This window comes from Escherichia sp. E14V7 (assembly GCF_004212225.1).
Classification (GTDB): domain Bacteria; phylum Pseudomonadota; class Gammaproteobacteria; order Enterobacterales; family Enterobacteriaceae; genus Escherichia.
Genome location: NZ_RHJJ01000011.1, coordinates 1 through 115,343 on the forward strand (window position 1 = coordinate 1; position 115,343 = coordinate 115,343).

General features: G+C 51.9%; 102 protein-coding genes, 5 tRNA genes and 2 pseudogenes. 40 read left to right on the top strand and 69 right to left on the bottom strand.

Translation table 11 applies throughout. The features are described 5' to 3' along the window. Nucleotides 1-234: 234 nt before the first annotated feature. The 15 genes from luxS to mltB all read right to left on the bottom strand — a co-directional run bounded on the left by luxS (nucleotide 235) and on the right by mltB (nucleotide 11,623). Nucleotides 235-750 (bottom strand): S-ribosylhomocysteine lyase, encoded by a 516-nt coding sequence (gene luxS, locus D9741_RS13015; protein WP_001130211.1) that lies wholly within the window; start codon nucleotides 748-750, stop codon nucleotides 235-237. Nucleotides 751-899: 149 nt separating this feature from the next. Beyond that, complete coding sequence (gene gshA / locus D9741_RS13020; protein ID WP_000611804.1) at nucleotides 900-2,456, bottom strand: glutamate--cysteine ligase; 1,557 nt, start codon at nucleotides 2,454-2,456, stop codon at nucleotides 900-902. Nucleotides 2,457-2,528: 72 nt separating this feature from the next. Then, complete coding sequence (locus D9741_RS13025) at nucleotides 2,529-2,957, bottom strand: YqaA family protein (protein WP_064529936.1); 429 nt, start codon at nucleotides 2,955-2,957, stop codon at nucleotides 2,529-2,531. After that, nucleotides 2,954-3,520, bottom strand: a complete 567-nt coding sequence (gene yqaB, locus D9741_RS13030; protein ID WP_000273309.1) for a fructose-1-phosphate/6-phosphogluconate phosphatase — start codon at nucleotides 3,518-3,520, stop codon at nucleotides 2,954-2,956. Before yqaB ends, D9741_RS13025 begins: the two co-directional genes overlap by 4 nt. Before the next feature lie 147 nt (nucleotides 3,521-3,667). Further along, nucleotides 3,668-3,744 (bottom strand) — tRNA-Arg (locus D9741_RS13035). A gap of 197 nt (nucleotides 3,745-3,941) precedes the next feature. Further along, a tRNA-Arg gene (locus tag D9741_RS13040) sits at nucleotides 3,942-4,018 on the bottom strand. Between the two features lie 197 nt (nucleotides 4,019-4,215). After that, nucleotides 4,216-4,292: transfer RNA gene (locus D9741_RS13045), tRNA-Arg, on the bottom strand. Between the two features lie 64 nt (nucleotides 4,293-4,356). After that, nucleotides 4,357-4,433, bottom strand: a tRNA-Arg gene (locus D9741_RS13050). A 3-nt stretch (nucleotides 4,434-4,436) separates the two neighbouring features. Next, nucleotides 4,437-4,529: transfer RNA gene (locus D9741_RS13055), tRNA-Ser, on the bottom strand. 315 nt (nucleotides 4,530-4,844) lie between these two features. Continuing rightward, nucleotides 4,845-5,030 carry a carbon storage regulator CsrA gene (gene csrA / locus D9741_RS13060; RefSeq protein ID WP_000906486.1) on the bottom strand — a complete coding sequence of 62 codons (186 nt, stop codon included), beginning with the start codon at nucleotides 5,028-5,030 and terminating at the stop codon, nucleotides 4,845-4,847. Between the two features lie 234 nt (nucleotides 5,031-5,264). After that, complete coding sequence (alaS, locus tag D9741_RS13065) at nucleotides 5,265-7,895, bottom strand: alanine--tRNA ligase (protein WP_130214439.1); 2,631 nt, start codon at nucleotides 7,893-7,895, stop codon at nucleotides 5,265-5,267. Nucleotides 7,896-8,022: 127 nt separating this feature from the next. After that, nucleotides 8,023-8,523 carry a recombination regulator RecX gene (gene recX, locus D9741_RS13070; RefSeq protein ID WP_000140508.1) on the bottom strand — a complete coding sequence of 167 codons (501 nt, stop codon included), beginning with the start codon at nucleotides 8,521-8,523 and terminating at the stop codon, nucleotides 8,023-8,025. A 237-nt stretch (nucleotides 8,524-8,760) separates the two neighbouring features. Next, complete coding sequence (gene recA / locus D9741_RS13075) at nucleotides 8,761-9,822, bottom strand: recombinase RecA (protein WP_000963153.1); 1,062 nt, start codon at nucleotides 9,820-9,822, stop codon at nucleotides 8,761-8,763. 79 nt (nucleotides 9,823-9,901) lie between these two features. Then, on the bottom strand, nucleotides 9,902-10,399 hold the full coding sequence (gene pncC, locus D9741_RS13080; protein WP_130214441.1) for a nicotinamide-nucleotide amidase: 498 nt from the start codon (nucleotides 10,397-10,399) through the stop codon (nucleotides 9,902-9,904). 144 nt (nucleotides 10,400-10,543) lie between these two features. Next, nucleotides 10,544-11,623 (bottom strand): lytic murein transglycosylase B, encoded by a 1,080-nt coding sequence (gene mltB / locus D9741_RS13085; RefSeq protein WP_130214443.1) that lies wholly within the window; start codon nucleotides 11,621-11,623, stop codon nucleotides 10,544-10,546. 253 nt (nucleotides 11,624-11,876) lie between these two features. Here mltB and gutQ point away from each other — a divergent pair, with 253 nt between their 5' ends. Next, nucleotides 11,877-12,842: an arabinose-5-phosphate isomerase GutQ gene (gene gutQ / locus D9741_RS13090; RefSeq protein ID WP_130214445.1), complete on the top strand. Its 966-nt coding sequence runs from the start codon at nucleotides 11,877-11,879 to the stop codon at nucleotides 12,840-12,842. Here gutQ and norR read toward each other — a convergent pair. Continuing rightward, nucleotides 12,839-14,353 carry a nitric oxide reductase transcriptional regulator NorR gene (gene norR / locus D9741_RS13095; protein WP_130214447.1) on the bottom strand — a complete coding sequence of 505 codons (1,515 nt, stop codon included), beginning with the start codon at nucleotides 14,351-14,353 and terminating at the stop codon, nucleotides 12,839-12,841. The genes gutQ and norR overlap by 4 nt on opposite strands. Before the next feature lie 186 nt (nucleotides 14,354-14,539). Here norR and norV point away from each other — a divergent pair, with 186 nt between their 5' ends. Together norV and norW are read left to right on the top strand one after the other, a co-directional pair. Then, on the top strand, nucleotides 14,540-15,979 hold the full coding sequence (gene norV, locus D9741_RS13100) for an anaerobic nitric oxide reductase flavorubredoxin (protein ID WP_000029622.1): 1,440 nt from the start codon (nucleotides 14,540-14,542) through the stop codon (nucleotides 15,977-15,979). Beyond that, the gene (gene norW / locus D9741_RS13105) at nucleotides 15,976-17,109 is read left to right on the top strand and encodes an NADH:flavorubredoxin reductase NorW (protein ID WP_130214449.1); all 1,134 of its coding nucleotides are present in this window, start codon (nucleotides 15,976-15,978) and stop codon (nucleotides 17,107-17,109) included. Before norV ends, norW begins: the two co-directional genes overlap by 4 nt. 128 nt (nucleotides 17,110-17,237) lie before the next feature. Here norW and hypF read toward each other — a convergent pair whose 3' ends face one another. From hypF to ascG, 3 genes are all read right to left on the bottom strand, one after another. After that, entirely contained in the window at nucleotides 17,238-19,490 is a 2,253-nt protein-coding gene (hypF, locus tag D9741_RS13110; protein ID WP_130214451.1) for a carbamoyltransferase HypF, read from the bottom strand. Nucleotides 19,491-19,642: 152 nt separating this feature from the next. Then, nucleotides 19,643-20,170 carry an electron transport protein HydN gene (hydN, locus tag D9741_RS13115; RefSeq protein ID WP_001078777.1) on the bottom strand — a complete coding sequence of 176 codons (528 nt, stop codon included), beginning with the start codon at nucleotides 20,168-20,170 and terminating at the stop codon, nucleotides 19,643-19,645. Between the two features lie 148 nt (nucleotides 20,171-20,318). After that, a complete protein-coding gene (gene ascG, locus D9741_RS13120; RefSeq protein WP_001374632.1) occupies nucleotides 20,319-21,329 on the bottom strand; it encodes a DNA-binding transcriptional regulator AscG in 1,011 nt (336 codons plus the stop codon). Between the two features lie 259 nt (nucleotides 21,330-21,588). Here ascG and ascF point away from each other — a divergent pair, with 259 nt between their 5' ends. Both ascF and ascB read left to right on the top strand, forming a co-directional pair. Then, on the top strand, nucleotides 21,589-23,046 hold the full coding sequence (ascF, locus tag D9741_RS13125; RefSeq protein ID WP_130214453.1) for a PTS cellobiose/arbutin/salicin transporter subunit IIBC: 1,458 nt from the start codon (nucleotides 21,589-21,591) through the stop codon (nucleotides 23,044-23,046). Between the two features lie 8 nt (nucleotides 23,047-23,054). Next, nucleotides 23,055-24,479, top strand: a complete 1,425-nt coding sequence (gene ascB, locus D9741_RS13130) for a 6-phospho-beta-glucosidase AscB (protein WP_130214455.1) — start codon at nucleotides 23,055-23,057, stop codon at nucleotides 24,477-24,479. A 103-nt stretch (nucleotides 24,480-24,582) separates the two neighbouring features. Here the strand turns inward: ascB and D9741_RS13135 are convergent, their stop codons facing one another. The 10 genes from D9741_RS13135 to hycA all read right to left on the bottom strand — a co-directional run bounded on the left by D9741_RS13135 (nucleotide 24,583) and on the right by hycA (nucleotide 33,243). Next, nucleotides 24,583-25,338: a hypothetical protein gene (locus tag D9741_RS13135; protein ID WP_130214567.1), complete on the bottom strand. Its 756-nt coding sequence runs from the start codon at nucleotides 25,336-25,338 to the stop codon at nucleotides 24,583-24,585. Between the two features lie 42 nt (nucleotides 25,339-25,380). Continuing rightward, entirely contained in the window at nucleotides 25,381-25,851 is a 471-nt protein-coding gene (gene hycI, locus D9741_RS13140; protein ID WP_000132961.1) for a hydrogenase maturation peptidase HycI, read from the bottom strand. Beyond that, entirely contained in the window at nucleotides 25,844-26,254 is a 411-nt protein-coding gene (hycH, locus tag D9741_RS13145; protein ID WP_001291913.1) for a formate hydrogenlyase assembly protein HycH, read from the bottom strand. The genes hycI and hycH overlap by 8 nt, the downstream gene beginning before the upstream one ends. Beyond that, on the bottom strand, nucleotides 26,251-27,018 hold the full coding sequence (gene hycG / locus D9741_RS13150; protein WP_001583828.1) for a formate hydrogenlyase subunit HycG: 768 nt from the start codon (nucleotides 27,016-27,018) through the stop codon (nucleotides 26,251-26,253). The genes hycH and hycG overlap by 4 nt, the downstream gene beginning before the upstream one ends. Continuing rightward, nucleotides 27,018-27,560 (bottom strand): formate hydrogenlyase subunit HycF, encoded by a 543-nt coding sequence (hycF, locus tag D9741_RS13155; RefSeq protein ID WP_000493785.1) that lies wholly within the window; start codon nucleotides 27,558-27,560, stop codon nucleotides 27,018-27,020. Before hycF ends, hycG begins: the two co-directional genes overlap by 1 nt. Before the next feature lie 9 nt (nucleotides 27,561-27,569). After that, on the bottom strand, nucleotides 27,570-29,279 hold the full coding sequence (gene hycE, locus D9741_RS13160; RefSeq protein WP_001288122.1) for a formate hydrogenlyase subunit HycE: 1,710 nt from the start codon (nucleotides 29,277-29,279) through the stop codon (nucleotides 27,570-27,572). Nucleotides 29,280-29,296: 17 nt separating this feature from the next. Then, nucleotides 29,297-30,220, bottom strand: a complete 924-nt coding sequence (gene hycD / locus D9741_RS13165; RefSeq protein WP_000115224.1) for a formate hydrogenlyase subunit HycD — start codon at nucleotides 30,218-30,220, stop codon at nucleotides 29,297-29,299. A 2-nt stretch (nucleotides 30,221-30,222) separates the two neighbouring features. Then, nucleotides 30,223-32,049 carry a formate hydrogenlyase subunit 3 gene (gene hycC / locus D9741_RS13170; protein WP_130214457.1) on the bottom strand — a complete coding sequence of 609 codons (1,827 nt, stop codon included), beginning with the start codon at nucleotides 32,047-32,049 and terminating at the stop codon, nucleotides 30,223-30,225. Continuing rightward, nucleotides 32,046-32,657, bottom strand: coding sequence for a formate hydrogenlyase subunit HycB (hycB, locus tag D9741_RS13175; protein WP_059268566.1), 612 nt, complete (start codon nucleotides 32,655-32,657; stop codon nucleotides 32,046-32,048). Before hycB ends, hycC begins: the two co-directional genes overlap by 4 nt. Nucleotides 32,658-32,781: 124 nt before the next feature. After that, entirely contained in the window at nucleotides 32,782-33,243 is a 462-nt protein-coding gene (hycA, locus tag D9741_RS13180) for a formate hydrogenlyase regulator HycA (RefSeq protein ID WP_130207632.1), read from the bottom strand. 211 nt (nucleotides 33,244-33,454) lie between these two features. On the opposite strand from hycA, the gene hypA reads away from it, so the two are divergent. The 7 genes from hypA (at nucleotide 33,455) to D9741_RS13215 (ending at nucleotide 39,695) form a co-directional block, all read left to right on the top strand. Further along, nucleotides 33,455-33,805 carry a hydrogenase maturation nickel metallochaperone HypA gene (hypA, locus tag D9741_RS13185; RefSeq protein ID WP_130207634.1) on the top strand — a complete coding sequence of 117 codons (351 nt, stop codon included), beginning with the start codon at nucleotides 33,455-33,457 and terminating at the stop codon, nucleotides 33,803-33,805. A gap of 3 nt (nucleotides 33,806-33,808) precedes the next feature. After that, a complete protein-coding gene (gene hypB, locus D9741_RS13190; protein ID WP_064528082.1) occupies nucleotides 33,809-34,681 on the top strand; it encodes a hydrogenase nickel incorporation protein HypB in 873 nt (290 codons plus the stop codon). Further along, nucleotides 34,672-34,944 (top strand): hydrogenase 3 maturation protein HypC, encoded by a 273-nt coding sequence (hypC, locus tag D9741_RS13195; RefSeq protein ID WP_000334874.1) that lies wholly within the window; start codon nucleotides 34,672-34,674, stop codon nucleotides 34,942-34,944. Before hypB ends, hypC begins: the two co-directional genes overlap by 10 nt. Further along, nucleotides 34,944-36,065: a hydrogenase formation protein HypD gene (gene hypD / locus D9741_RS13200; protein ID WP_130214459.1), complete on the top strand. Its 1,122-nt coding sequence runs from the start codon at nucleotides 34,944-34,946 to the stop codon at nucleotides 36,063-36,065. The genes hypC and hypD overlap by 1 nt, the downstream gene beginning before the upstream one ends. Next, nucleotides 36,062-37,072, top strand: coding sequence for a hydrogenase maturation carbamoyl dehydratase HypE (gene hypE / locus D9741_RS13205; RefSeq protein ID WP_130207638.1), 1,011 nt, complete (start codon nucleotides 36,062-36,064; stop codon nucleotides 37,070-37,072). The genes hypD and hypE overlap by 4 nt, the downstream gene beginning before the upstream one ends. A 71-nt stretch (nucleotides 37,073-37,143) precedes the next feature. Beyond that, nucleotides 37,144-39,222 (top strand): formate hydrogenlyase transcriptional activator FlhA, encoded by a 2,079-nt coding sequence (flhA, locus tag D9741_RS13210; RefSeq protein WP_130207640.1) that lies wholly within the window; start codon nucleotides 37,144-37,146, stop codon nucleotides 39,220-39,222. A gap of 44 nt (nucleotides 39,223-39,266) precedes the next feature. After that, nucleotides 39,267-39,695: a TOBE domain-containing protein gene (locus D9741_RS13215; protein ID WP_130207642.1), complete on the top strand. Its 429-nt coding sequence runs from the start codon at nucleotides 39,267-39,269 to the stop codon at nucleotides 39,693-39,695. A 40-nt stretch (nucleotides 39,696-39,735) separates the two neighbouring features. Here D9741_RS13215 and D9741_RS13220 read toward each other — a convergent pair whose 3' ends face one another. Continuing rightward, entirely contained in the window at nucleotides 39,736-40,080 is a 345-nt protein-coding gene (locus tag D9741_RS13220) for a nitrous oxide-stimulated promoter family protein (protein ID WP_130214461.1), read from the bottom strand. Nucleotides 40,081-40,366: 286 nt separating this feature from the next. On the opposite strand from D9741_RS13220, the gene mutS reads away from it, so the two are divergent. Beyond that, complete coding sequence (gene mutS / locus D9741_RS13230; protein ID WP_130214463.1) at nucleotides 40,367-42,928, top strand: DNA mismatch repair protein MutS; 2,562 nt, start codon at nucleotides 40,367-40,369, stop codon at nucleotides 42,926-42,928. 105 nt (nucleotides 42,929-43,033) lie between these two features. Next, nucleotides 43,034-43,690, top strand: a complete 657-nt coding sequence (pphB, locus tag D9741_RS13235; RefSeq protein ID WP_130214465.1) for a protein-serine/threonine phosphatase — start codon at nucleotides 43,034-43,036, stop codon at nucleotides 43,688-43,690. A 50-nt stretch (nucleotides 43,691-43,740) separates the two neighbouring features. Here pphB and ygbI read toward each other — a convergent pair whose 3' ends face one another. Next, a complete protein-coding gene (ygbI, locus tag D9741_RS13240) occupies nucleotides 43,741-44,508 on the bottom strand; it encodes a DNA-binding transcriptional repressor YgbI (RefSeq protein ID WP_130214467.1) in 768 nt (255 codons plus the stop codon). 195 nt (nucleotides 44,509-44,703) lie between these two features. Between ygbI and ltnD the strand changes: the two genes are divergently transcribed. The 5 genes from ltnD to D9741_RS13265 all read left to right on the top strand — a co-directional run bounded on the left by ltnD (nucleotide 44,704) and on the right by D9741_RS13265 (nucleotide 49,740). Next, the gene (ltnD, locus tag D9741_RS13245; protein WP_130214469.1) at nucleotides 44,704-45,612 is read left to right on the top strand and encodes an L-threonate dehydrogenase; all 909 of its coding nucleotides are present in this window, start codon (nucleotides 44,704-44,706) and stop codon (nucleotides 45,610-45,612) included. Continuing rightward, nucleotides 45,609-46,871 carry a 3-oxo-tetronate kinase gene (otnK, locus tag D9741_RS13250; protein WP_130214471.1) on the top strand — a complete coding sequence of 421 codons (1,263 nt, stop codon included), beginning with the start codon at nucleotides 45,609-45,611 and terminating at the stop codon, nucleotides 46,869-46,871. The genes ltnD and otnK overlap by 4 nt, the downstream gene beginning before the upstream one ends. Continuing rightward, nucleotides 46,868-47,506 (top strand): aldolase, encoded by a 639-nt coding sequence (locus D9741_RS13255; protein ID WP_130214473.1) that lies wholly within the window; start codon nucleotides 46,868-46,870, stop codon nucleotides 47,504-47,506. The genes otnK and D9741_RS13255 overlap by 4 nt, the downstream gene beginning before the upstream one ends. A gap of 4 nt (nucleotides 47,507-47,510) precedes the next feature. After that, entirely contained in the window at nucleotides 47,511-48,287 is a 777-nt protein-coding gene (locus D9741_RS13260; RefSeq protein ID WP_130214475.1) for an HPr family phosphocarrier protein, read from the top strand. 88 nt (nucleotides 48,288-48,375) lie between these two features. After that, nucleotides 48,376-49,740 (top strand): GntP family transporter, encoded by a 1,365-nt coding sequence (locus tag D9741_RS13265; RefSeq protein ID WP_000104439.1) that lies wholly within the window; start codon nucleotides 48,376-48,378, stop codon nucleotides 49,738-49,740. A 39-nt stretch (nucleotides 49,741-49,779) separates the two neighbouring features. Here the strand turns inward: D9741_RS13265 and D9741_RS13270 are convergent, their stop codons facing one another. From D9741_RS13270 to D9741_RS13280, 3 genes are read right to left on the bottom strand one after another with little or no spacing between them, the layout of a single operon-like run. Beyond that, nucleotides 49,780-50,016 (bottom strand): non-oxidative hydroxyarylic acid decarboxylases subunit D, encoded by a 237-nt coding sequence (locus D9741_RS13270; protein ID WP_015963262.1) that lies wholly within the window; start codon nucleotides 50,014-50,016, stop codon nucleotides 49,780-49,782. 10 nt (nucleotides 50,017-50,026) lie between these two features. Beyond that, a complete protein-coding gene (locus D9741_RS13275) occupies nucleotides 50,027-51,454 on the bottom strand; it encodes a non-oxidative hydroxyarylic acid decarboxylases subunit C (protein WP_130214476.1) in 1,428 nt (475 codons plus the stop codon). Next, on the bottom strand, nucleotides 51,454-52,047 hold the full coding sequence (locus D9741_RS13280; RefSeq protein ID WP_130214478.1) for a non-oxidative hydroxyarylic acid decarboxylases subunit B: 594 nt from the start codon (nucleotides 52,045-52,047) through the stop codon (nucleotides 51,454-51,456). Before D9741_RS13280 ends, D9741_RS13275 begins: the two co-directional genes overlap by 1 nt. 146 nt (nucleotides 52,048-52,193) lie before the next feature. On the opposite strand from D9741_RS13280, the gene D9741_RS13285 reads away from it, so the two are divergent. Further along, a complete protein-coding gene (locus tag D9741_RS13285; protein ID WP_130214480.1) occupies nucleotides 52,194-52,601 on the top strand; it encodes a MarR family transcriptional regulator in 408 nt (135 codons plus the stop codon). Between the two features lie 120 nt (nucleotides 52,602-52,721). Here D9741_RS13285 and rpoS read toward each other — a convergent pair whose 3' ends face one another. The 12 genes from rpoS to cysD form a co-directional block, all read right to left on the bottom strand. Continuing rightward, a complete protein-coding gene (gene rpoS, locus D9741_RS13290) occupies nucleotides 52,722-53,714 on the bottom strand; it encodes an RNA polymerase sigma factor RpoS (RefSeq protein WP_000081550.1) in 993 nt (330 codons plus the stop codon). A gap of 62 nt (nucleotides 53,715-53,776) precedes the next feature. Next, nucleotides 53,777-54,865: a murein hydrolase activator NlpD gene (gene nlpD, locus D9741_RS13295; protein WP_240725533.1), complete on the bottom strand. Its 1,089-nt coding sequence runs from the start codon at nucleotides 54,863-54,865 to the stop codon at nucleotides 53,777-53,779. Nucleotides 54,866-55,058: 193 nt separating this feature from the next. Further along, a complete protein-coding gene (pcm, locus tag D9741_RS13300) occupies nucleotides 55,059-55,685 on the bottom strand; it encodes a protein-L-isoaspartate O-methyltransferase (protein ID WP_000254703.1) in 627 nt (208 codons plus the stop codon). Next, the gene (gene surE / locus D9741_RS13305; protein WP_001516955.1) at nucleotides 55,679-56,440 is read right to left on the bottom strand and encodes a 5'/3'-nucleotidase SurE; all 762 of its coding nucleotides are present in this window, start codon (nucleotides 56,438-56,440) and stop codon (nucleotides 55,679-55,681) included. The genes pcm and surE overlap by 7 nt, the downstream gene beginning before the upstream one ends. Beyond that, on the bottom strand, nucleotides 56,421-57,470 hold the full coding sequence (gene truD, locus D9741_RS13310; protein ID WP_130214484.1) for a tRNA pseudouridine(13) synthase TruD: 1,050 nt from the start codon (nucleotides 57,468-57,470) through the stop codon (nucleotides 56,421-56,423). The genes surE and truD overlap by 20 nt, the downstream gene beginning before the upstream one ends. Continuing rightward, nucleotides 57,467-57,946, bottom strand: a complete 480-nt coding sequence (ispF, locus tag D9741_RS13315; protein WP_001219242.1) for a 2-C-methyl-D-erythritol 2,4-cyclodiphosphate synthase — start codon at nucleotides 57,944-57,946, stop codon at nucleotides 57,467-57,469. The genes truD and ispF overlap by 4 nt, the downstream gene beginning before the upstream one ends. After that, a complete protein-coding gene (gene ispD, locus D9741_RS13320) occupies nucleotides 57,946-58,656 on the bottom strand; it encodes a 2-C-methyl-D-erythritol 4-phosphate cytidylyltransferase (RefSeq protein ID WP_130214486.1) in 711 nt (236 codons plus the stop codon). The genes ispF and ispD overlap by 1 nt, the downstream gene beginning before the upstream one ends. An 18-nt stretch (nucleotides 58,657-58,674) precedes the next feature. Beyond that, nucleotides 58,675-58,986: a cell division protein FtsB gene (gene ftsB, locus D9741_RS13325; protein WP_000517476.1), complete on the bottom strand. Its 312-nt coding sequence runs from the start codon at nucleotides 58,984-58,986 to the stop codon at nucleotides 58,675-58,677. Nucleotides 58,987-59,179: 193 nt separating this feature from the next. Beyond that, complete coding sequence (locus D9741_RS13330; RefSeq protein ID WP_064528120.1) at nucleotides 59,180-59,503, bottom strand: DUF3561 family protein; 324 nt, start codon at nucleotides 59,501-59,503, stop codon at nucleotides 59,180-59,182. Nucleotides 59,504-59,552: 49 nt separating this feature from the next. Then, nucleotides 59,553-60,158 (bottom strand): adenylyl-sulfate kinase, encoded by a 606-nt coding sequence (gene cysC, locus D9741_RS13335; RefSeq protein ID WP_130208047.1) that lies wholly within the window; start codon nucleotides 60,156-60,158, stop codon nucleotides 59,553-59,555. Beyond that, complete coding sequence (gene cysN, locus D9741_RS13340) at nucleotides 60,158-61,585, bottom strand: sulfate adenylyltransferase subunit CysN (RefSeq protein WP_130214488.1); 1,428 nt, start codon at nucleotides 61,583-61,585, stop codon at nucleotides 60,158-60,160. Before cysN ends, cysC begins: the two co-directional genes overlap by 1 nt. A gap of 1 nt (nucleotide 61,586) precedes the next feature. Then, entirely contained in the window at nucleotides 61,587-62,495 is a 909-nt protein-coding gene (cysD, locus tag D9741_RS13345; protein ID WP_130214490.1) for a sulfate adenylyltransferase subunit CysD, read from the bottom strand. Between the two features lie 250 nt (nucleotides 62,496-62,745). Between cysD and iap the strand changes: the two genes are divergently transcribed. Beyond that, nucleotides 62,746-63,783 carry an alkaline phosphatase isozyme conversion aminopeptidase gene (gene iap, locus D9741_RS13350; protein WP_130214491.1) on the top strand — a complete coding sequence of 346 codons (1,038 nt, stop codon included), beginning with the start codon at nucleotides 62,746-62,748 and terminating at the stop codon, nucleotides 63,781-63,783. A gap of 145 nt (nucleotides 63,784-63,928) precedes the next feature. On the opposite strand, the pseudogene D9741_RS13355 reads toward iap, so the two are convergent. The 5 genes and pseudogenes from D9741_RS13355 to cysJ all read right to left on the bottom strand — a co-directional run. Further along, nucleotides 63,929-64,918: pseudogene (locus D9741_RS13355) on the bottom strand (CRISPR-associated endonuclease Cas3''); the annotation flags it as partial. Nucleotides 64,919-65,112: 194 nt separating this feature from the next. After that, the gene (locus D9741_RS13360) at nucleotides 65,113-65,265 is read right to left on the bottom strand and encodes a Hok/Gef family protein (RefSeq protein WP_130214493.1); all 153 of its coding nucleotides are present in this window, start codon (nucleotides 65,263-65,265) and stop codon (nucleotides 65,113-65,115) included. 263 nt (nucleotides 65,266-65,528) lie between these two features. Beyond that, on the bottom strand, nucleotides 65,529-66,263 hold the full coding sequence (gene cysH / locus D9741_RS13370) for a phosphoadenosine phosphosulfate reductase (RefSeq protein WP_130214495.1): 735 nt from the start codon (nucleotides 66,261-66,263) through the stop codon (nucleotides 65,529-65,531). Between the two features lie 271 nt (nucleotides 66,264-66,534). Further along, nucleotides 66,535-68,247, bottom strand: a complete 1,713-nt coding sequence (gene cysI / locus D9741_RS13375) for an assimilatory sulfite reductase (NADPH) hemoprotein subunit (RefSeq protein ID WP_130214497.1) — start codon at nucleotides 68,245-68,247, stop codon at nucleotides 66,535-66,537. Continuing rightward, complete coding sequence (cysJ, locus tag D9741_RS13380) at nucleotides 68,247-70,046, bottom strand: NADPH-dependent assimilatory sulfite reductase flavoprotein subunit (RefSeq protein ID WP_130214499.1); 1,800 nt, start codon at nucleotides 70,044-70,046, stop codon at nucleotides 68,247-68,249. Before cysJ ends, cysI begins: the two co-directional genes overlap by 1 nt. A gap of 315 nt (nucleotides 70,047-70,361) precedes the next feature. Between cysJ and queD the strand changes: the two genes are divergently transcribed. The 4 genes from queD to D9741_RS13400 all read left to right on the top strand — a co-directional run bounded on the left by queD (nucleotide 70,362) and on the right by D9741_RS13400 (nucleotide 72,919). Next, the gene (gene queD, locus D9741_RS13385) at nucleotides 70,362-70,727 is read left to right on the top strand and encodes a 6-carboxytetrahydropterin synthase QueD (RefSeq protein ID WP_001329795.1); all 366 of its coding nucleotides are present in this window, start codon (nucleotides 70,362-70,364) and stop codon (nucleotides 70,725-70,727) included. Between the two features lie 77 nt (nucleotides 70,728-70,804). Next, nucleotides 70,805-72,076, top strand: coding sequence for an FAD-dependent oxidoreductase (locus D9741_RS13390; RefSeq protein WP_130214501.1), 1,272 nt, complete (start codon nucleotides 70,805-70,807; stop codon nucleotides 72,074-72,076). Beyond that, the gene (locus D9741_RS13395) at nucleotides 72,067-72,327 is read left to right on the top strand and encodes a ferredoxin family protein (protein WP_130214503.1); all 261 of its coding nucleotides are present in this window, start codon (nucleotides 72,067-72,069) and stop codon (nucleotides 72,325-72,327) included. Before D9741_RS13390 ends, D9741_RS13395 begins: the two co-directional genes overlap by 10 nt. A 16-nt stretch (nucleotides 72,328-72,343) precedes the next feature. Continuing rightward, entirely contained in the window at nucleotides 72,344-72,919 is a 576-nt protein-coding gene (locus D9741_RS13400) for a glycerol-3-phosphate responsive antiterminator (protein ID WP_130214505.1), read from the top strand. Between the two features lie 139 nt (nucleotides 72,920-73,058). On the opposite strand, the gene D9741_RS13405 is transcribed toward D9741_RS13400, so the two are convergent. The 5 genes from D9741_RS13405 to D9741_RS13425 form a co-directional block, all read right to left on the bottom strand. Further along, complete coding sequence (locus D9741_RS13405) at nucleotides 73,059-73,919, bottom strand: electron transfer flavoprotein subunit alpha/FixB family protein (protein WP_130214507.1); 861 nt, start codon at nucleotides 73,917-73,919, stop codon at nucleotides 73,059-73,061. After that, nucleotides 73,916-74,695: an electron transfer flavoprotein subunit beta/FixA family protein gene (locus D9741_RS13410; RefSeq protein ID WP_130214509.1), complete on the bottom strand. Its 780-nt coding sequence runs from the start codon at nucleotides 74,693-74,695 to the stop codon at nucleotides 73,916-73,918. Before D9741_RS13410 ends, D9741_RS13405 begins: the two co-directional genes overlap by 4 nt. Next, nucleotides 74,673-76,082 carry an MFS transporter gene (locus tag D9741_RS13415; RefSeq protein WP_165383451.1) on the bottom strand — a complete coding sequence of 470 codons (1,410 nt, stop codon included), beginning with the start codon at nucleotides 76,080-76,082 and terminating at the stop codon, nucleotides 74,673-74,675. The genes D9741_RS13410 and D9741_RS13415 overlap by 23 nt, the downstream gene beginning before the upstream one ends. A gap of 21 nt (nucleotides 76,083-76,103) precedes the next feature. After that, nucleotides 76,104-77,558, bottom strand: coding sequence for an FAD-binding oxidoreductase (locus D9741_RS13420; protein ID WP_130214513.1), 1,455 nt, complete (start codon nucleotides 77,556-77,558; stop codon nucleotides 76,104-76,106). Between the two features lie 69 nt (nucleotides 77,559-77,627). Next, a complete protein-coding gene (locus tag D9741_RS13425; RefSeq protein WP_130214515.1) occupies nucleotides 77,628-78,413 on the bottom strand; it encodes an SDR family oxidoreductase in 786 nt (261 codons plus the stop codon). A gap of 318 nt (nucleotides 78,414-78,731) precedes the next feature. Here D9741_RS13425 and D9741_RS13430 point away from each other — a divergent pair, with 318 nt between their 5' ends. The 7 genes from D9741_RS13430 to D9741_RS13460 all read left to right on the top strand — a co-directional run bounded on the left by D9741_RS13430 (nucleotide 78,732) and on the right by D9741_RS13460 (nucleotide 88,157). Beyond that, on the top strand, nucleotides 78,732-80,009 hold the full coding sequence (locus tag D9741_RS13430) for an MFS transporter (protein WP_130214517.1): 1,278 nt from the start codon (nucleotides 78,732-78,734) through the stop codon (nucleotides 80,007-80,009). 26 nt (nucleotides 80,010-80,035) lie between these two features. Continuing rightward, entirely contained in the window at nucleotides 80,036-81,514 is a 1,479-nt protein-coding gene (locus D9741_RS13435) for an FGGY-family carbohydrate kinase (protein ID WP_130214519.1), read from the top strand. A gap of 164 nt (nucleotides 81,515-81,678) precedes the next feature. Next, the gene (locus D9741_RS13440) at nucleotides 81,679-82,596 is read left to right on the top strand and encodes an aminoimidazole riboside kinase (protein WP_130214521.1); all 918 of its coding nucleotides are present in this window, start codon (nucleotides 81,679-81,681) and stop codon (nucleotides 82,594-82,596) included. A gap of 170 nt (nucleotides 82,597-82,766) precedes the next feature. Further along, complete coding sequence (locus D9741_RS13445; protein ID WP_130214523.1) at nucleotides 82,767-84,284, top strand: carbohydrate porin; 1,518 nt, start codon at nucleotides 82,767-82,769, stop codon at nucleotides 84,282-84,284. Nucleotides 84,285-84,344: 60 nt separating this feature from the next. Next, a complete protein-coding gene (locus D9741_RS13450; RefSeq protein ID WP_130214525.1) occupies nucleotides 84,345-85,715 on the top strand; it encodes a sucrose-specific PTS transporter subunit IIBC in 1,371 nt (456 codons plus the stop codon). Further along, the gene (locus D9741_RS13455) at nucleotides 85,715-87,124 is read left to right on the top strand and encodes a sucrose-6-phosphate hydrolase (RefSeq protein WP_130214527.1); all 1,410 of its coding nucleotides are present in this window, start codon (nucleotides 85,715-85,717) and stop codon (nucleotides 87,122-87,124) included. Before D9741_RS13450 ends, D9741_RS13455 begins: the two co-directional genes overlap by 1 nt. Before the next feature lie 25 nt (nucleotides 87,125-87,149). Then, nucleotides 87,150-88,157 (top strand): LacI family DNA-binding transcriptional regulator, encoded by a 1,008-nt coding sequence (locus D9741_RS13460; RefSeq protein ID WP_001232702.1) that lies wholly within the window; start codon nucleotides 87,150-87,152, stop codon nucleotides 88,155-88,157. An 86-nt stretch (nucleotides 88,158-88,243) separates the two neighbouring features. Here D9741_RS13460 and queE read toward each other — a convergent pair whose 3' ends face one another. Next, nucleotides 88,244-88,915 carry a 7-carboxy-7-deazaguanine synthase QueE gene (queE, locus tag D9741_RS13465; protein WP_130214529.1) on the bottom strand — a complete coding sequence of 224 codons (672 nt, stop codon included), beginning with the start codon at nucleotides 88,913-88,915 and terminating at the stop codon, nucleotides 88,244-88,246. A gap of 172 nt (nucleotides 88,916-89,087) precedes the next feature. Between queE and D9741_RS13470 the strand changes: the two genes are divergently transcribed. From D9741_RS13470 to D9741_RS13480, 3 genes and pseudogenes are all read left to right on the top strand, one after another. Next, a complete protein-coding gene (locus tag D9741_RS13470) occupies nucleotides 89,088-89,690 on the top strand; it encodes a LemA family protein (protein WP_130214531.1) in 603 nt (200 codons plus the stop codon). A gap of 13 nt (nucleotides 89,691-89,703) precedes the next feature. After that, nucleotides 89,704-90,375 (top strand): annotated as a pseudogene (locus D9741_RS13475) (YgcG family protein); the annotation flags it as partial. A 233-nt stretch (nucleotides 90,376-90,608) separates the two neighbouring features. Continuing rightward, nucleotides 90,609-91,529, top strand: a complete 921-nt coding sequence (locus D9741_RS13480) for a YgcG family protein (protein WP_130214535.1) — start codon at nucleotides 90,609-90,611, stop codon at nucleotides 91,527-91,529. A 59-nt stretch (nucleotides 91,530-91,588) separates the two neighbouring features. On the opposite strand, the gene eno is transcribed toward D9741_RS13480, so the two are convergent. The 5 genes from eno to rlmD form a co-directional block, all read right to left on the bottom strand. Continuing rightward, nucleotides 91,589-92,887 (bottom strand): phosphopyruvate hydratase, encoded by a 1,299-nt coding sequence (eno, locus tag D9741_RS13485; RefSeq protein ID WP_064528183.1) that lies wholly within the window; start codon nucleotides 92,885-92,887, stop codon nucleotides 91,589-91,591. Between the two features lie 88 nt (nucleotides 92,888-92,975). Next, on the bottom strand, nucleotides 92,976-94,613 hold the full coding sequence (gene pyrG, locus D9741_RS13490) for a CTP synthase (glutamine hydrolyzing) (protein ID WP_130207680.1): 1,638 nt from the start codon (nucleotides 94,611-94,613) through the stop codon (nucleotides 92,976-92,978). 227 nt (nucleotides 94,614-94,840) lie between these two features. After that, a complete protein-coding gene (gene mazG / locus D9741_RS13495; RefSeq protein ID WP_112912024.1) occupies nucleotides 94,841-95,632 on the bottom strand; it encodes a nucleoside triphosphate pyrophosphohydrolase in 792 nt (263 codons plus the stop codon). Nucleotides 95,633-95,727: 95 nt separating this feature from the next. Next, nucleotides 95,728-97,962: a GTP diphosphokinase gene (gene relA / locus D9741_RS13500; protein WP_130214537.1), complete on the bottom strand. Its 2,235-nt coding sequence runs from the start codon at nucleotides 97,960-97,962 to the stop codon at nucleotides 95,728-95,730. A 47-nt stretch (nucleotides 97,963-98,009) separates the two neighbouring features. Next, on the bottom strand, nucleotides 98,010-99,311 hold the full coding sequence (gene rlmD, locus D9741_RS13505; protein WP_130214539.1) for a 23S rRNA (uracil(1939)-C(5))-methyltransferase RlmD: 1,302 nt from the start codon (nucleotides 99,309-99,311) through the stop codon (nucleotides 98,010-98,012). A gap of 56 nt (nucleotides 99,312-99,367) precedes the next feature. Between rlmD and barA the strand changes: the two genes are divergently transcribed. Continuing rightward, nucleotides 99,368-102,124, top strand: a complete 2,757-nt coding sequence (barA, locus tag D9741_RS13510; protein ID WP_130207684.1) for a two-component sensor histidine kinase BarA — start codon at nucleotides 99,368-99,370, stop codon at nucleotides 102,122-102,124. A 231-nt stretch (nucleotides 102,125-102,355) separates the two neighbouring features. Here barA and gudD read toward each other — a convergent pair whose 3' ends face one another. The 7 genes from gudD to syd all read right to left on the bottom strand — a co-directional run bounded on the left by gudD (nucleotide 102,356) and on the right by syd (nucleotide 109,590). Next, complete coding sequence (gudD, locus tag D9741_RS13515) at nucleotides 102,356-103,696, bottom strand: glucarate dehydratase (RefSeq protein WP_130214541.1); 1,341 nt, start codon at nucleotides 103,694-103,696, stop codon at nucleotides 102,356-102,358. Between the two features lie 20 nt (nucleotides 103,697-103,716). After that, nucleotides 103,717-105,057 (bottom strand): enolase C-terminal domain-like protein, encoded by a 1,341-nt coding sequence (locus D9741_RS13520; protein ID WP_130214543.1) that lies wholly within the window; start codon nucleotides 105,055-105,057, stop codon nucleotides 103,717-103,719. A 1-nt stretch (nucleotide 105,058) separates the two neighbouring features. Continuing rightward, nucleotides 105,059-106,411 carry a galactarate/glucarate/glycerate transporter GudP gene (gene gudP, locus D9741_RS13525; RefSeq protein WP_000097082.1) on the bottom strand — a complete coding sequence of 451 codons (1,353 nt, stop codon included), beginning with the start codon at nucleotides 106,409-106,411 and terminating at the stop codon, nucleotides 105,059-105,061. A gap of 433 nt (nucleotides 106,412-106,844) precedes the next feature. After that, the gene (locus D9741_RS13530; protein ID WP_130214545.1) at nucleotides 106,845-107,294 is read right to left on the bottom strand and encodes a flavodoxin; all 450 of its coding nucleotides are present in this window, start codon (nucleotides 107,292-107,294) and stop codon (nucleotides 106,845-106,847) included. A gap of 17 nt (nucleotides 107,295-107,311) precedes the next feature. Further along, nucleotides 107,312-108,094 (bottom strand): tRNA pseudouridine(65) synthase TruC, encoded by a 783-nt coding sequence (gene truC, locus D9741_RS13535; RefSeq protein WP_130214547.1) that lies wholly within the window; start codon nucleotides 108,092-108,094, stop codon nucleotides 107,312-107,314. Then, nucleotides 108,094-108,423: a YqcC family protein gene (locus tag D9741_RS13540; protein WP_130207692.1), complete on the bottom strand. Its 330-nt coding sequence runs from the start codon at nucleotides 108,421-108,423 to the stop codon at nucleotides 108,094-108,096. The genes truC and D9741_RS13540 overlap by 1 nt, the downstream gene beginning before the upstream one ends. Nucleotides 108,424-109,044: 621 nt before the next feature. Further along, complete coding sequence (gene syd, locus D9741_RS13545; protein WP_130214549.1) at nucleotides 109,045-109,590, bottom strand: SecY-interacting protein; 546 nt, start codon at nucleotides 109,588-109,590, stop codon at nucleotides 109,045-109,047. A gap of 67 nt (nucleotides 109,591-109,657) precedes the next feature. Here syd and queF point away from each other — a divergent pair, with 67 nt between their 5' ends. From queF to sdaB, 4 genes are all read left to right on the top strand, one after another. Continuing rightward, a complete protein-coding gene (gene queF, locus D9741_RS13550) occupies nucleotides 109,658-110,506 on the top strand; it encodes an NADPH-dependent 7-cyano-7-deazaguanine reductase QueF (RefSeq protein WP_130214551.1) in 849 nt (282 codons plus the stop codon). Between the two features lie 111 nt (nucleotides 110,507-110,617). Then, entirely contained in the window at nucleotides 110,618-111,982 is a 1,365-nt protein-coding gene (gene ppnN, locus D9741_RS13555; protein ID WP_130214553.1) for a nucleotide 5'-monophosphate nucleosidase PpnN, read from the top strand. Nucleotides 111,983-112,539: 557 nt separating this feature from the next. Beyond that, on the top strand, nucleotides 112,540-113,829 hold the full coding sequence (sdaC, locus tag D9741_RS13560) for an HAAAP family serine/threonine permease SdaC (protein WP_064528228.1): 1,290 nt from the start codon (nucleotides 112,540-112,542) through the stop codon (nucleotides 113,827-113,829). Between the two features lie 57 nt (nucleotides 113,830-113,886). Next, a complete protein-coding gene (gene sdaB, locus D9741_RS13565; protein WP_130207700.1) occupies nucleotides 113,887-115,254 on the top strand; it encodes an L-serine ammonia-lyase II in 1,368 nt (455 codons plus the stop codon). Nucleotides 115,255-115,343 lie beyond the last annotated feature (89 nt).

A 115,343-nucleotide genomic window follows, 5' to 3' on the forward strand; every position in this document is an offset into this window, starting at 1 on the left:
GGTGGAAGGTCAGATTACTCCACGTCTGCAACTGTGGGGCAATGTCGCCCAGCAGTTGGGTGACAACGGTTACAGTGATACCCAGGGAATGCTGGGCATGAAATATCTCTTTTAATGCCACTTTGCCACCTGTCACGTACAGGTGGCACGCTCCCTGCGTCAACCAGATAAGCGTAGCGCACCAGGCAAGCCGGACGGTGCTGTTGCATGTCCGGCTGCTTCTGCACTAACCAACTAAATGTGCAGTTCCTGCAACTTCTCTTTCGGCAGCGCCAGTTCTTCATTGCTGTTGATGCGCACGTCACGTTCCAGAATACTACGCGCAATATCCTGTGCTTCCTGCAAAGAGTGCATCTGGTAAGTACCGCACTGATAGACGTTAAGTTCCGGGATCTGATTCTGATCCTGCACTTTCAACACGTCTTCCATTGCCGCTTTCCAGGCATCAGCGACACGCTGCTCATCAGGCGTACCAATCAGACTCATATAAAAACCAGTGCGGCAGCCCATTGGTGAGATATCGATAATCTCAACGCCATTACCGTTAAGATGGTTACGCATAAAACCAGCAAACAGGTGCTCCAGGGTATGGATCCCTCTTTCTGGCATCACTTCTTTGTTCGGCACGCAGAAGCGAAGATCGAACACGGTGATTGCGTCGCCATGCGGGGTGTTCATTGTTTTCGCCACCCGAACTGCTGGCGCTTCCATCCGGGTATGATCGACTGTGAAGCTATCTAACAACGGCATTTAGCCACCTCCGGTAAATTTTTTTTAAATATTCTGAACTCTTTCTTCCCAGGCGAGTCTGAGTATATGAAAGACGCGCATTTGTTATCATCATCCCTGAATTCAGAGATGAAATTTTGGCCACTCACGAGTGGCCTTTTTCTTTTCTGTCAGGCGTGTTTTTCCAGCCACACCGCAAACGGTTCGGTATCAGCGGCTTCCATTTCCTGCTGACGGCGTTCAGATGCCTCGCGCTCGGCGACAAAATCCTCTTCGCGCAGAATTTCCAGCGGCTCTTCACGCAGAAGATTACGGTAGGCTTCTGCAAACGCTTTACCTGTTCCGCCAATGCCAGTATCAATCATAGACCTTAAGATACGCGCAGAGAAAGTCAGATCAGGATTATCGAAGCAGGCGACCAGTTCATCACACACTTTCTGGTACGCTTCGCCGCCGTTAATGCTATCCAGCGTTTGCGCGACGCGTTTTAGATCGCGGAACAGATCTTTCCCCACCTGCGGCAACGGGAACTGCGCGGTTTCACAACCGATACCCAGCGTCAGGCCCGGTTTGCGACCTTCGAGGATCACCCGGTTCCAGTTAACGCGTGTACAGGCAAGTTCGCTACTGCTCATTTCCGGTGCATCAGCCAGCGCACACCAGACCATAAACAGGTCGAGGAAACGCACCTGCTGTTCATCTACACCAATCGGCGAGAACGGGTTGATGTCCAGCGAACGCACTTCAATATATTCAATGCCGCCACGTAACAGCGCATCAGAAGGCGACTCTCCGCTGCGGGTAACGCGTTTTGGACGAATCGGCGCGTACAGTTCGTTTTCAATCTGCAGCACGTTGCTGTTGATTTGTAGCCGCTTACCGTCTTTCTCAATACCAATCTTCGCGTACTCTTCCGACGGCGTTTTGATAGCCTGCTTGAGCCCTGCGACGTACTCGTAGAGATCGTTGAAGGTAATACCAAGATTGCTTTGCGATTTGTTGGTATAGCCAAGATCGCTCAAACGAAGAGAGGTCGCATACGGCAGGTAATACATACCGCACTCGGTTTTCTCAAACGGCAGCGACGTTGGTTTTCCTTGCAGGAAAGAAGAACAAATCGCCGGAGACGCGCCAAACAGATAAGGAATGACCCAACCGAAACGATAGTAATTGCGGATAACGCGGAAATAGCCCGCAGAAATTTTCTCTTTGGCATCAGCGCCCGAGATATCACCGCACTTCGCTTGCCAGAATGCCATTGGCAAAGAGAAATTGTAGTGCACGCCGGAAATGGTTTGCATCAGCGCGCCGTAGCGATTTTTCAGCCCTTCACGGTATAGCGTTTTAAAGCGTCCGGTGTTAGAAGTGCCGTACTGTGCCAGTTCGATGTCCTGACCTTCTGCGATGTAGCATGGCATGCTTAACGGCCACATCCGCTCATCGCCCATATTGCGCGCCGTATAACGATGCAGATCGCGCATAAAGGTCAGCATATGTTCAATATCACCATCCACTGGTGTAATAAATTCCAGCAATGCTTCCGCAAAATCGGTGGTTATCCATTTATGCGTCAGTGCGGAACCTAATGCTTCAGGATGACCTGTTGTTGCCAGTGTGCCATCCGCATTAACACGCAAAGTTTCGCGCTCCAGCCCACGCTGTATCCCCTTTAACGCCTGAGGATGTTTTTCCAGCCAGGCCAGCGCCTGTGATACGTCCGGGATCAAATTGACCTCCCGCCTGTCAAAATCGTTTTATTTAGCATAACTGTAATGGTGGCCATGTGTGCAGGCCTACAATTAGTGCCACCACATCATGCCCTGAACGGTAGCTACTGCAATCGCAACATAGCGTAACGCTTTACCAAGGCACAAAAAAAAGATTACCGGTCCCCACGAGATGCGCATCCATCCCGCTAACAGACACAGTAAATCGCCAACCACGGGCATCCAGCTTAATAATAGTGTGATTGCACCATATCGTTTCAGCCAGCCGATGGCTTTCTCTTGCCAGCGCGATGTTTTGCGCAGTGGAAAGAAACGCCCAAGGATAACGTTAGTTAGCCCTCCAAGGCTATTACCCATTGTTGCTGTTAACACTAAAACCCAGGGATGACTTACCCCGGAAAGTAACATTGCAACCAGGACGACTTCGGAATTACCGGGTAATAGTGTAGCGCTGAGGAAACTACTGGCAAACAACGAGAAAAGCGATAAAGCTTCACTCACAGCAAGCGAACATCCACTGCGTCCATGCCTGCAGCGCGAGCAGCCTGAATACCGAAATCAGCATCTTCAAAGACCACACACTGCGTTGGTTGCACGCCCATACGCTGTGCGCACAACAAAAATGTGTCTGGCGCAGGTTTATGGTGTTTGACGTGATCGGCGGCAACGACCGCATCAAAATAACGGCGTAATCCCAGGTGCGCCAGCAATGCCTCAGCGATGGCGCTTTCACTCCCCGTTCCAACAGCCATTGGTCGACGTCCGTGCCAGCTTTTCACCACTTCAACAAGAGGAAGCGGTTCGACGCTATCCAGCAGCATACTTCTTACTGCTTCTGTTTTTTCACGCGCTAACGCATGCGGGTCGAGATCGGCCTGATTCAGCTCAATAATCGCCTGAGCAATACGCCAGGTGGGCGAGCCATTAAGCGCAATCATCGCCTGAACATCGTACTGAAGACCGTAATGCCCTAATACTTCGCGCCACGCTTTACGGTGCGTAGGCTCCGTATCCAGGATTGTGCCATCCATATCAAAAATTAAACCTGCATAACGCTCGTACATGGTCTTCTCGCAAGTCGAAAAATATGACGCTACTTTAGCGTAATTGCTTGATTTTGTCGCTGATGGCGAAAGGGAAGATTATTCAGGATATGGATAAAATAGTTATTTAGAAATGAGATATTTTTGAAGGAAATTTTTTGGAGAAGATGGTGCATCCGGGAGGATTCGAACCTCCGACCGCTCGGTTCGTAGCCGAGTACTCTATCCAGCTGAGCTACGGATGCATCGGGAAAATTTATTTTACTGCTGATATTGATATCGCTACGAAAGCCATATCAAGTAAGAGATGGTGCATCCGGGAGGATTACTCGCCTTGCGGCTCGCCCTTCGGGCCGTTGCTAAGCAACGTTATCCTCCCTGGTGCCTGCGGTTAGTACCGCCACCTCTTCGATACCTTCATCGCTGAAGGTTACGGAGAATATGGTGCATCCGGGAGGATTCGAACCTCCGACCGCTCGGTTCGTAGCCGAGTACTCTATCCAGCTGAGCTACGGATGCATCGGGAAATTTGTTTTACTGCTGATATTGATACCGCTACTAAAGCCGTATCAAGTAAGAGATGGTGCATCCGGGAGGATTACTCGCCTTGCGGCTCGCCCTTCGGGCCGTTGCTAAAGCAACGTTATCCTCCCTGGTGCCTGCGGTTAGTACCGCCACCTCTTCGATACCTTCATCGCTGAAGATTACGGAGAATATGGTGCATCCGGGAGGATTCGAACCTCCGACCGCTCGGTTCGTAGCCGAGTACTCTATCCAGCTGAGCTACGGATGCATCGGGAAACTTACTTTACTGCAGATTTTTTGATACCGCTACTAAAGCCGTATCAAGTAAGAGATGGTGCATCCGGGAGGATTCGAACCTCCGACCGCTCGGTTCGTAGCCGAGTACTCTATCCAGCTGAGCTACGGATGCAAATGGCGGTGAGGCGGGGATTCGAACCCCGGATGCAGCTTTTGACCGCATACTCCCTTAGCAGGGGAGCGCCTTCAGCCTCTCGGCCACCTCACCACACGCCTCTTACGAGTGCTTCGAAGAACTTGTTTATCGCTCATCGTCGCTGCGTGGCGCACATATTACTTTCTGAGACTTATAAGTCAAACAATTTTTCCCACACTTTTATCGTTTGCACACTTCGCGCTCAATTAGTCTGTAAAAACGTCAAAAAGAGTGTTTTATCAACAGAAAAACAGGCCTCTGACAGGTAGCAGTGATAGAGAAAAATGAAGGCAAAAGTTAAATGAACGGGAGTAACGCGAAAAGAAAATGAAGTGAAGGAGAAATTTTGAGGGTGCGTCTCACCGTTAAAGATGAGACGCGGAAAGATTAGTAACTGGACTGCTGGGATTTTTCAGCCTGGATACGCTGGTAGATCTCTTCACGGTGAACAGAAACTTCCTTCGGGGCGTTTACGCCAATACGTACCTGGTTGCCCTTTACCCCTAAAACTGTCACGGTGACCTCATCCCCAATCATGAGGGTCTCACCAACTCGACGAGTCAGAATCAGCATTCTTTGCTCCTTGAAAGATTAAAAGAGTCGGGTCTCTCTGTATCCCGGCATTATCCATCATATAACGCCAAAAAGTAAGCAATGACAAACACATTACATCTAAGCAGTCATGGCATTACATTCTGTTAAACCTAAGTTTAGCCGATATACACAACTTCAACCTGACTTTATCATTGTCGATAGCGTCGATGCGAATGCCGTGAAGCAAGTCCACGGCATTGCCTGACACTTATATTATTGCAATTTCGCGCTGACCCAGCCTTTCACACTGGCTAACGCTGCAGGTAAGGCCGCAGCATCCGTACCACCGGCTTGCGCCATGTCAGGACGTCCACCACCCTTGCCGCCCACCTGCTGAGCGACCATACCAATCAGTTCCCCTGCTTTCACGCGATCTGTGACGTCCTTAGATACGCCTGCAATCAGAGAAACCTTACCTTCGGCTACCGTTGCCAGCACGATAATTGTCGACCCCAGCTGATTTTTTAAATCGTCAACCATGGTGCGCAACATTTTCGGCTCAACACCGCTAAGCTCACTAACCAACAGCTTAACACCATTAACATCAATTGCCTTACTGGAAAGATTTGCGCTCTCCTGTGCGGCAGCCTGTTCTTTAAGCTGTTGTAACTCTTTTTCCAGCTGACGCGTACGTTCCAGTACTGAGCGCACTTTATCAGCCAGATTATTGCTATCGCCTTTCAGCAGATGCGCGACTTCGCTTAAGCGATCGCTGTCTGCATGAACGGTGGCGATAGCACCTTCTCCGGTTACCGCTTCGATACGACGAACGCCTGCAGCAGTACCCGATTCAGAAATAATACGGAACAGACCAATATCACCGGTGCGGCTGGCGTGAGTACCACCACACAGCTCGGTGGAGAAATCGCCCATGCTCAGCACGCGTACACGTTCATCATACTTCTCGCCGAACAGCGCCATCGCACCTTTCGCTTTCGCCGCGTCGAGATCCATGATGTTGGTTTCGATAGGCAAGTTACGACGAATCTGCGCGTTCACCAGATCTTCGACAGCACGAATCTCTTCTGGTTTCATCGCTTCGTTATGCGAGAAGTCAAAACGCAGCACCTTGTCATTAACCAGCGAACCTTTCTGGGAGACATGAGTACCCAGAACCTGACGCAGCGCAGCGTGCATCAGGTGCGTTGCGGAGTGATTCAGACGAATACGAGCGCGACGAGCTTCATCTACATCCGCCTGTACCGCGTCGCCCACTTTCAGAGAACCCGCAGCAAGTTTACCGATGTGACCAATCGCCTGGCCATATTTCTGCGTATCTTCCACCGCATAGGAGAAGTTAGCGCCTTTCAGTTCGCCTTTATCGCCAACCTGACCGCCGGATTCTGCATAGAATGGCGTTTGATCCAGCACAACCACAGCTTCCTGGCCTGCATTGATGGCATCAACCGCTTTACCATCAACAAACAGCGCGGTCACTTTGCCGTTCAGTTCCAGATGGTCATAGCCTTTAAATTCAGATGCGCTATCAACACGGATCATCGCGTTGTAATCGGCACCAAAGCCGCTGGCTTCGCGCGCACGACGACGCTGCTCTTCCATTGCTGCTTCAAATCCAGCTTCGTCAACTTTGATGTTGCGCTCACGGCAAACGTCAGCCGTCAGGTCAACCGGGAAGCCGTAGGTGTCGTACAGGCGGAAAGCAGTTTCGCCATCCAGCGTATCACCAGAAAGTTTTGCCAGCTCTTCATCCAGCAGCGCCAGACCGCGCTCCAGAGTACGGGCAAACTGCTCTTCTTCAGTCTTCAGCACCTGCTCAACCTGCGCCTGCTGGCGCTTCAGGTCTTCACCCGCAGAGCCCATAACGTCGATCAGCGGACCAACCAGTTTGTAGAAGAAGGTTTCTTTCGCGCCCAGCATATTGCCGTGACGCACTGCGCGACGAATGATACGACGCAGTACATAACCACGGTTTTCGTTGGACGGCATTACGCCATCCGCGATCAGGAACGCACAAGAACGAATGTGGTCAGCGATAACGCGCAGCGATTTATTGCTCAGATCGGTCGCGCCAGTCACCTTAGCCACCGCCTGAATCAGCGTACGGAACAGGTCGATATCATAGTTGGAGTTTACGTGTTGCAGCACGGCGGCAATACGCTCCAGACCCATACCGGTATCTACAGACGGCTTCGGCAGCGGTTCCATCGTGCCATCTGCCTGGCGGTTGAACTGCATGAAGACGATGTTCCAGATCTCAATGTAGCGGTCACCGTCTTCTTCCGGGCTTCCCGGAGGGCCACCCCAAATGTGGTCGCCGTGATCGTAGAAGATTTCGGTGCACGGGCCGCACGGACCAGTGTCACCCATCTGCCAGAAGTTGTCAGATGCGTATGGCGCACCTTTGTTATCGCCGATGCGAATAATACGTTCGCGCGGGATCCCTACTTCTTTTTCCCAGATTTCGTAGGCTTCGTCGTCGCTTTCATAGACGGTAACCCACAGACGCTCTTTCGGCAGGGCAAACCATTTTTCGCTGGTCAGCAGTTCCCATGCAAACTGAATGGCATCGTGTTTGAAATAGTCGCCGAAGCTGAAGTTGCCCAGCATTTCGAAGAAGGTATGGTGACGCGCGGTGTAACCGACGTTTTCCAGGTCGTTGTGTTTACCACCCGCACGCACGCAGCGTTGGGAAGTGGTAGCGCGGGAATAATTACGCTTGTCGAGCCCAAGGAAGACATCCTTGAACTGGTTCATCCCGGCGTTGGTAAACAACAAAGTTGGGTCGTTATGGGGTACCAGGGAGCTGCTGGCAACTACCTGATGTCCCTTACTATGGAAAAAGTCGAGAAACGCCTGACGGATCTCAGCGGTGCTCTTGCTCATAATTATCCTGAAATCAAGCTAACGAAATATCGCCACCAGCTACAGCGAGTCTTAACCGCCGGGCTGGTAACTGAAAAGTGGGAATAAGATAAGTTTTCTTGACTGGGAAGTAAAATACCGTATGCGTTCAGTCGGCAAAATTTCGCCAAATCTCCTGGATATCTTCCATCAGATAGCCACGATAGAGCAGAAAACGCTGGATCTTAACTTTTTCTGAAAAGACAGTTGGCAAAGGTTCGCCATATTTTCGCGTCGCCTGATCGCGCGCCAGTGCGCACCAGTCGATGTCACATTCACGCATCGCTTTTTCTGTCGCTTCGCGGGAAATACCTTTCTGATTCAGTTCCTGACGGATACGCGCAGGTCCATAACCTTTGCGGCTACGGCTGGCGATAAAGCGCGCCACAAATCGGCTGTCATCGAGATAGCCATGTTCATGGCACCAGGCAATAACGCGCTCGTAATCTTCTGCCGTGGCATCAATCTCTTCCGGGCCATTTTTGCCCATAATCGGTGCCGCGAGTTTACGTCGCAGTTCTTGCTCACTGTGATCGCGCACCGCCAGAATGCGTACCGCTCGATCCAACAGGCGAGCATATGCCGGGCGACGGGACGTTGATTCTGTCATGGCATATCCTTAAAACTTAAAAAGCAAAAGGGCCGCAGATGCGACCCAGGTTTTGCTGACAAAGTGGCGTTGTTCATGCCGGATGCGGCGTGAGCGCCTTATCCGTCCTACAAACCGTGCAACTTCAATACATTGCAGAGAACATGTAGGCCTGATAAGCGTAGCGCATCAGGCAATTTTGCGGTTGTCATCCGTCTCAGAGTCGCAGATGCGCCCCTTGAGTATCAAACAAGACGATTAAAAATCTTCGTTAGTTTCTGCTACGCCTTCGCTGTCATCTACAGAGAAATCCGGCGTTGAGTTCGGGTTGCTCAGCAGCAGCTCACGTACTTTCTTCTCGATCTCTTTCGCGGTTTCCGGGTTATCTTTCAGCCAGGCAGTCGCATTCGCTTTACCTTGGCCGATCTTCTCACCTTTGTAGCTGTACCACGCGCCAGCTTTCTCGATCAGCTTCTCTTTCACGCCCAGGTCAACCAGTTCGCCGTAGAAGTTGATGCCTTCACCGTAGAGGATCTGGAATTCAGCCTGTTTAAACGGCGCTGCAATTTTGTTCTTCACCACTTTCACGCGGGTTTCGCTACCCACTACGTTTTCGCCCTCTTTCACCGCACCGATACGACGGATGTCGAGACGAACAGAGGCGTAGAATTTCAGCGCGTTACCACCGGTAGTGGTTTCCGGATTACCGAACATCACACCAATTTTCATACGGATCTGGTTGATGAAGATCAGCAGCGTGTTGGACTGCTTCAGGTTACCCGCCAGCTTACGCATCGCCTGGCTCATCATACGTGCCGCAAGGCCCATGTGAGAGTCGCCGATTTCGCCTTCGATTTCCGCTTTCGGCGTCAGTGCCGCCACGGAGTCAACGACGATAACGTCTACTGCGCCAGAACGCGCCAGAGCGTCACAGATTTCCAGTGCCTGCTCGCCGGTGTCCGGCTGGGAGCACAGCAGGTTGTCGATATCGACACCCAATTTACGTGCATAGACTGGGTCCAGCGCGTGTTCAGCATCGATAAACGCACAGGTTTTACCTTCGCGCTGGGCAGCGGCAATCACCTGCAGCGTCAGCGTGGTTTTACCGGAAGATTCCGGTCCGTAGATTTCGACGATACGGCCCATCGGCAGACCACCTGCTCCGAGCGCGATATCCAGTGAAAGCGAACCAGTAGAGATGGTTTCCACATCCATGGAACGGTCTTCACCCAGGCGCATGATGGAGCCTTTACCAAATTGTTTCTCAATCTGGCCCAGTGCTGCCGCCAACGCTTTCTGTTTGTTTTCGTCGATAGCCATTTTTACTCCTGTCATGCCGGGTAATACCGGATAGTCAATATGTTCTGTTGAAGCAATTATACTGTATAGTCATACAGTATCAAGTATTTTGTAGAAATTGTTGCCGCAGCGTATTTAAGGCATAAGCCGTCGCCTTACGACGCACGGCATCGCGGTCGCCGCTAAAGCATTCCCGGCGGGTAATGCCTTCGCCGCGGGCTGTGGCAAAAGCAAACCAGACGGTGCCGACAGGCTTCTCTTCGCTGCCGCCATCCGGTCCGGCGATGCCACTGATAGCAACCGCATAATCAGCACGAGCCGCTTTCAGTGCGCCTATCGCCATTTCCACCACAACAGGTTCACTCACCGCACCATGCTGCGCCAGCGTCTCTTCGCGTACGCCGATCATCTGCGCTTTGGCTTCGTTACTGTAGGTGACAAATCCGCGTTCAAACCAGGCGGAACTGCCGGCAATATCGGTAATCACTTTCGCTACCCAACCGCCAGTACAAGACTCGGCTGTTGTTACGGTTGCACCACGGGATTTCAGCGCCAGCCCTACCTGCTCGCTTAACTGCATCAGTTCACTGTCAGTCATCACAACCTCTGTCAGTCAAAAATTTATGCCGGACAAGATAGCACTTTCGTCAGGAAGATGGTGTTGGCGTTGCAATTTTACGAGGAGGATTCAGAAAAAAGCTGATTAGCCAGAGGGAAGCTCACGCCTCCCTCTTGCAGATAGTTACTGTACGCGCGCCAGCGCCACGGCTTGTCCTAACTGCCAGACCGCCATTGCGTAATGGGTGCTGTGGTTATAACGGGTAATGGTGTAGAAGTTTGGCAGACCGTACCAGTACTGATAACCTGTTCCAACATCCAGACGCAGCAGGCTGGCCTGTTGATGGTTGCCCAGCGACTGCTGTGGCGTTAAACCTGCCGCAGCAAGCTGAGAAATGCTGTACTTGGTTTTGAAACCATTTGGCAAGCCTGGGGCCTGGCCGTTTGCCATCACCGCAACCTGATCACCTTTAACCCAGCCGTGCGCTTTGAAATAGTTCGCCACACTACCAATAGCATCAACCGGATCCCACAGGTTGATATGCCCGTCGCCGCTGAAATCTACCGCATATTGTTTGTAAGACGACGGCATAAACTGTCCGTAGCCCATCGCACCGGCAAAGGAACCTTTCAGATTGAGCGGATCGTCCTGCTCATCACGCGCCATCAGCAGGAAAGTTTCCAGCTCGCCAGAGAAATACTCCGCGCGGCGTGGGTAGTTAAATGACAGCGTTGCCAGCGCATCGAGGATGCGGGTTTTCCCCATCACGCGCCCCCAGCGGGTTTCAACGCCGATAATCCCGACGATAATTTCCGGCGGTACGCCATACACCTGCCACGCGCGATTCAGCGCATCTTCATACTGATTCCAGAAAACCACGCCGTTCTGCACGTTATCCGGCGTAATAAATTTTTTGCGATAACGCAGCCATGCGCCGTTAGGACCGGATGGCGGTTTCACCGATGTGGTTGGTGCCTGGTTATCCATCAGCCGCAGTACCGAATCCAGACGTTTCGCCTGAGAGAGAATTTCCTGCAATTGCTGACGATCGAAACCGTGTTTGTTCACCATTTTGTCGATGAACTGCTGCGCATTGGGGTTATTGGCGAAATCTCCGCCCATCTGCATCACATTGTGCTGCGGCTCAAGCAGGAAGCCGCCGGACGGCGTTCCGGTGGTTGTCTCAGTCGGTTTTGGCTTGCTGCTACAGGCGGCAAGTAACACAAAAAGGGGAAGCAATGTTACATAACGATGCTTGAACATGAGGAGTCCATTTAACAGATTCAACCAGGGGCAAGTATGGTAAAGCATCCCGCCCCGCACAAGGAAGCGGTAGTCTGTTTTCGGCACTCAATTTCTCTTTAGTCTCTTCTTTCAGTTCATATTTTTTCTTAAAGTATGTTGTAACTAAATTCACATATGTTGTTTCCCTTCCCATAGCGCTGGATAATGAGCGCTCATTCCGGCCATCAATCCCTGGCTGGAATAAATAAATGGACCTTAACCGGAGAGAGCAATGAGTGAAGCACTACTGAACGCGGGACGTCAGACGTTAATACTGGAGTTGCAGGAAGCAAGCCGTTTACCGGAACGTCTGGGCGATGATTTTGTTCGCGCCGCCAATATCATCCTGCACTGCGAAGGCAAAGTGGTGGTTTCGGGAATTGGCAAATCGGGCCACATTGGTAAGAAAATCGCCGCAACACTTGCCAGCACCGGCACACCGGCTTTTTTTGTCCATCCGGCAGAAGCACTGCACGGCGATCTGGGGATGCTCGAAAGCCGCGATGTGATGCTGTTTATCTCTTACTCCGGTGGCGCGAAGGAACTGGATCTCATTATTCCGCGTCTGGAAGACAAATCTATCGCGCTGCTGGCGATGACCGGCAAACCGACGTCACCGCTGGGACTCGCGGCGAAAGCGGTGCTGGATATCTCCGTAGAACGCGAAGCCTGTCCGATGCACCTTGCGCCGACCTCCAGCACCGTCAATACCCTGATGATGGGTGACGCGCTGGCGATGGCGGTCATGCAGGCGCGCGGATTTAATGAAGAAGATTTTGCCCGCTCCCACCCAGCTGGGGCACTGGGCGCTCGCTTGCTGAATAAAGTGCATCATCTGATGCGCCGTGATGACGCCATCCCGCAGGTAGCGTTAACCGCCAGCGTGATGGATGCGATGCAGGAACTTAGCCGCACCGGTTTAGGTCTGGTGGCAGTGTGCGATGATCAACGACTGGTGAAAGGCGTCTTTACCGACGGTGATTTACGTCGCTGGCTGGTAGGCGGCGGCGCACTCACCACACCAGTGAATGAAGCGATGACGACAGGCGGCACCACATTACAGGCACAAAGTCGCGCCATCGACGCCAAAGAAGTTCTGATGAAGCGCAAAATCACTGCCGCACCGGTGGTGGATGAAAACGGCAAACTCACCGGCGCAATTAACCTGCAGGATTTCTATCAGGCCGGGATTATTTAATCCTTCAATCCCAGACGTTTCGCCAACCGATGCAGGTTGGCGACGTCAGTTTCCAGCATTCGCGCACAGGCAGCCCAGTTGTGATGATTTTGTGCCAGTGCCTGGCGAATGGTTTCACGCTGGAACGCTTCTGTCGCTTCACGCAGATTTTGCTTAACGACGGGCGTTGTCATCACTTCTGGCGGCGGCAATGCCTCCTCAGGAAAAGCAAAATGTTGCGCCTCAAGAATCACTTCATCGCCGCTGCGAGTGGCTCTCGCCAGCACTACCGCCCGATGAATAGCATGTTCCAGTTCGCGCACATTTCCCGGAAAATTATAGTGTTGCAGTAATTTTCGCGCTCCGGCACTTAATACCACGCGGGAAAGCCCCAGCCGCAAACGACACTGCTCACAGAAATACCCTGCCAGCAGAATGACGTCATCGCCCCGCTCACGCAGCGGCGGCACCGAAAGTGGAAACACGCTCAGGCGATGAAACAAGTCGGCGCGAAATCGCCCTGCCAGCACCTCTTCGCGTAAGTCGCGGTTAGTCGCAGCCAGCACGCGCACATCGACCCGCAAACTGCGGTCATCGCCAACGCGCTGAATATCGCCATACTGCAACACCCTCAGCAGCTTGGCCTGCAATGCCAACGACAACTCGCCGATCTCATCCAGAAACAGCGTGCCGTTATCCGCCATTTCAAACTTCCCGCTGCGGTTACTGATAGCGCCAGTAAACGCTCCTTTCACATGCCCGAACAGTTCACTTTCCGCCACACTTTCCGGCAGTGCGGCACAGTTGAGATAGACCAGCGGATTCACCGCCCTTGACGAGGCTTCATGAATCGCTTTCGCCACCAGCTCCTTACCGGTTCCCGTCTCACCGCTGATCAGGACGTTGAGATCGGACGCCGCCACAATCTCAATCTCTTTTTTCAATTGCGTCATACCTGGCGACAGACCGATCATCTGCGTCTGTTTCACCGCTTCAAACGGCGCGGCATCGCCTGGCAGCATATTCTGGCTTTCCAGTTGCTCAATCAGCAACGCATTGCTTAACGCTCCCGCCGCCAGCGCAGCAATCAGCCGTAACTCTTCGTCGCTGAAAACATCGAACTGATCGGGCTGCATCCCGTCGAGCGTCAGTGCGCCGATCAGGTTTTGTCCGGCAAACAACGGCAGACCAACACAGGCGTGAACCTTCAGACTCTCCTGCCCTGGAATCAAACCGTCATAGGGATCGGGCAATTCGCTGTCTGCGGGAAAACGCACCACATCACCCGCGCGGGCAATCGCTTCCAGCCGTGGATGACCTTCCAGCGCAAAGCGTCTACCGAGTACATCCTTAGCCAGCCCGTCGATGGCAAGCGGAATAAACTGCCGCGAGTCGTAACGTAGCAACGCAGACGCATCGCACTCCAGCACCTGACGCAGCGTGGTGATCAGGCGCTGAAAACGATCCTGATGACCAATCCCACGCTGCAATTCGATGGCGATATTCGCCAGCACATCAACGGAAAAACTCATCTTTGCCTCACTGTCAATTTGACTATAGATATTGTCATATCGACCATTTGATTGATAGTCATTTTGACTACTCATTAATGAGCATAATTTTATTTATAGAGTAAAAACAATCAGATAAAAAACTGGCACGCAATCTGCAATTAGCAAGACATCTTTTTAGAACACGCTGAATAAATTGAGGTTGCTATGTCTATTGTGGTGAAAAATAACATTCATTGGGTTGGTCAACGTGACTGGGAAGTGCGTGATTTTCACGGCACGGAATATAAAACGCTGCGCGGCAGCAGTTACAACAGCTACCTCATCCGCGAAGAAAAAAACGTGCTGATCGACACCGTCGACCATAAATTCAGCCGCGAATTTGTGCAGAACCTGCGTAATGAAATCGATCTGGCGGATATCGATTACATCGTGATTAACCATGCAGAAGAGGACCACGCTGGGGCGCTGACCGAACTGATGGCGCAAATTCCCGATACGCCGATCTACTGTACTGCCAACGCTATCGACTCGATAAATGGTCATCACCATCATCCGGAGTGGAATTTTAATGTGGTGAAAACTGGCGACACGCTGGATATCGGCAACGGCAAACAGCTCATTTTTGTCGAAACACCAATGCTGCACTGGCCGGACAGCATGATGACTTACCTGACAGGCGACGCGGTGCTGTTCAGTAACGATGCTTTCGGTCAGCACTACTGTGACGAGCATCTGTTCAACGATGAAGTGGATCAGACGGAGCTTTTCGAGCAGTGCCAGCGTTACTACGCCAATATCCTGACGCCGTTCAGCCGCCTGGTAACGCCGAAAATTACCGAGATCCTGGGCTTTAACTTACCAGTCGATATGATAGCCACTTCCCACGGCGTGGTATGGCGCGATAACCCGACGCAAATTGTCGAGCTGTACCTGAAATGGGCAGCAGATTATCAGGAAGACAGAATCACCATTTTCTACGACACCATGTCGAATAACACCCGCATGATGGCTGACGCTATCGCCCAGGGGATTGCGGAAACCGACCCACGCGTGGCGGTGAAAATTTTCAACGTCGCCCGAAGCGATAAAAACGAAATCCTGACCAATGTCTTCCGCTCAAAAGGCGTGCTGGTCGGCACTTCGACGATGAATAACGTGATGATGCCGAAAATCGCCGGGCTGGTGGAGGAGATGACCGGATTACGCTTCCGTAACAAACGCGCCAGTGCTTTCGGCTCTCACGGCTGGAGCGGCGGTGCGGTGGATCGTCTTTCCACGCGCCTGCAGGATGCGGGTTTCGAAATGTCGCTTAGCCTGAAAGCCAAATGGCGACCGGACCAGGACGCTCTGGAGTTATGCCGTGAACACGGTCGCGAAATCGCCCGTCAGTGGGCGCTCGCGCCGCTGCCGCAGAGCACGGTGAATACGGTGGTTAAAGAAGAAACCTCTGCCACCACGACGGCTGACCTCGGCCCACGGATGCAGTGCAGCGTCTGTCAGTGGATTTACGATCCGGCAAAAGGCGAGCCAATGCAGGACGTTGCACCGGGAACGCCGTGGAGTGAAGTTCCGGATAACTTCCTCTGCCCGGAATGCTCCCTCGGCAAAGACGTCTTTGACGAACTGGCATCGGAGGCAAAATGAGCAACGGCATTGTGATCATTGGTTCGGGCTTCGCCGCCCGCCAACTGGTGAAAAATATTCGCAAACAGGACGCCACTATTCCATTAACCCTGATTGCCGCCGACAGCATGGATGAGTACAACAAACCTGATCTCAGCCATGTTATAAGCCAGGGGCAACGTGCCGACGACCTTACCCGCCAGACGGCAGGTGAATTTGCCGAGCAGTTTAATCTGCGCCTGTTTCCGCACACCTGGGTGACGGATATCGATGCCGAAGCCCATGTGGTGAAAAGCCAGAATAATCAGTGGCAATACGACAAGCTGGTGCTGGCAACCGGTGCCAGTGCCTTTGTCCCGCCAGTGCCTGGGCGTGAGTTAATGCTGACGTTAAATAGTCAGCAAGAGTATCGCGCCTGTGAAACGCAACTGCGGGATGCCCGACGCGTGTTGATTGTTGGCGGTGGCTTGATTGGTAGCGAACTGGCGATGGATTTTTGTCGGGCAGGCAAAGCAGTCACGCTAATCGACAACGCTGCCAGTATTCTGGCGTCGTTAATGCCACCGGAAGTAAGCAGCCGCTTGCAGCATCGGTTGACGGAGATGGGCGTTCATCTGCTGTTGAAATCTCAGTTGCAGGGGCTGGAAAAAACGGATTCTGGCATTCTGGCAACGCTGGACCGCCAGCGTAGCATCGAAGTGGATGCGGTAATTACCGCCACCGGACTGCGCCCGGAAACCGCCCTGGCACGACGCGCCGGGCTGACGATTAATCGCGGCGTTTGCGTCGACAGTTATCTGCAAACCCGTAATGCCGATATTTACGCGCTGGGCGATTGCGCGGAAATTAACGGTCAGGTATTGCCGTTCCTCCAGCCGATTCAACTTAGCGCGATGGTGCTGGCAAAAAATCTTCTCGGCAATAACACGCCGCTGAAACTCCCGGCGATGCTGGTGAAAATCAAAACGCCGGAATTACCGCTGCATCTGGCAGGCGAAACCCAGCGTCAGGATTTACACTGGCAGATTAATACCGAAAGCCAGGGAATGGTGGCGCGCGGCGTTGACGATGCTGACCAGCTTCGCGCCTTTGTGGTCAGTGAGGATCGGATGAAAGAGGCATTTGGATTGTTGAAAACGTTGCCGGTGTAGGTGGGCTACTGTGCCTAAAATGTCGGATGCGACGCTGGCGCGTCTTATCCGACCTACGGGGAGCGCATATGTAAGCCGGATAAGGCATTTACGCCGCATCCGGCAAGGGTGTCCAAATGCAACACGCTTTATCCGTTCTGGAGTTCACCCGCTAACCAACGCGCCGCAGCAATAACCCCCTGCCCCAGAGACAAACCGCCATCACCCGCCGGTAAACTCTGCGGGAAGAGCAATGTGAAATCAGCGAGATAATGCGCCAGACGTGCACGCAGCAAACGGTTATGAATAACCCCGCCGCTAAATACCAGCGTAGTGATACCGCGCATCGTGGCCTGCTCACGCATCAACGCGGCAAAACCCTGCGCCAGCGCATCATGAAACGCCCACGCGCGTTGATTAACCGGTGCCTGCCAGTTCAGCCACTGCTGCCAGAAAGTGGCGAGATCCAGTTGATTGTCCACCAGCGGCATCGTCACCGGATGCGTCACTCCCTGGCTCGAAGCCGCCAGCGCCTCGAGGGCGCAAGCCGCTTCACCTTCATAACTTAACGTGGCTGGCGCACAGCCCAGCGCCGCCGCTACGGCATCGAACAAACGTCCACACGATGACGCCAGCGGCGCGTTAATTCCACGCTCAATGGCCCGCGCCAGCACGCTCCAGTTTTGCTGTTGCACACTTGCTGTTTCAGAGTAATTCTGCCACTCCGGCACAAAGCGCAGGCACTGCGCCAGCAGGTTTCGCCACGGCTGCTTCGCCGCCAAATCGCCCCCCGGAAGCGCCACTGCAGGCAAGCCGCCCAGGTGCTGGCATTCGCGATAGTTCACCCGCAAGCACTCGCCCCCCCATAAAGCGCCGTTCTCCCCCATACCAATACCGTCGAGCGTCAAAGCAATGACATCACCGCCATCCAGCGGCCAGTGATGTTCTGCCAGACACGCCGCTGCGTGGGCATGATGATGCAGCACCGTTTGCATCGGCAGATTCATTTCGCGCGCCCACTGGCTGGAGACATAGCCCGGATGCGCGTCATGCACAACGTATTGCGGAGTGAAATCGTAGATGTTTTGCATCAGGCGTAACGCTTCGCGCCACTGCATCTGGATGCCATCGTCACTTAAATCGCCCAGATGCTGACTCAACACCGCTTGTTCACCGCGCACCAGGCAGAAGGTATTTTTCAGATCCGCGCCGAGACACAGCACAGGCGGAACATTTTTAAAGCCCGGAGGCAAAGCCAGCGCATCCGGCACATACCCCCGCGAACGGCGCAGCATTTCGCCGCTTTCGCGCACCACCGAATCATCCATCCGCTGCACAATGTCGCGGTTATGTATCAAGAATCCGTCGGCAATGCCCTGCAAATCCGCCAGCGCCTGTGCGTTGCTGATAGCCGGTGGTTTACCGCTCAGGTTGCCAGAGGTCATCACCAGCGGGCATTGCAGTTCCTGTAACAGCAAATGCTGGAGCGGGTTCGCGGGCAACATTACCCCGACTTCGTTAAGGTCAGGGGCGATATCATCACAAAGCTCAGGAACGTATTTTTTATCCACCAGCACAATCGGCGCGGCGGGCGTGGTAAGCAACTGGCGCGCAGCGTCTGGTAAACCGTCAGCCACTGGCAACATGACCGCCAGCGGTTTCGCCGGGCGATGTTTGCGCGCCCGCAGTGTCGCCACCGCGTTACTGTTACGTGCATCGCAGGCAAGATGAAATCCGCCAATCCCTTTGATGGCAACAATGTTGCCCATTTTTAACTGTGCGATAGCTGCCTGTAATGCCGCCTCTTGTTCCGCATGTTCACCATGACTTACCCATTCAAGATGTGGGCCACACTCCGGGCAGGCCACCGGCTGGGCGTGGAAGCGACGATCGAGCGGGTCGCGGTACTCTTTATCACAGGCCGGACATAGCGGAAACGCCGCCATCACGGTAAACGGGCGGTCGTAAGGCATCGCGCGAATAATGGTGAAACGCGGGCCACAGTGAGTACAGTTGATAAACGGATAACGATAACGCCGTTCGCCTGGGGTATTCATTTCGACAAGGCAAGCAGGGCAAGTGGCGGCATCGGGAACAATTTGCGTATTCATGGCGCCGCCTGCGCTCTGGCGGATGGTGAACTCGGTGGGCAGTTGTGACCAGATAAACGGCTCACGCTCGACGCTATCAATACGCGCCAGCGGCGGGCAGTGCTGATGCAATTGAACAAGAAACGTTTCCGGGTCTTCCAGCAGCCGGACTTCTACGCCATCGCCGTCATTACAGACATCGCCGTGAAGATTTAATTGCTGTGCCAGCTGCCAGACAAACGGACGAAAACCGACGCCCTGCACTTTGCCACGAATACGCAGTTGGACACCGCAAGATGTGTTTTTTGCCATTGAGTTATTCCCGCCATCATGAATTGCGTAACCCGTCCAGCCGGACACGACAGCGTCGCATCCGGCAGTCACAGGTCGGCGATACCGCCCGCTCCGTATTCTACGAATATTTCCGGGAATTCCTTTGATGCCAGAACAGTTCTGTAAGATTTTTAGAACATCAGCGCCGTACGGCGACGTTTTTCTGCGCTCAGTTGTTCAAGTTTATTACGATCGACACAAATCAGCGCATGGGTCGGGCAAGCCGCCATACACGCCGGGCCGTCTTCACGATGGTTGCACAGGTCGCATTTATTGGCTTCAGCTTTGTCAGCCCGTACATTCAGCCCCGCGCCGCTGTTGCGAATCACCGGACGTACCACCACTTCCATCGCGCCATACGGGCAAGCCACAACGCAGGTTTTGCAACCAATACAACGTTCCTGCATGACATGAACAAACCCTTTATCACGGCTGATAGCACCATTCGGGCAGACGTTAGCGCACGGTGCATCTTCACACTGACGGCAAACTGTCGCCGTGGAAATGTTCACACCTTTAATGACATGGATACGCGGTAAAAATGTTTCCGGGGTCAGCGATGCACAGTCCTGATTTTCCTGATGAGAAACCACGCACGCTACTTCACAGGTACGGCAACCAATACATTTACTCGCGTCAGCAATGATGAAACGGTTCATCAAATTCTCCAGCAATGACAGTTAATGCGCCGATACATTCACAAATCATGCCAGTTTTTAATTTACTGTTATTTAAGGAAATTAAATTCTGTGATGCAGGAAAAACGATGTCATCGACACTAGTGACGATGACATGTGATGACAATGTTTATCGCGAAAGAGCAATGAGTGAGTCGCGGCGGATCAGTTTTCCGCTGAAGGTTTTCGGCGGTGAGAAATCCCCGCCATCGAGCATAAAAATCAGCCGTCCAATAATTTCCTGAATCATCTCTGTTACCGGAATTTTTACGCTGGAGAGCGCCGGAACGGTGTAGGGGGCAATTGCGATATCATCGAATCCGATAACTGACACCTGCTCTGGCACCGCTACGCCGCGCTCGTGTAACGCTTTCATCGCACCTATCGCCATATCGTCGTTACTGGCAACTAACGCGCTAAATTTAGCCCCACGTTCGAGCAACGTTTCTACCCCTTCGGCCCCGCTGGCGGGCGTCCATTTACCGTTAGCGATAAGTTTTTCATTGAGCGCAATACCATGCTGCGCCAGCGCGTCTTTATATCCGGCAAGACGTTCAATGCTGGTGGGAGAATCCATCGAGCCGGTAAGGAAAGCAATCTCCTGATGTCCGGCGTTTATCAACTCTGCCACGGCGTTAAAGCTGGTCTGTTTATGATCGCACCAGACGCTATGGCTGCTGTTTTTGCGCAGGCGGCGATTAAGCACCATTATCGGCTGACTGTGCGCGTCAATGATGTCATCGATCTCATCCACGCTTAAAAAACGCGGGTAAATCATGATGGCGTCGCAGCGCAAATCCAGCAGATACTGAATCGCCTGGCGCTCTTCTTCGGCGCTGTGTTTACCATCTGCCAATAGCAACTGTCGCCCTTTCTCTTCCGCCATTCGCGCGGCATGAAAGAGTAATTCACTAAAATAAATGCCGTGGTAAAGCGTGTTGGTCACTACCAGCCCCAGCGTCTGAGTACTCTTCGCCGACAGATTGCGCGCCAGCAAGTTTGGGCGGTAACCGCTCTCTTCTACCGCCTGAAACACGCGATCTTTAGTCTCCTGGCTGACGTAGCCATTACCTGAAAGCACGCGGGAAACGGTCGCTTTTGAAACCCCGGCGCGCTTCGCCACTTCCAGCATCGTCGTCATCATTTTCATCCCTTTACACGCAATCAACGCAGTGTACTGCACCGTTTGCCGATTGTCCTTGCGCAATCGGCGGGAAAAATATTCAGGTGACCGGTTTCACAAATATAAAAAATGAACAATTCACTCTCTTGCTTATTTTTTGACAACTATTCATGATTTTGTGAAACCGGTTTCTTAATTCCGTTTCAGCATCGGCATTTTTCCGTCACGTCGACTGATAACAACTTCATCTACCCTACTGATAACAGGATAAAATCCGATGGCCAAAAATTATGCGGCGCTGGCACGCTCGGTGATAGCGGCACTGGGCGGCGTTGATAACATCTCGGCGGTCACGCACTGTATGACGCGTTTGCGCTTTGTTATCAAAGATGATGCGCTTATCGACAGCCCGACGTTAAAAACCATCCCCGGCGTGCTCGGCGTGGTACGTAGTGACAACCAGTGTCAGGTGATTATCGGCAATACCGTTTCACAAGCCTTTCAGGAAGTCGTCAGCCTGCTGCCGGGAGATATGCAGCCCGCACAGCCCGTGGGTAAACCCAAACTCACGCTGCGTCGCATTGGTGCGGGGATCCTTGATGCGCTGATCGGCACCATGTCACCGCTGATCCCGGCGATTATCGGCGGATCGATGGTCAAACTGCTGGCGATGATCCTCGAGATGAGCGGCGTGCTGACAAAAGGATCGCCGACCTTAACCATTCTGAATGTGATTGGTGACGGTGCTTTCTTCTTCCTGCCGCTAATGGTCGCGGCTTCGGCCGCCATCAAATTTAAAACCAATATGTCGCTGGCGATTGCCATCGCGGGTGTGCTGGTACATCCGAGTTTTATTGAACTGATGGCGAAAGCGGCCCAGGGTGAACATGTCGAATTTGCCCTGATCCCGGTCACCGCGGTGAAATACACCTACACAGTGATCCCGGCGCTGGTGATGACCTGGTGCCTGTCATATATCGAACGCTGGGTGGACAGCATTACACCGGCGGTGACCAAAAACTTCCTCAAGCCAATGCTGATTGTGTTGATTGCCGCACCGCTGGCAATCCTGCTGATTGGCCCGATTGGTATCTGGATCGGTAGCGCCATTTCGGCGCTGGTTTACACCATTCATGGTTATCTGGGCTGGCTTTCAGTCGCCATTATGGGCGCGCTGTGGCCTCTGCTGGTAATGACCGGGATGCACCGCGTCTTTACGCCAACCATCATTCAGACCATTGCCGAAACCGGCAAAGAAGGGATGGTCATGCCGTCAGAGATCGGCGCTAACCTGTCGCTGGGCGGTTCATCACTGGCGGTGGCGTGGAAAACGAAAAACCCGGAACTGCGCCAGACGGCGCTGGCAGCGGCGGCATCAGCCATTATGGCGGGGATTTCCGAACCGGCGTTATACGGCGTGGCTCTTCGCCTGAAACGTCCGCTTATCGCCAGTCTTATCAGCGGTTTTATTTGCGGCGCGGTTGCCGGTATGGCGGGGCTTGCCAGCCACTCAATGGCAGCGCCGGGGCTATTTACCAGCGTGCAGTTCTTCGATCCGGCGAATCCAATGAGCATCGTCTGGGTGTTTGCGGTCATGGCGCTGGCGGTGGTGCTGTCGTTTATCCTCACACTGTTGCTCGGCTTTGAGGATATTCCTGTTGAGGAAGCGGCTGCCGAGGCGCGAAAGCATCAGAGCGCACAACCGACCGTCGCCAAAGAAGTAAGTCTTAATTGAGGATGAAAATGTCAGTATTTCCGCAAGGTTTTTTATGGGGCGGCGCGCTTGCCGCCAACCAGTCTGAAGGCGCGTACCGTGAAGGCGGCAAAGGGCTGACCACGGTCGATATGATCCCACATGGCGAGCATCGAATGGCGGTGAAACTGGGGCTGGAAAAACGTTTTCAGTTGCGCGATGACGAGTTTTATCCCAGCCATGAGGCGACGGATTTTTATCATCGTTATAAAGAAGATATCGCCCTGATGGCAGAGATGGGATTCAACGTTTTCCGTACCTCAATTGCCTGGAGCCGCCTCTTCCCGCAGGGCGATGAAATCACGCCCAATCAGCAGGGCATTGCTTTTTATCGTTCTGTCTTTGAAGAGTGTAAAAAGTACGGTATCGAACCGCTGGTCACGTTGTGCCACTTCGATGTGCCGATGCATCTGGTCACCGAATATGGCTCCTGGCGTAACCGCAAGCTGGTGGAGTTTTTCAGCCGCTACGCCAGAACCTGCTTTGAAGCATTTGATGGTCTGGTGAAATACTGGCTTACCTTCAATGAAATCAACATTATGTTGCATAGCCCGTTCTCCGGCGCGGGTCTGGTGTTTGAAGAAGGGGAAAATCAGGATCAGGTAAAATATCAGGCCGCGCATCACCAGCTGGTTGCCAGTGCATTAGCCACCAAAATCGCCCATGAGGTTAACCCGCAAAATCAGGTGGGCTGTATGCTGGCGGGCGGTAACTTCTACCCTTACAGTTGCAAGCCGGAAGATGTCTGGGCGGCGCTGGAGAAAGACCGGGAAAACCTGTTTTTTATCGATGTGCAGGCTCGGGGCGCGTATCCGGCTTACTCTGCCCGCGTATTCCGCGAAAAAGGGGTAACCATCGACAAAGCACCGGGCGATGATGAGATCCTGAAAAACACCGTCGATTTTGTCTCTTTCAGCTATTACGCCTCGCGCTGCGCCTCGGCGGAGATGAACGCCAATAACAGCAGTGCGGCGAACGTGGTGAAATCGCTGCGTAACCCGTATCTACAGGTAAGCGACTGGGGCTGGGGAATTGATCCGCTCGGTCTGCGCATCACCATGAACATGATGTACGACCGTTATCAGAAGCCGCTGTTTCTGGTGGAAAACGGCCTGGGCGCAAAAGATGAATTTGCTGCTAATGGTGAGATTAACGATGACTATCGCATCAGCTATTTACGCGAACATATCCGCGCAATGGGCGAAGCGATTGCAGACGGCATTCCGCTGATGGGCTACACCACCTGGGGCTGTATTGATTTGGTTTCCGCCTCAACGGGTGAAATGAGCAAACGCTACGGTTTTGTCTACGTAGACCGTGACGACGCAGGCAACGGTACGCTGGCGCGCACGCGTAAGAAATCGTTCTGGTGGTATAAAAAAGTGATTGCCAGTAACGGTGAAGATTTAGAGTAAGTAACAGTGCCGGATGCGGCGTGAACGCCTTATCCGGCCTACGTGTCGCACGAACCAGGAAGGCCCGATAAGCGCAGCGCATCGGGCAATCTGGGGGCTGGCATCAGAGCTGATTCACCCCATCAAGCACATCCCCCTTTATCAAACAACGCTGCGTCAGCGCCAGATCTTCCGTTTGCGGGTCGCGTCCGGCGATGGGCTTGAGGACGAGTTTACGGTTGGGGGTATAAGTAAAACGCGTAAGTGCGGGATAACTTAACTTGCCAAACCAGCCGTGAACGCGCTGCCATTTGGCGTCTTTTACCTGATACAGACTGGTTAGCCAGTAACCGGAATCAAACTGCATATCCAGCAATTGCGTGTGACCATTGCCTTGTAAATCCAGCAAATCATCTACGCCAGTTTTGCTTGCGGTGTAGAATCCCCAGGGTTCAAAGACACAGGGACGACCTTCGCGCGTGAACGTCATGAGAATTAAATGTGCATAAGGAGCCAGACCATTACCGGCACTTGGCAACCAGATAACCAGATCCTGGATGCCGTTACGATCCAGATCGGCGCGATAGAGCTGCCCTTTGCCCGCCATATTTGCCAGCAAACCAACAGGCACCGTCCAGGATTTACCGGCGCGGTCTTTAGCGGTTAATTGCCAGTAATCCTCTTCATTTGGCATCTTCTCAAGCGTCACGCCAGCAACGCCCACTTTTATAAAATGCCAGGTTTTCTCGGCATCATAAGGCATGGTCAGGAGAGGTTTCAGCACCCGCTTTTGCGCATATTCGCCGTCACTCATCGGCAGATATTCGGTAAAGCTGGTGGCCTGTGCAGGCAGCACTAAGCTCAATAAAAAAGCGCACATCCCTGTTCTGATGTTCAATTCCCTGAATTCCTTACTGAAAAACTACTCTTCTTCCACCGCTAACTGCGCGAAGCCGCCGTTCCCTTCCCAGCCTTCCAGTCGTTGATAAACGGTTTCTACCGCATCTTTAATCGGCTGGGTCATCGGGTAGTAAAAGCCGACGATATCCGGCTGGATGCCGAGAAAAATCACTTCGCCAATATCTTCTTTCAACTGGTCGATAAGGTAATTCAACGGCATATTATGGGTAGTCATCATAAACATTTCGGCGATGTCATCCGGGTCGATGATGCGGATCTCGCCGGGGTTTAACCCCATATCCGTGGCGTCGACAATCAGTAACCGCGTAGGGCGCAGTTCACGGATGGCGACGATGTCGTTTTCCGGTGCGCTACCGCCGTCAATCACCACCCAGTTGCCTTTCGGCGCGGCGGCGCACTTTTCCGCCAGCAGCGGACCTGCGCCATCATCGCCCATCATGCTATTGCCAACACAGAGTAAAACGTCAGTCACGCAGTCTCCTCACCATCAAATAGATGGCGTTTTCCTGATGAATATCATGCAGCATACTTAACAGCATTGTACTCCATTCCTTCTGCTGCGAAGTTTGCGCTGCCCGGGCTTTATCGAATGCGTTGGCCAGCATCGGCACATGGTTAATGTCGATGACGATCTCACCATATTTCGGCACGCCTTCCATTTTGCGGCGGGCTTCGCTGCCCGCCTCCAGAGTGGCAATCCATGCCAGATAGTCATCCCACGGGCAGGTGAGCGCCGCTTCCAGGCAATCGATAACCCCAAGGTGGTGACCAATCGCCAGGCTGTAATAGACCACCTGCTGCGCCTCGGCGGGCGTGGCATCGTTCTCATCAATAAATTTACGGCTCAGTTGACTGAACACCACCTTTTCACTCATCGGATACGCGCCTCTTCAACAACATGATTCAGATGGCTGACAATCTCGTTCAGACGCGGATCGTTTTCCGCTTCCAGCCAGCGTGCAACCTGTTCTTCGCCCTGCCCTAACTGTGTCAGGAAGTCATCGGCAATCTGACGACCGTAGCGGTAACCCGCCAGGCGGCGTGCTTCGCGATCCACTTTCACGCGCAGCGGCTGCACCATATCGCCATGCAGAATCTCTGCCGGTTGGTCATCCAGTTCACCCGGCCCACGGGCGTGAATTTTCTGCTCCAGCAGGCCGAGCGCCATTGCAAAGCCGTACAGCGTGGCGGCAGGCGTTGGCGGGCAGCCAGGGATGTAGACATCTACCGGGACGATTTTATCCGTACCGCCCCACACGCAGTAGAGATCGTGGAAAATGCCGCCGCTGTTACCGCAGGCACCGTAGGAGATACAGATTTTCGGGTCCGGCGCGGACTGCCACGCACGTAGCGCAGGGGATCGCATTGCACGGGTGACCGCGCCGGTAAACAGTAAAATATCCGCATGACGCGGTGACGGAACGACTTTAATGCCGAAGCGTTCTGCATCGAAAAGTGGCGAAAGCGTGGCAAAAATTTCGATTTCGCAGCCGTTGCAGCCGCCGCAGTCCACGCGGTAAACGTAGGCAGAACGTTTGATTTTTTTCAGTAACGACGCCTTCATGCTGGCGATGGACTCATCCACCGTCATCGGGACCGGAATGCCGTTGGCGTCACGGGGGCCTAATAAATTGCTCATCAGATGGCCTCTTTCATATGGCGAGTCAGTTCAATACGGTCGGACGGCACCAGGCATTTCTGGCGCTTACATTCCGGGCAAGTCTCAAAGCTTTCGCGGTGGTTTTCCGCGCGGCTGTCGCCGTTGTGCTTAAGCAGCGCAATGGCGTAGTCGATCTCTTTCTGAACGGCGAAAGGACGATTGCAGACGCGGCAGTTGCACAGCGCGAAGCGGGACTGTTGCAGGAAATCTTCTTTCTTCCACACCGCCAGTTCGTACTCTTGCGACAATTTGATCGCCGCCGTCGGGCAAACTTCTTCGCAGCGTCCACAGAAGATGCAGCGCCCGAGATTAAACTCCCACGCCAGCTCTCCGGTGGCGAGGTCAGTTTCAACCGTTAAGGCGTTTGACGGGCAGGCATTGACGCAGGCCGCGCAGCCGATGCACTGCTGCGGGTTCTGCTCTGGCTTACCACGGAAGTTTTTATCAACCGCAATCGGCTCCAGCGGATAAGACGAGGTCGCCGTGCCGGTTTTGATGACTTTTTTGATAAAGGTAAACATGGCGATTCCTTATTTCAGCGGCGAGTTTTTACGCTCAATGCTGTAGCGCTCGAGTTCTTTGTACGGCACCACTTTGCTCTTCTTCTTACGCACATCGACCACGGTCATGCGGTCGGTACAGGAGTAGCAAGGGTCCAGGCTACCGATAATCAGCGGCGCATCGGAAACAGTGTTGCCGCGCAGCATGTAACGCAGGGTCGGCCAGTTCGCGTAGGTCGCGGCACGGCAGCGCCAGCGGTACAGCTTCTGGTTGTCGCCGGTCATGCTCCAGTGGATATCGTCGCCGCGCGGCGCTTCGGCAAAGCCCAGCGCGAAACGGTGCGGAATGTAGGTAAAGCCTTCCACCATCAGCGGGCCGCCCGGCAGGTTATCCAGACCGTAATCGATCATATTCAGCGCGGTATAGACTTCGTTGATACGCACTTTCAGACGGGAAATAACGTCGCAGCCCTGCTCGCTGTGGACTTCCATTGGCAGCAGGCCATAACCAACAAACGGGTGATCGGCACGGGTATCACGGGCGTGACCGCTGGCACGGACCATCGGGCCAACGTTACTGAAGTCGCGAGCGATTTCCGGGTCCAGACGACCAATGCCGACAGTGCGTTGTTCCATGTTCGGTGTGCTCAGCAGCACATCCACCAGCTCCTGCACTTCACGACGCATCTGTTGTGCCAGCTGGCGGGTCTGGATCATGTCGTCTTTCAGCAGATCGCGACGAATCCCGCCGATCAGGTTCAGGCCGTAGGTTTTACGCGCACCGGTAAGGATCTCTGCCATTTTCATGGAGGTTTCACGCACGCGGAAGAACTGCATAAAGCCGGAGTCGAAGCCGGTAAAGTGACAGGCCAGGCCGAGGTTGAGCAGATGCGAGTGCAGGCGTTCTACCTCCAGCAGAATGGCGCGGATCATCTGCGCGCGTTCTGGCACCTGAATACCCATCGCGTTTTCCACCGAAGTGGTATAGGCGGTGCTGTGAGCAAATCCGCAGATCCCGCACACACGGTCAGAGAGGAAGGTCACTTCGTTGTAACCCATACGAGTTTCCGCCAGTTTTTCCATGCCGCGATGGACGTAGAACAGGCGATAGTCGGCGTCGATAATGTTTTCGCCATCGACGAACAGACGGAAGTGACCCGGTTCGTCAGAAGTGACGTGCAGCGGGCCAATCGGCACGACGTTGTTTTTCTTGTCACCCAGTTCGTTGATGAACTCGTAGGTTTCAGCATCGGTGGTCGGCGCCGGACGCTGACGATAATCCATGCTGTCTTTACGTAGCGGGTAGAGTTCATCCGGCCAGTCATCCGGCAGCACCAGACGACGTTCATCCGGCAAACCAACCGGAATCAAACCGTACATATCGCGCACTTCGCGCTCGCCCCACACCGCCGCCGGAACGCGTGGCGTCACGGACGGATACTCCGGTTTGTTGGCGTCAACTTCGACGCGAACCGTAATCCAACATTTGGTGCCCTTCTCCATCGACAGCACGTAGTAAACGGCGTAATGACCGTTCAGTTTGCGTTCGTCGTTACCAAACAGCACCGACAGCCAGCCGCCCTGTTTGTAGTAGAGGAACTCCACCACTTCCGGCAGATAGTTCACCTTCACGGTGACAGTCAGCTGATCTTTGGTCTGCCAGGCGTGGTCCAGCACGACGCCCGGAAATGCCTCATTCAGCGCGGCGAGATAATGTTGACCTAATTTTTCTTCAGACATGCTCAAACTCTCTTTAATCACGCCGCCAGCAAGGAGACGAACGCTAAAAATGCAAAACCAAAACCAGCCCAGGTAATGCGCGGAGTAATATCAAGACGCAGACGGGCCATGCTGTTTTCGAATAGCGCGATAACCAGGACGCCGACCACCAGTTTGACGATGGCAATCACCAGCGCCAGCAGCAGCCCACCAGCGGTGAAGGTTTCCATTTGTCCCCACGGAATAAACACCCCGACGAACATCTGCAACACCACCAGCTGTTTCAGGCTGATACCCCATTTCATGACGCCAAAGCCGCTGCCGCTGTACTCAGAGAGCGGACCTTCCTGCAACTCCTGCTCGGCTTCCGCCAGGTCGAACGGCAGTTTGCCCATTTCGATAAAAGTGGCGAACGCACAGGCACAAAGCGCCAGCACCAGCGGGATGCTCTGACTCAGCGGCCAGTGATAAACGGTGTCGGTGATGTTGCTGATGTTGGTGGAACCGGCAACCTGTGCGGCGACCCACAGACCAAGCAGCAACATCGGCTCGACCAGCACGCCAAGCATCGCTTCACGGCTCGCGCCGATAGCGGTAAACGGGCTACCGGTATCCAGACCGGAAATGGCAAAGAAGAAACGCGCGATGGCAAAGAGATACAGTAAGGTGATCAAATCGCCCAGTTGCGGTAGCGGAGAACCGACGGTCACCACCGGCAGCGCAGTAGCGATAGTCAGCATGACGCCCACCATCACATACGGCGTCAGGCGGAACACCCAGCCGGAGGCATCCGGGCCAACGCTCTGACGCCCCAGCAGTTTGATAATGTCGCGATACTCCTGCAACACGCCCGGCCCGCGACGGTTATGCAAGCGGGCGCGCGCCACGCGGGTTATACCGGAGAGCAGCGGCGCAACGGCAAATAACACCAGCGCCTGAATTAACGGATATAAAACACTCATTCTCAGGCTCCTCGTGAAACAATAATCACCACCAGTACCGCCAGTTCAACCAGCGCCATCCGGCGGAACAGCAACGCACTGCCTTCGCACTGCCAGCCCGGCACCAGCGACACCGGATTCAGCCATTTGCGCAGTTTCAGCACTGGCGCAAACGCCTGTTTAACCGGCATGGCAAAACCGTGAGCGGTAATCACCATTGATTTTTCGTGGTCGTAGCCGCACACCCAGGCCGCACCGCGGGAACGTGACGGCAAACGGTCGCCTTTGCAAATCACCATAATGATGAATGGCAGCAGCGGGCAGGCAATCAGCAGCAATGTGATCATTGGTTGAGAAACGGTGGTGTTAGCAGGCTCCAGCGGCAGAGGTACAGCAGCCGACAGCATCGGCAGCAGCCACGGCGCAGCAACACCGCCAATTACGCAGCAAATCGCCAGTGCCACCACGCTGACGCTCATCAGGAGCGGCGCACAAGTGGCGTTTTCGGCTTCTTTGGTACGCGGCGCACCGAGGAACGTGACGCCATAGACTTTCGCCATACACATCACCGCCAGCGCACCGGTAATTGCCAGCCCCACAGCGAGCAGCGGCCCCAGCAGACGGGCAACAAACGCGCCACTATTGCTCAGTTTGAAGAATGATTGATAGATAACCCATTCCCCGGCAAAACCGTTCAGCGGCGGCAGCGCAGCCATTGCCATCAGCCCGACTAACATAGCGATGGAGATAACCGGCATTTTCTTGCCAATACCACCGAGTTTTTCGATATCGCGATGACCGGTACGGAACCAGACGCTCCCCGCCCCGAGGAACAGTACGCTTTTGAACAGGCTGTGGTTAAGCAGATGGTACAGACCACCGACCAGGCCAAGAGCAATCAGCGCCGGTTGTTCAAGCGCGATACCCGTTACGCCAGCGCCCAGCCCCAGCAGGATAATGCCGATATTTTCCAGGGTGTGGTAAGCCAGCAGACGCTGGATGTTGTGCTCCATCAACGCATACAGACCGCCGACGAACGCGGTGATCACGCCGAGCACCAGCAGCGCGATCCCCCACCACAGCGGCGCGTTACCACCCAGCAGCGACAGGGTTAAAATGCCCAGCAGGCCAATTTTCATCACCACCGTAGAAAACAGCGCGGCAGCTGGCGCAGAGGCGTTAGCATGTGCCTGCGGCACCCAGCCGTGCAGAGGAATAATCCCGGCCAACAGGCCAAAGCCAATCACACCGAGCAGCCAGATATCGGAACCGAGCGGCAGTTGCTGCACACGCATATCCAGCAGGCGCAGATCCAGCGTGCCGTAACGCTGCCACAGTAGCCAGCAAGCAATCGCCAGCAGCAGAGTGCCAAGACGCCCCAGCGCAAACCACAGTTTGCCCTCTTTGCTGTTGCTGGTGAGGAACACAGCGCACAGGGCCATGACTTCGGCCATTACCACGAACATGCCGATGTTGCTGGCGATGACGGCACAGACGGCGGCAGCCATCAACATATTGATCTGCAAGCCGTTGCACTTCACCTGCGCGTGGCGATGCCAGTCAATGTTGTAGAGGCTGACAAACAGACCGCACAGGCCGAGTGTAATCAGCCAAATCGCGTTAAGCGGAGAGATTTGCACATCGTAGCTTACCAGCGACAGCGCACCGCTCACGCCAACCGCGCCAGTCAGCACAGTGAAGCCCGCGGCTGCCGTATACAGGCTACCCACCGCGCCGCCAATTCCGGCAATCCAGCCGCTTAGTGCCTTATGAAAAGAAAAGAGAAATGCCAGAACAGCGGCGGCGGCAAACCACGCCACGCCGCTATTGATCAGGGAAATTGCGCTCATTTAGCCTCTCCACTTTGAGCCTGCTGAAACAAGGTGAGATCGCCAAAGTCCGTGTTAAAGGTCAGCTCACGCTTACGTTTGCTAACGCGGGCGATATCGGTGTTATCCACCAGATGCAGGGCTTTGGTTGGGCACATCCGCACGCAGGCCGGACCTTGTTCATCAAAGCTACAAAGGTCACATTTGACGGCGATCGCGCGAATACCCGGCACCCAGTCAAGCAATGTGCTGACACGCGCCGGAGCAGGCGGTGCCGGTGGCGCTTTCGGGGTATTGGCATTTGCAGGAATATCCAGCGGACGGCTGCCGGAAAATTCGATTGCGCCGAACGGACAGGCGATGCCGCACAGTTTGCAGCTTACGCACAGGCTTTCATTCAGCTGCACGGCCCCATCAACACGAGTGATAGCATTAACCGGGCAGACCACCGCACAGGGCGCATCTTCACAGTGGTGACAGAGCTGCGGCGCAGATTCTTTATCATTTAGCATCACTCTCAGGCGCGGCATAGACTGAAGGCCGTGCTGGCGATGCGTCTCTGAACAGGCGGCCTCACAGGTGTGGCAGCCGATACAGAGCGTGGAGTCAGCAATTACAAAACGATTCACCGGGCATTCCTCAGGTGATTGTCATTTTTGACGAAAACATGCCGATGAAATGTCATTTTCGACACTCATCGACACGCCCATCCCCAAACAGGCATGATGCCTGCAAACCGGACAAAGCCTCAGCTCATGCTGCTGAGCTTTGTCCCTTTACCAGTTGGCTTAAATTCACCGGCGTATTGTTCTCAATGGCGGTGTATAAGTTGTCGTAAACACCAGCGATTTTTTCGAGATAGTGTTCCAGAACCTGTTCGCGATTGCGGATGTTGACCTTGCCATCAATCATGCCGTCAATGCTTAACTGAGCCTGTGCAATCAGCTGCTTGTCTTCGCCGTCTTTCGTTTCGACGTAGTACTCGATGGTGTGGCTGTTAAAACCATCCGCCAGGGTGACGTAAATGCGAAAATGTTCAAAAAGTACGAAACAGAGTTCTTTATCTGGCGCGCAACTCATGGCGTGGTGCAGACGCGCTTTTGATAACGTGATCCCCTGAACCAGCGAATTGCAGTAGATATGCCACTGGTCCTGTAGGCGACGATGCCGCTGTGCGATGTAATCGGCTTTCTCGCTTATTTCCCAAATAGTCATTGTCAGGTTACCCGTTTAACAGAGATGCCTGCCTTAAGCATTTTTTGTGCCAATTTTTATCTCATTGTTATTTATATACTTTTCATAAGGCAGCCGACTTTCGACGCCATGACGACGTGTCATTTCGACATCATCGACATTGTTCACATCAGGGATAATCAACACTGGCATAATTATTGCTTATCACGGGCAACAGTTAATGGGAGGCGATATGCACGAAATAACCCTCTGCCAGCGGGCACTGGAATTGATCGAACAGCAGGCCATACAGCACGGCGCAAAACGCGTAACTGCGGTCTGGCTCAAAATTGGCGCATTTTCTTGTGTCGAAACCAGCTCTCTTGCCTTTTGTTTTGATCTGGTTTGCCGCGGCAGCGTGGCAGAAGGTTGTAAACTGCACCTCGAAGAACAAGAGGCCGAGTGCTGGTGTGAAACATGCCAGCAGTATGTGACGCTACTGACCCAGCGCGTCCGCCGCTGTCCACAGTGTCATGGCGACATGCTGCGCATTGTGGCAGACGACGGTTTACAGATTCGGCGGATAGAAATAGACCAGGAGTGAGCGATGTGTACAACATGCGGTTGCGGTGAAGGCAACCTGTATATCGAGGGTGATGAACATAACCCTCATTCCGCGTTTCGTAGCGCGCCATTTGCCCCGGCGGCACGGCCGAAGATGAAAATCACCGGCATTAAAGCGCCTGAATTTACCCCGAGCCAGACCGAAGAAGGCGACCTGCATTATGGTCACGGCGAAGCTGGCACTCATGCACCGGGTATGAGCCAGCGTCGGATGCTGGAAGTCGAAATTGACGTGCTGGACAAAAACAACCGTCTGGCCGAACGCAACCGTGCGCGCTTTGCTGCCCGCAATCAGTTGGTACTCAACCTGGTTTCCAGCCCTGGTTCCGGTAAAACTACCTTGCTGACGGAAACCTTAATGCGCCTGAAAGACAGCGTTCCGTGTGCAGTGATTGAAGGCGACCAGCAAACCGTGAACGATGCCGCCCGCATTCGCGCTACCGGCACACCAGCGATTCAAGTGAATACCGGTAAAGGCTGCCATCTTGATGCCCAGATGATCGCTGATGCCGCACCGCGCCTGCCACTGGACGATAACGGTATTCTGTTTATCGAAAACGTTGGCAACCTGGTATGCCCGGCCAGCTTCGATCTCGGTGAAAAACACAAAGTGGCGGTGCTTTCCGTTACCGAAGGTGAAGACAAACCGCTGAAATATCCGCATATGTTTGCCGCCGCCTCGCTGATGCTGCTCAACAAAGTTGACTTGCTGCCGTATCTCAATTTCGACGTTGAGAAGTGCATCGCCTGCGCCCGCGAAGTCAATCCAGAAATTGAAATCATCCTTATTTCCGCCACCAGCGGCGAAGGGATGGACCAGTGGCTGAACTGGCTGGAGGCACAGCGATGTGCATAGGCGTTCCTGGCCAGATTCGCACCATTGACGGCAACCTGGCGAAAGTCGACGTCTGCGGCATTCAGCGCGATGTCGATTTAACGCTAGTCGGCAGCTGCGATGAAAACGGTCAGCCACGCGTGGGCCAGTGGGTACTGGTTCACGTTGGCTTTGCCATGAGCGTAATTAATGAAGCCGAAGCGCGCGACACTCTCGACGCCTTACAAAATATGTTTGATGTTGAGCCGGATGTCGGTGCGCTGTTGTATGGCGAGGAAAAATAATGCGTTTTGTTGATGAATATCGCGCGCCGGAACAGGTGATGCAGTTAATTGAGCATCTGCGCGAACGTGCTTCACATCTCTCTTACACCGCCGAACGCCCTCTGCGGATTATGGAAGTGTGCGGTGGTCATACCCACGCCATTTTTAAATTCGGCCTCGACCAGTTACTGCCGGAAAACGTTGAGTTTATCCACGGACCTGGTTGCCCGGTGTGCGTACTGCCGATGGGCAGAATCGACACCTGCGTGGAGATTGCCAGCCATCCGGAAGTCATCTTCTGTACTTTTGGCGACGCCATGCGCGTACCGGGGAAACAGGGGTCGTTGTTGCAGGCAAAAGCACGCGGTGCTGATGTGCGCATCGTCTACTCGCCAATGGATGCGTTGAAACTGGCGCAGGAGAACCCTACTCGTAAAGTGGTGTTTTTCGGCTTAGGGTTTGAAACCACCATGCCGACCACCGCAATCACGCTGCAACAGGCAAAAGCCCGCAATGTGCAGAATTTTTACTTCTTCTGCCAGCACATTACGCTGATCCCCACGCTGCGCAGTTTGCTGGAACAGCCGGACAATGGCATCGACGCGTTCCTCGCGCCGGGCCACGTCAGTATGGTAATTGGCACCGACGCCTATAATTTTATCGCCAGCGATTTTCATCGTCCTCTGGTGGTCGCTGGTTTCGAACCACTTGATCTACTGCAAGGCGTGGTGATGCTGGTAGAGCAGAAAATAGCGGCCCACAGCAAGGTAGAGAATCAGTACCGGCGAGTGGTGCCAGATGCGGGTAATTTGCTGGCACAACAGGCGATTGCTGACGTCTTCTGCGTCAATGGCGACAGCGAATGGCGCGGCTTAGGCGTGATTGAATCTTCTGGTGTGCACCTGACGCCGGATTATCAACGATTCGATGCCGAAGCACATTTCCGCCCGGCACCGCAGCAGGTTTGCGATGACCCGCGCGCACGTTGTGGTGAAGTATTGACCGGCAAATGTAAGCCGCATCAATGCCCGCTGTTTGGTAACACCTGTAATCCTCAAACCGCGTTCGGCGCACTTATGGTTTCCTCCGAAGGAGCATGTGCCGCATGGTATCAGTATCGTCAGCAGGAGAGTGAAGTGTGAATAATATCCAACTCGCCCACGGCAGCGGCGGCCAGGCGATGCAGCAATTAATCAACAGCCTGTTTATGGAGGCGTTTGCTAATCCGTGGCTGGCAGAACAGGAAGATCAGGCTCGTCTTGACCTGGCGCAATTAATGGCAGAAGGCGATCGTCTGGCTTTCTCCACTGACAGCTACGTCATCGACCCGCTGTTCTTCCCTGGCGGTAATATCGGCAAGCTGGCGATTTGCGGCACGGCCAATGACGTTGCGGTCAGCGGCGCTATCCCACGTTATCTCTCCTGTGGATTTATCCTCGAAGAAGGATTGCCGATGGAGACGCTGAAAGCGGTAGTGACCAGCATGGCAGAAACCGCCCGCGCGGCAGGAATCGCCATCGTCACTGGCGACACTAAAGTGGTACAGCGTGGGGCGGCAGATAAACTGTTTATCAACACCGCAGGCATGGGCGCAATTCCGGCGAATATTCACTGGGGAGCACAAACTCTCACCGCAGGCGATGTGTTGCTGGTTAGCGGTACGCTCGGCGACCACGGAGCAACTATCCTTAACCTGCGCGAGCAGCTGGGGCTGGACGGCGAACTGGTCAGCGATTGCGCGGTACTGACGCCGCTGATTCAGACGCTGCGCGACATTCCCGGCGTGAAAGCGCTGCGCGATGCTACCCGTGGTGGAGTGAACGCGGTAGTTCATGAGTTCGCGGCAGCCTGCGGTTGCGGTATTGAACTTTCAGAAGCAGCGCTGCCGGTTAAACCTGCCGTGCGTGGCGTTTGCGAGCTGCTGGGTCTTGATGCCCTCAACTTTGCCAACGAAGGTAAGCTGGTGATTGCTGTAGAGCGTAACGCGGCAGAGCAAGTGCTGGCGGCGCTGCGTTCCCACCCACTGGGACAAGATGCAGCATTAATTGGCGAAGTGGTTGAGCGTAAAGGTGTTCGTCTCGCTGGACTTTATGGCGTGAAACGAACTCTCGATCTACCACACGCCGAACCGCTACCTCGTATATGCTAATAAAAATCTAGCCCCTGGAATTTGTCATTTACCTTTTGCACCGCTTAGCGGTGCTTTCCTGGAAGAACAACATGTCGTATACACCGATGAGTGATCTCGGGCAACAAGGGTTGTTCGACATCACTCGGACACTATTGCAGCAGCCCGATCTGGCCTCGCTGTGTGAGGCTCTTTCGCAACTGGTAAAGCGTTCTGCGCTCGCCGACAACGCAGCTATTGTGTTGTGGCAAGCGCAGACTCAACGTGCGACTTATTACGCGTCGCGTGACAAAGACAATCCCATTAAATACGAAGACGAAACCATTCTGGCACATGGTCCGGTGCGCAGCATTTTATCGCGCCCTGACACACTGCACTGCAGCTACGAAGAATTTTGTGACACCTGGCCGCAACTGGCTACGAGTGGGCTATACCCCAAATTTGGTCACTATTGCCTGATGCCGCAGGCCGCGGAAGGACATATTTTTGGCGGTTGTGAATTTATTCGTTATGACGATCGCCCGTGGAGCGAAAAAGAGTTCAATCGACTGCAAACATTTACGCAGATTGTTTCTGTTGTCAGCGAGCAAATTCAGAGCCGCGTCATCAACAATGTCGACTACGAACTGCTATGCCGGGAACGGGATAACTTCCGCATTCTGGTTGCCATCACCAACGCGGTACTTTCTCGCCTGGACATGGACGAGCTGGTCAGCGAAGTGGCTAAAGAAATCCACTACTACTTCGATATCGACGATATCAGCATCGTTTTACGCAGCCACCGCAAAAACAAACTCAACGTTTACTCTACTCACTATCTCGATAAACAGCATCCCACTCACGAACAGAGTGAAGTTGATGAGGCCGGAACCCTCACCGAGCGCGTATTTAAAAGCAAAGAGATGCTGCTGCTTAATCTCCACGAGCGAGACAATTTAGCCCCCTACGAACGCATGTTGTTCGACACCTGGGGCAACCAGATCCAGACGCTGTGCCTGCTACCGTTGATGTCTGGCAACACCATGCTGGGCGTGCTGAAACTGGCGCAGTGCGAAGAGAAAACCTTTACCACCACTAACCTGAGTTTGCTGCGCCAGATTGCGGAACGTGTGGCGATTGCCGTGGATAACGCCCTCGCCTATCAGGAAATCCACCGACTGAAAGAGCGCCTGGTTGACGAAAACCTTGCTCTGACCGAACAGCTCAATAATGTGGATAGCGAATTTGGCGAGATTATTGGTCGCAGCGAAGCCATGTATAGCGTGCTCAAGCAGGTTGAGATGGTAGCGCAAAGCGACAGTACCGTACTCATTCTCGGTGAAACGGGGACGGGTAAGGAACTGATTGCCCGCGCGATCCACAATCTCAGCAACCGCAATGGTCGGCGAATGGTGAAGATGAACTGCGCCGCCATGCCTGCCGGATTACTGGAAAGTGACCTGTTTGGTCATGAGCGTGGTGCCTTTACTGGTGCCAGCGCTCAGCGCATTGGTCGTTTTGAACTGGCGGATAAAAGCTCGCTGTTCCTCGATGAAGTGGGCGATATGCCGCTGGAGTTACAGCCGAAGTTGCTGCGCGTATTGCAGGAACAGGAGTTTGAACGCCTCGGCAGCAACAAAATCATTCAGACGGACGTGCGTTTAATCGCCGCGACTAACCGCGATCTGAAAAAAATGGTCGCCGACCGCGAGTTCCGTAGCGATCTCTACTACCGCCTGAACGTCTTCCCGATTCATCTGCCGCCGCTGCGCGAGCGCCCGGAAGATATTCCGCTGCTGGCTAAAGCCTTTACATTTAAAATTGCCCGCCGCCTGGGTCGTAATATTGACAGCATTCCTGCCGAGACTCTGCGCGCATTGAGCAATATGGAATGGCCAGGTAACGTGCGCGAACTGGAAAACGTCATTGAGCGCGCGGTGTTGCTGACTCGCGGTAACGTTCTACAACTCTCTTTACCCGATATCCCTCTGTCAGAACCTGAAACACCACCGGCCGCGACGGTCGTCGCCCAGGAAGGCGAAGATGAATATCAACTGATTGTCCGCGTATTAAAAGAGACTAATGGCGTGGTTGCCGGGCCAAAAGGCGCTGCACAACGTCTGGGATTAAAACGCACCACTCTGCTGTCACGGATGAAGCGGCTGGGGATAGATAAAGCGGCATTGGTTTAACAGATGTGGTTATACTCGATCAACATTCAATGAAAGGAGGCAGTATGGCAGTTTCAGCAAGAAATCAATTAACCGGAACGGTTAGCGCAGTCGCAATGGGCGCGGTGAATGATGAAGTAGAACTGACGCTGGCAGGTGGTGCAAAGCTGGTGGCAATTGTTACACACAGCAGCCAGCAAGCCCTGGGGCTGGCAAAAGGGAAAGAAGCGATTGCCCTGATTAAAGCCCCGTGGGTAACGCTGGCAACGGAAGACTGTGGACTGAAATTCTCCGCTCGCAACCAGTTTGCTGGCAGCGTTTCGAAAATCACCGAAGGCGCAGTGAATGCCACTGTCCATATCAAAACAGATGCGGGTTTTGAAGTTGTGGCAGTGGTAACCAATGAAAGCCAGGATGAAATGAAACTCACCACAGGATCGCGCGTTATTGCGTTGATCAAAGCATCAGCAATCCTGATTGCGACCAAAGCGTAAGCGCCGTATTTGCCGGAGAGAATAAATTCCTCCGGCAAATTTATTTCTTCCGGCGGAATTTTTCTGGCAACTCCGGCACCGGACGTTTGTCATCAATCAGATGACGCACGGTTAAAATCGGATGACGCCACAGCATTCTCGGCCCCGCCCACCGCATAATCTGCTTCATCTCTTCACGCTTCGCAGGCTGGTAACAGTGCACCGGACACTGCTTACAGGCCGGTTTCTCTTCGCCAAACACACATTTATCCAGCCGCTTTTGCGCGTAAGCAAACAGCGCATCGTAATGCTCCGGCTCCGCTGACGCCTGCGGGCATTTCGCTTGATAAAGATCGATCATTTTTTTAATCGTCAGTTTTTCACGAGAGATACGCTTGCCGGACATGCTGCCTCCATACTCTTAAGGTGCATTTATATTACAACTTAATTCTAAAGGGGACTATGGCTCTGAAGGAGGAGGTTTCTTCAACCGATGTAATTTTGCGATCTTGTTTCATAGTCATCACGCAAAAGCTGCAAAGCAGCATTTTTCGCGGAACCGGCATCAAGAACTGACCTTTCGCGTCTTCCCCTGAAATGATTAACTCCGGTATCATGTGCGCCTTATGTGATTACAACGAAAATAAAAACCATCACACTACATTTAACATCAGGGAACCGGATCTAATTCCATGAGTGTAATAGAAAATTTCGACGCCCATACACCAATGATGCAGCAGTATCTCAAGCTGAAAGCCCAGCATCCGGAGATCCTGCTGTTCTACCGGATGGGTGACTTTTACGAGCTGTTTTATGACGACGCAAAACGGGCGTCGCAGCTGCTGGATATTTCGCTGACCAAACGCGGCGCGTCTGCGGGCGAGCCGATCCCGATGGCGGGTATCCCCTACCATGCAGTGGAAAACTATCTCGCCAAACTGGTGAATCAGGGCGAGTCCGTCGCTATATGCGAACAGATTGGCGACCCGGCGACCAGCAAAGGGCCGGTTGAGCGCAAGGTTGTCCGTATCGTCACGCCGGGGACTATCAGTGATGAAGCCCTGTTGCAAGAGCGCCAGGATAACCTGCTGGCGGCTATCTGGCAGGACAGCAAAGGTTTTGGCTATGCGACGCTGGATATCAGCTCCGGGCGTTTTCGTCTGAGCGAACCGGCTGACCGCGAAACGATGGCGGCAGAGCTGCAACGCACCAATCCGGCAGAGCTGCTGTATGCAGAAGATTTCGCCGAGATGTCGCTGATTGAAGGTCGTCGCGGCCTGCGTCGTCGCCCGCTGTGGGAGTTTGAAATCGACACCGCGCGCCAGCAGTTGAACCTGCAATTTGGCACTCGTGATCTGATTGGTTTCGGCGTCGAGAATGCGCCACGCGGGCTTTGTGCTGCCGGTTGCCTGTTGCAGTATGCGAAAGATACCCAACGTACGACTCTGCCGCATATTCGTTCTATCACCATGGAACGTGAGCAGGACAGCATCATTATGGATGCCGCGACGCGCCGTAATCTGGAAATTACCCAGAACCTGGCAGGCGGTGCGGAAAATACTCTGGCTTCTGTGCTTGATTGCACCGTCACGCCGATGGGTAGCCGTATGCTGAAACGCTGGCTGCATATGCCAGTGCGCGATACCCGCGTGTTACTAGAGCGCCAGCAAACTATTGGCGCATTGCAGGATTTTACCGCTGAGTTACAGCCTGTGCTGCGTCAGGTGGGCGACCTGGAGCGTATTCTGGCACGTCTGGCGTTGCGTACCGCTCGCCCGCGCGATCTGGCCCGTATGCGTCACGCTTTCCAACAACTGCCGGAACTGCGCGCGCAGTTAGAAACTGTCGATAGTGCACCGGTACAGGCGCTGCGTGAGAAGATGGGCGAGTTTGCCGAGCTGCGCGATCTGCTGGAGCGGGCAATCATCGACACACCGCCAGTGCTGGTACGCGACGGTGGTGTTATCGCACCGGGCTATAACGAAGAGCTGGATGAGTGGCGGGCGCTGGCTGACGGCGCGACCGATTATCTGGAGCGTCTGGAAGTCCGCGAGCGTGAACGTACCGGCCTGGACACGCTAAAAGTCGGCTTTAACGCGGTTCATGGTTATTACATTCAGATCAGCCGTGGACAAAGCCATCTGGCGCCAATCAACTACATGCGTCGCCAGACGCTGAAAAACGCTGAACGTTACATTATTCCAGAGCTAAAAGAGTACGAAGACAAAGTCCTCACTTCAAAAGGCAAAGCGCTGGCACTGGAAAAACAGCTTTATGAAGAGTTGTTCGACCTGCTGTTGCCGCATCTGGAAGCGCTGCAACAGAGCGCGAGCGCGCTGGCGGAACTCGACGTGCTGGTGAACCTGGCGGAACGGGCCTATACCCTGAACTACACCTGCCCGATCTTTATTGATAAACCTGGCATTCGCATTACCGAAGGCCGCCATCCGGTGGTTGAACAGGTACTGAATGAGCCGTTTATCGCTAACCCGCTGAACCTGTCGCCACAGCGTCGGATGTTGATTATTACCGGCCCGAACATGGGCGGTAAAAGTACCTATATGCGCCAGACCGCACTGATTGCGCTGATGGCCTATATCGGCAGCTATGTACCGGCGCAAAAAGTCGAGATTGGCCCAATTGACCGTATCTTTACCCGTGTGGGCGCGGCAGACGATCTGGCATCCGGGCGTTCAACCTTTATGGTGGAGATGACCGAAACCGCTAATATTCTGCATAACGCCACCGAGTACAGTCTGGTGTTGATGGATGAGATTGGACGCGGGACGTCCACTTACGATGGTCTGTCACTGGCATGGGCGTGCGCGGAAAATCTGGCGAATAAGATTAAGGCATTGACGCTGTTTGCCACCCACTACTTCGAGCTGACTCAACTACCGGAGAAAATGGAAGGCGTCGCCAACGTGCATCTCGATGCGCTGGAGCACGGCGACACCATCGCCTTTATGCACAGCGTGCAGGACGGCGCGGCGAGCAAAAGCTACGGCCTGGCGGTTGCTGCTCTGGCGGGCGTGCCAAAAGAAGTTATTAAGCGCGCACGGCAAAAACTGCGTGAGCTGGAAAGCATTTCGCCGAACGCCGCCGCGACGCAGGTGGATGGTACGCAGATGTCTTTGCTATCAGTACCAGAAGAAACTTCGCCTGCGGTCGAAGCTCTGGAAAATATTGATCCGGATTCACTCACCCCGCGTCAGGCGTTAGAGTGGATTTATCGGTTGAAGAGTCTGGTGTAAAAATAATTCCCGATAGTCTTTTGCTATCGGGAATATTAACGACAACTGACGAATCAAATAAAAATACCCTGTATAATAGTAGATATTATTTTACAGGGTAAAACCATGCCATCTACACGCTATCAAAAAATCAATGCCCATCACTATCGCCATATATGGGTCGTTGGTGATATTCATGGGGATTATCAATTATTACAATCCCGTTTACATAAATTATCTTTTTGTCCCGAAACTGACTTGCTTATTTCCACAGGCGATAACATTGATCGTGGGCCGGAGAGTCTTAACGTGCTGCGCCTGTTAAACCAGCCCTGGTTTAACACCGTAAAAGGCAACCACGAAGCGATGGCGCTTGATGCGTTCGCTACTGGTGATGGTAATATGTGGTTAGCCAGCGGCGGTGACTGGTTTTTCGATTTAAATGATACGGAACAACAAGAGGCAATAGACCTGTTACTGAAATTCCATCACCTTCCGCATATTATTGAAATTACCAACGACATAATAAAATATGTCATCGCACATGCGGATTATCCGGGTGATGAATATCTCTTTGGTAAAGAAATAGCGGAAAGTGAATTACTCTGGCCTGTTGATCGTGTGCAGAAATCGCTTAATGGCGAGTTACAAGAAATAAACGGCGCTGACTATTTTATATTTGGACATATGATGTTTGATAACATTCAGACGTTCGCTAACCAGATTTATATTGATACCGGATCGCCGAAAAGCGGGCGGCTGTCATTTTATAAAATAAAGTAGTCTCATGCTTCTTCTGTGAAGCATGAGTAACCCGGTGTTATTGCAGGCCATTATTCATTTTTCGCTACCAGCAAAGAGAGATCCTGCTTCGCCAGCGCGCGACTGGCACTCTCCGGCAGACCGTCGTCAGTAATGATCTGATCAAACTCGCTTAATGGTAACGCCAGCCATGTCGCCACCTGACCATATTTCGTCGCATCACAGACCAAAACTCGCTGGCGGCTGGCACTGGCAATCGCCCGTTTCACCGTGACTTTATCTTCTGCTGGCGTAGAGATCCCCCGCACACTCCATGACGATGCAGAAATAAAAGCCTGATCAATCATCAGGCTGCGCAGCATGGTCGCAGCGGCTTCCCCGACACAGGAACGGTTTTCCCGACACACTGCACCGCCAGTGTGAATAATTGTGCAATTACTGTTGTCGAGCAAGTAGTCCGCAATAACGAAGTCGTTAGTAACCACTGTGAGTGGCTCCATGTGAATCAGATGCTGTGCTATCGCTAACGTGGTCGTTCCCGCATCCAGATAGATACAACTTCCCGGCTGAACAAGACTTGCCGCCAGCTTGCCAATCGCCGCTTTTTGCGTCATTGCCAGCGCAGTTTTTACCTGATGAGAAGGTTCATGCGCCACGCGTCCCGGAGACTGAACGCCTCCGGACACCAGCACAACGGCGCCCTGCTGCTCCAGTTTTTGTAAATCCCGACGAATGGTCATATGTGACACATTCATTCTGTCCGTCAGTTCAGCAATACTGACAATGCCTTTTTCAGCTACCATCTCAAGGATGATTTGGCGACGCTCTACGGGTATCAACTTTTGCTCCTTCCTTTGTCCTGCGGACATTCTACGCTATTTGCCTGCGAAACATGCGCAGCGCAACTATCGCTTAGTTCACATAAAATAACACACATTGTTAATTTTTGTGAATCAGCTCACCATATCGTTATCTCCTGGCGCTTATATTCACAACATCAAACAAAATATCACTTAAATTAACAAGGAGAGCAGATGAAGACGGGATCTGAGTTTCATGTCGGAATCGTTGGTTTGGGATCAATGGGAATGGGAGCGGCGCTGTCATGTGTCCGCGCAGGTCTTTCTACCTGGGGCGCAGACCTGAACAGCAATGCCTGCGCTACGTTGAAAGAGGCTGGTGCTTGCGGGGTTTCTGATAACGCCGCGACGTTTGCCGAAAAACTGGACGCTCTTCTGGTGCTGGTGGTCAATGCGGCCCAGGTTAAACAGGTGCTGTTTGGTGAAAAAGGTGTTGCACAACATCTGAAACCCGGTACGGCAGTAATGGTTTCTTCCACTATCGCCAGTGCTGATGCGCAAGAAATTGCTACCGCTTTAGCTGGGTTCAATCTGGAAATGCTGGATGCGCCGGTTTCTGGTGGTGCGGTAAAAGCTGCTAACGGTGAAATGACCGTCATGGCCTCCGGTAGCGATGTTGCCTTTGAACGCCTGGCTCCCGTGCTGGAAGCCGTTGCCGGAAAAGTTTATCGCATTGGCGCAGAACCGGGACTAGGTTCGACCGTAAAAATTATCCACCAGCTGTTAGCGGGCGTGCATATTGCGGCCGGAGCCGAAGCGATGGCGCTTGCTGCCCGTGCGGGAATCCCACTGGATGTAATGTATGACGTCGTGACCAATGCCGCCGGAAATTCCTGGATGTTCGAAAACCGGATGCGTCATGTGGTGGATGGCGATTACACCCCGCATTCAGCCGTCGATATTTTTGTTAAGGATCTTGGTCTGGTTGCCGATACCGCCAAAGCCCTGCACTTCCCGCTGCCATTGGCCTCAACAGCATTGAATATGTTCACCAGCGCCAGCAACGCGGGTTACGGGAAAGAAGACGATAGCGCAGTCATCAAGATTTTCTCTGGCATCACCCTACCGGGAGCGAAATCATGATCAAAATTGGCGTTATCGCCGATGATTTTACCGGCGCAACGGATATCGCCAGTTTTCTGGTGGAAAACGGTCTACCAACGGTACAAATCAACGGTGTTCCAACAGGTGAAATGCCGGAGGCAATCGACGCGCTGGTAATCAGTCTGAAAACGCGCTCCTGCCCGGTGGCTGAAGCCACACAGCAATCGCTGGCGGCTCTTCGCTGGTTGCAACTACACGGTTGCCGCCAGATTTATTTCAAATACTGCTCCACTTTCGACAGTACGGCGAAAGGTAATATCGGCCCGGTTACCGATGCATTAATGGATGCTCTCGACACGCCGTTTACGGTCTTCTCTCCGGCTCTGCCGGTCAACGGACGTACGGTTTATCAGGGGTATCTGTTCGTAATGAATCAACTGCTGGCCGAATCCGGGATGCGCCATCACCCGGTAAATCCCATGACCGACAGCTATCTTCCCCGTCTGGTTGAAGCGCAATCCACAGGGCGCTGCGGCGTCGTTTCGGCACATGTTTTCGAACAAGGTGTAGATGCCGTTCGTCAAGAGCTGGCTCGCTTACAGCAAGAGGGCTATCGCTACGCGGTGCTTGATGCGCTGACCGAACGCCATTTGGAAATTCAGGGAGAAGCTTTACGCGATGCCGCACTGGTAACGGGCGGTTCTGGCCTGGCGATTGGCCTCGCCCGGCAGTGGGCGCAAGGAAACGGTAGCCAGGCGCGCGAAGCAGGGCGCCCGCTCGCAGGGCGCGGCGTAGTGCTCTCCGGTTCATGCTCACAAATGACTAACCGCCAGGTGGCACATTACCGTCAAATTGCACCAGCTCATGAAGTTGATGTGGCACGTTGTCTCTCAACAGAAACTCTGGCTGCTTATGCACACGAACTGGCGGAATGGGTTCTGAGCCAAGAAAGTGAACTTGCTCCTCTGGTTTTTGCCACCGCCAGCACTGACGCACTGGCAGCAATTCAACAGCAATACGGTGCACAAAAAGCCAGTCAGGCAGTGGAGGCTCTTTTTTCTCAACTAGCGACGCGGTTAGCAGCGGAAGGCGTGACACGTTTTATTGTCGCAGGCGGTGAGACCTCCGGCGTAGTAACACAGAGCCTGGGCATAAAAGGGTTTCATATTGGCCCAACCATTTCCCCCGGCGTGCCGTGGGTAAACGCACTGGATAAGCCTGTCTCACTCGCCCTTAAATCCGGCAACTTCGGCGATGAGGTCTTTTTTTCACGAGCCCAAAGAGAGTTTTTACCATGAGCGATTTCGCAAAAGCAGAGCAGTCTTTGCGAGAGGAGATGACGCGGATTGCCAGTTCATTCTTTCAGCGCGGCTATGCCACCGGTTCGGCTGGCAATCTGTCTCTGCTTTTACCTGACGGGAATTTACTGGCGACGCCAACAGGCTCTTGCCTGGGCAATCTCGATCCGCAGCGACTTTCCAAAGTTACCGCTGATGGTGAATGGCTAAGTGGTGACAAACCCTCGAAAGAAGTGCTCTTTCATCTGGCGCTGTATCGCAACAATCCGCGCTGTAAAGCGGTGGTGCATTTGCACAGCACATGGTCGACGGCGCTTTCCTGCCTGCAAGGGCTGGACAGCAGCAACGTTATTCGTCCGTTCACACCATACGTGGTGATGCGGATGGGAAATGTCCCGCTGGTGCCCTATTACCGCCCGGGCGATAAACGCATCGCGCAGGATCTGGCGGAACTAGCAGCAGATAATCAGGCTTTTTTACTGGCAAATCATGGCCCAGTGGTTTGCGGTGAAAGCCTGCAAGAAGCCGCCAACAATATGGAAGAACTGGAGGAAACGGCAAAGCTGATTTTTATTCTCGGTGACCGCCCGATCCGTTATCTGACCGCAGGTGAAATTGCGGAATTAAGGAGTTAATGCAATGCCTCGTTTTGCAGCTAATTTATCCATGATGTTCACCGAAGTGCCTTTTATTGAACGCTTCGCCGCAGCGCGAAAAGCCGGGTTTGATGCTGTGGAATTTCTGTTTCCCTATGACTACTCCCCCCAGCAAATCCGGCAGCAACTGGCGCAAAATCATCTGACGCTGGCGCTGTTCAATACCGCTCCCGGAGATGTTAATGCGGGGGAATGGGGATTATCCGCCCTTCCCGGACGTGAGCACGAAGCACGCGCAGACATCGACCTGGCGCTGGAATATGCATTGGCGCTCAATTGTGAACAAGTCCATGTGATGGCAGGCGTCGTGCCCGCAGGCGAAGACGCTGAACGGTATCGGGCTGTTTTTATCGATAATCTCCGCTACGCTGCCGACCGCTTTGCGCCACACGGCAAGCGAATATTAGTTGAAGCACTCAGCCCCGGCGTTAAGCCTCATTATCTCTTCTCCAGCCAGTATCAGGCACTGGCTATTGTTGAAGAGGTTGCGCGAGATAACGTGTTTATTCAACTAGATACTTTTCATGCGCAAAAAGTAGATGGCAACCTGACGCATTTAATCCGCGACTACGCCGGGAAATATGCGCACGTACAAATTGCCGGACTACCTGATCGACATGAACCGGACGATGGAGAAATCAACTATCCGTGGCTGTTCCGCCTGTTCGATGAGGTGGGATATCAGGGCTGGATCGGTTGTGAATATAAACCTCGTGGCCTCACCGAAGAAGGGCTTGGCTGGTTTGACGACTGGCGCTAATTCGTTAAATCCCTAATTACAACGTACCCATACATCCCCCCATCTACGGATGGGGTAGGTTAACTATAACTTTCAGACAGGGTTTCCCATGTCCACAATTACATTGTTATGCATTGCGTTAGCTGGCGTAATCATGCTGTTGCTGCTGGTCATCAAGGCAAAGGTACAACCATTCGTTGCTCTGCTCCTCGTCAGCCTGTTAGTCGCACTTGCGGCGGGTATACCGGCGGGCGAAGTGGGTAAAGTGATGATCGCCGGGATGGGCGGTGTGCTTGGTTCCGTCACTATTATTATTGGTCTGGGCGCTATGCTGGGGCGTATGATCGAACACTCTGGTGGTGCAGAGTCACTGGCTAATTATTTCAGTCGCAAGTTAGGTGACAAACGAACTATCGCTGCGCTGACTCTGGCAGCGTTCTTCCTCGGTATTCCCGTCTTCTTTGATGTCGGCTTTATTATTCTTGCGCCAATCATTTACGGTTTTGCCAAGGTTGCCAAAATATCGCCACTCAAATTTGGCCTGCCTGTCGCTGGAATCATGCTAACTGTTCATGTGGCGGTACCGCCGCATCCAGGCCCTGTCGCCGCAGCGGGGTTACTCCACGCAGACATCGGCTGGCTAACCATCATCGGTATTGCGATTTCTATTCCCGTAGGGATTGTTGGCTACTTTGCAGCGAAAATAATCAATACGCGCCAATATGCGATGTCAGTAGAAGTACTTGAACAGATGCAACTGGCTCCGGCCAGTGAGGAAGGCGCAACAAAATTAAGCGATAAAATAAATCCACCGGGCGTCGCGCTGGTCACCTCGCTAATTGTTATTCCTATCGCGATTATCATGGCGGGTACGGTTTCCGCAACACTGATGCCGCCTTCGCATCCCCTGCTTGGTACGCTACAGCTGATCGGCTCACCAATGGTAGCTCTAATGATTGCGCTGGTGCTGGCATTCTGGTTATTGGCTTTACGTCGCGGCTGGAGCTTACAACACACCAGCGACATTATGGGCTCAGCCCTTCCCACTGCGGCGGTAGTGATTTTGGTTACTGGTGCTGGAGGGGTATTTGGCAAAGTGCTGGTGGAATCGGGCGTCGGCAAAGCCCTTGCCAATATGCTACAAATGATTGACCTGCCTCTGTTACCAGCCGCATTTATTATTTCACTGGCTCTGCGTGCATCGCAGGGGTCAGCAACCGTAGCAATCCTGACAACCGGCGGGTTACTCTCAGAAGCGGTGATGGGATTGAATCCGATTCAGTGCGTATTGGTGACGCTGGCAGCCTGCTTTGGTGGGCTTGGCGCGTCACATATTAATGACTCAGGGTTCTGGATTGTGACCAAATATCTTGGCTTGTCGGTAGCAGACGGTCTGAAAACCTGGACAGTGTTAACGACCATTCTCGGTTTTACCGGATTCTTAATTACCTGGTGCGTATGGGCGGTAATTTGACCTTAATAAAAAGGTCCGATGGGCATCGGACCTTTTTATTTAGCGCTTATCTTCCGCCAGCAGCGGCGGAATGCTCGGCACCATCGGCGCGTCATCAATATCTTTTTGCGTCATACGGAACGCCTCCGGATAATGTTCACGGCTGGTGCGGCGTAGCGGTTCGGTATCGCGCCAGGTATAAAGGCAATGCTGGCACTGGTAAACCGTCCAGACATCTTTCACCGGCGATTTCGCCATCACTTCAATCTGTTCATCGGCACAACGTGGACAAATCATCTTCTTCTCCTTATTTACGTGCGGCCAGCATAGCAGTCAGTTTTTCAGCCCAGGCTTTGGTTTCCGGTAAATCCACCACCGGCTGGCTGTAGTGACCACGGTTGTCCGGGGCGACAGGCGTGGTGGCGTCGATAATCAGCTTGTCGGTGATCCCCGCCGGGCTTGAGCCTGGGTCGAGTTCCAGCACGGACATATTCGGCAACTGCACCAGGTCGCCCGCCGGGTTCACTTTCGAGGAGAGCGCCCACATCACCTGCGGCAGGTTGAACGGGTCAACGTCTTCATCGACCATAATCACCATCTTCACATAGCCCAGACCGTGCGGCGTGGTCATCGCACGCAGGCCCACCGCGCGGGCAAAGCCGCCGTAGCGTTTTTTGGTGGAGATAATCGCCAGCAGGCCGTGGGTGTACATGGCGTTTACCGCCTGTACTTCCGGGAACTCAGCTTTCAGTTGCTGATACAGCGGCACACAGGTGGCTGGCCCCATCAGGTAGTCGATTTCGGTCCACGGCATACCGAGATAGAGCGATTCGAAAATCGGTTTCGTGCGGTAAGAGACTTTATCGATGCGCACCACGGTCATGTTGCGCCCGCCGGAGTAGTGGCCGGTAAACTCACCGAACGGCCCCTCGATTTCGCGTTTGCGGCTTTCGATAACCCCTTCGAGGATTACTTCCGAGCCCCACGGCACATCAAAACCGGTCAGCGGGGCGGTAGCGATCGGGTATGGGCTTTCGCGCAGTGCGCCCGCCATTTCGTACTCAGACTGATCGTATTTCAGCGGTGTAGCGCCCATCAGCGTGATGATCGGATCGTTACCAAGGGTGATGGCTATCGGCAAATCTTCTCCACGCTCTTCCGCTTTATGCAGATGCAGGGCGATATCGTGCATTGGCACCGGTTGCAGGCCGAGCTTACGCTTGCCCTTCACTTCCATACGGTAGATGCCGACATTCTGCTTGCCGAAGTTATCCGGGTCGAGCGGATCGCGGGAAACCACGCAGGCTTTATCGAGATAGATACCGCCATCGCCATCGTTCAGGCGAAACAGCGGCAGAATATCGAACAGGTTAATCTCTTCGCCATCGACAGTGTTCTGCGCCCAGGCTGGATTTGCGCGGCTCTCCGGGGCAATCGGGAAGTTATCCCAGCGGCGGATAAACTCATCAATCTGTTTTTTAACCGGCGTGTTCGGCGGCAGGCCGAGGGAAATCGCGTGGTTCTGCCAGGACCCAATGGTGTTCATCGCCACTCGCGCATCGGTAAAGCCGCGAATATTATCAAACCACAGCGCGGGTGCGCCGTCGCCGATACGCCCGGTGGCGTTGGCAGCAGCGGCCAGATCTGGCTCGGCGTTAACCTCTTCACTGATTTTCAGCAATTGTCCCTGGTCGTCGAGCGCCTGTAAAAAGCTGCGTAAATCATCAAAAGCCATTATTCATTCTCCTGAGAAAAACTCCCGGACTGCGGCAATCCTTGCCAGCGCCTGGCTTGAGGATGTTCGAGGCCAAACTGATCCATCACGCGGGCAACCACGTGGTGGACAATGTCATCTACCGTTTCGGGATGGTTATAGAAGGCAGGCATGGGCGGTATCATCGCCACGCCCATACGGGAAAGCGCGAGCATATTTTCAAGGTGGATAGTACTGAGCGGCATTTCACGCGGCACCAGCACCAGCTTGCGCCCTTCTTTGAGAACAACATCAGCAGCGCGCCCCACCAGCCCATCGGCATAGCCAGCACGGATACCAGCCAGCGTCTTCATGCTGCACGGAATAACGATCATGCCATCGGTACGAAAGGAACCTGAGGAGATAGTCGCCGCCTGATCCGCCGGGTTATGGCAATAGTCTGCCAGGGCAGCGACATCGTGGACGCTGTAGGGCGTTTCCAGTTCAATGGTAGTTTTCGCCCACTTCGACATCACAAGATGTGTTTCAACACCGGGTATCTTCTTTAGTGCTTGCAGTAATGCCACACCAAGAGGCGCACCTGTAGCCCCAGTCATCCCGACGATCAGTCTCATTTTTTATTCCCTTAATTGTTCGTACACGAACGTTATTATTAACATACCCTTCTATTCACGTAGCGGCAAGTGCGGAAAAGTAACAACATCTTCTTCGTCACTAAAAAACCGCTATGATAACGGCAGAGAATTAGCCCGGAGTTTACATGGCGTTACGAAATAAAGCGTTCCATCAGTTACGACAGCTTTTTCAGCAACACACGTCTCGCTGGCAGCATGAGTTACCTGATCTGACCAAACCGCAGTACGCGGTAATGCGCGCTATTGCTGAACACCCCGGTATAGAGCAGGTTGCGCTGATAGAAGCAGCTGTCAGCACGAAGGCAACGCTGGCGGAAATGTTGGCAAGAATGGAAAATCGTGGCCTGGTCAGACGAGAGCATGACACCATCGATAAGCGACGGCGCTTTGTCTGGCTGACTGCCGAAGGAGAAAAGGTACTTGCTGCGGCGATACCGATTGGTGACGGCGTGGATGAAGAATTTTTGGGGCGTTTGAGTAGAGATGAGCAGGAGCTGTTTGTGCAGTTGGTACGCAAGATGATGAACACATAGGGTGCAAATTGCCGGATGCGACGCTATCGCGTCTTATCCAGCCTACAAACACACCGACTCACCAACCAAAAGAAAAAAGGCCAGCCTCGCTTGAGACTGGCCTTTCTGACAGATGCTTACTTACTCGCGGAACAGCGCTTCGATATTCAGCCCCTGCGTTTGCAGGATTTCGCGCAGACGGCGCAGGCCTTCAACCTGAATCTGGCGAACACGTTCACGGGTGAGGCCAATTTCACGACCTACATCTTCCAGTGTTGCCGCTTCGTACCCCAGCAAACCGAATCGACGTGCCAGCACTTCACGCTGCTTGGCGTTCAGTTCGAACAGCCATTTGACGATGCTTTGTTTCATATCGTCATCTTGCGTGGTGTCTTCCGGACCGTTCTCTTTTTCATCGGCCAGGATATCCAGCAACGCTTTTTCGGAATCACCACCCAGCGGGGTGTCTACCGAGGTAATGCGCTCGTTAAGACGAAGCATACGGCTGACGTCATCAACTGGCTTATCCAGTTGCTCTGCGATCTCTTCCGCACTCGGTTCGTGGTCCAGCTTATGGGACAACTCACGTGCGGTTCGCAGGTAAACGTTCAGCTCCTTTACGATGTGAATCGGCAAACGAATAGTACGGGTTTGGTTCATAATGGCCCGTTCGATCGTCTGGCGAATCCACCAGGTTGCGTAAGTTGAGAAGCGGAAACCACGTTCCGGGTCAAACTTCTCAACCGCGCGGATCAGCCCCAGGTTACCCTCTTCGATAAGGTCCAGCAGCGCCAGACCACGATTGCCATAACGGCGGGCAATTTTTACCACCAGACGCAAGTTACTCTCGATCATCCGGCGGCGAGAGGCGACATCACCACGCAGTGCGCGACGCGCAAAATAAACTTCTTCTTCGGCCGTTAACAGTGGCGAATAACCAATCTCACCAAGATAAAGCTGAGTCGCGTCCAGCACACGCTGTGTTGCGCCCTGCGATAACAGCTCCTCTTCGGCCAAATCGTTATCACTGGGTTCCTCTTCAACTAAGGCCTTTTCGTCAAAAACCTCAACTCCATTCTCATCAAATTCCGCGTCTTCATTTAAATCATGAACTTTCAGCGTATTCTGACTCATAAGGTGGCTCCTACCCGTGATCCCTTGACGGAACATTCAAGCAAAAGCCTGGTTCCGCCGATTTATCGCTGCGGCAAATAACGCAGCGGGTTTACGGATTTCCCCTTGTAACGAATTTCAAAATGCAAGCGTGTTGAACTGGTTCCGGTGCTACCCATGGTCGCTATTTTTTGCCCCGCCTTAACTTCTTGTTGTTCCCGGACCAGCATTGTGTCGTTATGGGCGTAGGCACTCAGGTAATCATCATTATGTTTGATGATAATCAGATTACCGTAGCCACGCAGCGCATTACCGGCATAAACAACGCGGCCATCTGCGGTCGCGATAATTGCCTGTCCTTTGCTACCTGCGATATCAATCCCCTTGTTGCCTCCCTCAGAAGCACCAAAGGTTTCAATCACTTTGCCCTCAGTCGGCCAGCGCCAGGTGGAGATCGGCGTACTGGTTGTTGTACTGCTGACAGTTGGCTCGGTTGTGCTTGCTGTTGGTACCGTTACAGGCGCTGTGACCGTGGTCGCAGTTGGCTTGTTGTTCGGCAACATTTTGTTAGCACTCTGTTCACCCGAAGACTCAGAATACGTAATTGTCGGTTGCGACGCAACAGCAACGGTGGAATTTTGTGCAGGCTTGATCACAACTCCTTGCTCTGCTGCATCGGCCTGGGTAATGGCATTTCCGCCAGTGATTGGCGTACCGGAAGCATTCCCCACCTGTAAGGTCTGACCTACGTTCAGAGCGTAAGGCGCCTGAATATTGTTGCGTTGGGCAAGGTCACGGAAATCGTTGCCGGTAATCCAGGCGATATAGAAAAGCGTGTCGCCTTTTTTCACGGTGTAAGTACTGCCGCTATAACTGCCTTTCGGAATATTTCCGTACTGACGGTTATAGACAATGCGTCCGTTTTCCATTTGCACAGGTTGTTGGGCAACAGGCTGTACCGGTTGGATTTGCGGCTGTTGAGCCGATTGAATTTGTGGCTGTTGTACCGGCTGAATTTGCGGTTGCTGCGTTGTAGACGTCGTCCCCATCTTCGGTGGCGGCGTAATCAACATACCAGAATTGGTATTTGCAGGTGCATTGCCATTGACGGAGCTGACAGGTGCCGGTGGATTTGAAGTGTCAGAACAGCCAGCCAACCATAGCGAAACCAGTGACAAAGCCGCAATACGGCGAACGGTGAATTTTGGGCTTCCCGCGCTCATTTATCCCCCAGGAAAAAAATTGGTTAATAACCAGTGACATAATTACCGTGCAAGGCACTCTACTGAACACTGGAAAAGATGTTCACGATACGCTGACCTGCTGCAAAATAACCAGGAAAATTCCAGGTATTTTCCTCACGCGCTAAGCCAGCTCCCCCTTTACTAAGGGAACAAAGCGCACAGCCTCCACGGTGTCGATAATAAATTCGCCTCCCCGACGACGCACCCGCTTTAAATACTGGTGCTCTTCCCCTACGGGTAAGACGAGAATGCCGCCTTCGTCCAGTTGCGTCATTAACGCTGTCGGAATTTCGGGCGGTGCAGCCGTTACAATGATAGCGTCAAACGGCGCACGTGCTTGCCAACCTTGCCATCCATCGCCGTGACGGGTTGAAACATTGTGTAAATCAAGATTTTTCAGACGCCTGCGCGCCTGCCACTGCAACCCTTTAATCCGCTCGACCGAGCATACATGCTGGACAAGATGTGCCAGAATTGCTGTTTGATATCCTGAACCAGTGCCGATCTCCAGCACTCGCGACTGCGGCGTCAGTTCAAGTAATTCAGTCATTCGCGCCACCATATACGGCTGCGAAATTGTCTGCCCCTGACCTATCGGCAATGCGATATTGTCCCAGGCTTTTTGTTCAAACGCTTCATCGATGAATTTTTCACGCGGCACGGCAGCAAGTGCATTAAGCACCTGCTCATCCTGAATACCTTGCGCACGTAATTGATCCAGAAGTGCTTGTACGCGTCTGCTTACCATTGCGTGCCAACTCCCACGCTGTTTAACCAGTCTGAAACCACATCTTGCGCGTTGTGCGCGGTTAAATCCACATGCAGCGGCGTGATGGAGACGTAGCCTTCATCTACCGCAGCAAAATCGGTCCCCGGACCGGCATCACACTTACCGCCCGGCGGGCCAATCCAGTACAGCGTATTACCGCGCGGATCCTGCTGCGGAATCACTTGATCTGCCGGATGTCGTGTACCGCAGCGAGTCACGCGGATACCTTTAATCTGATCCAGCGGTAAATCAGGTACGTTGATATTGAGAATACGTCCGGTACGCAGCGGCTCTTTACACAGTGCACGCAAAATGGAACAGGTGACCGCTGCAGCAGTGTCGTAATGTTTATGCCCGTCAAGTGAAACGGCCAGTGCCGGAAAGCCTAAATGACGGCCTTCCATCGCGGCGGCTACCGTGCCGGAATAAATAACATCATCACCCAGATTCGGCCCGGCGTTAATACCCGAAACCACAATATCCGGGCGCGGACGCATCAGAGCATTCACGCCAAGATAGACACAATCGGTCGGGGTTCCCATTTGCACGGCGATATCACCATTTTCAAAGGTAAACGTGCGCAGGGAGGATTCCAGCGTCAGAGAATTTGAAGCGCCGCTGCGATTACGATCGGGGGCGACCACCTGAACGTCAGCAAACTCACGCAGAGCTTTCGCCAGCGTTTGTATACCGGGCGCATGTACCCCGTCATCATTACTCAGCAATATGCGCATAATCACCTGTTGTGTTGATAAGTTCCCTGACAACGCTGGTTGCAAAGCTTCCTGCCGGAAGCCAGAAACGGATTTCGACGGTGACGTCATCCCACCAGTTCCAGCTTAATTGTTGCGGATATAACAGCATCGCTCTGCGCGCCGCCTCAACTTTTTCGCGCACCAGTAAGGCTTGTAATTCAGTTTCTTCGGCGACAGCTGCTTGTTCGAATGCCAGCGCCTCACGCTGGGTTCCCCATTCGCCGCTACCCGGCATTGCAGCTGTAATTAACAGCTCTTTATCGTTCACGCGACGCTGTAATTCCGCCAGTTCTTCGTTAGTGGCAACAAACCAGCTGCCGCGCCCGGCTAATTGTAGCGCATCACCGTCAACAACCTGATTAACTTCTGCTTTTTTGAGACGCTCAGCAACAATCTGATTAAACAACGCACTACGAGCTGCCGACAACCAAAAACTACGCTTATTGCGATCGCGCACCGGAGTATTGGTTTGCGCCCAGCGCAACGCGCCCTGCAAATTACTACCACCAATACCAAAACGTTGCGCGCCAAAGTAATTCGGTACACCTTTCACGCAAATATCGATCAGTCGCTGTTCTACGTCATCACGATTGCTCACTTCTCGCAGCACCAGGGTAAAGGCATTGCCTTTCAGCGCCCCTAAACGCAGTTTACGTTTGTGGCGCGCATACTCCAGTACCTGGCAGCCTTCCAGTTGAAACGCGCTCAGATCAGGCATCTCTTTGCCCGGTACCCGAGCGCATAACCACTGTTCCGTAACGGCATGTTTGTCTTTCTGCCCAGCGAAGCTGACTTCACGGGCATGAATTTTCAGGAATTTCGCCAGTGCGTCGGCCACAAAACGGGTATTGCAACCGTTTTTGAGGATTCGCACCAGGATATGCTCACCTTCACCATCAGGCTCAAAGCCTAAATCTTCCACCACCACAAAGTCTTCCGGGTTGGCTTTCAGCAGCCCGGTTCCTTGCGGTTTGCCGTGGAGGTAAGTGAGATTATCAAATTCAATCATTTTGTTGCCTTAATGAGTAGCGCCACCGCTTCACAGGCAATCCCTTCCCCACGTCCGGTAAATCCGAGTTTTTCCGTAGTAGTGGCTTTCACGTTAACATCATCCATATGGCAGCCGAGATCTTCGGCAATAAACACGCGCATTTGTGGAATATGTGGCAGCATCTTCGGTGCCTGAGCGATGATAGTGACATCGACGTTGCCGAGGGTATAGCCCTTCGCCTGAATGCGTCGCCAGGCTTCGCGTAGCAGCTCGCGGCTGTCAGCGCCTTTAAATGCCGGATCTGTATCCGGGAATAGCTTGCCAATATCCCCCAGCGCCGCTGCACCAAGTAATGCATCGGTCAGCGCGTGCAGCGCCACGTCGCCATCAGAATGTGCCAGCAGCCCTTTTTCATAAGGGATGCGCACGCCACCAATGATAATTGGGCCTTCGCCGCCAAAGGCGTGAACATCAAAACCGTGTCCAATTCGCATTATGTATTCTCCTGATGGATGGTTCGGGTGAGGTAAAATTCGGCAAGCGCCAAATCTTCCGGGCGCGTGACTTTAATGTTATCCGCTCGGCCTTCGACAAGCTGCGGATGAAAACCGCAGTATTCCAGCGCTGAGGCTTCGTCAGTAATGGTAGCGCCTTCATTTAAAGCGCGTGTCAGGCAGTCATGTAACAGCTCACGAGGGAAAAATTGCGGCGTAAGCGCGTGCCATAAGCCGTTGCGATCAACGGTATGAGCAATGGCATTTTTGCCTGGCTCGGCGCGTTTCATCGTATCGCGCACCGGCGCGGCGAGGATCCCTCCCGTGCGGCTGGTTTCGCTCAACGCCAACAGACGCGCGAGGTCATCCTGATGCAGACAAGGGCGAGCGGCGTCATGCACCAGTACCCACTGCACATCGCCAGCGGCTTTCAGACCTGCCAGCACGGAATTAGCACGCTCTTCACCACCATCAACAACGGTGATTTGCGGATGATTCGCCAGAGGAAGTTGAGCAAAGCGGTTATCGCCAGGGCTTATTGCAATGACGACACGCGTCACCCGGGGATGCGCCAGCAGCGCATGCACCGAGTGTTCAAGAATGGATTGATTACCGATTGAGAGATATTGCTTAGGACATTCCGTTTGCATTCGGCGGCCAAATCCGGCCGCCGGAACCACGGCGCAAACATCCAAATGAGTGGTTGCCATGTTAATTCCTGGGCTGATTTATCGATTGTTTTGCCCCGCAGACTGCGCGCGCTTCGACGCGTCAGGCACCAGACGATAAAAAGTTTCGCCCGGCCTGGTCATGCTGAGTTCATTACGCGCACGCTCTTCGAGCGCCTCCTGGCCGCCATTGAGATCGTCAATTTCGGCAAAAAGCTGATCGTTTCGCGCTTTAAGTTTCGCGTTTGTAGCTTGCTGTGCCGCCACATCATCATTGACGCGGGTATAGTCATGTATACCGTTCTTACCGAACCACAGCGAATACTGTAGCCAGACCAGAATAGCCAGCAACAGCAGCGTTAGTTTACCCATCCTGCCCCCTGAAAAACGGCATCCTCATCCCATGCATCCGAAGACGACTCTACATCCTCTGTTGGGGATACCGCGACAACGCGGGCAAATGTACCACATTTGTCCACTGTTACGTATACCCAGGGCGCGCAGAACATAATCTCATTATTGGTTACGGTTTGAATTATGGACAGAATGAACAGGAAAGAACAGATTAGCCCAACAACCACATAAACAGTGCACCAAACATAATGCCAACGGTGATAAAAGTGAAAACAATACTGTAGCGTAATTTCCCGTCCATCAAGGAATGCAGCGCAATACCTACCACCACCGCAACAGGCATCAGCGCCAGAAAGAAAGGCCAGGTGTAGATAAAGAAAAACAGCGTGTTAGAGCCATAAATCAACATCGGAATCGCCAGTGCACACAGCCAGGACACAAAACCGACCACGGCCCCTGGTAGCGACCATGTGGTTTCTTCATCCTCGGTAAGGCTATCACTATTTGTTAGTGTAATGTTATGGCTATTACGCATATCAGATCCTGTTACTTTGACGAACCGGGCATGAAAACCCGGTGGTGTCTCAGGATCTGATAATATCGTTCTGTCTCAGTAGATCTAATAATTGCTGAACCAAATTTGTTACTAATTGTTCACCATTGAGATGAATTTCTGCCGATTCAGGCGCTTCGTAAACGGAATCTATTCCGGTAAAGTTACGCAGTTCACCAGCGCGTGCTTTTTTATATAAGCCTTTTGGATCGCGAGACTCACAAATCGCCAGCGGCGTATCGACAAACACTTCGATAAACCGCCCTTCTCCTACGCGTTCGCGAACCATCTGCCGTTCGGCGCGGTGTGGTGAGATAAACGCCGTCAGCACCACCAGTCCGGCTTCGACCATTAAATTCGCCACCTCACCGACCCGACGGATATTTTCTTTGCGATCGGCATCGCTAAAACCGAGATCGCTGCATAAACCGTGGCGGACATTGTCGCCATCCAGTAAATATGTACTGACGCCAAGTTTATGTAACGCCTCCTCCAGCGCCCCCGCGACCGTTGATTTACCGGAACCAGAGAGGCCGGTAAACCACAGCACAACACCTCGATGACCGTGGTGGTGCTCGCGTTGTTGTGCAGTAACCGGATGGCTATGCCAGACGACGTTTTCGTCATGCAGCGCCATCATTTACCTCCCAGTAAATCGCGCGCTCCCCAGTGAGGGAAGTGGCGGCGTACTAACGCATTCAGCTCCAGCTCGAATGCGCTAAATTCCGACGGCGCAACGGCGGCCTCGTTTTTCGGCTCATGCACCATACCGGCACCAACAGTCACGTTGCTCAGGCGATCGATAAAAATCAGCCCACCCGTCACCGGATTTTGTTGATAACGATCTAACACCAGCGGCTCGTCAAAGGTGAGATCCACGAGGCCGATCCCATTCAGTGGCAGGTTTTCAACTTCGCGTTGGGTAAGGTTATTAATATCAACCTGATAGTGAATACCATCAACGCGGGCGCGCGTCTTCTTACCGGCGATTTTGATGTCGTAACTCTGCCCAGGGGAAAGCGGTTGCTCCGCCATCCATACCACATCAACTGACGCGCTCTGCACTGCCGGTAACGCTTCATCTGCTGTCAGCAGCAGATCGCCACGGCTGATATCGATCTCGTCCGTCAGCACCAGGGTGATCGCTTCTCCAGCAAAAGCTTCTTCGCGATCGCCATCAAAAGTGACGATCCGCGCGATGCTTGACTCCACACCAGAGGGCAGCACTTTGACACGTTGCCCGACTTGCACGCTGCCGGAAGCCAGCGTTCCGGCGTAGCCACGAAAATCGAGATTAGGGCGGTTAACGTACTGAACCGGGAAGCGCATCGGCTGGGCATCAACCACTCGCTGAATCTCCACGGTTTCCAGCACTTCAAGTAATGTTGGGCCGCTGTACCACGGCATTCTTTCACTTTGCGAAGCTACATTGTCGCCTTCCAGCGCAGAGAGCGGCACAAAGCGAATATCCAGATTGCCCGGCAATTGTTCGGCAAAAGTCAGGTAGTCTTCACGAATGCGGGTGAATGTCTCTTCACTGTAATCCACCAGATCCATTTTGTTGATCGCTACGACCAGATGTTTGATCCCCAACAGCGTGGAGATAAAACTGTGACGACGGGTTTGATCGAGCACGCCTTTACGGGCGTCGATCAATAAGATCGCCAGCTCACACGTTGACGCGCCAGTCGCCATATTGCGGGTGTACTGCTCGTGCCCAGGGGTATCGGCGATAATAAATTTACGCTTCTCGGTGGAGAAATAGCGATAAGCCACATCGATTGTGATGCCCTGTTCGCGTTCCGCTTGCAGGCCGTCCACCAGCAGCGCCAGATCCAGTTTTTCGCCCTGGGTGCCGTGACGTTTACTGTCGTTATGCAGCGATGAGAGCTGATCTTCGTAGATTTGGCGGGTATCGTGCAGCAGGCGACCAATCAGGGTACTTTTGCCGTCATCGACGCTACCACAGGTCAGAAAACGCAGCAGGCTTTTATGTTGTTGCGCAATCATCCAGGCTTCGACGCCGCCTTCATTGGCGATTTGTTGTGCAAGTGCGGTGTTCATCTTAAAAATACCCCTGACGTTTTTTCAGCTCCATAGAGCCTGCCTGGTCGCGGTCAATCACGCGCCCCTGACGTTCACTGGTGGTGGAAACCAGCATCTCTTCGATGATCTCCGGCAGCGTTTGTGCATTTGACTCCACCGCACCGGTCAGCGGCCAGCAGCCCAGCGTGCGGAAGCGAACCATCCGTTTTTTAATCACTTCACCCGGTTGCAGGTCGATACGGTCGTCATCAATCATCATCAACATACCGTCGCGTTCCAGAACCGGACGTTCCGCAGCGAGATACAGCGGAACAATGTCGATATTTTCCAGCCAGATGTATTGCCAGATATCCTGCTCGGTCCAGTTAGAGAGCGGGAAGACGCGGATACTTTCGCCTTTGTTGATCTGCCCGTTATAGTTGTGCCACAACTCCGGACGCTGGTTTTTCGGATCCCAGCGATGAAATCGGTCACGGAAAGAGTAGATTCGTTCTTTGGCGCGGGACTTCTCTTCATCGCGACGTGCGCCACCAAAAGCGGCATCAAAACCGTATTTATTCAGTGCCTGTTTCAAACCTTCGGTTTTCATAATGTCGGTATGTTTGGCGCTGCCGTGCACGAACGGGTTAATCCCCATCGCCACGCCTTCCGGGTTTTTATGCACCAGCAGCTCGCAGCCGTAAGCTTTAGCCGTACGATCGCGGAACTCATACATCTCGCGGAATTTCCAGCCGGTATCGACATGCAGCAGTGGGAACGGCAGCGTACCTGGATAAAACGCCTTGCGCGCCAGATGCAGCATGACGCTGGAATCTTTACCGATAGAGTAGAGCATCACCGGATTTGAGAATTCTGCCGCCACCTCGCGAATGATGTGGATGCTTTCCGCCTCCAGTTGCCGCAGGTGGGTAAGTCGTTTTTGATCCATAACCGTTCCTTTGCAATACCGCTATTTTCTTGCCATCAGATGTTTCGACTATAGGGAGCCCAGGAGAACGAATGAAATTACCAATTGGAATGAGTAGTTCCTTAACGGAATAACGCTTTGGCAAAGCAAATATCAAAAAGTGCTTAAGCTACCGAATTTCGGGCGTTTAGGAAGATTTGAAATTGTTTTAACGCAGCGGCAGTTTCATACTATGGCGGTAAAAATTTTGCATGGTATTTAAGGACTCACTATGTTTTCCGCATTGCGCCACCGTACCGCTGCCCTGGCGCTCGGCGTATGCTTTATTCTCCCCGTTCACGCCTCATCACCTAAACCTGGTGATTTTGCCAATACACAGGCGCGACATATTGCCACTTTCTTTCCGGGACGAATGACCGGAACACCCGCAGAAATGTTATCTGCCGATTATATTCGGCAACAGTTTCAGCAAATGGGTTACCGCAGTGATATTCGAACATTTAATAGCCGATATATTTATACCGCACGCGATAACCGTAAAAACTGGCACAACGTGACGGGAAGTACGGTGATTGCCGCTCATGAAGGCAAAGCGCCGCAGCAGATCATCATTATGGCGCATCTGGATACCTATGCCCCGCAGAGCGACGCAGATGCAGATGCCAATCTCGGCGGGCTGACGTTACAAGGAATGGATGATAATGCCGCAGGTTTAGGTGTCATGCTGGAGCTGGCTGAACGCCTGAAAGATATTCCGACTGAGTATGGGATTCGTTTTATTGCCACCAGTGGTGAAGAGGAAGGGAAATTAGGCGCTGAGAATTTACTCAAGCGCATGAGTGATACCGAAAAGAAAAATACTTTATTGGTGATTAACCTCGATAATCTGATTGTTGGCGATAAGCTGTATTTCAACAGTGGCGTAAAAACACCTGAAGCAGTAAGGAAATTAACGCGCGACCGGGCGCTGGCAATTGCCCGCAGTCATGGAATTGCCGCCACCACAAATCCAGGTTTGAATAAAAACTATCCGAAAGGCACTGGGTGTTGTAATGACGCAGAAATATTCGACAAAGCGGGCATTGCTGTACTTTCGGTGGAAGCGACAAACTGGAATCTTGGGAATAAGGATGGTTATCAGCAACGAGCAAAAACAGCCGCATTCCCTGCAGGAAATAGCTGGCATGACGTAAGACTGGATAATCAACAGCATATAGATAAGGCACTTCCTGGAAGAATAGAACGCCGCTGCCGTGATGTTATGCGGATAATGCTACCGTTGGTGAAGGAGCTGGCGAAGGCGTCTTGATGGGGTTGAAAATGGGGGTTGGGAGTTCCCCAATGAACGTTGGCGCGTTCGGTTTATTCCTGCTGACGCGGGGAACACTGATTGTGTACACAGTGACCAGCAGAGGTATCCGGTTTATCCCCGCTGGCGCGGGGAACACTTTACCCGCAGCCATCAACCTGTGCGCCAGGATAAGCGCCGCTTCCGTTTTACCTGCACCAGTTACATCTTCCAGAATAAATAATTGCGGCCCGGGCTGGCTGATATCCAGATCCAGCACCTTTTGCTGTAACGGTGTCGGGTGCTCAATAAAAGGAAACAGCGTATTAATTCCGGTGAAAGGTGCAGTTTCCGCTTTTGGAGGAAAGACGGTTAATGCGTTTTGAGCCTGAACTAAAGTTTTCTGCCAGTAATCTTCAATATCCATAGCACGTGCGACGCGTGGAAAAAACCGCGTTGACGATCCCGTCCAGTCTGCGAGTACGACGGTTGCAGAGATATACCAGGAAATGTGTTTTATAAGTTCAATGCCCTCGTCATCATCCCAGAATTCTGGGATCTCGATGAGCGGAAACAGTGCCTTGATTTCAAGGAAAAAATCTCGTGCGGCAGCTTTGTCTTCAGGCAGAAAATTATCGAGTTCATCAATACGATCAGGGGGCCGACCATGATGCCCTGTCGTCACGGGCATCCACATTTCTATCACTCGCCTAAGTTTGCGCGGAGAGAGTGAAGAGGCAGGAAGCAACTCCTGACATTCACTTAAATAATAATTCCACAACCAGTAGCCCAGCGTTGAATGAGAGCTCTTTTCGTAATTCTTTCTTGCGCCTTCCGGAACCTTGAGTTGTGGGTGCAGGTAAAGTTGCTGAAATGAGCGGGCAAATTTTCCAGTATCGTGCCAGCACAACAACCAGGCGAAAAATTGTGCTGCCTGCTCCGTGTCAGCGAAACCTAATTGACGAAAATAGTCAGCCAGCCCGAAGCAGTTGCTTTTAACCATTAAATAGCCATTGCGGCTACATCCAGCGAATGCCAGCAAAGAAGGTGATAGTCGTCACCACCCTCTTTTTCGCCACGTCGGGTTTTTCCCCAGAAATCAAAGAAAGTCACAATGTTTTTATCCTTCAGTAAAACTTAAAGGATATTTACGCATATATTAAAAATTATCTGTGATATATATCGTTCAATAAAATATCTGCATTATGAATAATTAAATGACTTTCATCCGTAATATATATGAATAATAAATACAGGCATAATATTCACATAAACAATATAAATTAAAAAAGGGTGCAGGAGACCAAACCATCACAATTCAGTACGCGGGGTTTTACCCCCGCGTGGTGGCTACTTCTTCGATTCGTAAGCGAGAACAGCCTTAAACTCCATACCACGTTCTCTGATACTCAACTCACACAACGAGTCGCCTACCATCAGCGTGAATCCCAGTACTGTACAACACAGTACGATGATTGCCGCAAGGGCATATTTTGTCAGCATGTCTTGCCTCCCTGCAAAGAAGAGACTAACATTCGAATTGTTGGGTTCGAACGTAAGCCTCAGGTTGATAGAAATATCGCCTGGGGCTTTTGTCCATCTGGAACCTCGCGAATGCTTAACGCCAGACAGCCTCAAGCACCCAACGCCATTCTATACCTGTTAATTCTTCCAGCGACGTTCACGTTTAAAATCAGGAATGCTGCTCGCAAAATAAAAACGCCCCCATCATTTCTGACAGAGGCGTTTATTTTATCCGGCAATATTTACCCTTCGTGTAATCCACATTCCCTTTTTAAGCCAAAGAAACGCGTTTCTTCTTCCGCCATGCCGGGTTCCCATTTACGGGTTGTATGGGTATCTCCCACCGATAAATATCCTTCGTCCCATAATGGGTGATATTTCAGGCCATGTTTTTGCAGGTACTGATAAATTGTTCGGTTATCCCAGTCGATAATCGGCAGCACTTTAAATACGCCACGCTGAATTGCCAGCACCGGTAAATTGGCACGGCTGCCTGATTGTTCACGGCGCAGGCCAGCAAACCACGTTTGCGCATTCAGTTCTTTCAGCGCCCGGTTCATCGGTTCGACTTTGTTGATGTCATTGTATTTTTCAATGCCTTCAACGCCCTGCTCCCACAGTTTGCCGTAGCGTGCTTCCTGCCAGGCGGCGCTTTCGGTAGCGCGGTAAACTTTCAGGTTGAGCTTGAGTTTGTCCGTTAACTCGTCAATAAAGCGGTAAGTTTCCGGGAACAAGTAACCCGTATCAGTGAGGATCACCGGAATATCCGGGCGAATCAGATTCACCAGATGCAGGCTCACCGCCGCCTGAATGCCGAAGCTGGAAGAAAGCACATATTCACCGGGCAGATTATCCAGCGCCCAGGCAACGCGGCCTTCAGCGTCCAGTTTTTCCAGTTCGGCGTTAGTTTCCGCCAGCGCCAGAATCCGGTCTACCTTTGGCAGTTCGTTCAGGGCGTTTAGATCGAGTTTGGACATAAGTTCCTCACTGTTTGCCTTGCCTGATGCGACGCTTATGCGTCTTATCAGGCCTACAAGACCGGGCTGAACCGTAGGCCGGATAAGGCGTTTACGCCGCATCCGGCAAAGGTGCCAATTTGCCTGATGCGACGCTAACGCGTCTTATCAGGCCTACAAAACCGGGCTGAACCGTAGGCCGGATAAGGCGTTCACCGCATCCGGCAAAGGTGCCAACTTGCCTGATGCGACGCTGTCGCGTCTTATCAGACCTACAAGACCGGGCTGATGGTTAATCCCACAGATCCCGCGCCGGGTCGAGCACCGGGCGAATGATGCCCGCACGCACCGTAAAGTCGCCGAAGCCTTCACCCGCTTCACGCTCTTTCGCCCAGCGCCCTATTAGTTCATCAAGCGACGCCAGGATTTCCGGCTCGGTGATGTTTTCTTTATACATCCGTGGGATACGTGTCCCCATGCGGTTGCCGCCAAGATGCAGGTTGTAGCGACCCGGCGCTTTACCTACCAGACCCACTTCCGCCAGCATCGCGCGACCACAACCGTTCGGGCAGCCTGTTACACGCATTACAATATGCTCATCGCTGACACCATGTTTCGCCATTAAATTATCGATGTTGTCGATAAAAGACGGCAGGAAACGCTCCGCTTCCGCCATCGCCAGCGGGCAAGTCGGGAATGACACGCAGGCCATTGAGTTTTCACGCTGCGGCGTGACGGCATTCATCAACCCGCTCTCTTTGGCGATCTTCTCGATCTTCGCTTTCTCGCTTTCCGGCACACCGGCGATGATCAGATTCTGGTTCGCCGTAATGCGGAAATCGCCTTTGTGGATCTTCGCGATCTCCAGCAGGCCGGTTTTCAGCGGACGCCCCGGATAATCGAGAATGCGGCCATTTTCGATAAACAGCGTCAGGTGCCATTTATCGTCGATCCCTTTTACCCAGCCGATGCGATCGCCACGTCCGGTAAATTCATACGGGCGGATCGGTTCAAATTTGATCCCCGCGCGGCGTTCAACTTCCGCCTTAAACGTCTCAACACCCACGCGCTCCAGCGTGTATTTGGTTTTCGCGTTTTTGCGGTCGGTACGGTTGCCCCAGTCGCGCTGGGTCGTGACCACCGCTTCCGCTACCGCCAGCGTATGCTCCAGCGGCAGATAACCAAATTCGCTCGCGGTGCGGGCGTAGGTTTTCTTGTTACCATGCTCGATGGAAAGCCCACCGCCCACCAGCAGGTTGAAGCCCACCAGTTTACCGTTTTCCGCTATCGCCACGAAGTTCATGTCGTTGGCGTGCAGATCGATATCGTTCTGCGGCGGGATCACTACCGTGGTTTTGAACTTACGCGGCAGATAGGTCTGACCGAGGATCGGTTCTTCATCAGTGGTGGCGACTTTCTCCTGATCGAGCCAGATCTCCGCATAGGCGCGGGTGCGCGGCAGCAGATGCTCAGAGATCTTCTTCGCCCACTCGTACGCTTCTGCGTGCAGTTGCGACTCATACGGGTTCGAGGTGCACAACACGTTACGGTTCATGTCGTTGGCGGTGGCTAACGCATCCAGACCGACCGAGTGCAGCATCTGGTGCGCAGGTTTGACGTTCTTTTTCAGAATACCGTGGAACTGAAACGTCTGACGGTTGGTCAGGCGGATGCTACCGTAAATGGTGTTTTCCACCGCAAATTTGTCGATCGCCTGCCACTGTTTGGTGGTGATAATACCGCCAGGCAAACGGCAGCGCAGCATCATGGCGTGGCGCGGTTCCAGCTTCTGCTCAGCACGTTCAGCGCGGATGTCACGGTCATCCTGCTGATACATACCGTGGAAACGGATCAGCAGGAAGTTATCGCCCTTAAACCCACCGGTCAGGCCGTCATTTAAATCTTCAGCAATCGTGCCGCGCAGATAGTTGCTTTCAAGCTTCATGCGCTCGGCGTCTGCCAGTTTACCTTCGACCACTAAAGGCCCTGGATGTTTTTCGCTCATTAGTAGACATCTCGCTGATAACGGCGCTCTACGCGCAGCTCACTTAAAAATTCATCCGCCGCTTCGGTGTCCATGCCACCAAATTCGGCAATCACTTCCAGAAGTGCCTGTTCAACGTCTTTCGCCATGCGATTAGCGTCGCCGCAGACATAAATGTGGGCACCGTCATTGATCCAGCGCCACAGCTCCGCGCCCTGTTCGCGCAGTTTGTCTTGTACGTAAACTTTTTCTTTTTGATCGCGCGACCAGGCGAGATCGATGCGCGTCAGCACGCCTTCTTTCACGTAACGCTGCCATTCCACCTGGTAGAGGAAATCTTCCGTAAAGTGTGGGTTGCCGAAGAAAAGCCAGTTTTTGCCCGGCGCTTCGTCGGCAGCACGTTGCTGCATAAAGGCGCGGAACGGCGCAATACCTGTACCTGGGCCAATCATAATCACCGGGGTTTCCGGGTTAGCAGGCAGGCGGAAGTTGTCGTTATGTTCGATAAAGACGCGGACTTCGCCCTCTTCTTCCACGCGGTCCGCGAGGAAGCTGGAGGCACCACCGGCACGGGCGCGGCCTTCCACGTCGTAACGCACCACGCCAACGGTGACGTGTACTTCGTTCTCGACTTCAGCCTGCGAGGAGGCGATGGAATACAGGCGCGGGGTCAGCGGGCGCAGCAGGTTAATCAGCGCTTCGGCATCCAGCTGTGCCGGAGAGAAACGCACCATGTCGACAAACGGCGTGGTCGCGGCGTAATGCTGCAACTTCGCTTTATCGCCCACCAGCGGCAGCAGCATTTCGCTGCGCGTTAAGGTAGCGTAGTTCTCAACGATATTGGCGGTGTTGACGGTCAGTTCGAAGTGCCACTGTAGCGCCTCGTTCAGAGGCAAAGTTTTGCCCTCAACGGTGACAGGTTCATCGCCTTTCAGCCACAGCAGTTCGGCAAGTTCTTTCACCAGTGCCGGATCGTTCTGATACCAGACGCCCAGCGCATCGCCCGGCTGGTAACGCAGGCCCGAGTCACCTAAGTCAATTTCGATATGGCGAACGTCTTTTTCAGAGTTACGTCCGGTAATTTTCTGGTTAACCAAAAGGCTCGCCACCAGTGGCGCGTCTTTGCTGTACGGGCTGGTGTGGATATCATTTACCGCGCCAGTAGCGACGGATTGTGAAGGTGCTGCGACAGGCGCGCGCGATTTAAGCGCATCAACCACGCGGGCGCGCCACTCGCTGGCAGCGGCCTGGTATTCAACGTCGGCATCGACACGGTCGAGCAGGCGTTCACCGCCCAGTTCCGCCAGCTTGCTGTCAAAATCTTTCCCGGACTGGCAGAAAAATTCATAAGAGCTATCGCCGAGGCTAAACACGGCAAATGCGGTGTTTTCCAGCTTCGGCGCTTTTTTGGAGAACAGAAACTTATGCAGCGCGACGGCTTCTTCCGGCGGTTCCCCTTCTCCTTGCGTTGACGTCACTACGATGAGCAGTTTTTCGCTGGCGATTTGTTTGAATTTATAGTCGCCCGCGTTCACCAGCTTAACGTTCAGTTTTACCGCTAATAAGTCATCGCGTAACGCTTCGGCGACCCGACGCGCATTGCCGGTTTGCGAAGCGGAGATAATAGTAATACCCGGCATTTCTGCGGCGGGCGCTGGCGTCGCTGCAAGCGTAGCAGGCTGCTGATTGAGCACGCCCCAGAAATAGCCAGAAACCCAGGCAAGCTGGGCGGGCGTTAAATCGGTAGTGGCCGCCTGAAGGCGTGCCAGTTGCTCCGGGTTCAACGGAAGCAACGCGGAAGGTGGGACCTGTGTCGTCATGCGTCGTTATGTTCCAGTAAGCAAAGCTGTTTATCGGCCCTGTCAGCGCCCATAAAACAGAAGAGAAGGTAAGGTTAACGGCGCAAAGGGGGTGGATTAAAGACGGGATAGCGATAACTAATAACCAAATCGACTAACCTGTTTTAGCAATAGTCTTTAACAACAAAATAGATTTATTAACTCAATGAAAAATAAATAAATATCGACCGCAATTAAGTTAAATCGGTCATTTTGCGCAACAAACCCGTTTTTAGTAATGCGAAAAAACAGGCTTTCCGGTACTCTACGGCGGTTTTATCGTCCTGTAGAGAAATTATGATGTCCACCACGTTATTTAAAGATTTCACCTTCGAAGCCGCTCACCGTCTGCCGCACGTCCCAGAGGGACATAAGTGCGGGCGCTTACACGGGCATTCTTTTATGGTGCGCCTGGAAATCACAGGGGAAGTCGATCCGCATACGGGCTGGATTATCGATTTCGCTGAACTGAAAGCGGCGTTTAAACCGACCTACGATCGCCTCGACCACTATTACCTCAATGATATACCCGGTCTGGAAAACCCAACCAGCGAAGTTTTAGCAAAATGGATTTGGGATCAAGTTAAACCCGTTGTGCCGCTATTAAGTGCAGTGATGGTGAAAGAAACCTGCACTGCAGGCTGTATCTATCGCGGCGAATGATAAGAGTGTGTCGGCGGTCAATTTCCCTTAAGTAACGCTATGTTAGGGTGTTGCGCTCAGGATATCTGGAGCACACCATGGAAGATGACTGCGACATTATTATCATCGGTGCGGGTATAGCAGGCACCGCTTGTGCTTTACGCTGCGCGCGGGCAGGTTTGTCCGTTCTGTTACTGGAACGCGCTGAAATTCCCGGCAGTAAAAACCTTTCCGGCGGGCGTTTATATACCCATGCGCTCGCTGAACTCCTCCCGCAATTTCATCTGACCGCGCCCCTTGAGCGTCGCATCACCCACGAAAGCCTTTCTTTATTAACACCAGATGGTGCCACGACATTTTCCAGCTTACTGCCCAGCGGTGAATCATGGAGCGTGTTACGCCCGCGATTCGATCCGTGGCTGGTTGCCGAAGCCGAAAAAGAAGGTGTCGAGTGTATCCCTGGTGCGACGGTGGATGCACTGTATGAAGAAAACGGCAGAGTGTGTGGCGTTATCTGTGGTGACGATATTCTCCGCGCCCGTTATGTCGTCCTGGCAGAAGGTGCCAATAGCCTCCTGGCAGAACGCCATGGATTAGTTACCCGCCCTGCTGGCGAATCAATGGCGTTAGGAATCAAAGAAGTGCTTGCGCTGGAACCATCCGCTATTGAAGAACGTTTTCATCTGGAGAATAACGAAGGCGCAGCGTTGCTGTTCAGCGGCGAAATCTGTGATGACTTGCCCGGCGGCGCATTTCTTTATACTAATCAACAAACACTCTCGTTAGGGATTGTTTGCCCGCTCTCTTCCCTTACGCAAAGTCGTGTTCCGACAAGCGAGCTGCTGGCCCGCTTTAAAACGCATCCGGCAGTGCGCCCGCTTATCAAAAACACGGAATCGCTGGAGTATGGCGCGCATCTGGTGCCAGAAGGTGGCCTGCACAGTATGCCGGTGCAATACGCCGGTAACGGCTGGCTACTGGTGGGCGATGCGTTACGCAGTTGCGTCAATACCGGAATTTCCGTACGCGGCATGGATATGGCGCTGACTGGCGCACAGGCGGCGGCACAAACGCTGATAAGCGCCTGCCAGCACCGCGAGCCGCAAAATCTGTTTCCGCTTTATCATCAAAACATAGAACGCAGTCAGCTGTGGGATGTTCTACAACGTTATCAGCATGTTCCGGCGCTTTTGCAACGCCCGGGATGGTACCGTACGTGGCCTGCGTTAATGCAGGATATTTCCCGTGATTTATGGGATCAGGGTGATAAACCTGTTCCGCCGCTGCGCCAGTTGCTCTGGCGTCATTTACGTCGTCACGGCTTGTGGCATCTGGCGGGCGATGTTATCAGGAGTCTGCGATGTCTGTAGCCCGTAATCTCTGGCGCGTTGCTGATGCGCCGCACATTGTTCCGGCAGACGCCGTTGAGCGTCAGACGGCAGAACGGTTGATTAACGCCTGTCCGGCTGGTCTTTTTTCGCTCACACCAGAAGGTGACTTATGTATTGATTATCGCAGTTGCCTTGAGTGCGGAACCTGCCGTTTGCTGTGCGACGAAAAAACACTACAACAGTGGCGCTATCCACCTTCCGGATTCGGCATCACCTACCGCTTTGGATAAATAACAAGGATAATTTATGTCCCTCTTACACCTGCTCCGCCAGAATCCGGTGATTGCTGCCGTTAAAGACAATGCCAGCCTGCAACTGGCAATCGACTCTGAATGCCGGTTTATTTCCGTGTTGTACGGCAATATCTGCACCATCAGTCATATCGTCAAAAAGATTAAAAATGCCGGGAAATATGCTTTTATTCATGTTGATTTGCTGGAAGGCGCATCGAACAAAGAAGTGGTGATTCAGTTTCTGAAACTGGTGACTGAAGCGGACGGTATTATCAGCACGAAAGCATCGATGCTGAAAGCGGCAAGAGCGGAAGGTTTTTTCTGTATTCATCGTCTGTTTATTGTCGATTCGATTTCGTTTCACAACATTGATAAGCAGGTTGCACAATCGAACCCAGATTGTATTGAGATCCTGCCAGGCTGCATGCCCAAAGTGCTGGGCTGGGTGACGGAGAAAATCCGCCAACCGCTGATTGCTGGTGGGTTGGTGTGCGATGAAGAAGATGCGCGTAATGCGATTAACGCGGGTGTCGTGGCGCTTTCCACCACGAATACCGGGGTCTGGACGTTAGCGAAAAAATTGCTTTGACGGGATAATCGTAACGAATTGAATTTGTGTGATTTGTAGGCTGCACGCCAAATCTGGCATTCAGCGCCTGATGCGACGCTTGACGCGTCTTATCAGGCCTACAAGCCCGAAACCCGTCTACGCCGCATCCGGCTGTACGTTATTGGCAATCTGCGTGAATGTTTGTCACCAGTGCCTCCAGCACGGCTTTCCAGTCATCTACCACGCCAACATCTGCCTGCGAAAATACCGCCGCGCTGGCGTCATGATTAATCGCCACCACAAACTTACTATTACGTACGCCCGCCATTAACGCTGCCGCACCGGATGCGCCCGCCACAATGCAAACATCTGGCGCCAACAAATGCCCGGAAATACCAATGACCTTTTCGGCTTCAAAGCCACCGTTCATCACTCGCGCCCGACTGTAGCCCACTTCTGCCCCCAGCTTTTCAGCCAGCGTAGCGATTTCCTGGTTATCTGCCTCGCCGCCCTGCCCCACCACCAGCACCCGTCTGGCCTCAGCTAATGGGTCACGGGTAACATTTTTCAGGTTTTCTATGTTAACCAGCCACTCGGGAAGCGCTCCGGGAACAATATTCAGTTGTTGCATACCAGAGGGCAACGTGACGTTTTTCGCCGCTCCAACCTGGCGCGCCAGGGAAAGACATAGCGGGCGTTTTTCTGTTTGCAGCGTCGCCGTTAGCGCATTTCCCCAGTGGGATTTGCGCACGCTTGCGGTCGGTATATCTAATGAAATCACCTGGCAGACACAGGCTCCATGTAAACGCCAGGCCAGCCGGGTCGACAGTTCATCACCAAACGTTCCCGGCGGAAAGAGAACAACGTCCACAGGCGTTCGCTGCCACTGTTCTACCAGCGCATCCAGCACCTGTTCCGCGACCATCGGCTGCGGCTCGATTTGCCAGTGCGTTAGTGCGCTGCCGCTGAAATCCTGCTCCACCAGCCAGCCCGCCATTGCGGCATGTTCCTGATTTATTGTCACAATTGCGATATTCATGGCTGCATCCTTTGGCGTAAATAGTCCTGCCATAGCTTTTGCGCTTTTTCTGCTACCGTTTGCCCATCAATCAGCGTTGCTCTGCGTCGTTGCTCTGGCCTTGCCAGTTGCAGACACTGCATCGCTGGCGATTCAGCAGCAACAGTTTTGCGGATAATTTCCGCTTTCCCCGCCGCCATACGCTGGCGCATTCCCGGTACTGGCAAGGCCACTTCGCCACACTGGCGCACAGCAATCACCGCGGGCAAGCGGACACGACAACAGCGCAGCCCATTTTCAGTACGCTGTTCGAAGGTGATAAACGGCGCGTCGAGTGTGAAACGCTCCACCTGGGTGAAACAGGGCCAGCACAGCATTTCCGCCAGCAAAAATGGCGTTTGCCCATTCTGCCCTTCGCTGCTTTGGCAGCCGGTAATGATCAGATCCAGCGGATTCTGACGCTGCCATTCGGCAATATGGCGAGCGACAAATTCCGGCGCAAAGCGCAGATCTGCCGCCGTCTCCAGTAATATAGCTTCCTCAAACCCAAGAGCCATGAGATAGCGCAGCCAGTGCAACGCCCGTTCATCGCCTATGCTCAACGCGGTTAAAGTCATCGGCGTGCCATTTTTTCTCTGCGCCAACAGCAGCGCGGCAGCGGCCTGTTCATCAGCACCGAGTAAACTTCGCAGTAGCGAAACATCCGGTCCGCTATTACCCTGAGCCGCCGCCTGCCACTCTTTTTCCGCCAGCATTCCGGCATCCGGTTCGGCTTTAAACGCTAACAGTATGTTCATTCGCACCTCCTACATTTCCCGCCGCCACCAGCGGGAGTGCTTTGGTTTCTGGTGCCCATAGCCAGGTCACGACAAAACCAACTAACAACACTGCCGCCAGGATCAATAAGGTGACTTGCATCCCCCACTGCGCCAGCACCCACGGCAGCAGGCCAGTACTTACCGCCGCGCCAAGTCGACTCATGGCGGTGGCAAAACCGACGCCCAGCGAGCGAATGTCAGTAGGAAAACTTTCCGCAGGCAAAATGCCCACCAGATTACTGACCGCCGAAATGGTGGTGCTGAAGAGAACAAAAAGCAGCAGCGTTAATGAACTGCCGGAAGGCAAACAGGCCATCACTACCAGCGTTGCCGCCAGCAGCAAAAAACTTCCCAGCAAAAATTTGCGATGTGCCAGCAGGTGCGTCAGAACTAATCCCAGCAGCGCGCCCACGATTAACAACGCATTAAGCATCAGACTGGCGGTCAGCGCATCTTCCAGACCAATAGTCTGGGCAATGGTCGGCAGCCAGGTATAAATCACAAACCACGGGATCACGAGACAGACAAAGAAGACGCTGTTAAACGCCGTGCGCCGCCAGTAGCGCGAAGAGAACAAGGTTTTGATGTGTTTATGGGTCGCCGTTGCCACTTCATCGCCCAGTAAAACATGGGGACCAAAATAGCGATGCACGATAGCGTGAGCTTCTGCAAAACGCCCCTGTCGCAGTAGCCAGCGTGGCGATTCTGGCGTTCCCCAGCGTAATAACGTAATCAACAACGCGGGCAGAGCTGCCGATGCCAGCAGCCAGCGCCAGGCTTCCGGGTTTTCGGAAATAAAGTGATGTCCGGCAATACTTGCCAGCACATAGCCTACGGTCCACACCACGCTGAACGCGCCCAGCAAAATACCGCGGTGGCGGCGCGGGGAAAATTCAGCCAGCAAGGTGTGACCGACTGAGTAATCGCCTCCCAGACCAATGCCAATCAAAATGCGCAGTCCAATAAGATGCTCTGGCGTGGTGGCAAAAAATTGTAAAAAAGAAGCAAGCGTAATCAGCAAAAAGCTGAAGGTGAAGATTTTTTGCCGACCAATATGGTCGGAGATCCAGCCCAGCACCAGGCTGCCAAGAAACAAACCAAGGAGTGCTGAGCCACCAATCATTCCCGCCATAAACGGCGTCAGTTGCATGGCTGGAGTAAGCTGAATAATGGCGTAACCAATGACGCCGAGGACATAACCGTCAGTCAGGTGTGCGCCGAAAGTGAGCGCAGCAATGCGGCAGTGAAAACGGTTAAGTGGTAAATCATCCATTCGCACCGGTGAAGTGTTCATCTTTACCCCTTCATTGTCCGGTAATAAGAACGGCTTCTCGCCTGAGAAGCCGAAAAGGCAACGCCCCTTCATCGCGGAACGCTGCCTGATACATTATTTTTCAATCGGATAGATAGTACCCGTATTCATAATGCCATTAGGATCGAACTGCTTTTTCAGCCCTTCCAGCAACGCCCACGCGCTGCCGTGTTCCAGTTTGCTCCAGTGAACGCGATGTTTACCGATACCGTGGTGGTGCACCATCGAACCGCCGAGGCGAATGGTTTCTTCGCAGATGATTTTGTTGAGCGAATTGTGGTACTTGTCGATTTCCTCTTCCGGCTTACAGTCAACGACGTTGTAGTCGTAGACGAAGTACATGTTGGTGCCGTTCTGGTAGCTATGAGAGGAGTGACCGCCCAGCATGGTAATGTCGTCGGCGTGCGGGAACTCGGTACGAATACGGTTAATAACGCTTTCGTAGATTTCGTGGATGCAGCTCCAGCAGCCGGAGACTTCGGTGGTAAAGCCCATGTTGCCGGTTTTGAGGATCTGTACACGTTCGGCAGCCACTTTATCTGGTCCCCAGTTCAGGTGATTAAACCAGGTTTCGATCAGCTTGCTGTCCACGCGCTGGCATTGCGGGTAGCGGGCAACGATTTCCGCAATCCCTTCGCCCGTCGCCTTCGCAATGCGAGGGTTACCTTCAGCCATAAAGATCAGCACGCATTTTCCGTCGGCAAAATGGGTGAAGTGTTGGGTGCCATCTTCGGCGTCATACAAACGAGCGATCGACGGACGATACCCTTCCACCATGATTTCACGCAGGATGTTGAAGCCGGTTTTCATGTCTTCCAGGATATAGCCGTAGAAGAGATTGTTTTCTGGGGTGAATTTAAAGATTTTCACTGTTACTTCAGTGATATAGCACAATGCACCTTCGTTGCCGATGATGATGTGACGAATGTCCGGGCCAGCCGCGCGACGTGGCACGTTTTTAATGCGTGTCACGGTACCATCTGCCAGTACTGCTTCCAGACCAACGACCATATCTTCGATTGCGCCGTAGAGTGTGGAGAACTGCCCAATACTGCGGGTTGCTACCAGGCCGCCCATCTGCGCCAGCGGTTTTGATTGCGGAGAATGCCCTGTGGTGTAACCTTTTTCACGCAACGCGTTTTCCAGCACTTCCAGCGGAACACCACATTGTGCCGTGGCCTGCATATTCTCAATATCAATATTAATGATTTGATTCATGGCGGAGCCGTCGAGCACCACCGAGTTTTCCACAACGGTTTCCAGCCCACCTTCAGTGGCGGAAGCGCCGGTACGCGGCACACCGTTAATTTTGTGCGCATTCATAAAATTCAGCACACGGGAGACTTGTTCTGTGGAACCGAGTTTTACGACCGCTGCCGGAATCGGCAAAGTATAAATGCCATGAATATCCGGAAATTTACGAAAACGGTCAATACTGTTTTTCTTTAATACTGTTTCATCGGTAATTACGCGATCTGCACCAACAATTTCCTTTAGCTGGTCGACAATCGCTGCGCGAGATAAAGACATAGTAATTCCTTCCTGATAATAAAAATGGAATAATCATTAATAAGAGAAAACAGAAACCACCGTTATGGATTAGCGCACTAAATAACCGCCATCAACCACTAATAAATGTCCGTTGACATAATTCGATGCCGGACTTGCGAGGAATACGACTGCGCCCATTAAATCCTGAGTATCGCCCCAACGGTTTGCCGGAATATGATCAAGAACGCGCTGGTTAGTTTCTGGATTACTACGGGTCGCCAGAGTGATATCGGTAGCGTAATATCCCGGGGCAATACCATTCACCTGAATATTATATTGACCTAATTCATCGCAATAGGCTTTGGTGAATCCGGCAAGAGCATGTTTAGTGGCAGAATAAGCAGGTGACCATTGTCCACCTAAGTAAGAGAACAATGAACAGATATTAATGATTTTACCGCTTTTCTGCGGGATCATAATTTTTGCAGCTTCATAGCTTAACTCGAATGCGGCGGTCAGGTTCACATCAATCATTGGATCCCAGTCGGCACGACCGAAGTCCAGCACCTTATTCAGCTTACAAATACCGGCATTGTTAACCAGAATATCGACGGTACCGAAGCGCTCACAGCAGGCAGCGATAATCTTCTGCGGTGCGCCTTCTGCGGTGATATCCACCTGCATGAAGTCCACTTCAACACCCTGTTTTTCAATCATTTCCTTTGTTTCGCCGTTATCTTTGACAAAACTTGGAATAAAAATATTTGCGCCAGCTTTGGCCAACGCCATTGCAAATGCCTGACCTAAACCGCTATTCCCGCCGGTAACAATTGCTGTTTTACCTTTCAGGGAGAAAAAATCCATTGAGAACGCATTGAGAGATTCGATTGACATAGTTAGCTCCAATTTCCGTAAGGCAAAAAAAAAGAAAGGTAACTTCCCCCGCGAGAGGGAAGTTACCTTTCTCATTATCTCTGGTAACTGGAGATAATTTTTAGCATAAGGGCATAACTGCTAATGTGATCGTAATCACAGAGTGATGTTCGTATTATCAAATAGTTTTAAAAAGCAGAAGCGTGATTACTCTCACACAACATCTTTTCTTTCCATGTTATTTCTTATTGCAATTACTAGAGAGCTGAGAAAAGTAATCCACCTGAAAGGGCGGCTTACTTTTCTCTTTTTTTTGTCTATTACAAATGGGAATACGATATGCAACACAACTCATATCGCCGTTGGATAACCCTCGCGATAATTAGTTTTAGCGGCGGCGTTAGTTTTGACCTGGCTTATTTACGTTATATTTATCAAATTCCCATGGCGAAATTTATGGGATTCAGCAATACCGAGATAGGTTTAATAATGAGTACCTTTGGTATTGCGGCTATTATTCTTTATGCCCCCAGCGGCGTTATTGCCGATAAATTTTCACACCGCAAAATGATTACTTCCGCGATGATCATTACCGGATTACTGGGCCTGATAATGGCAACATATCCACCACTGTGGGTAATGCTCTGTATTCAGATCGCCTTTGCGATAACCACTATTTTAATGCTGTGGTCGGTGTCGATTAAAGCCGCCTCATTGCTGGGCGATCATAGTGAGCAAGGGAAAATTATGGGCTGGATGGAAGGGCTGCGCGGCGTCGGTGTAATGTCGCTGGCGGTGTTTACCATGTGGGTCTTTTCTCGCTTTGCACCGGATGACAGCGCCAGCCTGAAAACGGTCATTATCATCTATAGTGTGGTTTACATCTTGTTGGGGATTCTGTGCTGGTTTTTTGTTAGCGATAACAACAACCTGTGCAGTGCTAATAACGAAGAAAAACAATCATTCCAGCTTAGCGACATCCTGGCTGTTTTGCGCATCAGCACCACCTGGTATTGCAGCATGGTGATTTTTGGCGTCTTCACCATCTACGCCATTCTGAGTTACTCCACCAACTATCTCACCGAAATGTACGGCATGTCGCTGGTGGCGGCGAGCTACATGGGGATTGTGATCAACAAAATCTTCCGCGCGCTGTGTGGTCCACTTGGCGGCATTATCACCACCTACAGTAAAGTGAAATCCCCTACCCGCGTGATTCAAATCCTTTCCATCATCGGCCTGCTGGCACTGACTGCCCTGCTTGTTACCAACTCTAACCCGCAATCGGTCGCGATGGGGATTGGCCTGATTTTACTGCTGGGATTCACCTGCTACGCCTCACGTGGACTGTACTGGGCCTGCCCCGGCGAAGCGAGAACACCGTCTTACATTATGGGTACCACGGTAGGTATTTGTTCGGTGATTGGATTCCTGCCGGATGTCTTCGTTTACCCGATTATCGGCCACTGGCAGGACACCCTGCCCGCAGCAGAAGCCTACCGCAACATGTGGCTGATGGGCATGGCGGCACTCGGCATGGTGATCGTCTTTACCTTTTTGCTGTTCCAAAAAATTCGTACTGCTGATAGCGCCCCCGCAATGGCTAGCAGCAAGTAAGCCAGGAAAATTACAGGAGAAAAATCATGTCGAAAAAATACATCATAGGGATTGATGGCGGAAGTCAGAGCACAAAAGTGGTGATGTACGATCTGGAAGGTAACGTGGTTTGCGAAGGCAAAGGTTTATTGCAGCCGATGCACACGCCGGATGCCGATACCGCAGAACATCCTGACGACGATTTATGGGCATCATTATGTTTTGCCGGTCACGATTTGATGAGTCAGTTTGCCGGGAATAAAGAAGATATTGTTGGCATCGGCCTGGGCTCCATCCGTTGCTGTCGTGCGTTGTTGAAAGCCGATGGCACGCCTGCTGCGCCGTTGATTAGCTGGCAAGATGCACGCGTTACACGCCCTTACGAACATACGAATCCTGACGTGGCGTATGTCACCTCTTTTTCGGGTTATCTGACGCATCGCTTAACGGGCGAATTTAAAGATAATATCGCCAACTATTTTGGTCAGTGGCCGGTGGATTATAAGAGCTGGGCATGGAGCGAAGATGCTGCGGTAATGGAGAAGTTTAATATCCCCCGCCAGATGCTTTTTGATGTGCAAATGCCTGGCACCGTCCTCGGGCATATCACACCACAAGCCGCGCTGGCGACACATTTCCCGGCAGGGCTGCCGGTTGTTTGTACCACCAGTGATAAACCGGTAGAAGCGCTGGGAGCCGGGTTACTGGATGATGAAACTGCGGTGATTTCACTCGGTACTTATATCGCGCTGATGATGAACGGCAAAACACTGCCGAAAGCTCCGGTAGCGTACTGGCCGATTATGTCTTCTATTCCGGAAACATTGCTGTATGAAGGTTACGGTATCCGAAAAGGCATGTGGACAGTGAGCTGGCTGCGCGACATGTTAGGCGAGTCGTTAATTCAGGATGCCAAAGCACAGGATCTTTCACCGGAAGATTTGCTCAACAAAAAAGCTTCTTGTGTGCCGCCTGGCTGTAATGGTCTGATGACGGTGCTGGACTGGCTGACCAATCCGTGGGAACCGTACAAACGCGGGATTATGATCGGTTTTGATTCCAGCATGGATTACGCATGGATATATCGTTCGATACTGGAAAGCGTGGCGCTGACGCTGAAGAATAATTACGACAATATGTGTAATGAAATGAATCACTTTGCCAAACATGTGATCATTACTGGCGGCGGTTCAAACAGCGATCTGTTTATGCAAATTTTTGCCGACGTGTTCAACCTTCCGGCACGACGTAACGCCATTAACGGTTGTGCAAGCCTGGGGGCAGCGATTAATACGGCGGTAGGTCTGGGGTTGTATCCGGATTACGCAACGGCTGTCGACAAAATGGTTCGCGTGAAAGATATCTTTATGCCTGTTGAGAGCAATGCCAAACGCTACGACGCGATGAATAAAGGTATTTTCAAAGATTTAACCAAACATACTGATGTGATCCTGAAAAAATCGTATGAAGTGATGCATGGTGAGCTGGGGAATGCGGATTCTATCCAGAGCTGGTCGAATGCGTAAGTGAGATAAACAGTGCCGGGTAAATGATTAATCCCGGCATATTCACGTTTCCACCACAAAATACCGGGTAACCATTGATGAATATTGTTCTCTCCTGAGCAGCGTTTATGCTTTAATTGCTAAACCGATTTAATTGATTTAGCAATTAGTGTAATGGAGCCTTTATGAGCGCAAGAGTATGGGTACTCGGTGATGCGGTTGTTGATTTATTACCCGAAAGCCAGGGGAGGCTACTACAGTGTCCTGGTGGGGCGCCGGCTAATGTTGCAGTCGGTATCGCAAGGCTGGGGGGAAAAAGTGCCTTTATTGGCAAAGTTGGCGATGATCCTTTCGGTCGTTTTATGTATCAGACACTGAGTAAAGAAAATGTTGATACACGTTATATGTCTCTTGATCCTCAACATCGCACCTCAATTGTGGCTGTAGGACTTGATGAGCAAGGAGAAAGAAACTTTACCTTTATGGTACGCCCAAGTGCCGATCTTTTTTTACAACCTGATGACATTCCTGCATTTGGGCCGGGTGAATGGCTCCATCTTTGTTCCATTGCGCTCAGTGCAGAACCTTCCCGAAGTACCGCATTTCTGGCTATGGAGAAAATACGTCAGGCTGGCGGAAACATCAGTTTTGATCCCAATATCCGCAGCGATCTCTGGCAGAGTGAAGCGCAATTAAGGAAATACCTTGATCGCGCACTTTCGCTGGCGAATATCGCTAAATTGTCCGAAGAAGAGTTGCTATTCATCAGTGGCAAAAGCCAGGTTCAGCAAGGCGCGCATTCATTAGTGCAGCGTTATTCGTTGACTTTATTGCTTATTACACAAGGAAAAAATGGCGTACTTGTGTATTTTCAGGGGCAGTTTATCCACTATCCAGCCAGGCCTGTTTCTGTCGTCGATACGACCGGGGCAGGAGATGCTTTTGTCGCAGGATTACTTGCTGGCCTGGCCGACTCCGGAATCCCAACAAATACCAGATTGCTTGAACGGATCATCGCACAAGCTCAGACTTGTGGTGCTCTGGCAACCACGGCTAAGGGCGCCATGACAGCCTTACCCCGACAACACGATCTCCCTTCATAATAGTGATCCTGCTGCTGTATCTGTAACCCGATTTGTTGTGCTTGTCACATTTACTAAACCGGTTTAGCGAAAATGATTGCTCTGGCTAAAAAGTCAGCTTTATCATCAAAACCTAAACCGGTTTAGCATTTTAGCAAAATTTATAATTCTCTGATGGGACGCGACAAATTATGTATAAAAAAACAACCTTGGCAGTGTTAATTGCTTTGCTGACCGGTGCAACAACGGTACATGCACAAACGGATATTAGCAGTATCGAATCTCGACTGGCTGCGTTGGAACAACGTTTAAAAAATGCGGAATCCCGCGCCCAGGCGGCAGAAACAAGGGCAAAAACGGCTGAATTGCAGGTGCAGAAACTGGCTGAAACACAACAACGAAATCAGGTAACAACTCAGGAAGTAGCACAGAGAACAGTCCAACTCGAACAGAAATCCGCAGAGAACAGTGGCTTTGAGTTTCATGGCTATGCCCGTTCCGGGTTACTGATGAATGATGCCGCTTCCAGCAGCAAAAGTGGGCCGTATCTGACTCCCGCAGGTGAAACCGGTGGAGCTGTTGGCCGTCTGGGAAATGAAGCCGATACCTACGTCGAATTAAATGTAGAACATAAACAAACACTGGATAACGGTGCGACCACGCGCTTTAAAGCAATGTTGGCTGACGGACAAAGAGATTACAACGACTGGACTGGCGGTTCCAGTAACCTGAATATCCGACAGGCTTTTGCCGAACTAGGCACATTGCCAAGTTTTACCGGAGCATTCAAAGACAGTACTGTCTGGGCTGGTAAACGCTTTGATCGCGACAATTTTGATATTCACTGGTTAGATTCCGATGTCGTATTTTTGGCGGGAACGGGCGGTGGTATCTATGACGTAAAATGGAACGATACATTCCGCAGTAACTTTTCTCTCTACGGACGCAATTTCGGCGATCTCGATGATATCGACAATAACGTTCAGAACTACATCCTCACCATGAATCATTATGCTGGCCCCTTCCAGTTGATGGTTAGCGGATTACGGGCAAAAGATAATGATGATCGAAAAGATGCCAATGGTGATCTCATTCAGACTGATGCTGCAAATACTGGCGTACATGCGTTGGTTGGTCTGCACAATGACACTTTCTATGGCCTGCGTGAAGGGACGGCAAAAACAGCACTGCTATATGGTCATGGACTGGGTGCGGAAGTCAAAGGTATTGGCTCCGATGGCGCCCTGCTGTCTGAGGCAAATACCTGGCGCTTCGCATCTTATGGCACAACACCTCTGGGAAGCGGTTGGTATGTTGCACCAGCCATTCTCGCGCAAAGCAGCAAAGATCGTTACGTCAAAGGCGATAGTTATGAATGGGTAACCTTCAATACACGCCTGATCAAAGAAGTAACACAGAATTTTGCCCTGGCCTTTGAGGGTAGCTATCAATATATGGATCTGAAGCCGAAGGGGTATCAGAACCATAACGCCGTGAACGGCAGCTTCTATAAACTCACCTTTGCACCAACTCTAAAAGCTAACGATATCAATAATTTCTTTAGCCGTCCGGAGCTTCGCCTGTTTGCCACCTGGATGGACTGGAGCAGCAAACTTGATGATTTTGCCAGCAATGACGCTTTCGGCAGCAGTGGGTTCAACACTGGCGGAGAGTGGAATTTTGGTGTCCAAATGGAAACCTGGTTTTAATACCAGACAGCCTCACGAATGTGAGGCTTTTACTGAAATAACAATGAATTAGAGGGTTATATGGATTTCGATAAAATCGCCCAATCGTTGCTTCCTTTATTAGGTGGTAAGGAGAACATCGCCAGTGCAGCACATTGTGCTACTCGCCTACGACTGGTACTGGTTGACGACACACTTGCCGATCAAGATGCCATTGGCCAGATTGATGGAGTGAAAGGTTGTTTTCGTAATTCAGGGCAAATGCAGATCATCTTTGGCACCGGCGTGGTTAATAAAGTCTATGCTGCCTTTATTCAGGCCGCGGGCATTAGCGAATCCAGTAAATCAGATACCGCGCGTATTGCCGCTCAAAAACTCAATCCTTTTCAGCGAATTGCACGCTTACTGTCGAATATTTTTGTACCCATCATTCCTGCCATTGTTGCTTCTGGTTTATTAATGGGACTTCTGGGAATGGTAAAAACGTATGGCTGGGTGAATGCCGATAATGCGATTTATATCATGCTGGATATGTGCAGTTCAGCCGCATTTATTATTCTTCCCATCCTGATAGGCTTTACTGCTGCTCGTGAATTTGGTGGTAATCCTTATCTTGGCGCGACCTTAGGAGGTATCCTGACTCACCCAGCACTCACGAATGCCTGGGGCGTTGCTGCGGGATTTCAGACAATGGACTTCTTCGGTTTTGAAATCGCTATGATTGGTTACCAGGGAACGGTTTTCCCCGTGCTTTTAGCCGTGTGGTTTATGAGCATAGTGGAAAAACAGTTACGCAGGTTTATCCCTGATGCCCTGGATCTCATTCTGACGCCATTTCTGACAGTCGTCATTTCTGGCTTTATCGCTCTTTTAATCATTGGTCCAGCAGGACGAGCGTTAGGCGATGGTATCTCTTTCGTTCTCAGCACGCTGATTGCACACGCTGGCTGGTTAGCAGGGTTGTTATTCGGTGGGCTATATTCAGCCATTGTAATTACTGGCATCCATCATAGTTTTCACGCAATTGAAGCCGGGCTTTTAGGAAATCCTGCAATTGGTGTCAATTTCCTGCTGCCTATTTGGGCAATGGCAAACGTTGCGCAAGGCGGTGCATGTCTGGCGGTATGGTTTAAAACCAAAGATACAAAAATTAAAGCAATCACCCTGCCCTCGGCCTTTTCCGCAATGTTAGGTATAACTGAAGCCGCTATTTTTGGTATCAATCTTCGTTTTGTTAAACCTTTTATTGCTGCCTTAATTGGTGGCGCTGCCGGCGGTGCCTGGGTTGTCTCTGTTCACGTTTATATGACTGCCGTTGGTCTGACAGCAATACCCGGCATGGCAATAGTTCAGCCAACATCGTTGGTTAATTATATTATTGGAATGGCGATTGCTTTCGCTGTCGCTTTTAGTCTCTCTTTATTACTCAAATACAAAACGGACGAGGAATAATGTCGATGCCTTCACAAATGCCCGCGATTTTACAGGCAGTTATGAAAGGTCAGCCCAAAGCACAGGCAGATGCCCACTATCCTTGTTGGCATCTCGCTCCAGTCACCGGACTAATGAACGATCCAAATGGCTTTTGCTGGTCAGGAGGCCGCTATCATCTGTTTTATCAGTGGAATCCACTGGCTTGTGATCATAAGTACAAATGTTGGGGGCACTGGAGTTCGACGGATTTATTGCACTGGCAGCATGAACCATTAGCGCTAATGCCTGATAAAGAGTACGACCGTAATGGTTGTTACTCAGGAAGCGCGGTTAATAATCAGGGCGTTCTCACACTTTGCTATACCGGTAATGTTAAGTTTGATGATGGCAGCAGAACGGCATGGCAATGCCTGGCCACCGAAAATAACCAGGGCGGGTTTGATAAACTAGGCCCTGTCATACCGTTACCTGATGGTTACACCGGACATGTTCGTGATCCAAAAGTCTGGAAGCACAACAGCCAATGGTACATGGTGCTTGGCGCGCAAGATAAAGAGAAACGGGGGAAAGTGCTGCTGTATTCCTCTGTCGATCTCTATACCTGGTCTTTTCATGGAGAAATTGCTGGTAACGGTCTGAATGAAATAGATAACGCAGGATACATGTGGGAATGTCCTGATTTTTTCGCCCTTGATGGTGAATACATTCTCCTCTGCTGCCCCCAGGGAATGGCGCGCGAACATGAGCGCTATCTGAATACTTATCCCTGCGCCTGGCTACATGGACAGTTTGATTACGAGACAGGCAAATTTACGCATGGCGCTTTCTCAGAGCTGGATGCGGGGTTTGAATTCTATGCGCCACAGACGATGGAAGCCCCGGACGGGCGACGATTGCTGGTTGGTTGGATGGGGGTTCCTGATGGTGAAGAGATGTTGCAACCAACCAGAAAACATCATTGGCAGCATCAAATGACCTGTTTGCGCGAACTCTCATTCCAGAAGGGAAAATTGTTGCAGATGCCAATCAGGGAACTCACGCAACTGCGTGAAGCTGAACACTTCTGGCAAGGAAAAGCGGATTATGCACCGCATGTCGAAATTGAACGCCTGGAAATGGACATCATTCCGTCGGGTGAGCTGTATCTGAATTTTGGCAACGCACTGGCACTACATCTCAATGCCGATGGTATTCAACTACAGAGGAAAAGCCTTGCAGGGCAAGAGAAACTAACTCGTTACTGGCGAGGAAGCGTAACGTCACTGAAGATTCTCTGTGACAGTTCCAGCGTAGAAATATTCATCAATAATGGCGAAGGTGTAATGAGCAATCGTTATTTTCCCCATCATCCAGCTTCGCTGATATTACAGGGTGAGTCTGACGTCACGTTACACTACTGGTCGCTACGCGCCTGCATGGTAGAATGAGGGTTTTGAATTACGGATCCTCGTCGTGAGAAAAACCAAACGCGTTACTATTAAAGACATTGCTGAACTGGCGGGAGTGTCTAAAGCAACCGCCAGTCTGGTTCTCAATGGTCGTGGCAAAGAGTTACGTGTTGCGCAGGAAACGCGTGAGCGTGTGCTGAGTATTGCCCAACAGCAGCATTATCAGCCCAGTATTCATGCCCGCTCATTACGGGACAACCGCAGTCATACCATTGGTCTTGTCGTTCCTGAAATCACTAACTACGGATTTGCAGTATTTTCCCATGAACTGGAAACATTGTGTCGGGAAGCGGGCGTCCAGCTCCTCATATCCTGTACTGATGAAAATCCTTCACAGGAAACAATGGTGGTGAACAATATGATTGCCCGCCAGGTTGATGGATTAATCGTCGCATCCAGTATGCTGCATGATAATGACTATCAAAAACTTAGCGAGCAATTACCTGTTGTGTTGTTCGATCGCCACATGAACGGCAGCACATTGCCATTGGTAATTACTGACTCTGTTTCTCCCACCGCCGCCCTGGTGGCAGATATTGCACGGAGTCACCCGGATGAATTCTATTTTCTGGGCGGACAACCCCGTTTGTCACCGACACGCGATCGACTGGAAGGATTTACACAAGGCTTGCAGCAAGCCGGAGTAACGCTACAACCTGAATGGATTATTCACGGTAATTATCATCCGAGCTCAGGATATGAAATGTTTGCCGCACTATGCGCTCGTTTAGGACGTCCCCCTAAAGCATTATTCACTGCAGCTTGTGGGTTACTGGAAGGCGTTCTGCGCTATATGAGCCAATATAATTTACTCGACAGTAAAATCCACCTGGCAAGTTTTGATGATCATTACTTGTATGATTCACTTTCGGTAAGAATCGACACGATACAACAGGATAATCGCCAACTTGCTTTTCACTGCTTTGAGCTTATTTCGCAACTGATTGAAGGTGAAACACCATCCCCGTTACAGCGTTATCTTCCTGCCAGTTTACAAAAACGCTATCGATAATCACTTAACTATCAGGCATAGCTCCCCGTAAAACGGGGGCTATTATTGTTTAACATATACGTTAAATATAATGATGTATAAACAGATCAGGCAATATTCAAATATTTATGTGTTTGCATCGACAAACGCCAGTTACGCGCAATGCAAGTTTCAATGCACAAACGCGTAGCATCTTCCTTCTGGCTAATTGGCTGAAGTGCAATGACTCGCGGTTTATCATCGGTCAGCGTCGCCAGCAATTCATCCAGTGCTTCGATATCCCGTACGCGTCCAACTGGGTGTTTGATTTCGTTAGCTCGCTCCAGGGCTTGCGACAATACTTCATAACCGCCACGCATATTCAGTTTTGGCGACACGGTGACCCAGGTATTCGGCGTACAACGCACTTCATGAGTACCGCTGGTTTCTATCTGGCAACTGAAACCGTTCTTTTCGAGCAGGTCAGTTAGTGGCATCAAGTCATGAATACAAGGTTCACCACCCGTAATCACCACGTGACGCGCGGTGTATCCCTGACGACCGATGACTGCGAGTAAGTCTTCACTGCTTGCTGCTCCCCACTTATCACTCTCTTTCGTTTTACCCAGAATGCTGAAAAGGGAAACTTCCCGATCCTCAAGCTTTTCCCATGTGTGTTTGGTGTCGCACCAGGCACAGCCGACCGGGCATCCCTGTAAACGAATAAAAATGGCGGGGACGCCGGTAAAGTAACCCTCACCTTGCAGGGTCTGGAACATCTCGTTAATCGGGTACTGCATAGCATTCTCTGAGAAGTGGATAATTGTTAATTATTGCAGATCCTGCCGCAACAATCATGTCTTATTAACATTCTGTTACAGGCGGGTTTAAGGTAAAAAGTGAATCAGATCATTAAGAATAAAATGAAGCGGCGTATTATGTTTTAAAGGATCAAATAAAAGGGATTTAAACATGTTTAGAATATTCATCGTATTTATATTTATTTTCAATTTATCAGGTTGCGGTTATAACGATATTCAAACCTATGATGAGCAGGTTAATGCCTCCTGGTCAGAAGTACTGAATCAGTATCAACGTCGCGCCGATCTTATTCCTAATCTTGTCGCAAGTATTAAAGGTTATTCCAGCCATGAAAAAGAGGTACTGGAGGCCGTTACGTTAGCTCGTAGTCAAGCTAATCGTGCCAGCAGCGATCTTCAGCAAGCTCCGGGAGATGAGCAAAAATTACAAGCCTGGCAACAAGCTCAGGCGCAGGTAACTCGCACTCTCGGGCCGTTAACGATTATTAGTGAACGTTATCCTGAATTAAAGGCTCAGGAACTCTATCAAAATTTAATGGTACAACTCGAAGGAAGCGAAAATAGAATTGCTGTCGCGCGAGGAAGATATATTAAAGCCATTGAACAATATAATGTCACTATCCGCAAATTTCCCGCAGTGTTAACCGCAAAGGTCATGGATTACACACCAAAGAAAAATTATTTGCCGGATGATGTCGCCGCAGTAAGCAAAGCCCCAACAATAGATTTTAGCCAGAATGCTAATGCTCATTAGGCGAGTTAATTATATGAAAAATTTTATCTTACTTCTTGTTCTGGTCTGTTCATCTGCGTTTGCAGTACAAGTTCCAGTACCTGAATCACCTAAATATATGAATGATTTAACAGGGACATTAACCAGAGGGGAAGTAAGTACTCTGACCAGCCAGATTAAAGCCCTGACGCAAAAAGAACAGACGCAGCTTGTGGTATTGGTGGTTGAAACCACAGGCGAAGAAACCATCGAGCAATATGCAACACGTGTGTTCGAGAGTTGGCAGCCCGGCCATAAAGGTCGTGATGACGGTATTTTACTGGTAGTTGCCTGGCAAGATCATACCGTTCATATTGAAATCGGTTACGGGCTTGAGGGTATTCTGACGGATGCACAGTCCGGGCAAATTATTCGCAACAGTATTATTCCCGCGTTTAAAAAAGGCGACCTTACTGGCGGCTTGCAACAGGGTATCAGTGATATTGAAACCCGACTATCAGGAAATGATTTAGTCAATAACACATCGCCCGATCACCCTTTGCCCTTTAGCGGTTGGTGGGCTTTGTTAGTCTGGGCGATAGTACTGACGTTTATTTCTGCCAGAGGATATGTCAAAACGCTGGGAGTAATTTGCTTTGCTGCCATAATATTGGCCTTTGTACTTCCCATCGCTGGATATAGCGGGAGCTGGGGAGTTCTTGCCACATTATTATGTTTCGCCACACCGTTCCTGGCCGTAGCTATCGCTTTCACACCTTTCGGCAGAAAGGTGCGTGCTTCAATGCGTAGTGCCAACCGACCGTCTCGTTACGAAAGAAGCAACTCGGCTTCCTGGCATTCTTCATCATCGTCGTCATCTTCCTCTTCATCGTCTTTCGACAATGACAATTTCAGCGGTGGCGGCGGTTCATCTGGTGGCGGTGGCGCTTCCGGCCGTTGGTGATCGTAATGCGCTTAATCTTTATTTTACTCGCTTTGTGGTGCTTTCCGGTGCTTGCCCAGCAAATTGCTGTGCCGGAGCTGCGCCACCAGGTGACCGATATTACTGGTACGTTAAGCTCGTCTGAACAACAATCACTGACACAGCAGCTGCAGGATATTACACAAAAAACACGAGCCCAGGTCGCCGTATTAATTGTGCCATCCACCGGGGACGATACCATTGAACAATATGCAACTCGCGTTTTTGATAGCTGGAAACTGGGGGATGAGCGGCGTGACGATGGTATTCTGATCCTGGTCGTCTGGGAAGATCGTAAAGTTCGCATTGAAGTGGGCTACGGGCTGGAAGGGGTGGTTACCGACCTGCAAGCGGCGAAGATTATCCGTGATATATTAATCCCTGCCTTCAAAAGTGATGACCTTATGGGTGGGTTAACACTGGCAAGCGAAAATATTGGCGCGCTTCTGTTGAATGGTGAATTACCGGAAAACAGGGGGAATTACTACAGTATCAATCCCCCTATTCCATTATCGCTTGCTGTAATTATATTACTGGCGGTGCTTTCATATTTTATTGTTTTTACCGATCCGTCAAATCTCCCCTGGATAGCACTCACTGGCGCAATTTACGGGATGGTATTCCTTTATGTTGCAGAGCCAGGACCATGGACGAATTTAATCGTTGCCTGCGGTATGTTAACGCCTTTCGCGATCGTAGTGCTGCTTATCTTTTGGCTTATAGTTAGTAAAAAACTACGCGCCAAATATAAGAAACTCGGTAAAGAAAGAGCTTCAAGAAAAGGTTCTTCTTCATCCTCTTCCGGTGGCGGCTCAAGTGGTGGTGGGTTTAGCGGCGGCGGCGGATTTAGCGGAGGTGGCGGTTCTTCTGGCGGTGGCGGCGCGTCCGGCCGCTGGTAACTCGACCATAAAAAATGCCAGCCCGAAGGCTGGCATTTTTAAATCAGATAAAGTCAGACTTATGCCTGGCCTTTGATCTCTTTACGACCGTTGTACGGTGCTTTTTCGCCCAGAGCTTCTTCGATACGAATCAGCTGGTTGTATTTAGCAACACGGTCAGAACGGCTCATAGAACCAGTTTTGATCTGGCCTGCAGCAGTACCAACAGCCAGGTCAGCAATGGTAGCGTCTTCAGTTTCGCCAGAACGGTGAGAGATCACTGCAGTGTAGCCAGCGTCTTTCGCCATCTTGATTGCAGCCAGAGTTTCGGTCAGAGAACCGATCTGGTTGAATTTGATCAGGATGGAGTTCGCGATACCTTTTTCGATACCTTCTTTCAGGATCTTGGTGTTGGTTACGAACAGGTCGTCACCAACCAGCTGGATTTTGTCGCCCAGTACTTTGGTCTGGTATGCGAAACCGTCCCAGTCAGATTCGTCCAGACCGTCTTCGATAGAAACGATCGGGTACTGTTTGGTCAGTTCTTCCAGGAAGTGAGTGAATTCTTCAGAGGTGAAAGCTTTGTTGCCTTCGCCAGCCAGAACGTATTTACCGTCTTTGTAGAATTCAGAAGCTGCGCAGTCCATCGCCAGAGTGATGTCTTTGCCCAGTTCATAACCAGCAGCTTTAACAGCTTCAGCGATAACAGCCAGAGCTTCAGCGTTGGAACCCAGGTTCGGCGCATAGCCACCTTCATCACCAACCGCAGTGTTCATGCCTTTCGCTTTCAGAACTTTTGCCAGGTGATGGAAAACTTCAGAACCCATGCGGATGGCTTCTTTCACAGTTTTCGCGCCAACCGGCTGAATCATGAATTCCTGGATATCAACGTTGTTGTCAGCGTGCTCACCACCGTTGATGATGTTCATCATCGGAACCGGCATAGAGTATTTGCCCGGAGTGCCGTTCAGTTCAGCGATGTGCTCATACAGAGGCATCCCTTTAGCAGCAGCAGCAGCTTTGGCGTTAGCCAGAGATACAGCCAGGATTGCGTTCGCGCCGAAGTTAGATTTGTTTTCGGTGCCGTCCAGGTCGATCATGATCTTGTCAATGCCAGCCTGATCTTTGGCATCTTTGCCAATCAGCGCCTGAGCGATCGGGCCGTTAACCGCAGCAACAGCTTTGGTTACGCCTTTGCCCAGGAAACGGGATTTGTCGCCATCGCGCAGTTCCAGAGCTTCACGGGAACCAGTAGAAGCACCTGATGGAGCAGCTGCCATACCGACGAAACCACCCTCCAGATGTACTTCGGCTTCAACAGTCGGGTTACCACGGGAGTCGATGATTTCACGACCGATGATTTTTACGATTTTGGACATTAGGTTTTCCTCAAGTCACTAGTTAAACTGAAACTCCAGACAAACAACGCGTACCTAAGGTACGCGTTGCCGTTCTAACTTTTTTTACTTACTTCGCCTGACGTTTCTGGAACTCGCTGGCGGCTTTTACAAAGCCAGCAAACAGCGGGTGTCCATCACGTGGAGTAGAAGTAAACTCCGGATGGAACTGGCAAGCCACGAACCACGGGTGATTCGGAACTTCGATGATCTCGACCAACTGATCATCCCCGGAACGGCCCGCAACGCGCAGACCTGCATCTTCAATCTGTTTCAGCAGCATGTTGTTGACTTCGTAGCGGTGACGATGACGCTCAACAATTGTCGGCGCATTGTACAGCTGGCGAACCAGGCTATTGTCAACCAGCTGGCACTGCTGTGCGCCGAGACGCATGGTGCCGCCGAGATCGCTCTTCTCGCTACGAACTTCAACGTTGCCGTTTTCATCGCGCCACTCGGTAATCAGCGCCACAACCGGGTACTTACAGTCTGGCACAAATTCCGTAGAGTTGGCGTTCTCCATGTTGGCAACATGGCGAGCGTAATCAATTAACGCCACCTGCATACCCAAGCAAATGCCCAGATAAGGAATATTGTTCTCACGCGCAAAGCGCGCGGTAGTAATCATGCCTTCTACGCCACGATAGCCGAAACCGCCAGGTACGAGGATCGCGTCCAGACCTTTAAGGATTTCAACACCGCGCGTTTCAACATCTTGTGAATCAATCAGTTTAATGTTGACGCTGACACGATTCTTCAGCCCACCATGTTTCAGTGCTTCGATCACGGATTTGTAAGCGTCCGGCAGTTCAATGTACTTGCCGACCATACCGATAGTGACTTCACTCACCGGATTCGCTTCTTCGAAGATAACCTGTTCCCATTCGGACAGATTCGCTTCCGGGCAGTTTAAGCTGAATCGTTTACAAATATAATCGTCCAGCCCCTGAGATTTCAACAGGCCCGGAATTTTATAGATGGAATCGACATCTTTCAGAGAAATAACCGCTTTTTCCGGAACATTACAGAACAATGCAATCTTCGCACGTTCGTTAGCCGGAACGGCGCGATCTGAACGACAAATCAGGATGTCAGGTTGGATACCGATGGAGAGCAGCTCTTTTACAGAGTGCTGGGTCGGTTTGGTTTTGACTTCACCAGACGCTGCCATGTACGGCACCAGCGTCAGGTGCATAAACAGAGTGTGCTCACGGCCAATTTCAACAGCCAACTGGCGAATCGCTTCGAGGAACGGCAGGGATTCGATGTCACCTACGGTACCGCCGATTTCGACCAGAACCACGTCGTGGCCTTCACCACCTGCAAGAACGCGTTCTTTGATAGCGTTAGTGATGTGTGGAATAACCTGTACGGTTGCGCCGAGGTAGTCACCGCGGCGTTCTTTACGCAGAACGTCTGAGTAGATACGACCCGTGGTGAAGTTGTTGCGGCGGCTCATTTTGGTACGAATGAAACGCTCGTAGTGACCCAGGTCCAGGTCGGTTTCAGCGCCGTCTTCAGTAACGAACACTTCCCCGTGTTGGATTGGGCTCATAGTACCTGGATCGACGTTAATGTACGGATCCAGTTTCATGATGGTCACATTGAGGCCACGGGCTTCAAGAATGGCTGCGAGGGAGGCTGCGGCAATGCCTTTACCCAGAGAGGATACGACCCCGCCGGTCACAAAAATATAGTTCGTTGTCATGCTGAACCTGAGAAGTTAGGTTGAAAAGACGATGGAATAACCAGGACGGGAAAGCAGTATACCCGAACATGACCTGTGCCACAAACTTTCATTATCCCTCCTCTTCGCCAGCGCACTATTGAAATCAGGAGTGAGAAAATAGCCCCTTTGGGGTAAATGTTTTTGACGCAAATCAAGCGCTTGTCATTTAAAAAATGACACAAATGGCGCTTGACCGCGTAATTCCCTTAGAGATCAATTTCCTGCCGTTTTACCTGTTGCCAGACTTCTTCCATTGTTTCGAGGTCAACACCTGTCATTTCCAGTCCACGCGCGGCAACAATACGCTCCACTTCGCGAAAACGACGCTCGAATTTTTCATTCGCTTTTTGCAATGCGATTTCTGCTTTCGTCCCTAAATGGCGAGCCAGATTAACCGTTGCAAACAGCAGGTCGCCCATTTCCTCCTCCAGTTTAGCCTGGTCGACAACAGCCTGCCGCGCCTCGTACATCACCTCGTCGATCTCTTCGTAGACTTTATCGACCACCGGGCCAAGCGTCGTCCAGTCAAAACCAACGTTGGCGCAACGTTTCTGGATTTTTTGCGCACGCATTAAAGCCGGTAAACTACGAGGAATATCATCCAGCGCCGAATGCTGTGCTTTCTGCGCGCGCTCTTCAGTTTTGATTTGCTCCCAACGGGCGAGTACTTCACTACTATTTTCGGCAGAACTGTCAGCAAAAACATGCGGATGGCGACGCTCTAATTTATCGCTGATCGCAGCACAAATATCATTAAAGTCAAAGCGCCCTTCTTCCTGGGCCATTTGCGCGTAAAACACCACCTGGAACAACAGATCGCCGAGCTCACCGCGCAGATCGTCAAAGTCTTCGCGGGCAATGGCGTCCAGCACTTCGTAGGTTTCTTCAAGTGTGTAAGGTGCTATAGAAGCAAATGTCTGCTCTTTATCCCACGGGCAGCCGTTTTCCGGGTCGCGCAGGCGCTGCATGATGGTGAGCAAACGGTCGATTTGATTCATTAGAATGTCCTGAAAATTGCGGGTCTGTCAGGTGTAATACCTTCGAGTAAAAGATATCGCTGGATACGGCTGACGCCATATCCAGCTATGTAAGACTAACTCCCGTGCAGTCGACGCGCGTCGATAACATCCGGCACCTGGTTGAGTTTACCCAGCACGCGGCCCAGCACCTGCAGGTTATAAATCTCAATGGTCATGTCGATGGTTGCCAGTTGCTGTTTGGTGTCGCTACGGCTGGCAACGCCAAGCACGTTCACTTTCTCATTGGCGAGAATGGTCGTGATATCACGTAACAACCCACTACGATCATTAGCCAGCACGCGGACCACCAGCGAATATCCGGCGGAGTAGCTCTCGCCCCATACAGCATCAACAATGCGTTCTGGCGCATGGGAGCGCAGTTCCGCCAGTTGTTCGCAATCGGCGCGGTGTACTGAAATACCGCGCCCCTGGGTTATGAAGCCGACAATCTCATCTCCAGGAATCGGCTGGCAGCAGCGTGCGATGTGGTGCATCAGGTTACCGACACCCTCAACCACCACGCGACCGTTATCTTTACTGCGGTTTTGCGGCGTGTAGCTTTTTTGCTGAAGTTGCTTCAGCGCGGCGGCGTCCTGCTCTTCGGCACTCGGCTTATTAAATTGCGATTGCAGGAAATTCACCATCTGATTGAGACGGATATCCCCGCCACCAATCGCCGCCAGCAACTCGTCGACATCATTGAAGTTGTAACGCGGCAGCAGGTGTTTTTCTGCTTCTTTCAGGCTGATCCCAAGATGTTCCAGCTCGTCATCAAGGATTTGTCGTCCAGCCAGAATGTTTTTGTCACGATCCTGTTTACGGAACCAGGCATGAATTTTCGAACGCCCACGGCTGGTTGTGACGTAACCGAGGTTTGGGTTTAACCAGTCACGGCTGGGATTGGGCTGTTTCTGGGTGATAATTTCAATCTGGTCACCCATCTGTAACTGGTAGGTGAATGGCACAATCCGCCCGCCAATTTTTGCCCCGATGCAGCGGTGTCCGACATCGCTGTGGATGTGATAAGCGAAGTCCAGCGGCGTTGATCCCGCAGGCAAATCAACGACATCACCTTTCGGCGTAAAGACGTATACCCGGTCGTCAAACACCTGGCTGCGTACTTCGTCGAGCATTTCGCCGGAATCAGCCATCTCTTCCTGCCACGCAATCAGTTTACGCAGCCAGGCAATCCGGTCTTCATGTCCCGAACGCGCCCCGCCAGCAGCCGCACCTTCTTTGTATTTCCAGTGCGCAGCGACACCCAGCTCTGCATCTTCATGCATCTGTTTGGTGCGGATTTGGATCTCAACGGTTTTGCCACCCGGCCCCAGTACCACAGTATGAATAGACTGATAGCCGTTTGGTTTCGGATTTGCGACGTAATCATCAAATTCATCCGGCAAGTGGCGATAGTGAGTGTGCACTATCCCCAGCGCGGCGTAGCAGTCTTGTAAACGCTCGGCAACAATACGTACTGCACGGACATCAAACAGCTCATCGAAGGCGAGGTTCTTTTTCTGCATTTTGCGCCAGATGCTGTAGATGTGTTTCGGACGACCATACACTTCAGCTTTAACGCCTTCAGCTTTCATCTCAGCGCGCAGATGACCGACAAACTCTTCGATATAGTGTTCGCGGTCGAGACGGCGTTCATGCAGCAATTTGGCGATGCGCTTGTATTCGGTCGGGTGGAGATAACGGAAGCAGTAATCTTCCAGTTCCCATTTCAGTTGCCCGATCCCGAGACGGTTCGCCAGCGGCGCGTAGATATTGGTGCACTCTTTTGCTGCAAGTACGCGTTCATCTTCTGGCGCGTCTTTCACTTCGCGCAGATGGGCAATTCGCTCCGCCAGTTTGATGACCACGCAACGGAAGTCATCGACCATCGCCAGCAACATCCGGCGAACATTATCGACCTGCTCGGAGGAAACAGAATCGGTGTGTGTGGCTTTAAGCTGGCGGATTGCCGCCATATCGCGCACACCGTGAATAAGATTAACGACCGACTTACCGACGCTCTCGCGCAGTACGTCTTCGCTGACTACGTTGGCATCGGCCAGAGGGAACAGTAGCGCCGCCCGCAGCGTGTCAATGTCCATACTTAATATCGAGAGGATCTCCACCATCTCGACACCACGCCACAACAGCAAACTGGCATCCGGATGCCCCTGCGTCTGCTGCAGACAATACGCCCAGGTTTCGGCTAAGCACTCACACGACTTCTGGCTGGCAATCCCCAGACTTGCGATCCATTTGTCCGGATCAAATTCACCAGCCTTATTGATATGTGCACTTCTTACCGCAACCATTGTCCTCTCCTTTAGGGACCTGACCTGCCGAAATCAGCAAATCGTAACTATTTAACGCGCGAAAAAAGCACCATCGATTCCAGATGCCCCGTGTGTGGGAACATATCCAGCATCGCCAGTCGCGCAATGGTATATCCTGCTTTTAATAACGCCTCGCTATCCCGAGCCAGCGTCGCAGGGTTACAGGATACATAAACTATACGAATGGGTTCCAGTTTTATAATTTGCTGCATGACGCCAGCAGCACCTGCTCGCGCCGGGTCCAGCAACACTTTGTCAAAGCCGTTTTTAGCCCACGGCTGCTTTGTGACATCATCTTCAAGATTTTCATGATAAAACGTCACATTTTGTAAACCATTAAGTCGCGCATTTTCCTGACCTTTCTCCACCAGCGCAGCAACACCTTCTACCCCTACCACGCTAGCCGCTCGTGTCGCTAATGGCAGTGTGAAATTGCCCATACCGCAGAATAGATCAAGCACGCTGTCTTCAGCCTGCACATCCAACCACTCCAGCGCGCGCGCCACCATTTTCTGGTTCACACCCGCGTTGACCTGAATAAAATCACGCGGGCTAAAAGTTAAACGCAATCCGTTTGAGTCATACCAGGGCATCTCGCCAGAGACGGTTTCGAGTATCTCACTATCGGGGGCGAGAAACAGATCCAGGCCTTCAGAATGCGAAAAGCGTTCCAGTTTTTCACGATCAGCCGAACTTAGCGGTGCGGTATGGCGTAAAATCATCAGCGTGCCGCTGGTTGCCTGCACCAGTTCAACGTGACCAAGATGGCGCATGGCTTGTAAGCTGCCCAGGCATGCCCTGACTTTGGGCAGCAATGCTTCAAGTTGGGGCGCTAAAATGGGGCATTGCTTAACATCGACAATGTCACTGGAACCCGCTTTGCGAAATCCCATCTGTAATTGTTGTTTTTTCGGCTGATAGTTCAGGCTTAAGCGCGCGCGGCGACGGTATCCCCAGGGAACATCGGCGATCACTTCAGAGACGTCATGCTTCATTAACCGGGCGAGCGCCGCACTTTTGCTTCGCTGCTGTAGTTCGATGCTGGCGTGTTGTTGCTGACAGCCGCCGCATACGCCAAAATGAGGGCAGCGTGGCGTTTCGCGTTCCGGGCTGTCGCTTAGCCTGCGCACGACTTTAGCGCGGGAATACTGTTTTTTATCTTCAGTAACAGTAACTTCCGCGTCTTCCTGCGGCAATAGCCCGGGGATAAATAACGCTTTTCCGTTATGTCGTGCCACGCCCTGACCAAAAGAGTCGAGGTCGTTGACTGAAACGGTTATGATCTGACGCGTCGTCACGCGTCGTTTTGCAGAGTAGAATTGCGCCATTGGCGAGACTTTCTCAATTTAACAGTGTGACCTTAATTGTCCCATAACGGAACTCCATGACCAACTACAGCCTGCGCGCACGCATGATGATTCTGATCCTGGCGCCGACCGTCCTTATTGGTTTATTGCTCAGTATCTTTTTCGTCGTGCATCGCTATAACGACTTGCAGCGTCAACTGGAAGATGCCGGTGCCAGCATTATTGAGCCGCTTGCAGTTTCTACTGAATATGGCATGAGCCTGCAAAATCGCGAATCTATCGGTCAGTTGATAAGCGTTTTGCATCGTCGCCATTCTGATATTGTTCGCGCCATTTCAGTTTACGATGAAAATAACCGACTCTTTGTCACCTCCAATTTTCATCTCGACCCTTCAGCAATGCAGCTCGGTAGTAACGTGCCATTTCCGCGCCAGCTCACTGTCACACGTGATGGCGATATTATGATTTTGCGTACGCCGATTATCTCCGAGAGTTATTCTCCCGACGAATCGCCCATTAGCGATGCCAAAAATAGTCAGAATATGCTGGGGTATATTGCCCTTGAGCTGGACCTTAAATCGGTGCGCTTACAGCAATATAAAGAGATTTTTATTTCCAGCGTGATGATGCTGTTTTGTATTGGTATTGCGCTTATTTTTGGCTGGCGACTCATGCGCGATGTAACCGGCCCGATTCGCAACATGGTGAATACTGTCGACCGCATCCGCCGAGGACAACTCGACAGCCGGGTGGAAGGATTTATGCTCGGCGAGTTGGATATGCTGAAAAACGGCATTAACTCGATGGCAATGTCTCTGGCGGCTTATCACGAAGAGATGCAGCACAATATCGACCAGGCGACGTCTGATCTGCGTGAAACGCTGGAGCAGATGGAAATTCAGAACGTTGAGTTGGACCTGGCGAAAAAGCGCGCCCAGGAAGCGGCGCGTATTAAGTCCGAGTTTCTGGCGAATATGTCACATGAGCTGCGTACACCGCTGAATGGAGTTATTGGCTTTACCCGCCTGACGCTGAAAACAGAATTAACGCCAACGCAACGCGATCACCTGAACACGATTGAACGCTCGGCAAATAATTTGCTGGCAATTATTAATGATGTTCTCGACTTCTCGAAACTGGAAGCGGGCAAGCTGATCCTGGAAAGTATTCCGTTCCCGCTGCGCAGCACGCTGGATGAAGTGGTTACTCTTCTGGCGCATTCTTCTCACGATAAAGGGCTGGAATTGACGCTCAATATTAAGAGCGACGTGCCAGATAACGTGATAGGCGATCCGCTGCGTTTACAGCAAATCATCACTAACCTGGTGGGGAATGCGATTAAATTCACCGAGAATGGCAACATCGATATTCTGGTGGAAAAACGAGCGCTGAGTAATACCAAAGTTCAGATTGAAGTGCAGATCCGCGATACCGGTATTGGTATTCCTGAACGCGATCAATCGCGCCTGTTCCAGGCCTTCAGGCAGGCAGATGCCAGTATTTCACGCCGTCATGGCGGCACCGGGCTGGGGCTGGTAATTACGCAAAAACTGGTTAATGAGATGGGCGGAGATATCTCGTTCCATAGCCAGCCGAATCGTGGCTCAACCTTCTGGTTCCATATTAATCTCGATCTGAACCCGAATATTATTATTGAAGGACCATCCACCCAGTGCCTCACCGGCAAACGCCTGGCTTATGTCGAACCGAACTCGGCAGCCGCGCAGTGCACGCTGGATATTTTAAGCGAAACACCGCTTGAGGTGGTCTACAGCCCAAGCTTCTCGGCCCTCCCTCCCGCGCATTACGACATGATGTTGTTAGGGATTGCGGTGACTTTCCGCGAACCGCTAACGATGCAACATGAGCGGTTAGCGAAAGCGGTGTCGATGACCGATTTTCTGATGCTCGCCCTTCCGTGCCATGCACAGGTCAATGCCGAAAAGCTCAAGCAAGATGGTATCGGCGCGTGTCTGCTGAAACCCCTGACGCCTACACGTCTGTTGCCTGTACTGACCGAGTTTTGTCATCAAACACAAAATACGCTGTTGCCTGTCACCGACGAAAGTAAGCTGGTAATGACGGTTATGGCTGTTGATGATAACCCAGCAAACCTGAAACTTATCGGCGCATTGCTGGAAGACATGGTTCAGCATGTGGAGTTGTGCGATAGCGGACATCAGGCGGTTGAACGAGCAAAACAGATGCCGTTCGATTTAATCTTAATGGATATTCAAATGCCGGACATGGACGGCATTCGTGCATGCGAACTTATCCACCAGCTTCCGCACCAGCAACAAACGCCAGTCATCGCGGTGACTGCACATGCGATGGCTGGGCAAAAAGAGAAATTACTTGGCGCGGGGATGAGCGATTATCTGGCGAAACCGATAGAAGAAGAACGATTGCATAATTTGCTGCTGCGCTACAAACCCGGCAGCGGCATTTCTTCCCGCGTTGTGACGCCAGAAGTGAACGAAATTGTGGTGAACCAGAATGCGACTCTGGACTGGCAACTGGCGCTACGCCAGGCCGCTGGCAAAACCGATCTGGCGCGCGATATGCTGCAAATGTTGCTCGATTTCCTGCCAGAAGTTCGCAACAAAGTTGAGGAACAACTGGTTGGGGAAAATCCGGAAGGCCTGGTTGATTTGATTCATAAACTGCATGGCAGTTGCGGCTATAGCGGTGTGCCGCGAATGAAGAATCTCTGTCAACTTATCGAACAACAGCTACGAAGCGGTACTAAAGAAGAAGATTTGGAGCCGGAGCTACTGGAATTGTTGGACGAGATGGATAATGTGGCACGCGAAGCCAGTAAAATTCTTGGGTAATGGACGTCTTGTCGAGTAGCAATCGGCTTTTTATGAAGCTGGTTTCAGATTGGTGACAAAGTGCCTGTGTTTATGCCGGATGCGGCGTTAACGCCTTATCCGGCCTACAAAACCAATTAAATTCAATGAATTAAAAAATGATGTAGACCTGATACGTAGCGCAACAGGCAATTTTGCGTTTGGCATCAGTCTCAAACCGGCTCCAGATAGAGCCGGTTTTGGTTTTCTGTCTTAACGCACCATGCACGGACGCTTGTTATCGAACGTCCAGCCAGGAATCAGGTACTGCATCCCCATCGCATCATCACGCGCGCCAAGCCCGTATTTCTGATACAGCTCATGGGCTTTCATCACTTGATCCATATCGATTTCTACACCCAGCCCCGGTTTTTCTGGCACTTGTACCAGACCGCCTTTGATCTCAAAAGGCTCTTTGGTCAGGCGCTGATTACCTTCCTGCCAGATCCAGTGCGTATCAATAGCAGTAATTTTACCCGGTGCAGCAGCGGCAACATGGGTAAACATCGCCAGGGAAATATCGAAGTGGTTGTTAGAGTGTGAACCCCAGGTCAGGCCAAATTCATGGCACATTTGCGCCACACGTACCGAACCCTGCATCGTCCAGAAATGCGGATCCGCCAGCGGGATATCAACGGATTGTAACGAGAGCGTATGGCCCATCTGCCGCCAGTCGGTGGCTATCATATTGGTTGCAGTCGGCAGGCCAGTTGCGCGACGGAACTCTGCCATCACTTCACGCCCGGAGAAACCTTGCTCCGCACCACACGGATCTTCTGCATAAGCCAGCGAACCTTTCAGGTATTTACCAATTTTAATCGCTTCGTTCAGCGACCAGGCACCGTTAGGATCGAGCGTAATACGCGCCTGCGGGAAGCGTTGCGCCAGTGCCACAATAGATTCGGCTTCTTCTTCCCCGGCCAGTACACCGCCTTTCAGTTTGAAATCGTTGAAGCCATATTTTTCATACGCCGCTTCCGCCAGGCGCACCACCGCATCCGGCGTCATCGCTTCTTCGTGACGAAGACGATACCAGTCGCATTTGTCATCCGGCTGGCTTTGATACGGTAACGGTGTGGCTTTGCGATTGCCGACAAAGAACAGATAACCGAGCATTTCGACTTCGCTACGCTGTTGACCATCGCCCAGCAGGGATGCCACGTTAACCCCAAGGTGTTGCCCAAGCAGATCCAGCATTGCCGCTTCGATCCCGGTTACCACGTGGATAGTGGTACGCAGATCAAAAGTCTGTAAACCACGCCCGCCAGAATCACGATCGGCAAAAGTATTACGCACCAGCGTCAGAACGTTTTTGTATTCACCCAGCGTTTTACCTACCACCAGCGGAATCGCATCTTCCAGCGTTTTACGGATTTTCTCGCCGCCGGGAATTTCCCCTACGCCGGTGTGACCAGAATTATCTTTGATGATCACAATATTACGCGTGAAGAACGGTGCGTGTGCGCCACTCAGATTCATCAGCATACTGTCATGACCCGCCACCGGGATGACTTGCATTTCAGTAACAACAGGCGTCGTAAATTGAGAATTCATATTTATGTCCTTTTTCAGAATCAATGACGGCCGAAAACGGGACGTTTACGGTCAAAGGTCCAGCCGGGGATCAGGTACTGCATCGGGCCTGCGTCGTTACGCGCACCGCCAGGCAGACGTTTATAGGCCTCATGTGCCTTTTGTACCTGTTCCCAGTCCAGTTCCACGCCCAGGCCGGGCGCATCAGGAACGGCAATTTTTCCGTTTTTAATCTCCAGCGGATTTTTGGTCAGGCGACAATCGCCCTCCTGCCAAATCCAGTGGGTATCGATAGCGGTGGGATTACCCGGTGCCGCCGCGCCCACATGGGTAAACATCGCCAGAGAGATATCGAAGTGGTTGTTGGAATGACAGCCCCAGGTCAGCCCCCAGTCGTCGCAAAGCTGCGCCACGCGGACTGCTCCAGAAAGCGTCCAGAAGTGCGGATCGGCAAGTGGAATATCTACCGCATTGAGCATCACCGCATGACCCATTTCGCGCCAGTTGGTGGCGATCATATTGGTCGCGACGGGCAAGCCGGTCGCCCGCCGAAACTCCGCCATCACTTCGCGACCGGAGAAACCCTGTTCTGCGCCGCATGGATCTTCGGCATAGGTAAGAACATCATTCAGCCCTTTGCATAGAGAAATGGCTTCATCAAGTAGCCAGGCACCGTTGGGATCAACGGTAATCCGCGCATCCGGGAAGCTTTTCTTCAATGCACGAACAGTGTCGATTTCTTGCTCGCCAGGTAACACCCCGCCCTTAAGTTTGAAATCTTTAAAGCCATAGCGATCCTGTGAGGCTTCCGCCAGACGTACAACGGCTTCGCTGTTCATCGCTTTCTGATGCCGCAACTGATACCACTCATGGTTGCCCGGCGTATTGTCCAGATAAGCAAGATCGGTTTTAGTCCGATCACCGATATAAAACAGATAACCGAGGACGGTAATAGCATCGCGTTGCTTGCCTGGGCCAAGCAGTTCACAGACCGGAACATTCAGCGCCTTACCTAACAGGTCGAGCAAAGCGGCTTCCAGCGCCGCCACGGCGTTAACGCGCAATTCAAAGGTCCAGGCACCTTTGCCGAAGGTATCAAAATCGGCGGCCTGATTACCTTTATGCACCTGCTGGACCACTTTATTCAGTCGCGCGACTTCCTGGCCCAGAACCATCGGAATAGCATCGACAAGCGTTTGATAAATCACATCTCCGCCCGGCGCTTCACCAATGCCGGTATGCCCGGCGTTATCGGTGAGAATCACAATATTGCGGGTGAAATATGCGTTGTGTGCACCACCAATATTGAGCAACATGCTGTCATGTCCGGCGACCGGAATGACTTTCATATCAGTAATAACAGGACTGGATTGTGTCGTCATCTTATTGCCCCGCGACAGGTTTCAGCTCGATACGCTTGATATCGCCCACCAGCACCAGGTAGCTCAGTACCGCGATTAAGGCATGAACACCAACATAAATCAGCGCCCCATTAAAGGAGCCAGTCGTGCCAACGATATAACCAATTGCGATTGGCGTGACGATGCCAGAAATGTTACCGAACATGTTGAACAGGCCACCGGAAAGACCGCTGATCTCTTTTGGCGCGGTATCTGCCATTACTGCCCAACCCAGCGCCCCGATGCCCTTACCGAAGAAGGCCAGCGCCATAAAGCCGATGATCATCCACTCAACGTTGACGTAGTTGCAGAACACCATCACCATCGACAGCAACATGCCCATTACGATCGGTGTTTTACGCGCAATGTTCAGCGATCCCGTGCGGCGCATCAGCCAGTCGGAAATAATCCCACCCAGCACACCACCGATAAAACCACAAACCGCCGGAACGGAAGCCACAAAGCCCGCTTTCAGAATCGACATCCCACGCGCCTGCACCAGATAAACCGGAAACCAGGTAATGAAAAAGTAAGTCAGGGCGTTGATACAGTACTGACCGATATAAACGCCGATCATCATCCGTGACCCGAGCAGCTGTTTGATCTGCCCCCACTTCACGCTGAACGGCACTTTAACTTTGGTGTTTTGCTGATCCATATTGATCAGCGCGCCACCCGCGGCGATGTACTCCAGCTCTTTCTGATTTACCCCCGGATGTTGATTTGGCTCGTGGATGACTTTCAACCAGATAAAGCTGATGACAATCCCCAGACCGCCCATAAAGAAGAAGACGTGTGACCAGCCCACTTCATGCGTCAGCCAGCCCATAATCGGCGCGAAGATCACCGTTGCGAAATATTGGGCGGAATTAAAAATCGACACCGCCGTTCCCCTTTCCTGCGCCGGGAACCAGGCTGCCACGATTCGGCTGTTGCCGGGAAAAGAAGGTGCTTCGGCAAGCCCGACCAGGAAGCGCAGCGTAAACAGGGCAACGATAATGCCGAATCCACTAAAGATATCGACGAAACCTTGCAGCAAGGTAAACATCGACCAGATAAAGATTGACCAGAAGTAGACGCGTTTTGAACCAAAGCGATCCAGCAACCAGCCGCCAGGGATCTGCCCAATAACATAAGCCCATGAGAAAGCAGAGAACACATAGCCCATACCCACTGGATCAAGGCCGATATCTTTGGCCATTTCCGAACCGGCGATCGAGAGCGTAGCGCGATCGCCGTAGTTGAAAGATGTGACGATAAACAGCATCACCACTATCCAGTAACGAGCATTCGTGCGTTTTTCCACACTGCTCGCAGCCTGACTTAAAGAACTCATTGTTGCACTCCTGAAAATTCGCGTTAGCCACGCTCACTCTGGACTGCGACATCGCCAGGAAATCAGAGGTGACGTAGGGTGTTTTTGCCGTTTTTATAGGTCGTTCGCCGAATGCGGCGCGTGTTTATATCTGGCAATAGCAGTATAAAAAGCGCGCCATAGCGGCTCACCGTGCAACAACACAACATTAATGCGTTCAATGAGGCTCGATTTTGGCATTAGCCCTGGACGGTGGAATCCACTTCACGGAAATGAAAACAAGAACAAGAAAGGAAGGGTTAAATCGGAGAAATAAAGAAGAGTATGAAATAGATCGCTTGACTCCAGGCAAACGCCAGTAAAAATCCGCGCTATGAAGCAGTTTTTACTGGCATTTGCCTGAAAAGATTCGATTCAGCACCGCTAAAACGGCATTTACCGCTCGCTCAACATATCAGGACAACAGCGTGCCCCAATGTTCGACCCACGGATTTGATTCCGTTTCCGGTTCCGGGTTTTCACTGGCATCAATCAGCAGCATTTCCCCTATTCGCTGCGCGCTCTGTTCCTGTAACAAGGCATCGAACTGTTTGCCGCCGTTGCAGAAATTCACATAACTGCTGTCGCCGAGCGCAATCACGCCGTAACGCAGGTTCGGCTGGAAACCAAGGTTATCCTTTATGCCCAGAAAGAGTGGCACAATGCTATCAGGAAGGTCGCCCTGCCCGGTGGTGGACGTAACTACCAGAACATACTTGTCCTGATAAGGTAGCCAGTCGCTTAATTCTGGGTCTTCAAACACCGTTGCTTTGTGGCCCTGCGCGGTCAGAATCGCTTCCGCTTCTTCGGCGACTAACAGCGCATTACCGTACATAGTGCCCACAAAAATACCAATTTCCGCCATACCGTTTTCTCCCTGGATTAGGAACTTATCTCATCATCCTGACCCGATGGCGCGCTGAACTCAACCCTTTCATTTTCAGGAAGCAGACCGCGCCAGCCAAATTGTGATAATGCCTGCATCCAGGTGTCGTCCAGACCAGCGTGGATAGTCAGCGGCTCGCCAGTAAAAGGGTGCGTCAATGACAACTTACTGGCGTGCAACATTAACCGCTGGAGGCCAAAATGTTCAGCCGCGCTGCGATTCTGGCGCAAATCGCCATGTTTGCTGTCGCCAATAATCGGATGGCGCAAATGGGCGAGATGGCGACGAAGCTGATGTTTGCGTCCGGTTTTCGGCTCCAGTTCCACCAGACCGTAGCGTGTCGTCGGGTAACGCCCGGTCGCGACTGGCATTTCAACCGTCGCCAGACCGCGATAATGCGTCACTGCTGGCTGCGGGCCTTTATCTTCGCGGGCATACTTATCGGCGATTTTATCCAGTTCTTCCACCAGCGGATAATCCAGCACCGCTTCTTCCATCAGCCAGCCACGCACAATCGCATGGTAACGTTTCTGGATTTGGTGCTGTTCAAACTGTTGCGCTAACAGCCGTCCGGCCTCGCTGGATAATCCCATCAGCAATACGCCGGAAGTCGGTCGGTCCAGCCGATGCGCGGTAAACACGTGCTGACCAATCTGGTCACGTACGGTTTGCATGACCACCACTTTTTCGTCGCGATCCAGCCAGCTGCGGTGAACCAGCCAGCCAGACGGTTTGTTAACCGCAACCAGCCATTCATCCTGGTAGAGTATTTCCAGCATCAGTTTGTATCATCCGCAAAAAGCGCATCCAGTTTTTCCAGCTCCGCCAGAATAAGCGCGCGCTGGGGGTGGTCCGTCGCCAGCGCCATTTCATAATACGGCGCCACGGCGAAAGCCCCTGGCAATGGCTGATTATTATCTAAGAGATCGTGCATTCGTGGGATCAGTACCCATTGCAACCACTCCAGTGGCTCCATCGTATCCATAAAGAAAGGTTGGGTACTGTTAAATTGATGCGGCTGCGGTTCATCGCTCCGCCAGTGCTGATGTTCACGCAGTAATGTTTCAAGTGCCTGCAACTGAAGACGAACGCGGTCATGAGTGGTCATAAAACAACCTCAAGAAGAAAAAACTGCCGCGAAGGATAGCAGGAATAAAAAAAGGGAGCACTGTATTAACAGTGCTCCCGGTTCGTTTCGCAGCATTCCAGCTACTTTTGTTGCTCCCTGCTCATCCTTGACAACTTTTCCTGTGGCCTTGCGACCAATCGTTCATCCTGAACTAATGCTTCCTGCTCACACCACCCCGATGTGATACTTCATCCTGAAGTGTCCCTGGCCTTCCTGACCCACCGAATCATCCTGACCGGTTCTCATTCTCCGTCCTGGAGGTGTCCTTTAACGCATCCAGCGTTTTCCTCTTCGCTTCATCCAGAAGCCTTTCCCTGAAACACCATCCTGGCGTGTCCTTTAGAAGTGTCATCATCCTGATGTTCACTTCGTTGTCTGACTCCCTGTCGACGAAGATAGAATCGTCTTTTTCACTGAGTCTTACAAGGCGCTTACAGACAATGCCTTAAGGAAAATTTCATACGAAAGTTAAGGATGCCCAGTCAACTCATTGATTTAAAATAGAAATATGATTCTTATCTTTTTAAGTATTCACTTACTTTCTGGCGATCTCCTACAGGGTCTGTAAGAGATCTCTCACAACCAGACGGGGTAATTGGATTACAGAAGAGGCTTAAGCTGCGTAAGGAATTCCGCAAGATTTGAGGCTAAATGGGTACGATTCCGCGTACCCAGCGTCTCTTTGCATACTTCGCCAGAGAGATTACACACCGAAATCACTTCCAGCTCTTCTTCCAGTGTGGCGATAAATAACGTGGGGGGGAGTTTCAGACGTTTCTGGGTAACCAGATGTCCAATCAGGTTTTCCTGCACCCGGCGGAAGTCGTCTTCGCTCCAGGTTTGCAGTAATGTCAGTTTGATATCGCCAAACTGCGCATGCATATCCCCGGCAAGCTGGGTCGTATAGAAGGTATGAATTGCGGGTTGTATCACAATATCAAACGCACGCTCAACCGCGTTTACATTTTGCTCACCGCTAAACGGCTGCGGTTGCCAGAACACAGCATCATTAGTGGTTGAAATAATGCACGGTGAAGGAACGCCATACAGCTCCTCGCTTAACGGCCAACTATTGTGCTGTTCGTGCCAGGCATCGCAGTAACGCGTGGTAAAATCTCTCAAGGCTTGTGCGGTCAATTCGTCCACTAATTTCTCTCTTCACTTAAACCAGATACACTTGTCGTTTAGTTTATCTGGTTTATGACGGTGAAACATGTCTTCTTATGCAAACCATCAGGCACTTGCGGGCCTGACTCTTGGAAAATCAACCGATTACCGGGATACCTATGACGCCAGCCTGCTACAAGGCGTTCCACGTAGTTTGAATCGCGATCCGCTGGGCCTGAAAGCAGATAATCTGCCTTTCCACGGTACGGATATCTGGACGCTATATGAACTCTCCTGGCTGAATGCGAAAGGTTTGCCGCAGGTTGCCGTGGGTCATGTTGAACTTGATTACACCAGCGTAAATCTCATTGAGTCGAAGAGTTTTAAGCTCTATCTCAACAGCTTTAACCAGACACGCTTTAACAATTGGGATGAAGTGCGCCAGACGCTGGAGCGCGACTTAAGCACTTGCGCCCAGGGTAACGTTAGCGTGGCGTTATATCGTCTTGATGAACTGGAAGGCCAGCCGGTGGGGCATTTCAATGGCACTTGCATTGATGACCAGGATATCGCTATCGATAACTATGAATTCACCACTGACTATCTTGAGAATGCCACCAGCGGCGAGAAAGTGGTGGAAGAAACACTCGTTAGCCACCTGTTGAAATCAAACTGCCTGATTACTCATCAACCAGACTGGGGGTCTATCCAGATTCAGTATCGTGGACGCAAGATTGACAGGGAAAAACTGCTGCGTTATCTGGTTTCTTTCCGTCATCATAACGAGTTCCATGAACAGTGCGTAGAACGCATTTTTAATGACCTGTTACGCTTCTGCCAGCCAGAGAAATTAAGTGTTTACGCACGTTATACCCGTCGTGGCGGTCTGGACATTAACCCGTGGCGCAGTAACTGTGATTTTGTCCCATCAACAACCCGTCTGGCACGGCAATAAAATTTTTCTCAATTTTGCGTGCTGGATTCACGCATAAGGTTGTGAAAGGTCATCAGGCAGGGCTATTGTAATCAAAGGGAATGACGATAATCGTCCCATAAGGAGTTTTTCTTGATTACACATATTAGCCCGCTTGGCTCCATGGATATGTTGTCGCAGTTGGAAGTGGACATGCTTAAACGCACCGCCAGCAGCGACCTCTATCAACTATTTCGCAACTGTTCACTCGCTGTTCTGAACTCCGGTAGCCTCACCGATAACAGCAAAGAATTGCTGTCCCGTTTTGAAAATTTCGACATTAACGTGCTACGCCGTGAACGCGGCGTGAAGTTAGAACTGATCAATCCCCCGGAAGAAGCTTTTGTCGATGGGCGTATAATTCGCGCCTTGCAGGCCAACTTGTTCGCTGTCCTGCGCGACATTCTCTTCGTCTATGGGCAAATCCATAACACCGTTCGTTTTCCAAATCTGAATCTCGACAACTCTGTTCACATTACCAACCTGGTTTTTTCTATCTTGCGCAATGCTCGCGCGCTGCACGTGGGCGAAGCGCCCAATATGGTGGTGTGCTGGGGTGGTCACTCCATCAACGAAAACGAGTATTTGTATGCCCGTCGCGTTGGTAATCAGTTGGGGCTGCGTGAGTTAAATATCTGCACTGGCTGTGGTCCAGGCGCGATGGAAGCACCGATGAAAGGCGCGGCGGTCGGACACGCCCAACAGCGTTACAAAGACAGCCGTTTTATTGGTATGACTGAACCATCGATTATCGCTGCTGAACCGCCTAACCCGCTGGTTAACGAACTGATCATCATGCCGGATATCGAAAAACGTCTGGAAGCGTTTGTCCGTATCGCCCACGGCATCATTATCTTCCCAGGCGGTGTGGGTACAGCGGAAGAGCTACTGTATTTGCTGGGAATTTTAATGAATCCGGCCAACAAAGATCAGGTCTTGCCATTGATCCTCACCGGCCCGAAAGAGAGTGCTGATTACTTCCGCGTACTGGACGAGTTTGTCGTGCATACGTTGGGAGAAAACGCGCGCCGCCATTATCGCATCATCATTGATGACGCTGCAGAAGTAGCCCGTCAGATGAAAAAAGCGATGGCGCAGGTGAAAGAAAACCGTCGCGATACGGGCGATGCCTACAGCTTTAACTGGTCAATGCGTATTACGCCAGATTTGCAAATGCCGTTTGAGCCGTCTCACGAGAATATGGCTAATCTGAAGCTTTACCCGGATCAGCCCGTTGAAGTGCTGGCTGCCGACCTGCGTCGTGCATTTTCTGGCATTGTGGCGGGGAACGTAAAAGAAGTCGGCATTCGCGCCATTGAAGAGTTTGGGCCATACAAAATCAACGGTGATAAAGAGATCATGCGCCGTATGGACGACCTGCTTCAGGGGTTTGTTGCCCAACATCGTATGAAGTTACCAGGCTCTGCCTACATCCCTTGCTACGAAATCTGCACCTAATCCTCCCTTCCCCGGTAACGTTTGTTGCCGGGTTTTTCTCTTTTTTGGTCGCTCACTAATCAATCCATTTCATTTGTTATATGAATGTTTCAGAGCGTCATCATGTCATTAATATCACCACCTACAATATGTCATACAATTTATGTTGTAGCGCAAACGTTTCCCTTCATTTGAAGACCGCATTTTATCTCCGCAAAAAAGAAAATCTTGCAATCATTAACTAAAAGTATTGATTTTTGCAGTTCAACCTACATATATTGCGCGCCCCGGAAGAGGTCAGATGTCGTTAATCTGCCAAATATTGCCCTTAAATTCTCTTTTACTTTTGATTTACAGAGTAAAGCGTTGGGATTATCTATCTTCCAAGTAGATTATTGTATTTGAGATCAAGATCACTGATAGATACATAACTTGTGTGTATCTTTCCGCCCTCAAATTATTACGGCGGAAAATGATTAAGCCATCGCCGATAGACAGATTTCATTTTTACGGCCAGGCACCTTCCCGGGCTGAACTGGCTAAAAGCTGAATTATTTGCATTCCTCCAGGAGAAATAGATGGAAACGACTCAAACCAGCACGATTGCGTCGAAAGACTCTCGCAGTGCCTGGCGCAAGACAGATACCATGTGGATGCTGGGCCTTTACGGCACGGCGATCGGCGCGGGCGTGCTGTTCCTGCCAATCAACGCCGGTGTTGGCGGTATGATCCCGCTGATCATCATGGCTATCCTTGCGTTCCCGATGACGTACTTTGCGCATCGTGGCCTGACTCGCTTCGTGCTGTCTGGTAAAAACCCAGGCGAAGACATCACCGAGGTAGTAGAAGAACACTTTGGTATTGGCGCAGGTAAACTGATTACCCTGCTCTACTTCTTCGCTATCTACCCGATTCTGCTGGTTTACAGCGTGGCAATCACCAACACGGTTGAAAGCTTCATGTCTCACCAGCTGGGTATGACGCCGCCGCCGCGTGCGATTCTGTCACTGATCCTGATCGTGGGTATGATGACCATCGTTCGCTTCGGTGAGCAGATGATCGTTAAAGCGATGAGTATTCTGGTATTCCCGTTTGTTGGCGTACTGATGCTGCTGGCTCTGTACCTGATCCCGCAGTGGAACGGCGCAGCACTGGAAACGCTGTCTCTGGACACTGCATCTGCAACCGGAAACGGTCTGTGGATGACCCTGTGGCTGGCAATTCCGGTAATGGTGTTCTCGTTCAACCACTCTCCGATCATCTCTTCTTTCGCCGTTGCGAAGCGTGAAGAGTACGGCGATATGGCAGAACAGAAATGCTCGAAGATCCTGGCATTCGCTCACATCATGATGGTGCTGACCGTAATGTTCTTCGTATTCAGCTGCGTACTGAGCCTGACTCCGGCAGACCTGGCTGCGGCTAAAGAGCAGAACATCTCGATTCTGTCTTACCTGGCTAACCACTTTAACGCGCCGATCATCGCGTGGATGGCTCCGATTATCGCGATTATCGCTATCACCAAATCCTTCCTGGGCCACTACCTGGGCGCACGTGAAGGCTTCAACGGTATGGTGATCAAATCACTGCGTGGTAAAGGTAAGTCTATCGAAATCAACAAGCTGAACCGTATCACTGCGCTGTTCATGCTGGTAACGACCTGGATTGTTGCCACCCTGAACCCGAGCATCCTGGGTATGATTGAAACCCTGGGCGGCCCAATCATCGCGATGATCCTGTTCCTGATGCCGATGTACGCCATTCAGAAAGTACCGGCAATGCGTAAATACAGCGGTCACATCAGCAACGTATTCGTTGTCGTGATGGGTCTGATTGCAATCTCCGCAATCTTCTACTCTCTGTTCAGCTAAGTCCTTTCGCGCCGCTTTCGGGCGGCGCTTCCTCCGTTTTAACGCGATGTATTTCCTATGATTAGCGTATTCGATATTTTCAAAATCGGCATTGGCCCTTCCAGTTCTCATACCGTTGGACCAATGAAAGCGGGTAAACAATTTACCGACGATCTGATTGCCCGTAACCTGCTTAAAGACGTGACCCGCGTGGTGGTTGACGTGTACGGCTCGCTCTCTCTGACCGGCAAAGGGCACCACACTGATATCGCCATTATTATGGGCCTGGCAGGGAATCTGCCGGATACCGTGGATATCGATTCCATCCCTGGTTTTATTCAGGATGTGAATACTCACGGTCGCCTGATGCTGGCAAACGGTCAGCACGAAGTCGAGTTTCCGGTTGATGAATGCATGAACTTCCATGCCGATAACCTTTCTCTGCATGAGAATGGCATGCGCATTACCGCGCTGGCGGGCGATAAAGTTGTTTACAGCCAGACGTATTACTCCATCGGCGGTGGCTTTATCGTTGATGAAGAGCATTTTGGCCAGCAGGATAGCGCACCGGTTGAAGTTCCATATCCGTACAGTTCTGCTGCCGATCTGCAAAAACATTGCCAGGAAACCGGGCTGTCACTCTCTGGTCTGATGATGAAAAACGAGCTGGCGCTGCACAGCAAAGAAGAGCTGGAACAGCACCTGGCGAACGTCTGGGAAGTGATGCGTGGCGGTATTGAACGCGGTATTTCCACCGAAGGCGTGTTGCCAGGCAAACTGCGCGTTCCACGTCGTGCCGCGGCACTGCGCCGGATGCTGGTCAGCCAGGATAAAACCACCACTGACCCGATGGCGGTTGTTGACTGGATCAACATGTTCGCACTGGCAGTGAACGAAGAGAACGCTGCGGGCGGTCGTGTGGTGACTGCGCCGACTAACGGTGCGTGCGGGATTATCCCGGCAGTGCTGGCGTACTACGACAAGTTTATCCGCGAAGTGAACGCTAACTCACTGGCTCGTTACCTGCTGGTAGCCAGCGCCATTGGTTCTCTTTATAAGATGAACGCGTCGATCTCTGGTGCCGAAGTGGGTTGCCAGGGTGAAGTTGGCGTGGCGTGCTCAATGGCGGCGGCGGGTCTGGCAGAACTGTTAGGCGCAAGCCCGGCGCAGGTGTGCATCGCGGCGGAAATCGCTATGGAGCATAACCTCGGCCTGACGTGTGACCCGGTTGCTGGACAGGTTCAGGTACCGTGCATTGAGCGTAACGCCATTGCGGCAGTGAAAGCGGTGAACGCCGCGCGTATGGCACTGCGCCGTACCAGCGAACCGCGCGTCTGCCTCGATAAAGTTATCGAAACCATGTACGAAACAGGTAAAGACATGAACGCCAAGTACCGCGAAACATCTCGCGGCGGCCTGGCAATGAAGATCGTTGCCTGCGACTAATCGCTCTCCAGAGGCCTCGTTTTGCGAGGCCTCACATTGTTGAGAATGTGCCTGTTGTTTATGTCGGATGCGGCGTAAATGCCGCATCC

What these genes read in the sequence shown, in the direction of transcription:
- D9741_RS13540 (WP_130207692.1), bottom strand. Translation starts at nt 108,423, where the DNA reads ATGACCACTCATGACCGCGTTCGTCTTCAGTTGCAGGCACTTGAAACA.
- otnK (WP_130214471.1), top strand. Translation starts at nt 45,609, where the DNA reads ATGATCAAAATTGGCGTTATCGCCGATGATTTTACCGGCGCAACGGAT.
- barA (WP_130207684.1), top strand. Translation starts at nt 99,368, where the DNA reads ATGACCAACTACAGCCTGCGCGCACGCATGATGATTCTGATCCTGGCG.
- ascG (WP_001374632.1), bottom strand. Translation starts at nt 21,329, where the DNA reads ATGACGACGATGCTGGAAGTGGCGAAGCGCGCCGGGGTTTCAAAAGCG.
- surE (WP_001516955.1), bottom strand. Translation starts at nt 56,440, where the DNA reads ATGCGCATATTGCTGAGTAATGATGACGGGGTACATGCGCCCGGTATA.
- queD (WP_001329795.1), top strand. Translation starts at nt 70,362, where the DNA reads ATGATGTCCACCACGTTATTTAAAGATTTCACCTTCGAAGCCGCTCAC.
- pphB (WP_130214465.1), top strand. Translation starts at nt 43,034, where the DNA reads ATGCCATCTACACGCTATCAAAAAATCAATGCCCATCACTATCGCCAT.
- relA (WP_130214537.1), bottom strand. Translation starts at nt 97,962, where the DNA reads ATGGTTGCGGTAAGAAGTGCACATATCAATAAGGCTGGTGAATTTGAT.
- hycG (WP_001583828.1), bottom strand. Translation starts at nt 27,018, where the DNA reads ATGAGCAATTTATTAGGCCCCCGTGACGCCAACGGCATTCCGGTCCCG.
- ispF (WP_001219242.1), bottom strand. Translation starts at nt 57,946, where the DNA reads ATGCGAATTGGACACGGTTTTGATGTTCACGCCTTTGGCGGCGAAGGC.
- hydN (WP_001078777.1), bottom strand. Translation starts at nt 20,170, where the DNA reads ATGAACCGTTTCATCATTGCTGACGCGAGTAAATGTATTGGTTGCCGT.
- D9741_RS13330 (WP_064528120.1), bottom strand. Translation starts at nt 59,503, where the DNA reads ATGCGTAATAGCCATAACATTACACTAACAAATAGTGATAGCCTTACC.
- mazG (WP_112912024.1), bottom strand. Translation starts at nt 95,632, where the DNA reads ATGAATCAAATCGACCGTTTGCTCACCATCATGCAGCGCCTGCGCGAC.
- D9741_RS13410 (WP_130214509.1), bottom strand. Translation starts at nt 74,695, where the DNA reads ATGAACATACTGTTAGCGTTTAAAGCCGAACCGGATGCCGGAATGCTG.
- D9741_RS13265 (WP_000104439.1), top strand. Translation starts at nt 48,376, where the DNA reads ATGTCCACAATTACATTGTTATGCATTGCGTTAGCTGGCGTAATCATG.
- hycC (WP_130214457.1), bottom strand. Translation starts at nt 32,049, where the DNA reads ATGAGCGCAATTTCCCTGATCAATAGCGGCGTGGCGTGGTTTGCCGCC.
- cysJ (WP_130214499.1), bottom strand. Translation starts at nt 70,046, where the DNA reads ATGACGACACAGGTCCCACCTTCCGCGTTGCTTCCGTTGAACCCGGAG.
- D9741_RS13530 (WP_130214545.1), bottom strand. Translation starts at nt 107,294, where the DNA reads ATGGCGGAAATTGGTATTTTTGTGGGCACTATGTACGGTAATGCGCTG.
- pcm (WP_000254703.1), bottom strand. Translation starts at nt 55,685, where the DNA reads ATGGTAAGCAGACGCGTACAAGCACTTCTGGATCAATTACGTGCGCAA.
- norR (WP_130214447.1), bottom strand. Translation starts at nt 14,353, where the DNA reads ATGAGTTTTTCCGTTGATGTGCTGGCGAATATCGCCATCGAATTGCAG.
- D9741_RS13395 (WP_130214503.1), top strand. Translation starts at nt 72,067, where the DNA reads ATGTCTGTAGCCCGTAATCTCTGGCGCGTTGCTGATGCGCCGCACATT.
- recA (WP_000963153.1), bottom strand. Translation starts at nt 9,822, where the DNA reads ATGGCTATCGACGAAAACAAACAGAAAGCGTTGGCGGCAGCACTGGGC.
- D9741_RS13360 (WP_130214493.1), bottom strand. Translation starts at nt 65,265, where the DNA reads ATGCTGACAAAATATGCCCTTGCGGCAATCATCGTACTGTGTTGTACA.
- cysH (WP_130214495.1), bottom strand. Translation starts at nt 66,263, where the DNA reads ATGTCCAAACTCGATCTAAACGCCCTGAACGAACTGCCAAAGGTAGAC.
- D9741_RS13420 (WP_130214513.1), bottom strand. Translation starts at nt 77,558, where the DNA reads ATGTCTTTATCTCGCGCAGCGATTGTCGACCAGCTAAAGGAAATTGTT.
- iap (WP_130214491.1), top strand. Translation starts at nt 62,746, where the DNA reads ATGTTTTCCGCATTGCGCCACCGTACCGCTGCCCTGGCGCTCGGCGTA.
- ftsB (WP_000517476.1), bottom strand. Translation starts at nt 58,986, where the DNA reads ATGGGTAAACTAACGCTGCTGTTGCTGGCTATTCTGGTCTGGCTACAG.
- D9741_RS13390 (WP_130214501.1), top strand. Translation starts at nt 70,805, where the DNA reads ATGGAAGATGACTGCGACATTATTATCATCGGTGCGGGTATAGCAGGC.
- D9741_RS13260 (WP_130214475.1), top strand. Translation starts at nt 47,511, where the DNA reads ATGCCTCGTTTTGCAGCTAATTTATCCATGATGTTCACCGAAGTGCCT.
- norW (WP_130214449.1), top strand. Translation starts at nt 15,976, where the DNA reads ATGAGCAACGGCATTGTGATCATTGGTTCGGGCTTCGCCGCCCGCCAA.
- truC (WP_130214547.1), bottom strand. Translation starts at nt 108,094, where the DNA reads ATGCTGGAAATACTCTACCAGGATGAATGGCTGGTTGCGGTTAACAAA.
- eno (WP_064528183.1), bottom strand. Translation starts at nt 92,887, where the DNA reads ATGTCCAAAATCGTAAAAATCATCGGTCGTGAAATCATCGACTCCCGT.
- D9741_RS13415 (WP_165383451.1), bottom strand. Translation starts at nt 76,082, where the DNA reads ATGAAGGGGCGTTGCCTTTTCGGCTTCTCAGGCGAGAAGCCGTTCTTA.
- D9741_RS13220 (WP_130214461.1), bottom strand. Translation starts at nt 40,080, where the DNA reads ATGTCCGGCAAGCGTATCTCTCGTGAAAAACTGACGATTAAAAAAATG.
- mutS (WP_130214463.1), top strand. Translation starts at nt 40,367, where the DNA reads ATGAGTGTAATAGAAAATTTCGACGCCCATACACCAATGATGCAGCAG.
- D9741_RS13470 (WP_130214531.1), top strand. Translation starts at nt 89,088, where the DNA reads ATGTTTAGAATATTCATCGTATTTATATTTATTTTCAATTTATCAGGT.
- yqaB (WP_000273309.1), bottom strand. Translation starts at nt 3,520, where the DNA reads ATGTACGAGCGTTATGCAGGTTTAATTTTTGATATGGATGGCACAATC.
- hypC (WP_000334874.1), top strand. Translation starts at nt 34,672, where the DNA reads ATGTGCATAGGCGTTCCTGGCCAGATTCGCACCATTGACGGCAACCTG.
- pncC (WP_130214441.1), bottom strand. Translation starts at nt 10,399, where the DNA reads ATGACTGACAGTGAACTGATGCAGTTAAGCGAGCAGGTAGGGCTGGCG.
- pyrG (WP_130207680.1), bottom strand. Translation starts at nt 94,613, where the DNA reads ATGACAACGAACTATATTTTTGTGACCGGCGGGGTCGTATCCTCTCTG.
- gutQ (WP_130214445.1), top strand. Translation starts at nt 11,877, where the DNA reads ATGAGTGAAGCACTACTGAACGCGGGACGTCAGACGTTAATACTGGAG.
- alaS (WP_130214439.1), bottom strand. Translation starts at nt 7,895, where the DNA reads ATGAGCAAGAGCACCGCTGAGATCCGTCAGGCGTTTCTCGACTTTTTC.
- ltnD (WP_130214469.1), top strand. Translation starts at nt 44,704, where the DNA reads ATGAAGACGGGATCTGAGTTTCATGTCGGAATCGTTGGTTTGGGATCA.
- D9741_RS13440 (WP_130214521.1), top strand. Translation starts at nt 81,679, where the DNA reads ATGAGCGCAAGAGTATGGGTACTCGGTGATGCGGTTGTTGATTTATTA.
- D9741_RS13280 (WP_130214478.1), bottom strand. Translation starts at nt 52,047, where the DNA reads ATGAGACTGATCGTCGGGATGACTGGGGCTACAGGTGCGCCTCTTGGT.
- D9741_RS13270 (WP_015963262.1), bottom strand. Translation starts at nt 50,016, where the DNA reads ATGATTTGTCCACGTTGTGCCGATGAACAGATTGAAGTGATGGCGAAA.
- hycE (WP_001288122.1), bottom strand. Translation starts at nt 29,279, where the DNA reads ATGTCTGAAGAAAAATTAGGTCAACATTATCTCGCCGCGCTGAATGAG.
- flhA (WP_130207640.1), top strand. Translation starts at nt 37,144, where the DNA reads ATGTCGTATACACCGATGAGTGATCTCGGGCAACAAGGGTTGTTCGAC.
- ispD (WP_130214486.1), bottom strand. Translation starts at nt 58,656, where the DNA reads ATGGCAACCACTCATTTGGATGTTTGCGCCGTGGTTCCGGCGGCCGGA.
- D9741_RS13285 (WP_130214480.1), top strand. Translation starts at nt 52,194, where the DNA reads ATGGCGTTACGAAATAAAGCGTTCCATCAGTTACGACAGCTTTTTCAG.
- hypD (WP_130214459.1), top strand. Translation starts at nt 34,944, where the DNA reads ATGCGTTTTGTTGATGAATATCGCGCGCCGGAACAGGTGATGCAGTTA.
- gudD (WP_130214541.1), bottom strand. Translation starts at nt 103,696, where the DNA reads ATGAATTCTCAATTTACGACGCCTGTTGTTACTGAAATGCAAGTCATC.
- D9741_RS13430 (WP_130214517.1), top strand. Translation starts at nt 78,732, where the DNA reads ATGCAACACAACTCATATCGCCGTTGGATAACCCTCGCGATAATTAGT.
- queF (WP_130214551.1), top strand. Translation starts at nt 109,658, where the DNA reads ATGTCTTCTTATGCAAACCATCAGGCACTTGCGGGCCTGACTCTTGGA.
- recX (WP_000140508.1), bottom strand. Translation starts at nt 8,523, where the DNA reads ATGACAGAATCAACGTCCCGTCGCCCGGCATATGCTCGCCTGTTGGAT.
- mltB (WP_130214443.1), bottom strand. Translation starts at nt 11,623, where the DNA reads ATGTTCAAGCATCGTTATGTAACATTGCTTCCCCTTTTTGTGTTACTT.
- rlmD (WP_130214539.1), bottom strand. Translation starts at nt 99,311, where the DNA reads ATGGCGCAATTCTACTCTGCAAAACGACGCGTGACGACGCGTCAGATC.
- hypF (WP_130214451.1), bottom strand. Translation starts at nt 19,490, where the DNA reads ATGGCAAAAAACACATCTTGCGGTGTCCAACTGCGTATTCGTGGCAAA.
- gudP (WP_000097082.1), bottom strand. Translation starts at nt 106,411, where the DNA reads ATGAGTTCTTTAAGTCAGGCTGCGAGCAGTGTGGAAAAACGCACGAAT.
- csrA (WP_000906486.1), bottom strand. Translation starts at nt 5,030, where the DNA reads ATGCTGATTCTGACTCGTCGAGTTGGTGAGACCCTCATGATTGGGGAT.
- sdaB (WP_130207700.1), top strand. Translation starts at nt 113,887, where the DNA reads ATGATTAGCGTATTCGATATTTTCAAAATCGGCATTGGCCCTTCCAGT.
- D9741_RS13215 (WP_130207642.1), top strand. Translation starts at nt 39,267, where the DNA reads ATGGCAGTTTCAGCAAGAAATCAATTAACCGGAACGGTTAGCGCAGTC.
- cysC (WP_130208047.1), bottom strand. Translation starts at nt 60,158, where the DNA reads ATGGCGCTGCATGACGAAAACGTCGTCTGGCATAGCCATCCGGTTACT.
- D9741_RS13405 (WP_130214507.1), bottom strand. Translation starts at nt 73,919, where the DNA reads ATGAATATCGCAATTGTGACAATAAATCAGGAACATGCCGCAATGGCG.
- D9741_RS13445 (WP_130214523.1), top strand. Translation starts at nt 82,767, where the DNA reads ATGTATAAAAAAACAACCTTGGCAGTGTTAATTGCTTTGCTGACCGGT.
- D9741_RS13455 (WP_130214527.1), top strand. Translation starts at nt 85,715, where the DNA reads ATGTCGATGCCTTCACAAATGCCCGCGATTTTACAGGCAGTTATGAAA.
- sdaC (WP_064528228.1), top strand. Translation starts at nt 112,540, where the DNA reads ATGGAAACGACTCAAACCAGCACGATTGCGTCGAAAGACTCTCGCAGT.
- D9741_RS13520 (WP_130214543.1), bottom strand. Translation starts at nt 105,057, where the DNA reads ATGACGACACAATCCAGTCCTGTTATTACTGATATGAAAGTCATTCCG.
- D9741_RS13435 (WP_130214519.1), top strand. Translation starts at nt 80,036, where the DNA reads ATGTCGAAAAAATACATCATAGGGATTGATGGCGGAAGTCAGAGCACA.
- hypA (WP_130207634.1), top strand. Translation starts at nt 33,455, where the DNA reads ATGCACGAAATAACCCTCTGCCAGCGGGCACTGGAATTGATCGAACAG.
- ascF (WP_130214453.1), top strand. Translation starts at nt 21,589, where the DNA reads ATGGCCAAAAATTATGCGGCGCTGGCACGCTCGGTGATAGCGGCACTG.
- cysI (WP_130214497.1), bottom strand. Translation starts at nt 68,247, where the DNA reads ATGAGCGAAAAACATCCAGGGCCTTTAGTGGTCGAAGGTAAACTGGCA.
- luxS (WP_001130211.1), bottom strand. Translation starts at nt 750, where the DNA reads ATGCCGTTGTTAGATAGCTTCACAGTCGATCATACCCGGATGGAAGCG.
- hycF (WP_000493785.1), bottom strand. Translation starts at nt 27,560, where the DNA reads ATGTTTACCTTTATCAAAAAAGTCATCAAAACCGGCACGGCGACCTCG.
- D9741_RS13255 (WP_130214473.1), top strand. Translation starts at nt 46,868, where the DNA reads ATGAGCGATTTCGCAAAAGCAGAGCAGTCTTTGCGAGAGGAGATGACG.
- rpoS (WP_000081550.1), bottom strand. Translation starts at nt 53,714, where the DNA reads ATGAGTCAGAATACGCTGAAAGTTCATGATTTAAATGAAGACGCGGAA.
- hypB (WP_064528082.1), top strand. Translation starts at nt 33,809, where the DNA reads ATGTGTACAACATGCGGTTGCGGTGAAGGCAACCTGTATATCGAGGGT.
- norV (WP_000029622.1), top strand. Translation starts at nt 14,540, where the DNA reads ATGTCTATTGTGGTGAAAAATAACATTCATTGGGTTGGTCAACGTGAC.
- cysN (WP_130214488.1), bottom strand. Translation starts at nt 61,585, where the DNA reads ATGAACACCGCACTTGCACAACAAATCGCCAATGAAGGCGGCGTCGAA.
- hycH (WP_001291913.1), bottom strand. Translation starts at nt 26,254, where the DNA reads ATGAGTGAAAAGGTGGTGTTCAGTCAACTGAGCCGTAAATTTATTGAT.
- D9741_RS13135 (WP_130214567.1), bottom strand. Translation starts at nt 25,338, where the DNA reads ATGTGCGCTTTTTTATTGAGCTTAGTGCTGCCTGCACAGGCCACCAGC.
- truD (WP_130214484.1), bottom strand. Translation starts at nt 57,470, where the DNA reads ATGATTGAATTTGATAATCTCACTTACCTCCACGGCAAACCGCAAGGA.
- D9741_RS13400 (WP_130214505.1), top strand. Translation starts at nt 72,344, where the DNA reads ATGTCCCTCTTACACCTGCTCCGCCAGAATCCGGTGATTGCTGCCGTT.
- D9741_RS13450 (WP_130214525.1), top strand. Translation starts at nt 84,345, where the DNA reads ATGGATTTCGATAAAATCGCCCAATCGTTGCTTCCTTTATTAGGTGGT.
- ascB (WP_130214455.1), top strand. Translation starts at nt 23,055, where the DNA reads ATGTCAGTATTTCCGCAAGGTTTTTTATGGGGCGGCGCGCTTGCCGCC.
- hycD (WP_000115224.1), bottom strand. Translation starts at nt 30,220, where the DNA reads ATGAGTGTTTTATATCCGTTAATTCAGGCGCTGGTGTTATTTGCCGTT.
- hycA (WP_130207632.1), bottom strand. Translation starts at nt 33,243, where the DNA reads ATGACTATTTGGGAAATAAGCGAGAAAGCCGATTACATCGCACAGCGG.
- D9741_RS13425 (WP_130214515.1), bottom strand. Translation starts at nt 78,413, where the DNA reads ATGTCAATCGAATCTCTCAATGCGTTCTCAATGGATTTTTTCTCCCTG.
- D9741_RS13275 (WP_130214476.1), bottom strand. Translation starts at nt 51,454, where the DNA reads ATGGCTTTTGATGATTTACGCAGCTTTTTACAGGCGCTCGACGACCAG.
- cysD (WP_130214490.1), bottom strand. Translation starts at nt 62,495, where the DNA reads ATGGATCAAAAACGACTTACCCACCTGCGGCAACTGGAGGCGGAAAGC.
- queE (WP_130214529.1), bottom strand. Translation starts at nt 88,915, where the DNA reads ATGCAGTACCCGATTAACGAGATGTTCCAGACCCTGCAAGGTGAGGGT.